The sequence below is a fragment of the Caballeronia sp. ATUFL_F1_KS4A genome (assembly GCF_023630905.1).
Taxonomy (GTDB): Bacteria; Pseudomonadota; Gammaproteobacteria; order Burkholderiales; family Burkholderiaceae; genus Caballeronia; species Caballeronia zhejiangensis.
Window position 1 is genome coordinate 1 of sequence record NZ_JALQEB010000018.1, and the last position, 111934, is coordinate 111934.

Consider the following 111934-nt stretch of genomic DNA (forward strand, 5'->3'; position numbering starts at 1 on the left):
CTCGAACAACACGAGATCGATGAGGGTTTCGTGCTGACCTGCCAGTGCCATCCGGTGAGCGAGCGCGTGGTTGTGAGTTTCGACGAGCGGTAAGCGACGTCCCGCCGGCATTCGATTCGCGTAAACTAGGATCGCTCACCCGAGCGGTCCTTTCGTCTTTCCGGCAGCCGACACCGATGAACACGATTCATGTCACGAATGGCGATAGCGCGGCCCAATCGCTCACCGAAGCCCTGCTGCGCGCGGAACGCGATGAGCGCGTTATCGCGCTGCGCGACGATCTCGCCGTCGGTCCGCTCAGGGACATCGACGAATCCGTGCTCGCGCGCGCCACGTTCTGGCGTCAGATCATAACGAGCGGCATCGACTTCGAAGACGAACTCGAACAGCAACAGGCGCTCTTCACCCGCCTCGCGCGCGGCGACGGACAGATCGTCGTGTGGCACGGTCAGAGCGCGGCGGATCAGCTCACGTTGCGACGCGTCGCCTATCATCTGCGCAATGCGCCGCAGCGCCTGAACGAAGCAAAACTCACGTACGACGATCTGTCGATCGGAACCGACGACAGCGAGCCGCAACGCGTCAGCCGCGAAGACCGCGCGACGGCCGTCGGCATGTTCTCGCCGAAGCAACTGGTCGCGAAGCTGCCGACCGCCGCGCCCATTTCCGTGCTGCGCATCAGCCGGCTCGCGCTCGAATGGCAGGAAGCGAAGTACGCCAACGCGGAAACGCGCCGGCTGCGCGACAACATGCTCGTATCGGGAACGTGGACCGACGTCGACGAAGCGCTGCTCGATCTCGCCAGTCCAGAATGGAAGCCGGCCGCCCGCATCGCCGGCGCGGCGATGGCACAGCGCTTCGATTTCCTGCTCTCCGATGCCGTCGCGTTCTGGCGTTGCCGCGAACTCGTGATGGCGGGACGGCTTAAAATCCGCGGCACGCCGTCCGAAATCAGTCAGGCCGAACTGCGCCGCTGAATCCATATTTATAAGAACGCATTCTTCGAACACATGGCCCGTACCAAAGCGCCCGATCACGAGACGCAACGCGAACAGATCCTCGAACTCGCCGCCGCGAAATTCGCGCAGACGAGCTATCCCAGTACCTCGATGGCCGATCTCGCCGCGGCGAGCGGCACGTCGAAAGCCCGCCTCTATCACTATTACGAGAGCAAGGAAGCGATCCTCTTCGATCTGCTCGATCGCTACACGAAGCGGCTGATGCTGATCATCGCGGAGGTCGAAGGCGCGAGCCAGCGGCGCGGACTGGGCGAGCGCGAGGCGTTCGCCGAGCTCGTGCGCGCGTTCCTCGCCGAATATGAGACGTCGCACAGCCGGCACGTTGCGCTGCTGAACGACGTGAAGTATCTCGAAGAGGCGCAGCGCGAAATCGTCCTCGATCGTCAGCGCGACATCGTGGCGGCGTTTGCGCGACAACTGGCGCGCGCGTATCCGAAACGCGCGACCAAGGACAATCAGACCGCCCTCACGATGATGGTGTTCGGCATGATCAACTGGACGTTCACCTGGCTCAAGCCGGGCGGAAAGCTCGGCTACAGCGAATTCGCCGAGCAGGTCGTCGACATGATCGAAAATGGGTTAAACGTCGACCGTTAGAAAATGCTGCGGCACAACAGACTCACCGGTCGGTGAACCGTTGCGTTCACGCCAATCTGTTAAGCGACTGATTTCATTGACCTAAATTGATTTCAGCGGTCGTTTAGAACGTCACGCCTAATCGGTTTTAAGGGTTTTCCCGTACTCGCTTCTCCCAGATCGGCTAGAATTCGTTTTGCTTTGCAGCACGCTGCATGACGAATCGAAGGAGAAACGACCGTGGAACTGACTATCAACCGCACTGCCGAGCAGATCGTCGCGCACGATCAGCCGCTCAAAGACGCGCGTATGCCGGTTCTCGTCCGCGAGTTGTCTTCGGCGGATCGCGAGCGTCTCCTCACGCACTTCCTCGCGCTCGATGAAGACGACCGTCTTCTGCGGTTCGGCCAGATCGTGCCGGACCACGTCATCGAGAACTACGTGCGCAACATCAATTTCGCGGACGACAAGGTGTTCGGTGTCTTCGGCAGCGCGCTCGAATTGATCGGCGTCGGCCATCTGGCCTATCTGCCCGCCGAAGGCGACAAGCGCACCGCCGAGTTCGGCGTGTCGGTGCTCGAAAGCGCCCGCGGCCGCGGCGTCGGCTCGAAGCTCTTCGAGCGCGCCGCCATGCGCAGCCGCAACACGCACGTGTCGGTGCTCTACATGCACTGCCTGTCGCGCAACTCGACCATGATGCACATCGCGAAGAAGTCGGGCATGAAGATCGAGTACGCGTACGGCGAAGCGGACGCCTATCTGTCGCTCGCGCCGGCCGATCAGACCAGCATCATGGCCGAAATGCTCCAGGAACAAGCGGCCGTGTTCGACTACGCGATCAAGCGCCAGGCGCATCGTGCGTCGCAGGTTTTTCAGGCGTTCGTTCCGACGGCGGACGCAGCTTAACCATCATCGAGAACAGCGCGGGGTTTGCGCTGCGAGCGGGACCAGCAAGGGCGGCATCGACCGCCCTTTTTCATTTCAGCGCAACGGCAGAACCGTCGTCTCCTTGATGCGCTCCAGCGAGAAGCTCGAGCGTACGTCGATCACCGATGGATGATGCAGCAACTCGTCCTGCACGAAGCGCGAAAAGTCATCCATGTCGCGCACTTGCACGCGCAGCAGAAAGTCCATCTCGCCGGTCATCGCGTCGCACGCGACGACTTCCGGCCATGAACGCACGGCTTCGCGAAAGAGATCGCCGTGCGTCGGCGCCTTCGGCGTGCCCGCCGCGGCCTGCGTGCCGCCGCGCTTTTCCAGACGCACGTTGATATAGGCAAGCAAGCCGAGCCCGAGTTTTTTTGCGTCGAGCAACGCGACGTACCCGCGAATGACGCCGATCTCCTCCAGCCGACGGATGCGCCGCAAGCACGGACTCGGCGACAGATTCACGCGCTCGGCGATCTCCTGATTCGACAGCCGGCCATTTTCCTGAAGGATCGCAAGAATGCGGCGGTCTATCATGTCCAATTCGGGTTCGGCCATTTCATAGCTCCGGAATGCACTCGATTAGCAGTATCGTGCGCAATCTTATGAATGCGCGATTTGTTTCGCAAGTTTTTGCCATCGCCATCTGACTAAACTGTCTTCACGTCGCGCACACGCGCCGCACGCCAATCAGGAGACATGCATGACCGCAACGACTTGGGACAATCCCGTCGGCACCGACGGCTTCGAGTTCATCGAATACACCGCGCCGGATCCCGTCGCGCTCGGGAAACTGTTCGAGCAGATGGGCTTCACGGCGATCGCGAAGCATCGTCACAAGGATGTGACGCTGTATCGGCAAGGGGAAATCAACTTCATCGTGAACGCGGAGCCGGATTCCTTCGCGCAGCGCTTTGCGCGTCTGCACGGGCCGTCGATCTGCGCGATCGCATTCCGCGTCGCCGATGCCGCCAAGGCGTATCAGCGCGCGCTCGAACTCGGCGCCTGGGGTTTCGACAACAAGACCGGTCCGATGGAGCTGAATATCCCGGCGATCAAGGGCATCGGCGATTCGCTGATCTATTTCGTGGATCGCTGGCGCGGCAAGAACGGCGCGCAGCCGGGCAGCATCGGCGATATCAGCATTTACGACGTCGATTTCGAGCCGATCCCGGGCGCGGAGCAGAATCCGGTCGGCCACGGCCTCACGTATATCGATCACCTGACGCACAACGTGCATCGCGGCCGCATGGTCGAATGGGCGGAGTTCTACGAGCGGCTCTTCAACTTCCGCGAAGTGCGTTACTTCGATATCGAAGGCAAGGTGACGGCAGTGAAGTCGAAAGCGATGACCTCGCCCTGCGGCAAGATCCGCATTCCGATCAACGAGGAAGGCTCGGAGAACGCCGGCCAGATTCAGGAATATCTCGACGCGTATCACGGCGAAGGCATTCAGCACATCGCGCTCGGCACGGGCGACATTTACGGCACCGTCGACGGACTGCGCGGCGCGAAGATCGCGCTGCTCGATACCATCGACACGTATTACGAACTCGTCGATCGTCGCGTGCCGGGGCATTGCGAATCCGTCGCGGAACTGAAAAAGCGCAAGATTCTGATCGACGGCACCAAGGACGAAATCCTGTTGCAGATCTTCACGGAGAACCAGATTGGGCCGATCTTCTTCGAGATCATTCAGCGCAAGGGCAATCAGGGCTTCGGCGAAGGCAACTTCAAGGCGCTGTTCGAATCGATCGAACTGGATCAAATGCGCCGTGGCGTGCTGAAGGACACCACCGCGAGCTAAGAAATACGAGCGGCACAAAAAAAGGGACATGAATTTCATGTCCCTTTTTCCATTCCGGCGACCCGCTTTGTCGGCGCGGACCGCGACGACCGGGTCAGCCCGCCGTCTCGTCGTCGCTGCTTTCGGATTCGCGGCGCTGTTGGGCGCCAGCCTGAACCGACTGAACGCGCACTTGCGCGACCTGTGCAACCGACGACGCCCCGAACGGCGAGGCATTATTCGCCCGTGCGCCACCAACGGGCGCGCTAATGGCGAAAAAGGCTGCCGAAACCATCAAGAAATTCTGGATGTGGCGTTGTTTCATCGTTATCTCCTTCTAACTGCTTGCGTACAACTCGCTTTCGGAAGCCAAAACGTGCTTAAAAAGATGGCACGGGATTTCCGGAAGCGCCATTTTAGACAGGGATGAGCGGCAGGGTTCCGCAGATCGGTCGGTTTTACACGATGTAACAAAACCTTCCCGATCACGGTCAAATCGTCAAGGAATTGACGCAAAGCGCAACCAAGCGAGGAATTTTTAACGGGTTTGTCCCACTGTCTCGAAAACCCTTAGACCGGCAAACTGGAATCCCGGCCCGACCGTTCATAAGACGCGACGGCCCGAAACATGCTTTGGTGATCCCAAACCTCGGGTGGAGGAAGACACATAATGAACGCCCCGCTAGACGCAGAACAGAGAGCTTCGCTAGAAGCCGCGCTGAAGTCCGTCACGCTCGACGACAAATACACGCTCGAACGCGGCCGCGCCTACATGAGCGGCATCCAGGCGCTGGTGCGTCTGCCGATGCTCCAGCAAGAGCGCGACAAAGCCGCTGGTCTCAATACGGCCGGATTCATCTCCGGTTATCGCGGTTCTCCCCTCGGTGGTCTCGATCAGTCCCTCTGGAAGGCGAAGAAGCATCTCGCCGGGCATCAGATCGTGTTTCAGCCGGGCGTGAACGAAGATCTGGCCGCCACCGCCGTGTGGGGCTCGCAGCAAGTCAACCTGTACCCGAGCGCCAAATACGACGGCGTTTTCTCGATGTGGTACGGCAAAGGTCCGGGCGTCGATCGCTCGGGCGATGTCTTCAAGCACGGCAACTCCGCTGGCTCCGCGAAGCACGGCGGCGTTCTCGTGCTCGCCGGCGACGACCATGCCGCGAAATCGTCGACGCTCGCGCATCAGTCGGAGCACATTTTCAAGGCGTGCGGACTGCCGGTGCTGTTTCCGTCGAACGTGCAGGAATATCTCGATTTCGGCCTGCACGGCTGGGCGATGTCGCGCTACTCCGGCCTGTGGGTCGCGATGAAATGCGTGACAGATGTCGTCGAGTCGTCGGCTTCGGTCGATATCGATCCGCATCGCACGCAAATCGTGCTGCCCACCGATTTCGCGATGCCCGACGGCGGCCTGAACATCCGCTGGCCCGATCCGCCGCTCGTGCAGGAAGCGCGTCTGCTCGACTACAAGTGGTACGCGGCGCTGGCCTATGTGCGCGCGAACAAGCTCGACCGCGTGGAAATCGATTCGCCGGACGCGCGCTTCGGCATCATGACCGGCGGCAAGGCGTATCTCGACGTGCGTCAGGCGCTGACCGATCTCGGCCTCGATGACGCGACGTGTTCGCAAATCGGCATTCGTCTCTACAAGGTCGGCTGCGTGTGGCCGCTGGAAGCGCAAGGCGCGCAGGAATTCGCGCGCGGGCTGGAAGAGATTCTCGTCGTCGAAGAAAAGCGCCAGATTCTCGAATACGCGATCAAGGAAGAGCTGTACAACTGGCCGGATGCGCAACGTCCGCGCGTCTACGGCAAGTTCGACGAGAAAGACGGCGCCGGCGGCGAATGGTCCGTGCCGATGGGCAACTGGCTTCTGCCCGCGCACTACGAGCTGTCGCCCGCGATCATCGCGAAGGCGATCGCCACGCGCCTCGAAAAGTTCGATCTCCCCGCCGACGTGCGTGCGCGCATCGCGACGCGCCTCGCCGTGATCGACGCGAAGGAGAAATCGCTCGCGCGGCCGCGCGTCGAGGCGGAGCGCAAGCCGTGGTTCTGCTCGGGCTGTCCGCACAATACGTCGACGAACGTGCCGGAAGGATCGCGCGCAATGGCCGGAATCGGCTGTCACTACATGACGGTCTGGATGGACCGCAACACGAGCACGTTCAGCCAGATGGGCGGCGAAGGCGTCGCGTGGGTCGGCCAGGCGCCGTTCTCGAACGACAAGCACGTCTTCGCGAATCTCGGCGACGGCACGTACTTCCATTCGGGCCTGCTCGCGATCCGCGCGGCGATCGCGGCGAAGGTGAACATCACCTACAAGATTCTTTACAACGATGCCGTCGCGATGACGGGCGGCCAGCCCGTCGACGGCGTGCTGACCGTGCCGCAGATCACGCATCAGCTCGCGGCGGAAGGCGCGGCGAAGATCGTCATCGTCACGGATGAGCCGGAGAAGTACACGGCGAACGTCGGACTCGCGCCGGGCATCGACGTGCATCATCGCGATGCACTCGACGATATCCAGCGCCAGTTGCGCGACATTCCGGGCACGTCGATCCTGATCTACGACCAGACCTGCGCCACCGAGAAACGGCGTCGCCGCAAACGCGGCGCGTTTCCCGATCCGGCGAAGCGCGTCGTCATCAACGAGGCCGTGTGCGAAGGTTGCGGCGATTGCTCGGTGAAGTCGAATTGCCTGTCGGTGGAACCGCTCGAAACCGAGTACGGCACGAAGCGGCAGATCAACCAGTCGACGTGCAACAAGGACTATTCGTGTCTGAACGGCTTCTGCCCGAGCTTCGTCACGGTGGAAGGCGGGCAGTTGAAGAAACCCAAGGCGACGAGCGTCGCGAGCGATGCGATGCCCGCCGTGCCCACGCCCGAGCTGCCGGAAATCGGGCGGCCGTATGGCGTGCTGGTGACGGGCGTCGGCGGAACGGGCGTCGTGACGATCGGCGCGCTGCTCGGCATGGCGGCGCATCTGGAGCAGAAAGGCGTCACCGTGCTCGACGTCACCGGTCTCGCGCAGAAAGGCGGCGCCGTGATGAGCCACGTGCAGATCGCGAATCGTCCTGCCGATATCCACGCGACGCGCATCGCGATGGGCGAGGCGGATCTCGTCATCGGCTGCGACGCGATCGTGACCGCGAGCAACGAATGCGGCTCGCGGATGCAGCCGGACCACACGCGTGTCGTCGTGAACAGCGCGCAAACGCCGACCGCCGAGTTCATCAAGAATCCGAACTGGAGCTTTCCGGGCGCGAGCGCCGAGGCGGATATCCGCGCGGCGGCGGGCGAGCACGTCGCGCTCGTCGATGCCAACCGCTTCGCCGTCGCGCTGATGGGCGACGCGATTTATACGAATCCGTTCGTGCTCGGGTTTGCGTGGCAGAAGGGCTGGGTGCCGCTGCGGCATGAATCGCTGGTGCGCGCGATCGAATTGAACGCGGTGCAGGTCGAGAAGAATCTCGCGGCGTTCGAATGGGGACGACGCGCGGCGCACGATCTTTCGTCGGTTACGCGGCTCGCTCACGGGACGCAAACGCAAGACGCGCCGGGCAAGATCATTGCGCTGCATACGCCGAAGGCGCTCGATACGCTCATCGACAAGCGGCTCGACTATCTCGCGAAGTATCAGAACACGGCTTATGCGGCGCGGTATGGGCGGCTGGTCGCGTCGGTGCGCGCGAAGGAAGCGGAACTCGGAACCGGTGATTATTCGTTGACGGAAGCTGTCGCGAAGAATCTTCACAAGCTCATGGCTTATAAGGACGAGTACGAAGTCGCGCGCCTGTATGCCGATCCGGTTTTCCTCGACAAGATTCGCGGGAGCTTCGAAGGCGACTGGAAGATCAAGGTGCATCTCGCGCCGCCTTCCTTGTCGAAGAAGGATTCGCATGGGCATCTGGTGAAGAAGCAGTACGGCCCGTGGATGATGTCCGCGATGCGTGTTCTCGCTCGTTTCAAGTTCCTGCGCGGGACGGCGCTCGACCCGTTCGGACGCACGGAGGAGCGGAAGATGGAGCGCGCGTTGATCGGCGAATACGAAGCGCTGGTGAAGGAGCTGATCGGCGGATTGACGGCAGAGAAGCTGCCGCTCGCGATCGAACTGGCGAATCTGCCGGATTCGATGCGCGGGTATGGGCACATCAAGGAAAACAATGTGAAGGCCGCGAAGCTGAAGTGGGAGAAGTTGCTGGGACGGTGGCGCGATCCGCAGGGCGACGAAAAGCGACAAGTAGCCTGACGCGCTGGCTCAAAAAAAACGGCGATCCTTTCCGGATCGCCGTTTTTCTTTCAGCGCAGCAAATAAACCTTACTTCGCCACGCGCGCATTCGCGCTCGCCACCGCCGTCATATTGATGATCCGACGCACGGTCGCCGCCGGCGTGAGGATATGAACCGGCTTCGCGGCACCCAACAAGAACGGCCCGACCGTCACGCCTTCGCCGCTCACCATCTTGAGCAGGTTATACGTGATGTTCGCCGCCTCGACGTTCGGCATGATGAGCAGATTCGCCTCGCCATGCAGCGTCGTGCCGGGGAACGAAGCCTTGCGCACGGCTTCCGAGAGCGCCGCGTCGCCGTGCATTTCACCGTCGATTTCGAGATCCGGCGCGCGCTCGGCGATCAGCTTGCGCGCATCGGCCATCCGGCTCGCCGATGCGCTCGGCACGCTGCCGAAGTTCGAATTCGACAGCAGCGCGACCTTCGGCTGCACGCCGAAACGCTCGATCTCGCGCGCGGCGAGAATCGTCATGTCGGCGAGTTGTTCGGCCGTCGGCGTCTCATTGACGTACGTGTCGCTGATGAACAGATTGCGCCCTTGCAGCATCAGCAAGTTCATCGCCGCGAAGTTGTTGGCGCCTTCGGCCTTGCCGAGCACCTGATCGATGAACTTCAGATGATCCTGATACGTGTCGATGAGACCGCAGATCATCCCGTCCGCGTCGCCGGTATGAACCAGAATCGCGCCGATCAGCGTGTTGAACTTGCGCAGCGCGGCCTTCGCGCTTTCGGGCGTCACGCCCTGACGCGCGGCGATCTCGTGATACGCCTGCCAGCTCTTCTGATAACGCGGATCGTCTTCCGGATTCACGATCTCGAAATCGACGCCTGGCTTCAGCTTCGAGCCCATCTTCTGCAGACGCATCTCGACAACCGCCGGACGCCCGATGATGATCGGCTTCGCGATCTTCTCCAGCAGCACGAACTGCGCGGCGCGCAGCACGCGCTCGTCCTCGCCTTCCGCGAACGCGATGCGCGCCGGCGCCGCCTTCGCCGCCGCGAACACCGGGCGCATCACCATGCCCGTGCGATACACCGTCGCGCCGAGCGTCTCGCGATACGCGTCCATGTCCTTGATCGGACGCGTCGCCACGCCCGAATCCATCGCGGCTTGCGCGACAGCCGGCGCGATCTTGATGATGAGGCGCGGATCGAACGGCTTCGGAATCAGATATTCCGGACCGAATTCCAGCGAATGACCTTCGTATGCCTTCGCGACTTCATCGCCCTGATCGGTCTCTTCGGCGAGTTCCGCGATCGCGCGCACGCACGCGAGCTTCATCTCTTCGGTGATCGTCGTCGCGCCGACATCCAGCGCGCCGCGGAAGATAAACGGAAAGCACAGCACGTTGTTGACCTGGTTCGGATAGTCCGAACGGCCCGTCGCGACGATACAGTCCGGACGCACGCGCTTCGCTTCTTCCGGGCGGATTTCCGGCTCGGGATTCGCGAGCGCGAGAATCAGCGGCTTGTCGGCCATCGTCTGGACCATCTCGGCCTTCAGCACGCCCGCGCTGGAACAGCCGAGGAACACGTCGCAGCCGTGCATCGCATCGGCGAGGGTGCGCGCGTCGGTCGACGCCTGATAGCGCTCCTTCGACGCATCCAGATTGCCGCGGCCTTCGTAGATCACGCCCTTCGAATCGATCACGAGCGTGTTCGACTTCTTCAAACCCAGATGCACGAGCAGATCCAGACACGCGATCGCCGCCGCGCCCGCGCCCGAGCAGACGAGCTTCACTTCCTCGAGCTTCTTGCCGACCACTTTCAGGCCATTGAGAATCGCCGCCGAAGCGATGATCGCCGTGCCGTGTTGATCGTCATGGAAAACGGGAATCTTCATGCGCTCGCGCAGCTTCTTCTCGATATAGAAGCATTCCGGCGCCTTGATGTCTTCGAGATTGATGCCGCCGAGCGTCGGTTCGAGCATCGCGATCGCATCGACGAGTTTGTCCGGATCGGTTTCAGCCAACTCGATGTCGAACACGTCGATGCCCGCGAACTTCTTGAACAGGCACCCTTTGCCTTCCATCACCGGCTTGGCCGCGAGCGGGCCGATGTTGCCGAGTCCCAGCACGGCCGTGCCGTTCGTCACGACGCCGACGAGATTCGCGCGCGACGTGTACTTCTGCGCGTCGAGCGGTTCGTCGTAGATCGCCATGCAAGCGGCCGCGACGCCCGGCGAATACGCGAGCGAGAGATCGAGCTGGTTGGATAGCGGCTTGGTCGGAGTAACCGAAATCTTGCCGGGGCGGGGATTCTGGTGATACGCGAGGGCGCTTTGCTTGAGTTGTTCGTCCATGATTGACCTGAGACGTTTGGGAATTATTTGAACAGGGTTCACACTGCCGTCGACCGTGCTGCAATGAATGCGGAAATGTGAATCGATGGACCAAGTATCACGGCTCGGCACGTCGGATAGACGCAACGTGCCGCTCGGAAGGATGTCACGAGCGGACGGAGCCTTGGTTTTTTTGGGACGTCCAGTGTACACCGCGCACTTGAAATGACGCGATGCAACGTTTCAGCGCAATTTCGTCCGATCAAGCACGCTCAGACGAGCTCGGCGCCGCGCTTTTCGGGGATCAGAAAGAGCGTCGCGATGACATCGAGCAGATAGATCGACGCGAGGAACGCGAGCGCGACCGCGAACGAATAGCGCGCCGCCAGCGCGCCGACCGCGACCGGTCCCAGACCGCCCACCGCGCGCCCGATGTTGAACAGCACGTTCTGCGCTGTCGCGCGCGCTTCGGTCGGATAGATTTCGGAGATCAGCGCGCCGTAGCCGCCGAGCATGCCGTTCACGAACACGCCCATCACCGCGCCGCCGATCAGCAACGCGGACGGACTCGTCAGATTGGAGTAGACGAAGACCATCGCGACCGCGCCGATCTGATAGACGAGAAACGCGGGCTTGCGCCCGAAGCGATCCGCCGCGAGACCGAACAGCCAAATGCCGAGCGCCATGCCGAGCACGGTGGCCGCGGTCCAGAGACCGGATTTCGTAAGCGAGTAGCCGAACGTCTTCGACAGATAGCTCGGCAGCCAGATCATCAGCCCGTAATAGCCGAAGTTCTGCACCGAGCACAGAATGATGACGCCGATGCTCGCGCGCGCGGTGCGGGCGTCGTCGAAGAGACGTTTGAGCGGCAGCTTGCGGGCGCGGTTCGCTTTCGCGGCCGCGCGGCGTTCGGTGAAGAGCGCGGGTTCCTCCACATGCCGCCGCACGAAAAACGACGCCACCGCCGGCAGCAGCCCCACCGCGAACATGCCGCGCCAGCCGATCAGGGGGAGGAGCAACGGCGTGACGAGCGCGGCGGCGAGCACGCCCAGTTGCCAGCCGATTCCGACATACGACGACACGCGCGCCCGCAAACGCGCGGGCCACGCCTCGGCGACGAGCGCCATGCCGATGCCGAATTCCCCGCCCAGCCCGATCCCGGCGATGGTGCGGTAAATCAGCAGATCGCCGTAGCCCTGCGCGAGCGCGCATAAACCGGTGAAGACGGCGAACACGAGAATCGTCCAGGTCAACATGCGGACGCGGCCGAAATAGTCGGACAGCATGCCGAACACGATGCCGCCCGCGACCGCGCCGGCGAGCGTCCACGTGACGAGCGCGCCGGATTGCGCGGGCGTGAGATGCAGGTCGGCGGCGATCGCGGGCAGCATGAAGCCGAGAATCAGCAGATCGAAGCCGTCCATCGCGTAGCCGAGAACGGACGCGATGAGCGCCTGCAGCGCGTGGCGTGTGGGCGCGACGCTGGAATCTTGTGTAGAGGGAACGGATGTCATCGGCGATGTGAAGTTGCGCAACGGCGCCGCGAGTTTACGCGCGAGCGGCGCGGCTTCACAACCTGCAAACAATTCGCCCCGCCTCGCCGCCTCGGGTAAAATGGCGGGCTAGCTGTGCATGGGACGGCCTTAAGGCGCCGAACTAACGCGCCGAAGCGCCAAGTCCCGTCGACACGCGCGCAGGAAACGCCAAAAGCCATCCGAAAGGAATGCTCTTTCCGCGTCGATCCATGCGCCAGGGCCCGCGCGGCCGCCTCCCGCTTTCCAAGCGCCACACAAGTCCAAGGATTCGCCCATGACAGGCTTCGATCGCCAGACGATCTCCGACACCACCGCCAAGATGTTGCTCGAAGTGCAGGCGGTGCACTTCAACGCGGAAAAACCGTACATCTTCACGTCCGGTTGGGCGAGCCCCGTGTATATCGATTGCCGCAAGCTGATCTCCTACCCGCGCGTGCGCCGCGGCCTGATGGAGATGGCCGAAGCGACCATTCTGCGCGACGTCGGCTACGAGCAGATCGACGCGGTCGCCGGCGGCGAGACCGCTGGCATCCCGTTCGCGGCGTGGATCGCCGATCGCCTGATGGTGCCGATGCAATATGTGCGCAAGAAGCCGAAGGGCTTCGGCCGCAACGCGCAGATCGAAGGTTTGCTGACCGAAGGCCAGCGCGTGCTGCTGGTCGAGGACCTGACCACCGACAGCCGCAGCAAGATCAACTTCATCAACGCGCTGCGCACCGCGGGCGCGACGGTGAATCACTGCTTCGTGCTCTTCCACTACAACATCTTCAAGGAAAGCGTGTCCGTGCTGAAGGACATCGACGTCGATCTGCACGCGCTCGCCACATGGTGGGACGTGCTGCGCGTCGCGAAGGAACAGGGCTATTTCGAGACGAAGACGCTCGATGAAGTCGAGAAATTCCTGCATGCGCCGGCGGAATGGTCGGCCGCGCACGGCGGCGCAACTGCGGCTCCGCAATAAATATTGACAGTCGCAAGGCAATGAAAATGCAAAAAACCGCTGATTAAACTCAGCGGTTTTTTTAATTCTGCAAGCGGACGAACTAGAGCGAGTTCGGATTGGAAAGCGAGGAATCGTCGAGCGAGCCGTCGCCGGAATACGCCGACAGGTTCATTAATCCGTTGCTTTGCGCGTACTGAAACAATTCCGAATCGCGCTCGATGCCGAGTTTGCGCATCGCCGTATTCTTTTGCGTGCTGATCGTCTTGATACTGCGCCGCAATTGAGCCGCAATTTCGGTGATCGTCATGCCCGAGACGAACAGGCGCACCACTTCGAGCTCGCGCTTTGACAGGATGACGCTGCGCTGCTGCCCGCTCGCGCCGAGGCCCATGCTGTCGAGCGCGACCTTCACCGACGGCCCGAGGTATTCCTGGCCGCGCATCACGTGCTGGATCGCCCATCCGATGTGATTCATGTCGTCGGCCTTGTTGATGATCGACATCACGCCGACCTCGCGCAAACGTTTGAGCAACGCCGGATTCTCGAGCATCGTCAGCACGACGAGTTTGACCCGCGGGAACTGCCGTCCGATGTAGCCGAGCAAGGGCATGCCGTCGCCGTACGAACCGCCGGGCATGGCGAGATCGGTGACAAGAACGTCGCAGGGAGACTTCTGAAGCAACTGGATGAGTTCGGTCGACTGACGCGCCTGCCCGACGACGTCAACCTCCGGAAACTTGTTGAGCGCCTGCGTCGCGCCGAAAAGGATCACCGGATGGTCGTCTGCGATAATGACTTTTATTCGCTGGCTCATTTAACTCTCCTGTATTTCAGTCGATTTGTTGCCGCGCGAATCTGCATCGAATTACTCATTTCTACATTCAATAGAGTCGGAAGTCGTCGCCGTCAAGGCGCTGCTTTCACTACGTCCAAACCTGCGAGCGCACAATGCGCCATCGGTTAAGTCCCAAGGAATCCAAGCTTTAATGCTTTGTTGCAATGTTAAACTGCAAGCTGGTTCGAAGCGCATCACTGAGACAAAAAACATCGTTGCGGCCAGCGAAACGCTGCTATAACGCGCGGCGATACTGACAGGAGTTCAGCCCATGCGCCTCACCGGCCGACGCGTGAGTTCGAGTGGCCATGTCGTATCAGTACTGTTCATCGCCTTGGCGGCGGCGGTTTTTCCCATTTCGCGCGACGCTGCAGCCGATCCGGTCTTCACCGTGACCAGTACGGATCTCGCGCCGGGCAAGACTATCGGGCGCGATCTGCTTTTCGATCAATCCGAGTGCAAGGGCGGCAACCGCTCGCCGCAAATTTCCTGGCATGGCGCGCCTTCGAACGCGCGCAGCTTCGCCGTGACCATCTTCGACCCCGACGCGCCGGGGCGCGGATGGTGGCACTGGGCCGTCGCCGGCATTCCCGCCGGCACGGATCGGCTGCCGAACAACGCGAGCGCTTCGGGCGCGCTGCGCAAGCTGGGCGCCATCGAAGCGCGCAACGACTGGGACACGGACGGCTACGGCGGCCCCTGCCCGCCGCCCGGCAAGCCGCATCGCTACATCGTGACCGTGTACGCGCTCAACAGCGCCGATCTGCGCTTGCGCCAGGGCACGCCCGCACTCATGTTCGAACACGAAATCCGCACAATGGCCATCGCCAGCGCGCGACTCACCTTCACATACGGGCGATAGTCGGACGTCGAGAACCGTGCGGTCGCGCCGGTCGGTCAAAAATTGTTCTTGCTAGACTGGCCCGAACCGTCCGCACGGCGCGCCTTCGGCGTGTGCCGCCGCGCACGGACCGACCTCGGGGACACCATGCCGAACATCGTCATCGTTTATCACAGCGGCTACGGCCACACGAAGAAGGTCGCGGACGCCGTGCTCGGCGGCGCAACGGACGCCGGCGCGAACGTGAAGCTGATCGCCGTCGGCGAGCTCGACGACGCTGGCTGGGCCGAACTCGACGCCGCCGACGCCATCGTTTTCGGCGCGCCGACCTACATGGGCGGGCCGTCCGCCGATTTCAAGAAATTCGCCGATGCAAGCTCGAAACCGTGGTTCGCGCAGAAATGGAAGGACAAGATCGCGGCCGGCTTCACGAATTCGGCGCACATGAACGGCGATAAATTCCTGACGATCTCGTATTTCGTGACGCTCGCCATGCAGCACGGCATGGTCTGGGTCGGCACGGGCATGATGCCGTCGAACACGAAGGCGGCCACGCGCAACGACCTGAATTTCGTCGGCGGATTCACCGGGCTGCTCACGCAATCGCCCGCGGATGCCTCGCCGGAGGAAGCGCCGCCAATCGGCGATCTGGAGACGGCGAAGGTTTTCGGCGCGCGCGTCGCGGCTGTGACGGCGCGCTGGATCGGCGATCGCGCCGCCGTCGACAACGACGGACATCAGCCCGCCTCGAATTCGCACTAAAATGTCCGTTTTGCGGCGAGCGCCCGCACGAACCAGCGAGATCGAGATGACCACGAAAGTATTTGTCGACGGACAGGAAGGCACCACCGGCCTGAAGATTTTCGAATATCTGTCGCAGCGCCGTGACATCGAAGTGTTGCGCATCGAGGATGCGAAGCGCAAGGACGTGGAGGAGCGCCGCCGCCTCATCAACGCATCGGACGTGACGTTCCTGTGCCTGCCGGATGTCGCGTCGCGCGAGTCGGTTTCGCTCGTCGCGCCGGACAACACGCGCACCGTGATGATCGACGCCAGCACGGCGTTCCGCACGCAGGACGACTGGGCGTACGGTCTGCCGGAGTTGTCGCGCGCGCAGCGTGAGCGCCTGCGCACGGCGAAGCGCATCGCGGTGCCGGGTTGCCACGCGTCGGCGTTCGTGCTGTCGGTGCAGCCGCTCGTCGCGGGCGGCCTCGTGCCCGCCGATTTCCACGCTCACGCCTATTCGATCACCGGCTACAGCGGCGGCGGCAAGAAGATGATCGCGGAGTACGAAGCAGGCGGCGACGACAAGCTGATGAGCCCGCGCCCGTATGCGCTCGGCCTGACGCACAAGCATCTGCCGGAAATGTCGGTGCGCACGGGTCTGAAACGCGCGCCGGTCTTCACGCCGATCGTCGGACCGTTCCTGAAAGGTCTCGCCGTGACGACGTATTTCTCGCCGGACCAGCTCGCGCGCCCGGCGAAGCCGCAGGACGTGCGCGACATGCTCGCCGAGTATTACAACAACGAGCCCTTCGTGCGCGTCATGCCGTTCGACGCTGAGAGTAACCTCGACGCCGGCTTCTTCGACGTTCAGGCGTGCAACGAAACGAATCGCGTCGATATTTTCGTGTTCGGCAACGACGAGCGCTTCGTGACCGTGGCGCGCCTCGACAATCTGGGCAAGGGCGCGTCGGGCGCGGCGATCCAGTGTATGAATCTCGCGATCGGCGCCGACGAAGAGACGGGGCTCGCCCGCTGATCGAGCTTCAGCCGAATCAAAAAAGGCCGATTCGCTACGGGGCGAATCGGCCTTTTTCGTATCTGTCGGTGCGGCGCAGCATCGGAAGGCACCGACGAAAAAAAGCCCGCCAAGGTTGACGGGCTGGAATCCATATCAGTGGAGACATGGAGGAGACAGAAGTAAATATACCAAGGATATTGGTGCATCGCAACATGGCCGTTGCGGCGCGCTGACGCCCGACACGCCGACGAAACTCAGGGCTGCATCATCGAAAGGATGAACTGGAGCTGATCCGCGGAAATCGGCTTGACGAGATGCATGTCGAAACCTGCGTCGAGCGTCATTTCGCGATGCTGGGGCTGCCCCCAGCCGGTGAGCGCGACGAGCATCAACGCGTGGCCGTTCGGCAGCTTGCGCAACTGGCGCGCCGCCGCAAGTCCGTCGACGAGCGGCATGCCGAGATCGAGGATCACGACTTCGGGGTCGAACTGCGCGGCGACTTCCACAGCCTGCGCGCCGTTCGCCGCGAGCGCGACCTCGTGGCCCATGCCGGTCAGCAAGTTCGCGAGACCGGCGAGCGCATCGTCGTCGTCGTCGGCTATCAGGATGCGCTTGCTCATGATGGCCTCAGCGGGAACCGTGAATTTCGAGTGTCAGCTTGTTCGACCCGGCCTGCGCCGCCGTAATCTCGGTGCGCGCACCGCGTGCGCCCAGATAGAAGTGCTGGCGCGCGGGCGAATTCTGATCGTGCGTCGCGTCGGGCACGCACGAGGCGATGTCCGCCGCGACGCCCTGCAGTGCATCCGCGCTCGATCCGCCGCGCGGCGTCCATGTGCATCGATAGTTGGTTTGCGAAGCGGCGCACTTCGCGTCGTCGCCGTAGGGAAGCGCGATCGCGCGGCCGTCGAAAGCGGAAAGCGACGAGAAATTCGGCGCGGCGGACAGCACGCGTTTGAGCGCATCGCACGGATTCGGCGTGTCGTCGGCGCGCGCGCACGTCGTCGAAAGCATGCCGAAGCAGAGCGGCAAGAGCGCGGCGAAAACGGCGCGTCGGCCTGTCTCATCCATGAGCGCCTCCTTTTAGCTGTTCTTTTCGTTTCGCCGCGAACCGGCGAGCGCGACTATGCGCTGCCGATTCGCGTATGTCTGTTCGAAAGCGAATGAAGCACTGAAAACGGCAGCAAGTCACGCACCCGTTTTTGCAGACGTTTGGAAGCGCGTTAGTGACGCACGAGCGCCATCATCGCGCCGAAGCCGACGAACACGCCGCCCGTCAGCCGGTTGAACACCTGCGCGACGCTCGCGCTTTTCAGTTTGTCGCCGATGCGCGCGCCGAGCCCCGCGTACACGGCGTACCAGCTCACCTCGATGACGGCGAATGTCGACACGAGCACCGCGAATTGCGGCAAGACCGGCCGGCTTGCATCGATGAACTGCGGCAGCAGCGCCGCCGCAAAGAGAATCGCCTTCGGATTGCTGCTCGCGACGAGAAAGCCGTTGCGAAAAAGCGTGAAGGGTCTGAAAGCATGCGCGCCGCCGGTTCCGTCGCGCACGTCGATCGCGCCCGCCTTGGCGCGCCAGCTTTTCACGCCGAGCCAGACGAGATACGCCGCGCCGATCAGACGCAGCGTGTCGAAGAGGCGCGGCCACGCTTCGAGAAACACGCCCAACCCCGCCGCCGACACCGACAACATGATGACGAGCGCCGTCAGACAGCCGGCCATGGTGGCGGTCGAGCGCTCGAGACCATGCCGTGCGCCGTGCGTCATGACGAGCAGCATGTTGGGGCCGGGAATCGCGGATACGACGAAGACGGTGGCGACGAACAGCCACCAGAGATGCAGGCTCATTGCGGCGTGGCAAGGACGGAAACGGGATTCGAATTATGCCGTTTGACCGCCTTCGCCACGACATCGATTTACGACTCGCGCCCCGCGCGGCGCGCGGCCACCTGACCGAGCACGGCGAAATCCTTCTCGCCGTCGCCGTGGGCGAGCGCATCGACGAGGTTGTCGCGCACGACGCTCGCCACCGGCAGCGGCACGTTGACGGCATCGCCCGCGGCGATCGCGAGACGCACGTCCTTTAGTCCGAGACGCGCCTTGAAGAGCGCGGGCTCGTAGCGCCGCTCGGCGATCATCTTCCCGTAGCCCTGGTACACCGGACCCGGAAACAGCGAATTCGTGATGACGTCGAGCAGCGTCTGCGATTCGATGCCGTGGCCGCTCACGAGCGCCGCCGCCTCGCCGAAGCTCTCGATCGCCGACGCCAGCATGAAATTCGCGGCGAGCTTGAGCACGTTCGCGTGCTGCGGCTCGCTGCCGACGCGCCACGTTTTCTGGCCGAGCGCATCGAGGACGGGCTGCACACGGTCGATCGCTTCGCTCGCGCCCGCCGCGAGAATGTTGAGCTTGCCCGCCGCCGCGACGTCCGGCCGGCCGAGCACCGGCGCGGCGACATACGCGACGCCGTGCTGCGCGTGCAATTCGGCGAGCTCGGTGGCGAGCGCCGCCGAGATCGTCGCCATGTTGACGTGCACCAGGCCTTTCGGCGCGTGCTTGAGCAGGCCGCCATCGACGAGCACGGAGCGCAGCGCGGTATCGTCGGCGAGCATGGAGAACGCGGCGTCGCCGGCGAAAGCCTGCTCGGGCGTATCGACGACCGACGCGCCCTGATCCGCGAGCGCGCGCGTTTTGTCGCGCGAGCGATTCCAGACGCGCACGCTGTGCCCCGCCTTGAGCGCGCGCTCCGCCATCGCGCCGCCCATTTCCCCCAATCCGATGAATCCGATATCCATGCTCGTGTGCTCCTTTGCCTTGTCCGCTTGCCGCGCGCGCAATGCCGCGCGGACCGAGCGCCAGTAAAGCACATCGCCGGAAAGCGCGCAGAAGCGCGCAATGCCATACTGCTGCATGGTCAAGGCGCGCTTTCACTTCCATCGCGAACTGAACGATTTCCTCGCTCGATCCCTGCGCGGGCACACGTTCGCGTGCGCGTGCGCGAAGTCTTCGTCGACCAAGCACATGATCGAGGCGCTCGGCGTGCCGCATACCGAAGTCGATCTGATCGTGAAGGCCGGCCGCGCGGTTGGATTCGACGCCCCGATCGAGCCGGACGATCTCATCGAGGTTTATCCCGCGCGTCACGCGCCCGCCGGAATGGAGAACGGCGCGCTGCTGCTGCGCCCGCCGCTCGACGCCGCGGACCTGCGTTTCATCGCCGATGCGCATCTCGGCGGACTCGCGCAATTGCTGCGACTGGCGGGCTTCGACACGCGCTACGACAACAACTTCCCCGACGATGAAATCGAGCAGCTCGCGCAGGACGAAGCGCGCATCGTGCTCACGCGCGATCGCGAATTGCTCAAGCGCCGCACCGTCTTGCGCGGATGCTACGTGCGGACCCTGCAAGCCGACGAACAGTTCCGCGAAGTCTCGGAGCGCTTCGATCTCGCGCCGCACGTCCGCGCGTTCCGTCTCTGCCTGATGTGCAACGCGCCATTGCGTCCGGCCGCGCCCGGCGAGATCGACGGCCGCGTGCCCGAGGGCGTACGTGAGCGGCATGCGCGCTTCGTGACCTGCGATGTGTGCCATCGCGTGTTCTGGGAAGGCTCGCACTGGCGGCGCATGCGGGCGCGCATCGATGCGCTGGCGGAGGCGGGTCGCTAGTTCCGTACAATGTCGGACTTGCAATCAATCGTCGCATCGGAGCATCGCGTGAACAAATTCGAACTGGAACAGAACAAGGCATTCAAACTCGCCAACGACCTCAAGCAGGGCGGCCGGGCACGCGTGGGCGCAGCGGATGCGCAGAAGGCAGATCGGCGTGAACAGCGCAAGCTCGATCAGGCGAAGGGGCTCGTGCCGTTCGCGTGCAAGCTCGATGAAAAGCTCGTCAAGCAGTTGAAGGAACGCGCCGAAGGGCATGAAGGCGGGATGACGGAAGTGCTGGCCGAGTTGCTGGTGAAGGCGGGGCTGGAGCGGTAAGCGCTGGTTGTCGCCGTGGTGGCCGCGGCAGCGAACGATGCGCGGCGACTACGCTTTGTCGTGCCTGAGCGGTTCCGGCTTGCCCGTTCCCTTGAACGGGCTGCGGCAGCACTCATCGATCAGGCTCTTCAGCTTCTCGAAGATCTTCGCATCCGAGCTGCGCCACTGGTGATAATCACACCAGCCCGGCATCAAGAACTTCACGCCGCGCCCCATCATCCGGCCTGCTTCGTTCGTTTCGCGAACATGTTGCGAAACATATTGAGAAACGACGATTTCGGCGTCCGCGTCCTACGTATGCGCCGCGCTCGCAGAGGCTTCCCACCTTGCGACGCTTCCTCCTCCTCGAGATCTGCCGGCGTAAGAAACCTGACGCCCTGCGCCTCCATCAACTCGAACGTCTCGTCGACTGTCCGCCGGCAAAGCTCGTTTTCGACCTCTTGAAGCCGCGCAATGTACAGCGCCAGCCTGTCCTTCGGAACCACGACGAGCTTCTCCGAATCCAGCAACGGCATCTCGCCCCATTCGCTCGACAACCGCCCCGCTGCCCGCCCCGCTTCATACTTACGCTCGATTAATTCAACGGTCCTAACCATTTTCCGCCCTCGCATTTGCACGACGATGGGCCGATTATGACCGCCAACGTTCGCCCCATGCCACCTGTCCGAACGGGTTAGGAAGAATCGCCTGCGCGCGCCCGGCCGTGTAGTCGGCTTGCGCCTAACGCGTGAGGTCGCGCGCTTCGTCGACATCCGCATGGCGCGTCGCCGGGATGCACGCCACCGCGATCAGCGAGAGCACGAGCCCGCCCATCACATAGAACGTGGGTGCGAGTTGCGATTCGGTCACGCGGATGAGCCACGTCACGATGAACTGTCCGAAGCCGCCGAAGATCATCACCGCGATGTTGTACGCGAGGGAAAGCCCTGTCGAGCGCACGTGCGCCGGAAACAGCTCCGCGATCAGCGCGCCGAACGGCCCGTAGTATCCCGACAGCGCGATCGACAGCAGCGCCTGCACGACAACGAGCCGCATCACGCTCGGTTCCGCCGCGAGCCACGCGAAAAGCGGATAGATGATGACGAGCGTGATCGCGAGCGACCACAGCGACAGCCCTTTGCGCCCGATGCGATCCGACCACGCGCCCGTGACCGGCGACAGCACCGTCAGCAGAAGATTGCCGACGATCAACGCCGTGAACGACTGACCGAACGGCAGCTTCAATTGCTTGACGGCGAACGTCGGCAGATAGGCGATCAGCACGTACACGCTCACCGTCAACGCGATCACCGAGCCGAGTCCGCACAGCACCTCGCGGCCATGCGTGCTGAACACTTCGCCGAGCGTCGCGCGGCGCGCGGTTTTCTTCGCGTGCAGGAACGCTTCGGTGTCGGCCATGTTGCGGCGAATGTACAGCCCGACCGGCCCGATCACGAGACCGAAGATGAACGGCACGCGCCATCCCCATGAATCGAGCGCTTCGGGCGACAGTCCGCGCGAAATCGCCGAGCCGACGATCGCGCCGAGCAGGAGCGACGCCGCCTGGCTCGCCATCTGGAAACTGCCGTAGAAGCCGCGCTTCGAAAACGGCGCCGCTTCGATCAGCAGCGCGGTCGAACTGCCGAACTCGCCGCCAGCGGAAAATCCCTGCAGCAGCCGCGCGAACACGATGACTAGCGGCGCGCCGATGCCGATCGCCGAGTAAGGCGGGGCTATCGCGAGCAGGAGAATGCCGAGCGTCATCAGTCCGATGACGAGCGTCAGCGCCGCCTTGCGCCCCGCGCGATCCGCATACAGGCCGAGAACGATGCCGCCCACGGGACGCATCACGAACGCGACGCCGAAGGTCGCGGTGGTCAGAAGAATCGACGAATAATCGCTGCTGCTCGGAAAGAACAAGCGGGCGATGACGACCGTCATGAAGCCGAACACGGTGAAGTCGTACCACTCCAGCGCGTTGCCGATGACCGCCGCCATCACGGCGCGCGCGTTCAATGCTCTTCCTGGCATGCGATCCCCCAAGGTCAGTGGGTGTCCGCGCTTTAAAGATGCGAACGCGCGGCTCTTTTTTCCTTGGCGAGTGTAAAGACGGTTTTTCTCCCGATCAAGCTAATTGCGAACGAAGAAAAGCGCGCCGTGCCTTTCGGCCGGGCGCGCTTCGGCTCGGGCGCGAGCCGCGCTTATGCCTTTTTCACATAGGCGCTGCACCAGCCCTTCGCCGCGACCTGCTTGTTGCTGAACATCGGGCACGGCGCGTAGGCGTCCGTCGGCTTGCCCTGATAGAACTGACAGTTGCCGCAGTCCTGCCCGGCGGCGTACTTCCCGAACTTGGCCTTGTCGACCTTGCTCGCGTCTTCCTTGTAGCCGAGTGCCTGCGCGGTGGGATCGCTTTCAGCGACTTTCGGGGCGTCGGCGGCGAAGGCCGCTTTCGAGCCGAGCGCGAACGTCGATGCGACGCCCACGCTGGTAATGAGAAACGTGCGACGTGATGTCTTCATGGTGACTCACTCCATGTTGTATTGGGGGATAGCGCCGTTCTTGGCGACGGCGATACCCGAGCATAGCAACCTGAAAGCGAGTCGACGACGCCAAATGTTAGAGATAAGGCATGGCGGAAAGTCGCATGACAGTCAGCGCGCCATGTCGGCGACGCGTTCGGCGATCGCGAGCGATGCCGTCAATCCCGGCGATTCGATGCCGAAGAGGTTCACGAGTCCCGGCACGCCGTGCGCCGATTTGCCCTGGATCACGAAATCCGCCGCCGCCTGGCCCGGACCGGACAGCTTCGGACGGATGCCCGCGTACGCGGGTTGAAGCGCGTCGTCGGGCAGACCCGGCCAATACGCGCGGATCGCGGCGTAGAAGGAATCGGCGCGACGCGGATCGACGTCGTAATTGAGCGCCTGCACCCATTCGACGTCCGGACCGAACTTCGCCTGCCCGCCGAGATCGATCGTCAGATGCACGCCGAGGCCGGCTTCGTTCGGCATCGGATAAATGAGCCGCTCGAACGGCGCGCGTCCGCTCACGCTGAAGTAGTTGCCCTTCGCGAAGTAGAGCGGCGGCACGTGACGATCGTCGAGTCCGCGAATGCGCCGCGCGATCTCGTTCGCATGCAAGCCCGCACTGTTGATCAGAAACGACGCCCGAAAGCGCGCCGGCGACTCGCCACCCGTCTCGACGATGAAGCAGCCTTCGCGCGCATCGATCGACGTGACCGGCGTATGGAACACGATATTCGCGCCGTGATTCTCCGCCTCGCCCTGCAGCGCGAGCATGTACTGATGACTGTCGACGATGCCCGTCAGGGGCGACCACACCGCCTCGACGCATTGAAGTTGCGGCTCCATCTCGGCCGCCTGCGCGCCGCTGATGCGCACGAGTCCCTTCACGCGATTCTCGATGCCCTTCTGTTCCAGCGCCGCGAGTTGCGGCACCTGATTGCGCGCCGTCGCGACGAGCAGCTTGCCGCATTGCCGGTGCGGCACGCCGTGCTCCTGACAGAACGCGTAGAGCATGTCGCGCCCGCGCACGCACAGTTCGGCCTTCAGCGACCCGCGCGGATAGTAGATGCCTGCGTGAACGACTTCGCTGTTGCGCGAGCTCGTGCCGATGCCGATGCCCTCGCCCGCCTCCAGCACGATGACTTCGCGGCCGCGCTTGGCCAGCGCGCGGGCGATCGCCAGTCCGACGACGCCCGCCCCGATTACTACGCACTCGATCCGATCCATGTCTTCTTCCGCGACAGATTTGTCCCAACTATTTTACGTTCGGGACTATTGCGCGTTACACAACAAATGCACGCCGATTAGATCGTTTTCCGGTGCAATTCAGAAAAAGGCAAGAATCTGGCCGCCAGATGTCAAAAACGACAGGTTTTGGCGGCCTTTTCGGCAATTTCGCGAACGGCGCGCTTTCAGAAGCCGATCGCTTTTTTGCGCAGGTTGCGGTCGATCTGAATGTCGCGCGCTTCGACGTGATGCCGTCCGTCGATACGCGCGTTGCCGAACGCGTTCAGCATCGCGCGCCGCATGCCGCGCGGCGACGCCTGCGTGAGCGCGTCGAGCGGCGCGTCGCCGAGTGTTTCCGGAAAACGCGCGCCCCACGAATGAGCATTGCGGATTTCGGCGTAAATCGACTGCGCGATGCGCCGCGCGCCGTCGCGATCGGGCGGCGGAATTTCGTAGACGTTCATGCGATTCATCAGGGGCTCGGGAATCGCGCGCGCGTCGTTGGCCGTCGCGATCCACACGACGTTGCCCGCGTTGATCGGCACTTCGGCGAATTCGTCGACGAAAGTCTGCGCCGTGTCATGCTCCAGCAGCGCATAGAGCGCGCCGAGCGGATCGTATTGCGCGTCGCCGGTGGCCTTGTCGATTTCGTCGACGGTCATGACGGGATTCGCGTAGCTGCCGTTCACGAGCGCATCGAACACCTTGCCGGGCTTCGCATTGCGCCATTGCGACGACGCCCCCGACAGGATCCAGCCCGCCGTCAGCGAGCTCATCGCGACATAGTGATTCGACGTGCCGAGCAGCCGCGCGAGCTGCTTCGCGAAGTGCGTCTTGCCGATGCCCGGCTCGCCGAGCAGCAGCATCGGCATGAGTTCGAGGCGATCGTCGGTTTCGAGGCACAGCGCGATCTGCTTGCGGATATCGGCGAGCGGCTCCTCGAAATTCGGCAGGTCGGCGGCGAGATCGTCCACCGACGGCATGCGGTTCGGCTTCACGCAGAAACGCAGATTACCCACTTTGAGCATTTTTTCGTAAGTGGCGCGCAAGGCGTCGTTCGCGCCTTCGGAGAGATCGTTGAGCGCGGACTCCACATCGTCGAGACTGTAGACCTTGCTGAACGATGCCACTGCGAGTTCCTGTTTGACCACGGCCGTCGTCATGTCACACCCCGTCAATTTTTATGGTCGACGAGTCCAGTGTATCGACGCCAAAACCGCACGCAAGCGAGCAGTCGAACGCGTGTGCTGCTAATCGCGATGCGCGCAAAGCGTGCGAGTATCATCGTCGGACGACGCGGCGAGCGGGTTCGAAATCTGCTTCGCGTCAGGCCAGGTTGAGATTCGTTTCGTTCGTCCACAATTGTGTGTTGCGCGGTCTGGCTGAACCGTACCTGCGCCGCCGTGTCACAACGAATTCGCCGGAGAACGCCGATCCAGCGACGCGCCAGCCGCGCCGCCATCCGAACAGTCCGCGCGTAGGAGTCGCTTTCAATGCATAAAACGATACGCACCGTCTTTCTGAATGCCGCGCTCATGACGGGCGCCGGTCTTGCCGCGCTTAACGCGCAGGCGCAGACCGCGCCATCGCAACCGGTGACCTGGGAGTTGCAGGTCGTGCGCGACGGACAACAGATCGACTCGTTTTCCGGCACGACGAACGTCGGACAGGCGCGCACCGACACGCATCACAACAAGGTGCAGAATCGCGTCGGCTGCGCGGATCAGCCTGCCGGCGACATCGATCTGCAACGCACCATCACCATTTCGCCGACGCGCGCGAACGCCGACGACATCACGCTCGCCATCGACGCGCAGGAAACCTTGCAGGACGACAGCTCGCGCGCATCGCCCTCGGGCTGCAAGCTGCCGCCGGTGCCGCGTCAGGTGAGCGGATCGCATCCGGGCTTGGCGCTCAAACCAGGCGAATGGGCGCAGTGGCAGCTCATCGACAGCAATCCGTCGCTCGCCTACCGGGTACGCGCGAGCCTGGGGTCGCCGGCGGCGGCGCAATGACAACCGCGGTGACATAGACTCAAGAGGCCGCCGCTCGAGACAAAGAACGCATGCGAAACCCAGAACATCTTCCGCCAGGCCCGTCCGCTCATTCGGCCACGCCGGATTTCACGGCGGTCAGCTGGAATCTGCACAAGGGCCGCTCGCCCCTCGGCCTGCGCGCGTGGACCGCGATGCAACGGTGGGTTCAGACCACCAACGCCGACGTCTATTTTCTTCAGGAAGCGATGGCGCGGCGCATGCCGCAGCCCGTGCTCGCAAGCGGCTTCGGCAAGCCGTTCGACGCGCCGCTCGACGATGTCTGGCATTGCCAGGCGACCGAGATCGCCACCGCGCTCGAATTGCAGATCGCGCTCGGACCGAACGTGTTCAAGCCGTCGTGGCGGCATGGCAATGCGATTCTCTCGCCGCATCCGCTCGATCTTTCCGGGCGCTGGGACATCTCCGCGCATCGTTTCGAAAAGCGCGGCTTGCTGGTCGCGCGCGCGACCTTCGCCGGTCAGGCCATCACATTGCTGTGCGCGCATCTCGCGTTGACGCGGCAGGCGCGGCTGCGTCAGATGAACTGGATCGCGCACTGGATCGCGAAGGAAGCGCCGGAAGGTCCGCTCATGCTGGCGGGCGATTTCAACGACTGGCGCAACGACTCCGTGCCGCTTTTCGGCGAACTCGGCATGAGCGAAGTCGCGACGATGCTCGGCGAATCGGGCCGCACGTTTCCGGCTTTCTCACCGGCGCTCGCGCTCGACAAGATGTTCGTGCGCGGCCTGAAGCCGGTCGAATGGCTCGTGCCGACGCAGGACACCGCGTGGCTGTCCGATCACCTTCCGTACATGGCGCGGCTGCGTGTGGAGTGAGCGCGCTCAGGGCTTCGTGAGCAGCGCTTCCAGATCGGCGATGGTGACGGGCTTCGTCAGATGATGATCGAAGCCCGCGTCGAGCGCGCTGCGACGATCGGCATCGCTGCCCCAGCCGGTCAATGCAAGCAGCAGCGCGCTTCGGGTCGCGTCGCGCTTTCTCATTTCGCGCGCGACGTCGAAGCCGCTCATGCCCGGCAATCCGATATCGAGCACGACAACGTCCGGTTTGAAATCGTCGAGCGATGCGAGCGCGCGCGGGCCGTCATGCTCGGTGCGGACTTCATGGCCGAGCGCTTCGAGCAGCATCGACATGGCAAGCGCCGCATCGACGCTGTCGTCGACGAGCAGGATGCGGCGGCCCGGCACCGTGCCGCCGCTTGCTTGGGCGGTGGTGTTCATGCAGTTCCCCGTTGCCGTCGTCGCGCGAAAAGGCCAAAGCGGATGTTCCGACCCTCGCACGACGTTATTGAGATGATTGGGGCAATGTAGCACAGCGGGTTGCCCAACATGCCGGCGCATCCGTCGGATACCCCTGCAAGAAAGCACTCTGAGTTCAGAAAAACCGTATTTCCCGGTCGGCCCGTCTGACTCCATTGTGTGGGTTCCACAAAATGACAAGCGTGCTGCCATGCCACTCCAAGGCAAATTCGTCGTCGACAATACGTTGCGGGCGACGTTAACGGTGCTCGGAGTCGGCGTTTTCCAGGCATTCTCGGGGGACGGCATATACAAGAACCGGGGCGGCTGCACGGCGGTGCCCGATGCAGGGCCGATACCCGAAGGAAAGTATTGGATCGTCGCACGGCCTACCGGAGGCGTGGCCTCGCAAGCGCAGGCCTGGATGAAAGACCTATGGAATGATTGGGTGCGAAACAGTCCAAGCAATCACGGTGAGTGGTTCGCGCTGTACCGGGATGACGGCTCCGTCGATGACTGGACGTGGATCAATGGCGTTCGCCGCGGCAACTTCCGGTTGCACCCTCGCGGCGGCGCAGGTATTTCGCTTGGCTGCATCACACTCGAGAGTTGGGCGGACTTTCAGAGGCTGCGGCATGCGCTGCTGCACACGCCGAAGATCTCCGTCAGAGCGGGCCGCATCGAGGCTTACGGTTGGATCGAGGTAACGACAATTGGGAAAACGTGTCCTTAGCGTAGTGCTCGTAATGCTTCTGTTCCTCGGTCTGTTTCGGCTTGCGGTGCGGTACGTCCACACCTATCCGCTGCCAATACCCGCAGATCAGCAGCAAATCCTGATCGGCGTTGCCAGGATGCTGAAGGTGCAGGACTACGAGTTTCTCTACATCGCGTCGATGCTCGCCATCGATGCGATCGTGGCCGGACTGGTCTCTTGGGGGGTGGTCCGGTTATGGCGGCGATGTACGGCTGCGGGCAGATAAGAGGCCGAACTGACCCTTCCAGGCTGAAAACGACTCCGCAATCACACCGCCCGGCGGCTCTGCTATCGTGAACGTTCCTTCCGCCGCCGTCTCGCACCACAGTCATGTTCGATCTCTTCGACGACATTCCCAAGCCCGACATCGCGTGGCATCCGGACTGGATCGACGCCGACGCGGCTTCCGATCTGATGGGCGCCCTGATCGCGGAAGTCGCCTGGCAGCAGGACACGATGACCACGCCGGGCGGCCGCGTGCCGCTGCCGCGCCTGACCGCGTGGCAAGGCGAACCAGACGCGGTCTATGTCTATTCCGGCATCCGCAATGTGCCGCAGCCGTGGACGCCCGCCGTCGCGCAACTTCGCGAGCGCGCCGAGGCCGCCTGCGATGCGCGCTTCAACAGCGTGCTGCTCAACCGCTATCGCAGCGGCCTCGACAGCATGGGATGGCATGCCGACAAGGAACGCGAACTCGGGCCCGAGCCGGTGATCGCATCGGTGAGTCTCGGCGCGACGCGCACCTTCGAGTTTCGTCACGCGCGCACGCACGCGACGCACACGCTCGCGCTCACACACGGCAGCCTGCTCGTGATGCGCGGGCGCACGCAGCGCGAATGGGTGCATCGCGTGCCGAAAGAGCCGGGGGCGCGCGGCGAGCGCATCAATCTCACTTTCCGCTGGGTCGATGCGTCGAAACGGAAGTAATCGCGCTCAAGGACGTTTCGCGACGAAATCGATCTCCACGAGCGCATCGCGCGCAAGCCCCGTCACGCCGATGCACGTTCGCGCCGGCAGCGGCTTCGGCAGAAAGTACGAGCGATACACCGCGTTCATCGCGTCGTAGTCGCGCTTGAACTCGGTCAGAAAGATACGCACGCTGACCACATTGTCGAGCGTCAGCCCGACGCCGTTCAGCACGAGAATCAGGTTGTCCATCACGCGGCGCGTCTGCGCGGCGACGCCTTCGGGCAACGGCGCGCCGTCGTCGTTCGGATCGGTCGGCATCTGACCGGTGAGGAACACCCAGCCGTCGGCTTCGGCTGCGTGCGAGAAAGGGCCGACGGGCGTCGGCGCGGCATCGACCATCGTGAATTTCGGCATCTGAGTCACTTCGTCTCCCCGTTTTGCGTTCGATATAAAGCAGAACCGGCACGTTAGCGCGCCAAAATTGCGCGCGCGCCGGCGCCGCATGCGAAGATGGCCCGGCTTACGATTACCTTTTCACACGCGATGCTTCCCTATCCCATTCTCGCCGACGCCGTGTTGCGCATGCTGGCCGCGATGCTGATCGGCTGCATCATCGGCATCGATCGCGATCTGCACGGCAAGCCGACCGGCATGAAGACGCTCGGGCTCGTGTCGCTCGGCGCGTGCATCGCGACGATGTGCGCGCAAGGTTTCTCGATGACGCTCTCCAACGACGCCGACGTGTCGCGCGCCGTGCAGGGCATCGTGACGGGCGTCGGCTTTCTCGGCGCGGGCGTGATCCTGCAGAATCCGCGCGAGAATCGCGTGCGCGGGCTCACGACGGCGGCGTCGATCTGGGTGACGGCGGCGGTGGGCATCGTCTGCGGACTGGGCGTCTGGAGCCTCGCGTTCATCGCGATGATCCTGATGATCGCGCTGCTCACGATCGGGCGCGTCGTCGAGAAGCGTCTGTTGCGTCGCTGGATGAGCAAGCCGGAAGACGAACGCCAGAAATACGCGGACGTCGAAGAGGCTTAGGCGAACGCGTCGGCGGCGGGCGCTTTCACGCGATTGCGACCCGCGACCTTCGCGGCATAGAGCAGGCCGTCGGCGCGCGCCATCAGCGATGCGGGCGGCTCGCGCCCGTCCCACATCGCAATGCCCGCGCTGAAGGTGTAATGCAGCAGGCCGCCGGGCGCGGCGCACGGCGTCGCCTCGACGGTCTTGCGCAGCCGCTCGACGAGCGCGGTGACATCGTCGATGCGCGCCGCCGTGCAGAAAAGACAAAACTCCTCGCCGCCGATACGCCCGAACGCATCGTCTTCGCGAATGCGTGCACGCACGATCGACGCGAAATGGCGCAAGACTTCGTCGCCCGCCGCGTGACCGTAGCGGTCGTTCACGCTCTTGAAGTGATCGATGTCGATGACCGCGACGAACTCGCGCTCGCCTTCCTGCCGCGCCCGCGCGAGACGCTCGCCCGCGCCGGCCAGCAATGCCTTGCGCGAAAGCGCGCCGGTGAGATCGTCGAAGCGCGCAAGCCGTTCGAGCCGCTGCGCGAGACGGTCGTGCGCCATCATCACGAGGCCGATGCACAGCGACGGCAGCACGAGAATGCCGAGCGCGAGAAACGTGATCTGCATCACGCCGGGCTGCAGCAGCGATGTCTGCGCGGGCGGCTCCACGACGTAGATCGCGCCGCGCACCGTATGGCCGAGCGCGCCGAGCGCCGCCGCGCCGGCGACGAACAAGTAGTTATAGCGCGGCCGTTCCCTCGGACGCTCGATCAGCACGCGTCCGGCGATCGCGAAATCGCACGCGGCATGAAACGCCGACACAATCACCACGCGCGCATTCACATCCGGCGTCAAATACGTGAAGTAGACGATGCCCGCCATCACGCCGAGCCACATGATCCAGCCGGCCCAGCGCTGCGCGGGACGCATGCGAACGTCGAAGAAATCGTTGCAGCCTTCGTAGATGAGCAGGACCGTCGCGGCGAGCAACTGATTCGCGACGACGATGCCGAGCCACGCCGGCGCCACGTTCTGCACGGCGAAAAGCAAGAGCGAAACGATTGCGATGACGTTCGCCCCAAGCCAGCGCGGCACGCCCGCAATCGCGTGCGAGAGCAGCGAGATCAGCACCAGTATCGAGAGGATGCTCGACAGCGCGGTGACGACGAGAATGCTGACGGGACTGAACATCGCTGAAAGTGGACGGGTTATCGCTCGTGCTTTGAGCAAACGACGCCGCACGCGCGGTTCGACGAAAGGTTCGCTAAAAGGGATTCGCGGCGAAAGAGCACGAGTATCCGACAACACCGACGTGTTTACGGCTCGAATCGGCGTGCCTTGAACAGGTCGACCTGCGTCATGGCGTCGCATGACGCATGTAAAAACGCGGCGCAGCCTTTCGGCGCGCCGCGTTCGAACGCGGATTCCCGCGCGCTTTTACCATTCATGACGCTCGCGCCAGCGTTGCTCGCGGCGCATCTCGTGATGCCAGCGGCGCTCGCGCCATTCGTGACGACGCCATTCGCGCTCGCGCCAGCGTTCGTCGCGATCGCCGTATCCATATCCGTAATAGCCGACCGGCACCGCGGGCTGCGCGTACACGGGCTGCGTGTAGACCGGCACGCCCACGCCCACCGCCACATCGACGTGCGCGTTCGCCGATGCCGATATCGCAAGTGCCGCGAGCCCCGCCAGCCCGATCGCCGTACCAAGAAGTTTCTTCTTCATGCCGCTTTCTCCTTGCACCGAGTGCCGTGTGAGTCAGTGCAGTCTAGAAAGCGATGGCGGATACAGGTGCAACGGGTTTGCCAGAAAGGTAACGTCAGGTAACGGTCAGCGAAAACGAAGGTGTCCTAGCGCACACGCTTGCCGGAACCGTCGATGACGACTTCGCCATCTTCCTTCGTGAACGGCCCCTTCTGCGCTTCGGGCAGGATATCGAGCACGAGCTCCGATGGCCGGCACAGCCGCGCGCCCTTCGGCGTATCGACGAACGGACGGTTGATGAGAATCGGATGCGCGAGCATCGCGTCGATGAGTTGTTCGTCGCTGAGGCTCGGATCGTCGAGGCCGAGTTCGGCGTATGGCGTGCCCTTCTCGCGCAGCGCTTCGCGCACCGACAGTCCCGCGCGCGCGATCAGCGCAACGAGCGTCTCGCGGCTCGGAGGATGCGTCAGATACTCGATCACCGCCGGCTCGATGCCCGCGTTGCGGATCAGTGCGAGCGTGTTGCGCGAAGTCCCGCACTTCGGGTTGTGATAGATGGTGACGGTCATGGCGGCGATGTCCCTGCGTTCGTGGATTAGCCATCGCATTCTAGGCGATGGCGCGATCGACAGCTTCGCGTCACGCACGCGACCGCGAGCGCCATGCGCGTTCAATTGCCCTGTTCAATCGCGGAGCGACGGCCTATAACGAAGAGTGCAGCGCGGCATGCGTCTTCTGCGGACCCGCGGGTCCCATTCGCCGGCAAGCGCACCGGCGCTCCGTCTGCATCACATTCGAACAAGTCCGGGCAACCCGCCGCGGCAGCCTCGCCGGGAACCGGCGCCAATATCCGCTCGCCAGCGCCATGCATGGCACATGCAGCACTCGTGGCACGTTCCGTGCGGATCAACGATTCGAATCAGCGAACAGCGTTGCGCGGCGTACACGCGAACGCGCCTTTCGATCAAGGAGTCGACATGAAATCACGTATCGCCATGGCGGCGCTCGCCGCCTCGTTACTCGCCACTGCCGGTCTCGCATCGGCTCAGCAGTCCTATTACCGCACCGCGCAGGTTCCGGGACAGGCCACCGCCGACACCTGGACCGATCCCAGCGCGCCCGCGCAAAGCGCCATGCAGGGCCAGTCGACCGACACGTCCTACGGCGGCTCGCCGATGACACGCGGCGCGGCCGGCGCAACCACGATGGGCACGATGGACAGTCCGGCCTCCAAGCCCTGCACGCGCGGGCCGCAATGCAATATCTTCTTCGGCCAGTGAATTCTTTAGATTGCGCCAGCATAGGTGCATGACCCGGCGCGTCCGTTCGGTGAGAACCGACGCGCTTCCCTTATCCACGGAATGGCCAGCATGCACTGCGACGAATCTCCCGCACCTCTCTTCGACGAAGGCTTCAACCAAGTCGTGACCGAGACGCGCGAGCCGGACGGTTCGCTCGATGCCGGCCGGAAGTAAGCGCGCGATGGCCACCTCGAAAAGCAAGACCGCGCGCATTCGCGTCGGCGTCGGCGGATGGACGTTCGAGCCGTGGCGCGGCACGTTCTATCCGGACGATCTGCCGCAAAAGCGCGAACTCGAATACGCGAGCCGTGCGCTGACGTCCATCGAAGTGAACGGCACGTTCTACGGCGCGCAAAAGCCCGCGACGTTCATCAAGTGGCGCGACGAAACGCCCGACGACTTCGTGTTCTCGCTGAAGGCGCCGCGCTACGCGACGAATCGCCGGGTGCTCGCCGAAGCGGGCGATACCATCGAGCGATTCTTCGGCAGCGGCGTGCTCGAACTGAAGGACAAGCTCGGCCCGATCAACTGGCAATTCGCGCCGACCAAGAAGTTCGATCCGGAGGACTTCGAACGCTTTCTCGAACTGCTGCCCGCGAAAGTGGAAGGCCGCGCGATTCGTCACGCGGTCGAAGTTCGGCACGAGAGCTTTTGCGATGCGGCCTTCGTTGCGCTCGCGCGGAAGTATCGCGTCGCGGTGGTCATCGCGGGGGATTCGAAGTATCCGCAAATCGCGGATATCACCGCGCCGTTCGTCTATGCGCGCATCATGGGCACGACCGACAAGCAGGCGAAGGGCTATGCGAAAGCGGCGCTCGATCGCTGGGCCGAGCGCGCGAAGACGTGGTCGTCGGGCGGCCCGCCGGACGACTTGCAGACCTTCGGCAAGGCTGCGCCGAAAGCCGCATCGCGCGATGTGTTTCTCTACGTCATCAGCGGATTCAAGGAGCGCAATCCCGCGGCGGCGATCGCGCTCATCGAACGTCTGAAAGGCTAAAGAACCTTTAGCGGACGAGACACGGCTTCTTGTTGTCGAACTTCCAGTTCGGAATCAGATATTGCATCGCGACGCCGTCGTCGCGCGCGCCGAGTCCATGCTGCTTGTACAGTTCGTGCGCCCTCTCGACTTCGTCCATATCCAGTTCGACGCCCAGGCCCGGCGCTTCCGGCACCTTCACTTTCCCGCCGACGATCTGGAGCGGATCGCGCGTCAAACGCTGGCCGTCCTGCCAGATCCAGTGCGTGTCGATAGCGGTGATCTTGCCCGGCGCGGCAGCGGCGACGTGCGTGAACATCGCGAGCGACACGTCGAAGTGATTATTCGAATGCGAGCCCCACGTCAGGCCCCAGTCGTTGCACATCTGCGCGACGCGCACCGAGCCTTGCATCGTCCAGAAATGCGGATCGGCGAGCGGAATGTCGACCGATTGCAACTGGATCGCATGACCCATCTGACGCCAGTCCGTCGCGATCATGTTCGTCGCCGTCGGCAGGCCGGTCGCGCGGCGGAATTCCGCCATCACTTCGCGGCCGGAGTAGCCGTTTTCCGCGCCGCACGGATCTTCCGCGTAGGCGAGCACGTCGTGCTTGTCGCGGCACAGGCGGATCGCTTCGGCCAATGACCACGCGCCGTTCGGATCGAGCGTCACGCGCGCATCCGGAAAACGCTCGGCGAGCGCCGTGACGGCTTCGATTTCCGCATCGCCCGCGAGCACGCCGCCCTTCAGCTTGAAATCGTTGAAGCCATAGCGCGCTTGTGCCGCTTCGGCCAGACGCACGACCGCCTCAGGCGTCAGCGCGACTTCGGTACGCACGCGGTCCCAATCGTCCTTGCCGTCCGCGCCGGACGCATACGGCAGATCCGTCTTGTGGCGATCGCCGATGTAGAACAGATAGCCGAGCATTTCCACTTCATCGCGCTGCTGGCCTTCGCCGAGCAAGGCCGCGACGGGCACGCCGAGATGCTTGCCGAGCAGGTCGAGCAGCGCGGCTTCGAGCGCGGTGACGGCGTGGATCGTCGTGCGCAGATCAAAGGTTTGCAGGCCGCGGCCGCCCGCGTCGCGATCGGCGAATTTCGTGCGGACCTGATTCAGCACCGCATGCAGATTGCCGACCGATTGCCCGACGACGAGCGAGCGCGCATCGTCGATCGTCTGGCGGATGTTCTCGCCGCCCGGCACTTCGCCGACGCCCGTGTTGCCCGCGCTGTCCGTCAGGATCACGAGATTGCGCGTGAAGAACGGACCGTGCGCGCCGGACAGGTTCATGAGCATGCTGTCGCGGCCCGCGACCGGCACGACGCGCAATTCGGTGACTTTCGGAGTGTTCGTGGACATGAGCGTGATCCTTCCCAGAGAGGTTGAAGCGGGTTTCAGTGCGCGCCTTGATGCGCGACGTGGCCGTCCGGCGTGCGATCCGAGCGGCGGTTGCGCGTGAAGAAGACCGCGACCGCCGCGATCAGCGATGCGACGCCGAGGCCGTACAAGCCGCCCGACACCGAGCCCGTATGTTGTTGAAGATAGCCGAAGGTCGCAGGCGCGAAGAAACCGCCGAGATTGCCGACCGAGTTGATGAGCGCGAGCACGCCAGCCGCGACGCGCGCATCGAGATAGCCTTGCGGAATCGGCCAGAACAGCGACGACGCCGCCTTGAAGCCGATCGCGGAGAAGCAGATGGCGACGAACGACAGCACCGCGTTGCCGGTCGTCGATGCGAACAGGCCACATGCCGCGATCACGAGCGCCACGGCGACCCACGCCTGCTGGAAGCGCCAGCGCGCGGAGAGCAGCGCGAAGCAGTACATCGCGACGATCGCGATCATCCACGGAATCGTGTTGTAGAGGCCGACCTGGAAATCGGTGAGGCCGCCCATCTTGCGGATGATCGTCGGCAGCCAGAAGGTTGCGGCGTAAATCGTGAGCTGAATCGCGAAATACATGAAGCAGAACAGCACGATCTGCGGATCTTTCAGCAGCTTGATCGCGGGAATGTGGCCGCCGGTGGCCGCTTCGCGTTCCGCCTGTTCGGATGCGATCGCGTTTTGCAGCGCGCGTTGCTCGTCGACGGAAAGCCAGTGAGCATCGCTGATGCGCGATTTCAGCAGCATCCAGCTCACGCCGCACAGGATGACGGAGAACCCGCCTTCGATCAGAAACATCCACTGCCAGCCGTGCAGGCCGAGACCGCGAATCGACAGCAGACCGCCCGTGATCGGGCCGGACAGAATCGATGCGAACGCCGAGCCGCCGAGGAAAATCGCGATCGCCTTGCCGCGTTCCTTCTGCGGCAGCCATTGCGTGAAGTAATAGATGACGCCCGGGAAGAATCCCGCTTCCGCGACGCCCAGGAGAAAGCGCAGCACGTAGAACGACGTTTCGTTCTGCACGAAGGCCATCATCGCCGCGACGACGCCCCACGTACCCATGATGCGCGTGAGCCACGCGCGCGCGCCGTACTTCTGCATCAGCACGTTGGACGGCACTTCGAACAGCGCATAGCCGATGAAAAACAGACCGCTGCCGAGACCGTACGCCGCCGCGCCGATGCCGAGATCGGTCTGCAAATGCGAGCTCACGAAACCGACGTTCACGCGATCGATGTAGTTCGCGATGAACATGATGAGGAACAAGGGCAGCACATGGCGCTTGACCTTGGCGCTGGCCGATTCGAGCAGATCGGCGGCTGGCGTGGCGGGAATCGTGTTCAAGGGATGTCTCCGGATCGCGTCTCGTGGTACGTTGTCTGATGACATTCTATGGCGAGATGCTTTCGGGGCCAATCGCGTGTTTACCCTTTCTCGGCTCTAGGCTTGTCGTGTATGGCTTACGCGCCGATGGACACGGAGCGCATGTGCGGACGCTGGCCTTTTAAACTAGGACGTCCGACAACTGCAGAAGCGCAAAGCCGGTTGCGAAAACGACACTGCCGGCGCGAGGCCGGCAGTGTTTAACGAAGACGGGAAAGGCTGACGCTTACTTCTTGTCCTGCCCGATCTCGTGATTCGCCATGATCTCGAGCGCGCGCACCATGCCCGAGTGATCCCACGCCTTGCCGCCGTGCGCGGCGCACGCATTGAACAACTGCATGCACGTCGACGTGTTCGGCAGCGCGACGCCGAGCGATTGCGCCGTCGCGAGCGCCAGATTCAAATCCTTCTGATGCAGCTCGATACGGAAGCCCGGATTGAACGTGCGCTTCGTCATGCGCTCGCCGTGCACTTCGAGAATGCGCGACGACGCGAAGCCGCCCATCAGCGCGGTGCGAACCTTTTCGGCATCGACGCCGGCCTTCGATGCGAGCAAGAGCGCTTCGCCGACCGCCTCGATGGTCGCCGCGACGATCACCTGATTCGCGACCTTGCAGACCTGTCCCGCGCCGACTTCGCCGATCAGCGAGATGTTCTTGCCCATCAGGTCGAAGAGCGGCTTGACCTTGTCGAACGTGGCTTGCGCGCCGCCGACCATGATCGTCAGCGACGCGGCCTTCGCGCCGACTTCGCCGCCGGACACGGGCGCGTCGAGATAATCCGCGCCCTTTTCGCGCACTTTCGCCGCGAATTCGCGCGTGGCGATCGGCGAAATCGAGCTCATGTCGACGACGATCTGACCGCTCTTCAGCTTGCTCGCGACGCCGTTCTCGCCGAACAGCACGCGTTCGACGTCCGGCGTGTCCGGCACCATGATGAAGATGACGTCGGCCTGCTCCGCGACGGCCGCGGGCGAATCACAGGCCGTGGCGCCCGCGCCGGTCAGATCGGCGGGCACGCCGCTGCGCGTGAATGCCGCGAGCTGGACGCCGCCCTTGAGAAGATTGGCCGCCATGGGATTGCCCATGATGCCCAGTCCGATGAAGCCTGCCTTTTGCATGTATCGCTCCTTGATGTCGATTTTCGATGCCGGTTTGTCGAGCGCGACGCTCAGTCCGGGATGAAATGTTTGCGCACGCCCTGCGCCGCGTTTCTGAGCATCCCCAGATCCGCGCACACGGCGACGAATGTGCTGCCCATTGCCAGATAGCGCTCGGCGTCTTCCTGCACGGGCGCGAGAATGCCGCTCGGCTTGCCGGCCGCGTGCGCGCGCTCGAACACATGTGCGATGACCGCCTGCACGTCCGGATGGTTCGCTTGGCCGATGTGACCGTACGATGCCGCGAGATCCGACGGTCCGACGAACAGCGCGTCGACGCCTTCGACCGCGATGATCTCGTCGATCGCTTCGACCGCCGCGCGGCTCTCGATCTGCACCGCGACGCTGATATTGTCGTTCGCGACCTGGAAGTAGTTCGGAACCGTGCCGTAGCGATTGCCGCGATGCCCGACCGACACGCCGCGGATGCCCTGAGGAGGATAACGCGTCGCGGCGACGGCGCGCTCGGCATCGGCGGCGCTGTCGACGAACGGAATCAGGAAATTGACGACACCGCCGTCGAGCAGCTTCTTGATCGCGACGGGATCGTTGGCCTGCGGGCGCACGACAGGCGCGCTCGGGCTGTCTTTCAGCGCCATCAATTGCGGGATGAGCGTGAGCGCGTCGTTCGGCGCGTGCTCGGCGTCGAGCAGCATCCAGTCGAATCCGACCACGCCGACGAGTTCGGTGACGATCGGACTCGCCAGCGACATCCAGCATCCGATCAGCCGCTTGCGCTCGCGCAGCGACGTTCGGAATGTATTGGGCAGCGGTTGATATGGTGACGAAGACGGCATGATGCCTCCCTGTGACGACGGCGATCTGATTGGAAAGCGGCGAGTCCGAACTCACGTAGTTATCGGACGTCTTAACACAGGGTACTGTGGAAACGCGGGAAAACGACAGCGGCGTAAACCCTGCATTCCCCTAGTTTAAGAGATTTCTGCTAAGAATCGTCTAATTCTACTTATACGATGTCTTATATCAATTTGCAGGACATGCGGGCTGCGTCGAATTGACGAAGCGTTCCCCACGCAGGAAGATGCGTCGTCGGACGTCCCCACGCGCGAGGCTTATCGCGCCATGCGCGTCGACCGATCCTAAGCGAAGCCAAGACGTCCGACAACGGGCGTAAACGCCGCGCTTCCCAGAACAATATCCATCAGCAGCGAATCACCATGGCCAGTCTCACCGATAAAGTCGTCGCAACCCTGATCGAGGATATCGAACGCGGCGTTCTCCGTCCCGGCGACAAGATCCCGACCGAAGCCGCGCTGATGAAGCAACTGTCGGTGAGCCGGTCCGTGGTGCGCGAGGCGGTGTCGCGCTTGCAGGCGGCGAACGTCGTGGAAACGCGGCACGGCGTCGGCACGTTCATCCGCTCGCCCGAGGAACGCGAATCGGTGCGTCTCGCGGATGCCGACCTGTCGAACCTGCTCGACATCATGGCGATCATCGAATTTCGCATCGATCTCGAAGGCGCCGCCGCCGCGCTCGCCGCCGGCAGGCGCACCGACGCGCATCTGAAGCAGATCGCCGCCGCGCTCAAGCGCTTCGAGGAGCAACTCGCGAACGGAAGTACGGACGTGCTGCAACACGACGTCGAGTTTCACTTGCAGATCGCGCGGGCGAGCGGGAATCGCTATTTCCACGACGTGCTTAGTCAGATGGGACGCGGCGTCAGTCCGCGCACGCGGCTGCGCAAGGCCGAAATCGCGGAGCTGGATCAGATCGAACGTCTGCGCTGTGTGCTGAGCGAGCACAAGGCGATCTATCAGGCGATCGTGCGTCAGGATCCGGACGATGCCCGCGCCGCGATGCGCATGCATCTGAGCAACAGCCGCGAACGGTTGAGACACGCGCATGGCGCTGCCGCCTGAATGAGCGCCGATGTTTTGGGCAGTGCCGCCACGTTGTCTGAGTAAACAAAAGAGTTCGTATGTATACGTGGTAGTAGTTAACAAGCTCGCCGCAAATCGGTGGATAACTGGCAATGCGCTTTTTACGTCAGAGGTTTACCGCGCCGACAACTCCGGTATGGCGGGCGTGGTTTCGGCCTGAACTCGGGACAACTTTCGCGTCGTTTCGACGGACGTCGAGTTGTTCAGAAAGCGCCAACAGTTAACGCGACGATGTGCCAACAAGGTTGTCCACAGGACGATGGCTTTGCATGAACCGAAGTCCGCGCGCGGAACGCCGTTCGAAGTGTTCGCGACGTTTCTCAAACTCGGCCTGACATCGTTCGGCGGACCGGTCGCGCACATCGGCTACTTTCGCGCTGAATTCGTCGAACGCCGGAAATGGCTCGACGACACGAGCTTCACCGATCTCGTCGCGCTATGTCAGTTCCTTCCCGGGCCGGCGAGCAGCCAGGTCGGAATCGCGATCGGCTTCGCGCGCGCGGGATGGATCGGCGCGCTGGCGGCATGGACCGGCTTCACGTTGCCGTCCGCGATTGCGCTGATTCTCTTCGCCCTCGGCCTGGCGCACTCGGCGCAGCTGATTCACTCCGGGATCGTGCACGGTCTCAAGCTCGCGGCGGTCGCCATCGTCGCGCAAGCGGTGTGGGGCATGAAGACGTCGCTGTGTCCGGACCGGTTGCGGGCCGGCATCGCCGTGGCCGCCGCGTTGATCGCGCTGACCGTGCCGTCGGCCGCCGGGCAATTGGGCGCCATCGCGTTCGGCGGAATCATCGGCTGGCGGATGTTGACGCTGACGCATCTGGCGTCGGCGAAGCATCGGCGATATGGCATCGGCAGAACGCAGGGCGCGATGCTGCTCGCGGTTTTTTTCGTGCTGCTCGCTTTGCTGCCGGGCGTCGCCGGTTGGACCGGCGCGAACTGGCTCGCGATGGCGTCGATGTTTTACCGGTCGGGCTCGCTCGTTTTCGGCGGCGGGCACGTCGTGTTGCCGCTGCTTCAGGCGAGCGTCGTGCCGAACGGATGGGTGCCCAACGATGTTTTTCTCGCCGGATATGGCGCGGCCCAAGCCGTGCCGGGGCCGCTCTTTACCTTCGCCGCGTTTCTGGGCGCGGTGATGCCCGCGCCGCTCGGCGGATGGATCGGCGGTTTCGCGATGCTCGTCGCCATGTTCCTGCCCGCGTTTCTGCTCGTGCTCGGCGCACTGCCGTTCTGGGAGACGTTGCGTCAGCGGGACGCGATACAGCGCGCGATGGGCGGCGTGAACGCGGCGGTCGTCGGCATTCTCGGCGCGGCGCTGTACGACCCGGTCTGGACGAGCGCCGTGCATTCGCGTGCGGATGTCGCGCTGGCGTTGGCCGCGTTCGGTTTGCTCGTCGTGGGGCGCGTGTCTCCGGTGATCGTCGTGGCGCTGACCGCGATCGGCGGATGGGTGATCGGCGCGTGAAAATGAAAAAGGTCCGCGACATGCGCGGACCTCTTTATTCTTTTTCAGCCGATCAACCGACCTTATTCCACCGTCACCGACTTAGCCAGATTGCGCGGCTTGTCGACATCCGTCCCGCGCGCACACGCCGTGTGATACGCGAGCAACTGCAGCGGCACGACGTGCAGGATCGGCGACAACGCGCCGTAATGCTCCGGCATGCGGATCACATGGATGCCGTCCTCGCTGACGATGCGCGTATCCGCATCCGCGAACACGTACAGTTCGCCGCCGCGCGCGCGCACTTCCTGCATGTTCGACTTCAGCTTTTCGAGCAGCGCGTCGTTCGGCGCGACGGTCACGACCGGCATCGCCTCGGTGACGAGCGCGAGCGGCCCGTGCTTCAGCTCGCCCGCCGGGTACGCTTCAGCGTGGATGTACGAAATTTCCTTGAGCTTCAACGCGCCTTCGAGCGCGATCGGATAATGCAGGCCGCGGCCGAGGAACAGCGCATTCTCCTTGCGCGCGAACTCTTCCGACCACGCGATGATCTGCGGCTCCAGCGCGAGCACGCTGTTCAGCGCAGCCGGCAAGTGGCGCAGTTGCGTGAAGTACGCCGCTTCGCGCTTCGCGTCGACGTGACCGCGCATCTTCGCGAGCGTCACCGCGAGCACGAAGAGACCGACGAGCTGCGTCGTGAACGCCTTCGTCGATGCCACGCCGATTTCGGTGCCCGCGTGCGTCAGGAATGCGAGTTCGGTCTGGCGCACCATCGCGCTCGTCGCGACGTTGCACACGGCGAGCGTGTGCTTGTGGCCGAGCGACTGCGCGTGCTTGAGCGCGGCGAGCGTGTCGGCGGTTTCGCCCGATTGCGAAATCACGACGACCAGCGCCTTTGGATTCGGCACCGATTCGCGATAACGATATTCGCTCGCGATCTCGACCTGCGTCGGAATCTTCGCGATCGATTCGAGCCAGTATTTCGCCGTCACGCCTGAGTAGTAGCTCGTGCCGCACGCGAGAATGAGAATGCTGTCGACCTGCGAGAACGCGTCGCGCGCCGCTTCACCGAAGAGGCTCGGGCTGAACTCGTCGGCTTGCGGAATCGTGTCGGTGATCGCGCGCGGCTGCTCGAAGATTTCCTTTTGCATGAAATGGCGATACGGCCCGAGCTCGACCGCGCCGCCGTACGCCGTCACCACGCGCACTTCGCGCTCGGCGGGTACACCTTCGCGATCGACGATCTTCACGCCTTCGAGACCGATCTCGACAACATCGCCTTCTTCGAGGAACGCGAAGCGGTCCGTGCTGCCGGCGAGCGCGAGCGCATCGGAAGCCAGGAAGTTTTCGCCCTCGCCCACGCCGACGACGAGCGGCGAACCCTGACGCGCGCCGACGACCGTATGCGGCTGATTCCGGTGCATCACCGCGATCGCATACGCGCCGTGCAGTTGCTTCACGGCCTCGCGCACGGTTTGAAAGAGATCGCCGCGATACATGCTGTGAATCAGATGCGCGATGACTTCGGTGTCCGTCTGCGACACGAACTCGTAGCCCTTGCCCTTCAGCATTTCGCGCAGCGACTCGTAGTTCTCGATGATGCCGTTGTGCACGAGCGCGACGGTATCGCGCGAGAAGATCGGATGCGCGTTGTCGGTGACGGGCGCGCCGTGCGTGGCCCAGCGCGTGTGCGCGATGCCGGTCATGCCGCCGAGGTTCGTCTCGCGCACTTGCGCGTCGAGATCGGATACGCGCGCGACGCTGCGCGCGCGGCGCGGCTCGCCGTTGCTCAGAACGGCCACGCCGCACGAGTCGTAGCCGCGATATTCGAGCCGGCGCAGACCTTCGACCAGCACCGAGACGATGTTACGTTGCGCTACCGCGCCGACAATTCCGCACATGGACGTTCTTCCTCTGAGACTTGCATTCGAAAGCGCGATGCACGATGCGCCGCGCGCGTTGGGCTGAATCTGACGTACAGCCTTACGACTTCTTCTTGACCGGGCGCACGTAGCCCGTCTTGCTCACTTGCGACTTCTCATTGAGCACCAGCTCGCCTTCGCCAACGTCCTTCCATACTGTCGTGCCGGCCGCGATCGTCACGCCGCGGCCCACGCGCACCGGCGCGACCAGTTGCGTATCCGAGCCGACGAACACGTCATCCTCGATCACCGTGCGATGCTTGTTCGCGCCGTCGTAATTACAGGTGATGGTGCCCGCGCCGATGTTCACGCGCGCGCCGACATCCGAATCGCCGATATAGCTGAGATGGTTCGCCTTCGAGCCGCGCCCGAACACCGCATTCTTCACTTCGACGAAGTTGCCGACATGCGCTTCATCGCCGAGCGTCGCGCCCGGACGCAGCCGCGCGTACGGACCGAGCACGACGTTCGCGCCCGTCTTGCCGCCTTCGATGTGCGTGTACGCATCGATTCGCGTGCCCGCGCCGATGGTCGCGTCGCGGATCACGCAGTTCGGGCCGATCGTCACGTTGTCGGCGAGCGTCACGCGTCCTTCGAACACGCAGTTCACGTCGATCGACACATCCGCGCCGCATTCGAGCGTGCCGCGCACGTCGATGCGCGCCGGGTCCATCAGCGTCACGCCCGCATCGAGCAGCGCGTTCGCGACGTTGCGCTGATGGATGCGCTCCAGCTCCGCGAGCTGGATCTTGCTGTTCACGCCGAGCGTTTCCCATTCGGCGTCCGGCTGCGCGGTGACGACTTCGACGCCCGCTTCGATCGCGCGCTCGACGACGTCCGTCAGATAGAACTCGCCCTGCGCGTTGTTGTTCTTCAGCGACGCGAGCCACGATTCGAGCGTGCGCGTCGGCGTGATGACGATGCCCGTATTGATTTCCGCGATGCGCCGTTCTTCCTCGCTCGCATCCTTTTGCTCGACGATCTTCTTCACCTTGCCCGCGGCGTCGCGCACGATGCGCCCGTAGCCCGTCGGATCGCCCACGTTCACGGTCAGGACGCCGTAGCGCTCCGCGCCCGCGGCGGCGATCAGACGTTCGAGCGTGCTCGCACGCGTGAGCGGCACGTCGCCGTACAGCACGAGCGTCGGAACCGATGGATCGAGCAGCGGCAGCGCCTGCTGCACGGCGTGTCCCGTGCCGAGTTGTTTGTCCTGCAGAGCGAACTGGACGTCCGGCGCGCCGACGGCCTCGCGAACCTTGTCCGCGCCATGTCCGACGACGACGACGAGCCGCGTCGGCGACAGCGTGCGCGCCGTATCGATGACGTGCGCGAGCAGCGGTTTGCCCGCCAATGGATGAAGCACTTTCGGCAGGGCGGAGCGCATGCGCTTGCCCATGCCGGCAGCCAGAATCACGATGTTCATCGCTGAAAGCCTTGCTGGTATGACGAGCCGCCAATTTATCACGCGGCTCTTTGGCGCAATGCGGCGAAACCCACGCTGCGCCTTATTGGATAAAGGTTACAGGTCGTCGAACTGCACAATTGAAACCGTGCCGGACATTCCTGACGGTTCGGTCGCACACGGTTCCTCGTCGAACGCGATATCGCCTTGCGGATCGGCCTCGCCCGTCGCGCGCAGTCCGGCGAACGGGAAAAGTTTGCTGTCCATCAGATGCGACGGCACCACGTTCGACAGCGCGTTGAACATGTTTTCCACGCGCCCCGGAAAACGCTTGTCCCATTCTCGGACCAGCGCCTTCATTTCTGCGCGCTTCAGATTCGGCTGGCTGCCGCACAGATTGCACGGAATGATCGGGAATTCGCGCAGTTCGGCGTATTTTTCGAGATCGACTTCCTTCACGTACGCGAGCGGACGAATGACGATGTTCTTGCCGTCATCGGATTGCAGCTTGGGCGGCATGCCCTTCAGCTTGCCGCCGTAGAACATGTTGAGCAGCAGCGTCTGCAGGATGTCGTCGCGATGATGTCCTAGCGCGATCTTCGTCGCGCCGAGCTCGCCCGCGACTCGATACAAAATGCCCCGGCGCAGTCGCGAGCAGAGCGAACATGTCGTCTTGCCTTCCGGCACGAGCCGCTTGACGATGCTGTACGTGTCCTGATTCTCGATATGAAACGGAATGTCGAGCTTGCTCAGATATTCCGGCAGCACGTGTTCCGGAAAGCCCGGCTGCTTCTGATCGAGATTGACGGCGACGATCTCGAAGTTGATCGGCGCGCGCTCGCGCAGGCGCATGAGGATGTCGAGCATCGCGTAGCTGTCCTTGCCGCCGGACAGGCACACCATGACCTTGTCGCCTTCCTCGATCATGTTGAAGTCGCCGATCGCCTCGCCGACCTGGCGCGCGATGCGCTTGAACAGCTTGTTGTTCTCGTACGCTTCCTTTTGCTGGCGCTTCGTCAGCGCCTCGCGCACCGGCTTTTGCGCTTCTGCGGTTTCGGCTGCGGCTTCGATCGTGTCGCGCGCGTTCATGCTCGTTCCTCTTTGATGCGGAAGACTTCGACGCCGACCGCGTCGCAATCGGGATAGACGTCGGGCTTTTCCGTCGACACGGCCACGGCGCGCACGTTCGGATGCGCGAGCAGCGCGGCCGCGACGTCGTCGCACAGCGTTTCCTGCAAATGGATGTGTCCGCGCTTCACGCGCTCGGCGATGGTCGAGCGCATGAAATCGTAGTCGACGACTTCGGCGAGCTTGTCGGCGACGGGCGTCGACAGCGCGAGCGGCACGTACAGCTCGACGTTGATGACGACACGTTGCTCGCCGCGCTTTTCGAAGTCATGCACACCGATGTTGATGCGAACTTCGTAGTTACGCAGAAAAAGCCGCCGGCAATCGGTCAGCCGGGGATGCGAAAGTGCGGCAAGCATGTTGGTTCCAATATTCAGTGGCGCGTTTCAGGACTTTTGCGCGCCGATCATGTACATGACGTCGCGCGGACTCGGCACGAGATGCTGGCCGCCGTCGACGACGAGCGTCGTGCCGGTCACGCCGTGCGCGTTCGCGAGATAACACGCGGCCTGCGCGACGTCGTCGACCGTCGATGCGCGGTTGAGCGGCGTCACGCGATGCGCCGTCTCGAACGACGCGGGCGTCTGGCCGGCGGAAATCAGCGTCAGACCGGGCGCGAGGCCGACGACGCGCAGTTTCGGACCCAGCGCCTGCGCGAGCGCGATGGTGGCGTTTTCGAGCGCCGCCTTCGTCAGCGTGTACGACAGGTAGTCCGGGTTCATGTTGTACAGCTTCTGATCCAGCACGTTGATGACGACGCCGCGTTGCGCGTCATCGACGGTTGCGGACTCGGGCGTGATCTCGTGCAGCATGCGCGCGAGCGTGAGCGGCGCCGCGACGTTGACGGCGGTCATCTCGAGCAGCTTCGCGTAGCCGAAGTCGATGGCCGTATCTTCGTCGAAACGCGACGCGCAGTTCACCACGCAGTTCAGACCGCCGAACGCTTCGGCGCACGCCGGCACGAGCCGTTCTACCTCGGCCTCGACGGCGAGATCCGCTTTCAGTGCAACCGCGCGGCGCCCGAGCGACTCGATATCCGCGACGGTTTCGCGCGCTTCATGCGCCGAGTGGCCGTAATGCACGGCCACATCCCAGCCTTGCCGCGCGAATTCGAGCGCGACGCCGCGCCCGATGCGTTTCGCCGCGCCGGTCACGAGCACGGCGCGCGCACGCGAAACGGAACCGGATGACGACGTGTTGACGGAAGAAAACGGCGTGGAAGCGCTCATTTACAATACTGGGATGAATCCGAATGCCAGACAATCCGATAGTTTACCTGCTCCGGGCGCCGACGCGCTCGCGCAGTCCGAAGCGCTCACCGACCTGATCCGCGGGCGCATTGCCGCGGCGGGCGGCTGGTTGCCGTTCGACCGCTATATGGACCTCGCGCTGTACGCGCCCGGCCTCGGCTATTACGGCGGCGGAGCAATGAAATTCGGCCGCCGCGCGGAAGACGGCAGCGATTTCGTCACCGCGCCGGAACTGTCCCCGCTTTTCGCGACGACGCTCGCGCGGCCCGTCGCGCAGGCGTTGCAACAAAGCGACACGAAGCAGTTGATGGAATTCGGCGCGGGCACCGGCAGGCTCGCGGCGGGCTTGATGAACGCGCTCGCCGAACTCGATGTGGCCTTCGACAGCTACACGATCGTCGATCTTTCGGGCGAGTTGCGCGAACGTCAGCGCGAGACCATCGAGAAGGACGCGCCGGCGCTCGCCGCGAAGGTGAAATGGCTCGACGCGCTGCCCGATGCGTTCGAGGGCGTCGTGATCGGCAACGAAGTGCTCGACGCGATGCCTGTGCGTTTGGTCGTGCGCAAGCTCGGCGCGTGGCACGAGCGTGGCGTCGTGGCGCTGAACGACCGCTTTGCCTTCGATGACCGGCCGATCGCGCCGGACGCGCAGGTCGAACTGATCGATGCCGCCATCGATGAAGCCAACGACGAGCCTTTTGCCGAATATGTGACGGAGACGCACGAGGCCGCGCTCGCGTTCACGAAGACCGTCTGCACGATGCTTGTGCGCGGTGCGGCATTTTTCATCGACTATGGTTTTCCGCGACGCGAGTTCTATCACGCGCAGCGCGCGGCGGGCACGCTGATGTGTCACTACCGGCATCGCGCGCATTCGGATCCGTTTCTGTATCCGGGATTGCAGGACATCACGGCGCATGTCGAGTTTACGGGCATCGCGGAAGCAGGCGTCGAAGCGGGTGCGGATTTGCTCGGATTTACGTCGCAGGCGCGGTTTCTGATGAATGCCGGCATCACCGATGTGCTCAGCGATCTCGATCCCGCTGATGTGAAGCGCTTTTTGCCTGCTGCGAATGCCGTGCAGAAGCTGCTTTCGGAGGCGGAAATGGGCGAGTTGTTCAAGGTGATCGCGTTTTCGCGCGGCATTCCCGGAATGCTGGATGCGTTTTCGGCCGGCGATCGGTCTCATACGCTATGAGTAAGCGATCATGATCCGCTGGCTGCTCACTACGTTTATCGCGCTCGCGATTCTTTCGGGGTCGCTGCCGTGGCTCAAGAAGATCGGCATCGGGAGGCTTCCCGGAGATTTCACGCTGCGGATATTTGGGCGGGAATATTCGTTTCCCTTTATGTCGACGCTGCTGTTGTCGGTTTTGTTGTCGTTGATTGCGCGGGCGCTTTGAGGGTTTTTTGCTTTTGCTTCTGCTTTCGTTTTCGCCGGATCCCGTTTTCGTGTCGGTCTATTAGCACTGCCCCTGTGCGGGGCGGCACTCACTTTCTTTGCTGCTGCAAAGAAAGTAAGCAAAGAAAGCAGCTACTGACACGCCCGCGGTCACACGCAATTTGGGTAGTCCTCTCGTCCATCGTGGGCTGCCTAAAGAGTGCCCTCATAGGCCCCATCGGGCTTGGCTCGCGCACGGTCTGCCACATCGCACCACACACCAAACTGGTTCAGCACCAAACAGCTCCAGCCCGCTTCGCGGCCGACCGGTGAATCGGGTCTGCGTGTGCTTCGCTACTAACGTCTCAATCTCGCTGCACTTGCCGCACGTTGGTTTCCCTTGCATACCCGGCGGCAGCGCGTAGCGCTGTGCCGAAGCTCTTTCGTGCTGAACCGGCGTTCTCAACGGTTTCGGGCGGCAGACCGTGCGCGAGCCAAGCCCGGTTATTGTGATGAGGGCACTCTTTAGGCGAGTGCCGCCTGGGACGAGAGAACTACCCAAATTGCGTGTGACCGCGGGCCTGAAAAGCTGCTTTCTTTGCCTACTTTCTTTGCAGCAGCAAAGAAAGTAGGTGCCGCCCCGCACAGGGGCAACGCTAATAGACCGACACGAACACGGGATCCGGCGAAAACAAAAAAACTAACGAACCGCAGGACAAAGCAAAACAAAGCAAAACAAGAAGCCGTCAAACCCCCAAAGCGCCTTTCACCGCCGCGACCCGCGCATCATGCACGGCATCCTTGATTTTGGAAGGATTAGAAGCAAACGCCTGCGCAACGGCCCCGGCATCGACCGCACGAGCCGCAACCAACGCTTCCCGCAAACGTTCAGCCTGCGGATAAGCCTGCTGCTCCAACCCAAGCCGCCCACGCGCATCCGCGACACAAGCCTGTAGCGCTTCAGCAAACCGCGCAGGCTTGCGTATCGCATCCGATCGCTCGAACAGCCTGACGAGCGCCGCCGCGCCCATCTCCATCACGCGATGAATATTCCCGTGCTCACGCGCGACGAGCATCGCCAGATCGCGGCATTCGTTCGGCACGCGCAAGCGCTCGCACAAAGGCCGCAAGAGGTCGACGCTGCGTCCCTCATGGCCGATATGCCGCGGCAAAACATGCTCCGGCGTCGTCGCCTTGCCAAGATCGTGCGTCAGCGCCGCGAAGCGCACCGGCAACGCGAATCCCTGCGACGCGGCGTAGTCGAGCACCATCATCACATGCACGCCGGTATCCACTTCCGGGTGATAGTCCGCGCGCTGCGGCACGCCCCACAACGCATCCACCTCCGGCAGAATCCGCGCGAGCGCGCCGCATCCGCGCAGCACGTCGAACATGCGCGACGGCTTCTTTTCCATCAGCCCGCGCGACACTTCCTGCCACACACGCTCGGCGACGAGCGCATCGACTTCGCCCGCCGCGACCATCCGCTTCATCAGCTCGGCGGTTTCGGGCGCGACATCGAAATCCGCGAAACGCGCCGCAAAACGCGCGAGTCGCAGAATACGCACCGGATCCTCGATGAACGCATCGCCGACATGCCTGAACAACTTGTTCTTCAGATCGCTCTGCCCGTCGAACGGATCGATCACCGGACCGGTCAGCTCGCCCGCCGGCGTGACTTCGCGCGCCATCGCGTTGATCGTGAGATCGCGGCGCGCGAGATCTTCCTCGAGCGTCACATCCGGCGAAAAGTAGAACTGGAAGCCGTGATAACCCGCCGCCGTCTTGCGCTCCGTGCGCGCGAGCGCGTATTCCTCGTGCGTCTGCGGATGCAAAAACACCGGAAAGTCCTTGCCGACCGGCCGATAACCCTGCGCCACCATCTGCTCGGGCGTCGCGCCGACGACGACGTAATCGCGATCCACCACCGGCACGCCGAGCAATTCGTCGCGGATCGCGCCGCCGACTGCGTAGATGTTCATCGCGCTTCCTCGCGCGCGCCGTCGATCCACGCCGCGACCGCGGGCAGCGCCGTCACGCGCTTCGCATAATCGAGCGACGTCGCGCTCAGTTCAGGCGCGTAGGTGTTGAAGCGCATGACGACCGGGGCGAACATCGCGTCCGCGATACCGAACTCGCCGAACAAAAACGGCCCGCCCGATTTCGCCAGGCACTCCGCCCAGATCGCCTCGATGCGCGCGATGTTCGCGAGCGCGCCCGGCGTCGCGCCCGCGCCCGGCGCGCGCGTCGTGATTTCCATCGGCATGTTCTCGCGCAAGTCCGCGAAACCCGCGTGCATTTCCGCGCTGATGCTGCGGGCGCGCGCGCGGAGAGCCGCATCGCGTGGCCACATCGCGTGTTCGGGATGCGCCTCGGCGATCGTTTCGACGATCGCGAGCGACTCCCACACGGAATCGCCCGCATCGGTGATGAGGCACGGCACCTTGCCGGACGGCGACACTTCGACAATCTTCGCTTTCGTGTCGGGCTGGCCGAGGCGGATCAGCGTCTCTTCGAACGGGATGCCGAAATGTTTGAGCAGCACCCACGGGCGCATCGACCAGGAAGAATTGAACTTGTCACCGATAACGAGTTTCATGCGATCACAAAAAGAAGATTAACGATGCGCGGTTGCGCGATATCCGTTGAAGCGCGAGCGCGGCGAGTTGCCGCTCAGATACAGCGGCGCGATGGTCTCGATGCTCGCCGGCTCGTCGATGCCCAGTTCCGGCGCAAGCGGCCCGCTCGCGATGCTCGGCGTCTTCATCGAATCGAGATTGTCGCGCGAGATGACGGGCTGGCCGGGCGCCATTTCCATCGTCATCGCCTGCAGGCGGCCGAGGCTCTCCGGCAGCTTGATGATGCGCGAATGCTTGCCGATGGTCGCGCCCGCGAAACGCACCAGTTCCGCGAGCGTGTAGACGCTCGGCCCGGCGAGCTCGTAGACATGGCCATTGGCGGCGTCGAGATCGAGCACGTTGACCATCGCCTTCGCCACGTCGCCGACGAAGACCGGCTGAAACTGCGCATCGGCACAAGCGAGCGGAATCACCGGGAACATGCGTTCCAGAAACGCAAACTGATTCAGGAGATTGTCCTCCGGACCGAACACGACGGAACTGCGAAAGACCGTCCAGTCGAGTCCGGATTCTCGGACGATCTTTTCGCCGTCGCCCTTCGAACGCAGATACATGCTCGGGCCCGCCGGATCGGCGCCGATCGCGCTCATATGCAACAGACGCCGCACGCCCTTCGCCTCGCACGCGGCGGCGATCTTGCGCGGCAGTTCGACATGCGCTTTCGCGAACTCCGGCCCGTACGGATCGTCGCGCCGTCCCTGAAGAATGCCGACGAGATTGATCACGGCATCGCTCTGATCGATGAACGCGGCGAGTTGCACGGGATCGTGCACATCGGTCTCGATGACATCGACGGGCAACAGCGTGAGATGCGCGGCGTTCGAGCGCCGTCGCGTCGCGACGCGCACGTTCTTGCCGAGATCGACGAGCGCATTGACGAGATGGCTGCCGATGAATCCCGAACCGCCGATCAACGCTATATGTTGGTGTCGCATAGTTCGCCTCTTGGGTCGCGGCCTGACGAATGCGGCTTCAGTTCAGAACGCCGGCGCAGAAATGAAAACGCCCGCGCGTCCTGTCGTTCGACGCGCGGGCGTGAAGCTTCGTTTCAGACGGTCAGGGTGCGATGTAGCCCAGACGCGCCTTCAACGACTGCGGACGGCCTTCGAACAGCGCCGCGTAATAGACGGTGTTCGACAGCACGTTCTTCACGTAATCGCGAGTCTCGGTGAAAGGGATCGTTTCAGCAAAAACCGCGCCCTCGACGGGTGCGCGCAAGTCCTGACGCCACTGCTTCGGCCGGCCCGGCCCCGCGTTGTAGCCAGCGGTCGCGAGCACGGGCGAGTTATCGAATTGATTGTAGATCATCGACAGGTAATTCGTGCCGAGCAGGATATTGGTGTTGATGTCGTTCATCTGCGCGCGCGACACCGTGCCAAGACCGATCTTCTTCGCGACGAGTTGCGCCGTGCCCGGCATCAGTTGCATCAGGCCGCCCGCGCCGACTTCCGACCGCGCGTTGATGATGAAACGCGATTCCTGACGGATCAGCCCGTACGCCCATTCGATGTCGAGATTGGTGTCCTTCGCGTCGCGCTCGACGATATCGCGGAACGGCGACAGATAGCGCAGCGTGAAATCGTGCTCGGCTTTCGTCTTGTCGGCGGTGTTGACCGTGCGGTCGAACATCTCGATGCGCTTCGCATACTGCGCGGCGGCGAGCAGTTGACGATCCGTCATCGTGCGCAGCGGCCAGTTCCATTCGCGGTTGCCTTCGAGCCGCATGTTCAGCGCGTAGAAACGCTGCGACAGCGCGAAGCCCGGCACCGATTGCATCTGCTCGATCTCGGCGTCGGACACCGTGGTGCGCGGCGGCACCGTGATCTTCTGACCGAGCTCTTCGAGCGCGAGCTGGCCGTAGAAGTTGTATTGATCGGCGATGCTCTGGAATTCCTGATTCGCCGCGGCCGTATCGCCGGCCTGCTTCACGGCGCGCGCGTGCCAGTAGACCCACGACGGCTGGGCGCGCAGTGTGGGCGGCATCTGTTCGATGGACCAACGCACCATGTTCCAGTCGCCGATGAGGAGCGCGCTGCGCGTGCGCCATTCGTACGCCGGGTTGGACAATTGCGCGTTCGCCGACAGCCGATACCAGTCGGCCGCCGACGGCATGCGCTTGATCGCCGCCTGATAGCCGATCGTGCCCCAGCCGGTCGCGCGCTCCGCGGGCGTGAGACTCGGCGCGACGGAACTGAACGTGGCGGCGGCCATCGCCGGATCGTTGCGGGCGAGGCGCGTGACCGCGAGCAGCGTCAGCTGATGCGCCGGCGTGTTGGGCATCACGCCGCGCGCGAGATAGAGCGGCGGCTTGTTGACGGCGTCGTCGAAGAGCGAATCCTTCGGCTTTTCCTGGCCGAGCGCGTCGACGATATTCGAACCCGTCGACGTGTAGTTCTGCTCGTAGGCAAGGCGGATCTGCTGCCAGACATCGTCGCTCGTGAACTGGCCGGACGCCGCGAGCGCGCCGATCAGATCGACGCAACCGTCGCCATACCATTTCGGCTCGACGAGCAGCGCGCGCGCCGCATCCGCGACGTTCTCGCCGCGCGACAAACGCGCTTCGAGCGCATAGCACTTGACCTGCGTGTCGTCGTTGAGAACGAAACGGGAATACTGCTGCTCGAAGTTCTTCCAGTCGTGACGGCCGCCGAGCACGACGAGATAGTCGTTGCGCAGGCGGTCCGCAATCGCCTGGCCGTCGTAGCGCTGCAGGAACGAGAGCACCGGCGCGTCGGGCGCGTCGAGGCGCGCGTGGCCCTGCGAATCGAAAAGCTGCGGCTTGATCGTGAAGTATTCGATGTAGCTCGGCGCCGGGTAATTCGGAATCTGTGCGGCGAGCATCGCGGCCTTGCCCGCATCGTTCGCGCGCGCGGCATCGCGCAGCTGCAGGAAGACGCGGTCGTCGGACGTGGGGGAGAAATCTGCATCGGGACGGACGGCGGAGGCCGTGCCGCAGGCGACGAGCGTCGCGGCGGCAAGGGCTGCGCCGACCGCGAGATATACTCGGTTGAGGCGTTTTGACATCTTTATTTCTGGAGCGCGAATGGTCTTGAACCGGGTCCTGAGATCGGAGGAAAGCATAGCACGCAACGTTTGCGACGAACCCAAGCGTGAGCCGAAAAGCGCCTTGCGCGCGACCCTTCTCGCGAAGCGCGAGGCGCAACAGGAGCAAGCCGGCCAGGACGCACGAAACGAGGCGCTCGCGATCCGTCTTCAGGAAGTGCTCGCGCGGCACGAAGCGCGCAGCGTCGGGTTTTACTGGCCGGTCGCGGGCGAATTCGACGCGCGCGACGCGCTCACGCGCTGGCTCGCCGCCGACGCCACGCGCAGCGCCGCGCTGCCGGTCGTCGTGAAACCGCACGCGCCGATGGTCTTCCACGCCTGGCGCGCCGACTCGCCGATGAAAGAAGGCCGCTACCGTATTCCGGTGCCCGCTGAAGAGAAAGCCGTGGTGCCCGAACTGCTGCTGATTCCGTGCGTCGGTTTCGATGCGGACCGGTATCGGCTGGGCTACGGCGGCGGCTATTACGACCGCACGCTCGCCGCGTGGCCGAACGGCGCGCGGCCGATGACGATCGGCGTCGCGTACCAATCGGGTCTGTGCGCGACCTTGCCGCGCGAGACGCACGACATGCCGCTCGACGCGATCGTCACCGAATCCGCTGTCTATTAGAGCGAGGCCGCCGCGCGCGCGGCCGTATCGTAAAGGCCGGAGGCGTTGCGCATCAGTTGCGCGGCCTCGCCGATCTGCTCGTTGGTGAGACCGCTTTCGCGCAGCGTCTCGATCAGGCAGGCTTCGCGCACTTCGCGATACTTGCCGCACAGCTCGCGGCCCGCCGGCGTCGCGGAAAAGAACACTTCCTTACCGGATTTCTCGCTCTGCACATAGCCGCGAGCGACGAGTTTTTTCAGCGCATACGTGGCAACGTGCGTGTCCTCGATGTTCAGCACGAAGCAGATGTCGGCGAGCTTCTTCTTGCGGTCGCGATGGCTCACGTGGTGCAGCAGCGACACTTCCACCGCCGTCATGTCCTTCGCGCCCGCCGCGGACATGCAGCGCACCATCCAGCGATTGAACGCGTTGCCCGCCATGATGAGGCCGTACTCGAACTCCGACAATTCCGCGCTGGCTTCGGAGACGAGATGCTCGGACGAAACGATCTTGGTGGGATGGCGCGGCATGGCGGTGACCGAATTGAAGTGCGTTGGAGTGTAGCGCAACGTCGATTTTGCGAGCGACGGCGCGCCTCGGCGAAAACCTGTATTGATAATTTCTTGATAATTTATTGACAATGTAACATTCTGCGACGGTGCGGCGTTCATCGAATCGACGAATTTCGCGCATCGCAAAGGCAAATTGAGGCATGACAAGACCACGTATTCATTCGCTGGGCGACTCCGCGCTCGTGTGCGAAGCCGCGCCGCCCGCCACGCTCGACTGCCAGCGCCGCATCTGGGCGCTGGCGGAGCACGCGCGCCTGATGCCGCACGTCGTCGAAGTGGTGCCGGGCATGAACAATCTGACGATCGTGTTCGATCCGCTCGAAGCGGACTACGAAACGCTCGCCGCGCAACTCGAAAGCGGCTGGGACGCGGCCGAGACGCCCGACATGGACAGCGCCGAAATCGAGATTCCGGTGCGCTACGGCGGCGCCGACGGCCCCGATCTCGCCGCGCTCGCGCAGCACACGGGCTTGTCCGTCGATGACGTGGTGAAGCGTCATACGCAAACCGAGTACGTCGTGTTCTTCCTCGGCTTCCAGCCGGGCTTCGCGTATCTCGGCGGGCTCGATCCCGCGCTCGCGATGCCGCGCCGCGCCGAACCGCGTCTCGAAGTGCCGGCGGGATCGGTCGGCATCGGCGGGGCGCAGACGGGCATCTATCCGGCGGCGTCGCCGGGCGGCTGGCAATTGCTCGGGCGCACCGAGCTGAAGCTCTTCGATCCGGCCAGAAATCCGCCGACGCTCATGCAGCCCGGCGACCGCGTGCGCTTCAGGGCGCTGGAGGTACGCGCATGATCGACGTGATTCGCGCGGGCGTGCTCACTTCCGTCCAGGATCTCGGCCGGCGCGGCTACCGGCATCTCGGCGTGAGTTCCGGTGGCGCGCTCGACGCGCTGTCGCTGGAAATCGGCAATCGCATCGTCGGTAACAAGGCGGATGCGGCGGGCATCGAGATCACGTTCGGGCCGACCGTGCTGCGCTTCAAGCATGCGACGCGCATTGCCATCACTGGAACCGATTTCGGCGCGACGCTCGACGACGAACCGGTGTATTCGTGGTGGAGCCTGCCGGTGCGCGCGGGCCAGGAGCTGACGCTGCGCGCGGCGAAGCGCGGCATGCGTTGTTATGTGGCGATCGCAGGCGGCATCGACGTTCTGCCGATGCTCGGCTCGCGCTCGACCGATCTCGGCGCGTGCTTCGGCGGCCTCGGCGGACGCGCGCTGCGCGACGGCGATCGCCTGCCGGTCGGCGTGCCGCAGCCGCACAAGGGCATCGCGTTTTCGCCGGAAGAACCCGCGTTCGGCGTGAAAGCGCCCGCGTGGTGCAAGTTCGTGCTCGTCGACGAACCCGTGCGCCGCGGACGCCATTCGCCGAGCCTCGCGTGGGCCGCCCCGATTCGCGTGCTGCGCGGCCCGGAATACGCGAGTTTCAGCGACGCCGCGCAACAGGTTTTCTGGAACGAGGAATGGACGATCACGCCGAACAGCAATCGCATGGGCTTTCGCCTCGCGGGCACGGCGCTGGAGCGGCGCGAAAAGATCGAGCTGCTGTCGCACGCGGTGTTGCCCGGCACGATCCAGGTGCCGCCGAACGGCCAGCCGATCATCCTGATGGGCGACGCGCAGACCACGGGCGGCTATCCGAAGATCGGCGCGGTCATCAAGGCTGATTTGTGGAAGCTCGCGCAGGTGAGGTTGAACGGCGGCGTGCGCTTTATCGAGACGTCGGCGGAAGAGGCGCGTCACGCGCTCGCCGACGAACGGCAATACGTAAGCCAGGTGGAAACGGCGATCGCGATGCACGAGGAACGCATCGCGCGCGCCGGCTCTTAGCAGCGGGGCGAAAGCCGCGCGAACGACGCGGCGCATACATCCAACATCCAACGGAACGAGTGCGAAAACATCATGGAAATCGATCTCAATGCCGATCTCGGCGAAGGTTGCGGCACCGATGAGGCGCTGCTCGATCTCGTGAGTTCCGCGAACATCGCGTGCGGCTGGCATGCGGGCGGCGCCACGGCGATGCGCGATTGCGTGCGCTGGGCCGTCGAGAAAGGCGTCGCCATCGGCGCGCATCCGAGCTTCAACGATCCCGAGAACTTCGGCCGCAAGGAAATGGACCTGCCGCCGGAGGAAATTTACGCGGGCGTGCTGTATCAGCTCGGCGCGCTTTCGGCGATCGCGCAGGCCGAAGGCGGACGCATCGCGCACGTCAAGCCGCACGGCGCGCTGTACAACCAGGCGGCGAGAAGCGCGGAAATCGCCGATGCCATCGTCTCCGCCGTGCACGATTTCGATCCGTCGCTGCTCGTCTTCGGTCTCGCGAACAGCGGGTTCATCGAAGCGGCGCGGCGCGCGGGCTTGATCGCCATCGAAGAAGTGTTCGCCGATCGCGGTTATCGCGCGGACGGCTCGCTCGTGCCGCGCAAGGAGCCGGGCGCGCTGCTCGATGACGAAAACGTCGTGCTCGACCGCACGCTCGCGATGGTGCGCGATCAGCGGGTGCAGGCCGTGTCCGGCGAATGGGTGCCGCTCAACGCGCAGACGATCTGCCTGCACGGCGACGGCGCGCACGCGCTCGAATTCGCGCGGCGCATTCGCGGCGCGCTGGCGGATGCGGGCATCGAAGTCCGCGCCGCGCACGCCGACGCCTGACGCCGTCAACGCAGGTTCGAACGCCCCGCAACGCCGGGGCGTTTTAGCAAGGAAGCAGTGAATCCACGCGCCCGGTACGAGGCGTGACGTCAATATTGTTTGGAGAACTCATGGCAACCCCTGTCAATCTATGGCCGCTCATCGGTGTGGCCGTCATCATCGCGGGCTTCGTGCTGCGCTTCAATCCGATGCTGATCGTCGCGGCCGCGGCGATCATCACCGGCTTCGCGGCGCATTTTCCCATCGAGAAAATCCTGACCGCGATCGGCACCGGCTTTCTCAAGACGCGCAACATTCCGCTCATCATCCTGTTGCCGCTGGCGGTGATCGGTTTGCTCGAACGGCACGGCCTGCGCGAGCGCGCGCAAATGTGGATTTCGAGCATCAAGGCCGCGACAGCCGGGCGTCTGCTGATCGTCTATCTGTTCGTGCGTGAACTCACGGCGGCGGTCGGCCTGACGGGACTCGGCGGCCATCCGCAGATGGTGCGCCCGCTGCTCGCGCCGATGGCCGAAGGCGCCACCGAAGCGCGCTACGGCAAGCTCTCGGATGCGACGCGCTTCAAGCTGCGCGCGTACTCGGCGGCGACCGACAACGTCGGCCTGTTCTTCGGCGAGGACATTTTCGTGGCGTTCGGCGCGATCGTGCTGATGGTCACGTTCCTGAAGGAAGCGGGCATCGTCGTGGAGCCGATGCACGTCGCCGTGTGGGGCATTCCGACGGCAATCTGCGCGTTCCTGATTCACGGTTTCCGTCTGTGGCTCCTGGACCGCAGGCTCGCGCGCGAACTCGACGCGCTCACGCGCAACGTCGCGGGAGAAAAAGCATGACACTCACGATCAACTATCTGTTCTATCTCGTCGGCATCATTCTGCTGGTCGTCGGCGGGATGATCCTCACGGACAAATCGCATCCGCGGCGTCTGACCGCTGGCGGATTCTGGCTGATCTACGCGTTGATCTTTCTCGTCGGCGACTGGCTTCCGGTGACGGTCGTCGGCGTGCTCGTCGTGGCGATGGCGCTGATCGCGGGTTTCGGCGGCGTCACCGGCGCGAAGCCGAAGATGCTTTCCGAAGACACGCGCCGCCGGAGCGCCGCGCGGCTCGGCAACAAGCTCTTCGTGCCCGCGCTGACGATTCCCGTCGTCACCGTGATCCTCACGCTCGGCGCGAAATACCTCGTGTTCGGCGGCGTGCCGCTGATCGAGCTGAAGAACGTGACGCTGATCGGCTTCGGCATCGGCTGCGTGATCGCGCTGGCCATTGCCTGCGTGATGACGCGCGACACGGTCGGCCAGTCGATGCGCGAAACGCGCCGTCTCATCGATGCGCTGTCGTGGGCTGCCGTGCTGCCGCAGATGCTCGGCATGCTCGGCCTTGTGTTCTCGGATGCGGGCGTAGGCAAGGCGGTCGCGCATGTGACGACGGCTTACGTCAACATGGATTACCGGCTCGTCGCGGTGGCGGTGTATGTCCTCGGCATGGCGCTTTTCACGATGGTCATGGGCAACGGCTTCGCCGCGTTTCCGGTCATGACGGGCGGCGTCGGCGTACCGATTCTCGTCGGCGTATTCCACGGCAATCCCGCGACGATGGCCGCGATCGGCATGTTCTCCGGCTACTGCGGCACGCTGATGACGCCGATGGCCGCGAACTTCAACATCGTGCCTGCGGCGCTGCTGGAGTTGCCCGACAAGAACGCGGTCATCAAGGTGCAGGTGCCGACGGCGGTGACGTTGCTAGTCGCGAATATATTCTTGTTGAACTGGCTGATGTTTATTTGAGCGAATATTTTTATGGCGCATCTCGAGTGCGCGAATATTCGAGCGACGTTCGTCAATCAATAAAATTCGATAATCGGTTTAATGAGCGCACTCAGGAAACACCCTGAGTGCGCTTTTTTTATTTTCCAATACCCGGCTCCGGCTGTGAGCCTCCAACCGCCTGCGTTTTGAGGCAATGGATCATCGCCTTCCGAGGGTGGATCACGTTTATGAATTGCCCGAAGAGGCATGCGTCAATCATTAAACTTTGAAAAATCGCATCCATATTTCAAATATGGGTAATTAGGACGATGCTTATATCTGCCGTGTAATGGCTAATGGAGACTGTTTCACTCATGAATCTGGTTCTCCATATATTCGCCATTCACGATCGACAGGCGAGCCGGTATTCCGCCTTTGTCCGCCATGCGATTGCCGAGCTATTTCCAACTAAATAACGCACCTTCCGGCCGTGATTTACCGCTGCGACTTGTCGAAAGCGTCTTCGTCGTAGTCTGCGCAATAACCGTCCATAAGCAGACCGAGGGAAGCTCATTCGCAGCGTATCGGAGCACCGTCGTCGCACTCGCGATCATTTTCGCGTGGTGCGCAATGGACGTGCGTGGAACGTCTCGTGCCGCGCCCCGCGTAGGCGCGCTTCTGTCGGCGCTCGGGTGGGTGTTCTGCGAAGCGCTCGCCATCGGCACGGTGAAGCTGATGCATCCGGACTACCAGCCCTCGCTCGGTGCATTCGCAGGTCTGGGCGTGATGACCGCGCTCGGAATCTTTGTACTCAGGATCGCCGGTTCGCGTGGGGCGCCAATCTATTCGGTGGCTGTCGCGGGGTGCCGCGATCATTGCGCCTTCCTCGTGCGCAGCCTCGATGCCATCCGCAAGCCGATCTACCGCATCGAAGCGCAATTCGAGACGGGGGCGCCAACAGCGCCTCCGCTGAACGGCGTGCCGCGCTTTTTCGATCTCGACGCCTTTACATCGCATGTGCGTACGCGGCGGATCGACGAACTGTGGCTCGCCCTGCCGCTCACCGATGAGAAATCGCTGCGCCGCGTGCTCCATGCGTTCCGCAACGAACTGGTGAATATCCGGTTCATTCCGGATGTGACCAGCCTGTCCCGCTTCCAAAGCAGCACGGCCGATGGCAACGGCCTGCTCGCGATCAATCTCGTCGCCTCGCCGCTCAACGGTGATACGCCCGCCATCAAGACGATCTTCGATCGCGTGTTCGCCACGTGCGCGATTCTCGGAACCTTGCCGCTGCTGATCGCGATCGCGCTCGCCGTCAAGCTCTCGTCGCCGGGACCGGTGCTGTTCAAGCAGCGACGCCGCGGCGCGAGCGGGCAGCCGTTCGAGATCTACAAGTTCCGCACGATGCACCTGCACGCGGCAGATGATGGCGTCGTCCAGGCCACGCGCGGCGATCCGCGCGTCACGCGCGTCGGCGCGTTTCTGCGTCGCACGAGCCTCGACGAGCTGCCGCAATTTTTCAACGTGCTGCGCGGCGAGATGTCGGTCGTGGGGCCGCGTCCGCATGCGATCGAGAATGACGATCTCTATCAGGACATCGTCGACGACTACATCCATCGGTATCGCATCAAGCCGGGCATCACCGGCTGGGCGCAGATCAACGGATTTCGCGGCGAAACCGATTCGGTCGACAAGATGCAGCAGCGCATCGAACACGATCTCTATTACCTCGGCAACTGGTCGTTCGCGCTCGATATGCGCATCGTCCTCGCGACCATCGTGCGGGGTTTCGTTCATCGCAATGCGTATTGATGCGCAGGCCTTATCCATGAAGCAATCAACCGAACGCGTTCGCCCGGCGACCGGGCGCGCTTCGTTTCTACCAACGACGCTGACGATCGCGCTGACGTGCGCGCTGAGCGCGTGCGCGTTCGCGCCCGGCTTTCACATGAACGAAGCCGGATCGCAGGTCGAAGCCACCGCGGCGACGCCCGCGATCGCCGTTACGGAGCTCGATCTCGCGCTCGTGAAGCGCTACGCCGCGCAACGCAAGACGCGTCAGGATCAGCAGGCGAAGCAGCTTTTCGGCACGCCGGGAACGTACACGGTCGGCCCGGGCGACGTGCTGCAGATCGTCGTCTGGGATCATCCGGAATTTGCCGCAGCGCTCGGCTCCGTACAGAGCCAGACGAGCGCGAAGGCAAGCGACCCCGCGCCCGGTTTCGTCGTCGATCAGCAGGGCAAGTTGCGCTTCCCGTATGCAGGGTCGCTGGCGGTCGCCGGGCTGCGCACCGATGAAATCCAGCAAAGGCTGACCAGCGCGCTTTCGATGTATCTCGTCAAGCCGCAAGTCACCGTGCGAATGGCTTCGTATCGCTCGCGCCAGGTCTTTGTCGACGGCCAGGTCCATAACCCCGGCGCGCTTGCGCTGACCGATGTGCCGCTCAGCTTCTACGACGCGATCGCGCGCGCCGGCGGCTTCAGCGACAACGCCGATCAGAGCGATGTCGTGCTGGTGCGCGGCGGCGCCTCGCACCGGATCGACGTGCCGCAACTGCTCGCGCAAGGGCTCAACCCGTCGACGCTGTATCTGAAGTCCGGCGACTTGCTGCGCGTCGCATCGCGCGACGACAACGTCGTCTATGTGATGGGCGAAGTAAGCAGGCCCGGCCGCGCCGCACCGCGCCGCGACGGCCGCATGTCGCTCGCCGATGCGCTCGCGCAGGCGGGCAGCATCAATCCGAACACGGCGGACACCGCGCAGATGTTCGTGATCCGCCCGGACGACGACGCACCGCAAGTGTTTCACCTCGACAGCCGTTCGCCCGTGTCGATGCTCGTGGCGAACGAATTCGAGCTGCAGCCTAAGGACATCGTCTATGTGGACGGCAGCGGCCTCGTGCGCTTCAACCGCGTGATCAGTTTGCTGATGCCGCTGGTCAACGCCGGCCTCACGGCGGGAGTGCTCGCGAAATGATCCGCTCCGTGCTGATGGTGTGCGAGGGGAATATCTGCCGCAGTCCGCTCGCGGCGGCGATGCTCGCGCGCGAGTTGCCGCACCTGCCGGTCGTTTCGGCGGGAACGCGCGCGCTCGCCGGGCATCCAGCCGATCCGGCCATCGCCGACATGGCCGATGCGCACGGCATCCCGCTCGACTCGCACGTCGCGAGACAGCTCGACGGCGCTCTCGTCCGCGAAGCCGATCTGATTCTCACGATGACCCAGGAACAGCGCCGCTGGATCGAGACGACCTGGCCATTCACTCGCGGCAAGGTCTTCCGCCTTTGCGACGAAACGGGCGCGGACGTGGCCGATCCCTACAAGCGCCATCGCGCGGTGTTCGACCTGGCTTTCGCGCAGATCCGCGCGGGCGTCTCGCAATGGAGCCGCGCATTGGCGGTGCAACGATGAAAGACATTCAAGTCAAACCATCACAGACCTATTCCGACACGACAGGCGACGACGAAATCCGCCTGTTCGAGATTCTCGGCGTCCTGCGCGAGAGCCGCCGGCTCATCGCGGCCGCGACGGCGTGCACGTTTCTGATCGGTTCGCTGTACGCATTCCTCGCCACGCCGACCTATCGCGCCGACGCGCTGATCCAGGTCGATGACGACAGCGGTACGGGCTCGCTCAACGACAAGCTCGGCGATCTCGCGGCGTTGTTCCAGAACAAGGCCAGCACCGATGCGGAAATCGAACTGATGCGCTCGCGCGCGGTGATCGGCGACGCGGTCGCGCGTCTGCACCTCGATATCGATGCGAAGCCGCGTTATGCGCCGCTCGTCGGCAAGCCGTTCGTCCGTTTCCTGGCCGGCGACGGCCTCAACGGCGCGCCGCCCGGCCTGGGCGGTTATGCGTGGGGCGGCGAGCGCATCGCCGTGTCGAAATTCGACGTGCCGGCGCGCTGGCACGGGAAGCCCTTCACGCTGATCGCGGGCGACGCGGGGCGCTACGAACTGCAATCGGCCGACGGCGCCACCATCCTGCGCGGAACGGCTGGCCAGCCGGCGTCCGCGCGAACGGGCAACGACAGTGTCGAACTCACCGTGACATCGCTGCGCGCGCGGCCCGGCACGCGCTTCGACGTGACGCGCCTGTCGACGCAGCGGACCATCGCCGATCTGCAGCAGGGCCTCAAGATCGCGGAAAAGACGAAGCAGTCCGGAATCGTCGGAATGACGCTCGACGGCGCCGATGCCGAAAGCATCACGCAGACGGTCAACACGATCGCGACGCTCTACGTGCAACGAAACGTCGACCGGAAATCGGCACAGGCGCAGCAGATGCTCGCGTTTCTGGGCGATCAGTTGCCGCAATTGCGCGCCGATCTCGACCAGGCCGAAGCACGCTACAACGAATTTCGCGCGCAGCACGGTGCCGTCGATCTGGAAGAGCAAAGCAAGCTGCTGCTTCAAACCGTCGTCGAAAACAAGACGAAGATCATCGAGCTTCAGCAGCAGCGCGTCGACCTGGTTCAGCGCTACACGGCGCTGCATCCATCGGTGACGGCGGTCGACGCACGCATCGCCGAATTGCGGCGGCAATCGGATACCTACGAGCGGCAGATCGGCGAGCTGCCGTCGGTGCAACAAGACGCCGTGCGTCTTCTGCGCGATGTGCGGGTCAGCAACGACCTGTACACCAGTCTGCTCAACAGCACGCAGCAGTTACGCGTGCTCAGGGCGGGCCAACTCGGCAACGTCCGCACCGTCGACTACGCGGTCGTGCCGGAGAAGGCCGTCGCGCCCAAAAAGGCGCTCACGCTCGCGCTCTCGCTCGTGCTCGGACTTCTCGCCGGATGCGGCCTCGCGCTCGGACGGCGGATGCTCAGTCGCGGACTCGAAACGCCGGCGGAGGTCGAAGCGGCGATCGATCTGCCTGTCTATGCGCTCATCTCCCACTCCGAACGCCAGGCGTCGCTCGACGCATCGCGCGAACGCGATCCGGCGAAGCCTCGGGTGCTCGCAAGCGCGTCGCCGAACGACATCGCCATCGAAGGTCTGCGCAGCTTGCGCACGGCGCTGCAGTTCGGCGTTCTAAGGAAGCGCAACAAGATCGTGATGTTCACTGGCGCGCGCCCCGGCATCGGCAAATCGTTCATCTCGGTCAATTTCGCGAGCGTGCTCGCTGCGGGCGGAGAACGCGTGCTGCTCCTCGATGCCGACATGCGGCGCGGCGATCTGCAAGGTGTTCTGGGTCTGGCCCGCGCATCGGGCCTCGCGGAATTGATCGGCGGCGCCAGTCTGCAAAGCGTGATTCGCAGGGGCGTGCTGCCGGGGCTCGATGTCATCACGGGTGGCGGCACGCCCGATTTGCCATCGGAACTGCTGTTGAGCGGGCGCTTCGAGCAACTGTTCGAAGAGCTGCGGACGCTCTATGACTTCGTGATCATCGACTCGCCGCCGGTGCTTGCCGTCACCGATGCCGGCCTGATCGGCCGCCACGCCGATGCGACTCTCCTCGTTGTCCGGCACGGCTGCCATACCGCCGCCGAGCTGGGCCAGGCCATGCGTCAGCTCACGAGCGCGGGTGTGTCGGTCGACGGGGCACTGCTTACCGACACGCCGTCCCGCGGGATGTCCTACGGGGCCTTCTCCCAGTATGGAAGCCCGAAGTCATGAAGCCATCGGACTCTTTGCATTCCTCAAGGTCAAGATTGAAAAAACTGCTCTTCACCTTCGGCACGCGTCCCGAAGCGATCAAGATGGCGCCGCTCGTCAAGCGGATGGCGCTCGAATCCGGCTTCGAATGCCGCGTGTGCGTGACCGGTCAGCATCGCGAGATGCTGGATCAGGTGCTCGCGCTGTTCGACATCCGCCCCGACTTCGATCTCAACGTCATGAAGCGCGGTCAGGATCTTTACGACGTCACCGCCGCGATTCTCGCCGGGATGCGCGACGTGCTCGCCGCGTATCGGCCGGACATGGTCCTCGTGCACGGCGACACCACGACGACGATGGCCGCGACGCTCGCCGCGTTCTATCAGCGCATTCCGGTCGCGCACGTCGAGGCGGGGCTGCGGACCGGCAATCTCGCGTCGCCATGGCCGGAAGAGGCGAATCGCAAGCTGACCGGCGCACTGGCCGCGCTGCATTTCGCGCCGACCGGACGCGCGCGGAATAACCTGCTCGCGGAAGGCGTGCGCGACGAAACCATCGTCGTGACCGGCAACACGGTCATCGATGCGTTGCTGCAGGTTCGCGAACGTCTCGCGAGCGATGGCAGCCTTCGCGCGCGCGCCGATGACGCCCTGCCTTCCTTCGCGTCCGGACGCCGGCTCGTGCTGGTGACGGGACATCGCCGCGAGAGCTTCGGCGGCGGATTCGAGCGCATCTGCACGGCGCTCGCGCAGATCGCGCATGCGTCGCCGGATGCCGACATCGTGTATCCGGTGCATCTGAATCCGAACGTGCGCGAACCCGTCAACCGTCTGCTGACGGGCATCGGCAACGTGCATCTCATCGAGCCGCTCGACTATCTGCCGTTCGTGCGGCTGATGGATCGCGCCGACCTGATCCTCACCGATTCCGGCGGCATTCAGGAGGAAGCGCCCTCGCTGCACAAGCCGGTGCTCGTGATGCGCGATACCACCGAGCGTCAGGAAGCGGTCGACGCCGGCGTGGTGAAGCTCGTGGGCACCGATACCGCCGACATCGTCGACAACGTCATGCACCTGCTGCACGACGCGCGTGCGTACGCGGCGATGAGCCGTGGCGCGAATCCTTATGGCGACGGCCGCGCATGCGATCGCATCGCCGCCGTCTTGCAGGCGTTCGAGCTTCGCCCGGCTCTGGCCGCCTGATCACCTCTCGCAATAGAAAATAGAAGAAGCACAGTCATGGAATTCCAGACAATCTCCGTCATCGGTCTCGGCTATATCGGTTTGCCTACGGCGGCCGCGTTCGCCGCGCGCCGCAAGCAAGTCATCGGCGTCGATGTGAATCAGCATGCCGTCGATACCATCAATCGCGGCGAGATTCATATCGTCGAGCCAGAACTCGACATGCTGGTGCACGCCGCGGTGACGCAGGGGCATTTGCGCGCGGTGACGTCGCCCGAACCGGCGGATGCGTTTCTGGTGGCGGTGCCGACTCCTTTCACCGACGGCTACAAGCCCGACCTGTCCTATATCGAAGCGGCGAGCCGCGCCATCGCGCCGGTTCTGAAGAAAGGCAACCTGGTCGTGCTGGAATCGACATCGCCTGTCGGCGCGACGGAACAGATGGCGAAATGGCTCGCGGAAATGCGGCCCGATCTGAGCTTTCCGCAGGAGAACGGCGAGGCGTCGGACATTCGCATCGCGCATTGTCCGGAGCGAGTGTTGCCGGGACATGTGATTCGTGAACTGGTGGAGAACGACCGCATCATCGGCGGCATGACGCGGCGCTGCAGCGAAGCGGCGCGCGCGCTCTATCAAACCTTCGTCACGGGCGAGTGCGTCATCACCGACGCGCGCACCGCCGAGATGTGCAAGCTGACCGAGAACGCGTCGCGCGACGTGGGCATTGCGTTCGCGAATGAACTGTCGCTGATCTGCGACCGCCTCGATATCAATGTGTGGGAACTGATCCGGCTCGCGAACCGGCATCCGCGCGTGAATATCCTGCAGCCGGGGCCGGGCGTCGGCGGGCATTGCATCGCGGTGGATCCGTGGTTCATCGTGGATTCGGCGCCCGAGGAAGCACGCCTGATTCGCACGGCGCGCGCCGTGAACGATTCGAAGCCGCACTGGGTGGTCGAGCGCGTCAAACGCGCGGCCGCGCGGTTCAAGGAGCCGGTGATCGCGTGTTTGGGACTCGCCTTCAAGGCGAACATCGACGATTTGCGGGAGAGTCCGGCGCTGGAAATCGTAGCCATGCTCGCGGATGCGCGCATCGGCGGAATCGTCGCCGTGGAACCGAACATTTCGGCATTGCCGCAGCCGCTGCTCGGCAAGATCGAACTGATGAGCATGGCCGACGCGATCAACGCGGCGGACATCATCGTGCTGCTGGTCGATCACCGCGGGTTCACGTCGATGGACGGCAACCGGATGCTGTCGAAGGTGCTGATCGATACACGTGGAGTGCTCGCTCGTGGCTAGGCGCGGCCTTGGCCTTACCGCGGGCTATGCCGTATCCGTGACCGGAGGCGTGGTATCGCTGATGGCCTACGCACGCGTGCTCGGCCCGCAGGTCTATGGCCAGCTCGCGGTCTATCTGGCGCTCGTCGAGGCGTTTCAGGCCGTCGTTTTTCAGTGGCACAGGCTGGCCTTCGTGCGCTTCTGGACGGCCTCGGCCCGGAACGACGACGCCGATGCGTACCTGCGGACGAGTCACCTCGTCTGGCTGGCGATCGCACTCGTCGCGCTGGCCGCCATCGCTCTGGCGCTCGCGTTCGAGGCCGGCAGCCGCCAGGTGTGGCTCGCCGTCGGCGTGCTCGCGCTGGCGAAAAGCGCGGCGCTTTACACGCAGGAAATCGCGCGGGCGGGCAGCGCCGTGTTGCGATACGCATTCGCGTCGTTCCTGCTCACCGTCGGCGCGACGCTCGCGGGACTGATCGCGTGGTCGCTGACGCATTCCATGACCTTGACCCTGTATGGGACCGCCGCCGTCTTCGTGCTGCAGGCGATTCTCTGCGGCTTCGACAGGGTTGCGGTCATGCGTCACGCGCGCTTCAGCGTGGATCAGTTGCGCGCCATGCTGCATTACGGATTGCCGCTCATACCCGTGTTCATCGCCACGACGGCGATGACGCGCCTCGACCGTCCCATTCTGGCGATGTTCGAGCAACCGGCCGTCGTCGGTATCTACGCCGCGGCCAGCGGGCTCATCACCAACGCCATCTCGGCCGCCTGCCTGCTGATCGTGACGCCGTGTTATCCGTGGCTCTTGCGCGAGAAGGCGTCGCGGTCCGCAGCCGGGCACCGCGCGTTTCATGCCCGGCTGGGCCTGCTGATGCTGGCCTGCGTGTTCGCGGTGTCCATCGTTGTTATGGTGCTGCGTGACGTCGCGCTCCCGCTGATGCTGGGACCGTCGATCGGAAACGCGGCGCTGCCACTGGTGCTGCCGCTGCTGGCGATCGCGACGATTGCCGCGTTCAGGGCGCATTTCTTCGACCAGGCGTATCACCTGCACGCGCGGACCAAGGCGCTGATGAGCATCAACCTTCTGACGATGACGCTCGCGGTAGCCGCAACATATTTCGGCGCGCGCATGGCCGGATGCGGCGGCATGGTGCGCGGCCTTCTCGCGGTGAACGTCGTCGCGCTGCTCATCAGCGCCGCATTCGCGCGGGGCATCGTGGATCTGGGGCGCGTGGTGTGCGGTGCGATCCTCCTGTCTGCGTTCGCTGCGGCGGCTCTGGCGGCTGGCGAGCGATCGAACGACGTGCTGAATCGCGCGGGCCATGCCGGCATATGGACGGAGTGCCTTTCCGCGATCGTCGCGCTTTCGCTCTTCTGCGGCATGTGCGTTGGCGCGAACGTGGGCTCCATTCGGGAAGCACTGAGGGGCAAGCTATGAATGGCAAGCGCGAGGTTCTGTTTCATATTCCCTGCTTGCATGGCGGAGGCGCCGAGCGCGTCGCCGTCGAAATTGCGAAGCACTTCGTCTCGAAGGGTTTCCGGCCGTTTTTCTTCGTTCACACGGAAGGAACCGCTTATCAGTTGCCGCCCGGCGTCGAAGTCGTCGTCGCGAGCAAGACCGGGCATCTCGCGCGCGTGCTCGAACTGCGTGCGTTGATCAGGACGAGACGTCCGGAGGCCGTGCTGTCGTTTCTGCCCTATGCCAACCTGATTTCCGTATCGGCCAGACTGTTCGGCGGAAGCCGGACGCGCCTGGTGATCAGCGAGCACTCCGTCTTCGCTCCGTCCGATTCGGTGTACGGGTCTCTGCACAGGACCAGCGCGAAGGCAAAAATCAAGTGGGCGATCGCGCGATGGCTCTATCGGGTGAGCGATTCCATCGTGGCGGTCTCGACAGGCGTCGCACAGGATCTCCGGCGCAGCCTCAAAGGCCGGGCGCCGGACAAGGTGGTCGTCATTCATAACCCGTGCTTCATACCGGGCGCCGTCGCGAACGCGAAGCCGCGTGGAGCCGCCGTGCTCGCTGTGGGGCGGCTGGGCGCGCAAAAAGGCTTCGACGTTCTGATTCGCGCATTCGCATCCGTGCTGAAGACGCGCGGCGACGCCACGCTCGTCATCGCCGGAGAGGGCAAGGACCGCGCTCGTCTGGAGGCGCTGGTCCGTGAACTGGGTTTGTCCGATAGCGTCAGTCTTCCCGGATTCGCCGGCGATGTCGCGGAGCTCTATCGCAACGCGGACCTTTTCGTGTGCTCCTCGAAGCGCGAAGGGTTCGGCAATGTGATCGTCGAGGCTTTGTCATTCGGACTGCCGGTCGTGTCCACGCGTTGCGAACATGGGCCGGACGAGATCCTCGACGGCGGAAAGTACGGACGCCTCGTGCCCGTGGACGACGAGACAGCACTGGCAGCGGCCATCATCGAGTCTTTGACCGGCGACGTCGACAAGCCGGCGCTGATCGCGCGAGCCGGAGCGTTCTCCCTTGAAGCAATCGGAGATCGCTATCTGGAGCAACTCGGTTTGCAGGCCCACGATGACAAGGCCACTCAGGGAGCCGGAGCGTAGTCGTGAGGCTGTCCGTCTCGAACGTCGTTTCATTCATGTTTCTCGCGGCCGTGTCGCTGGCGCTGTTCCTCAGCGGAGCCGGCCTGAATCTGCTCGGCCTCAACTATTCGGGCAACGAGGGCGCGGGTGGATTGAAGGTCCACCCTTACGTCTGGTTCACCGTCGGCGCGGTGCTCGTGCTTGTGCTCAGGCGCACGGCGGGACCGTCGGCGTGGTCTTGCCGAAGTTTCCGGACACCGATTGCGTGCTCGGTCTTCACGATAGCCGTCCTCATTCTGAAAGCGATCGTCACGGGCGCGCAGGCGCTGGGTTTCGCCGTCGACACGATCCTTGCCATGTTCTGGATAGCGGCGGTCGCGCCGTTCACGGATCAACGCACGGTGCGGCGCACCTTGCGGCTGGGTCTCGCATTCGTGATCCTCGAAAGCGCGATGGCGATTTTCGAGGTCGTCACGCAGACGCAGTTCATTCCAATCGACACATGGTACGGCAGCTATTTTCGTGCGACTGCCCTGCACGGCCATCCGCTGAATAACGCGCTGATCCTGGTCACAGTCGCCGTCGCGTTGCAACTGAGCGGCACGTCCGCGATTTCGATTCTGGTGTTCGTACTGACGACTGCGGCGCTATCGGCGTTCGGCGCGCGGGGCGCGCTCATGGTCTATCTGACCTTGAATGCGCTGATGTCCATTCGCTTCGGGCTGAGGTCCGTCGGCCGGATGGCGCTGGTGTCGCTCGGCGCGCCCTTCGCCATTGGCCTCGTCGGCTGGATGCTGGCGTCGGGCATGCTCGGCGACCGGATTGCCAATGTCGGCGCCTACGACAGCAGTTCGGGCGTCCGTTTGCAGTCCGTGGAAATCCTGAACTACCTCGACTGGAGAAGCGTCCTCGCCGGAACGGACCCGGACGCGGTGTCGCGCATGATGGATCGGGCGGATATCGGCGTGATCGAGAACTTTCTGGTCGCGTACGTGCTCATGTTCGGCCTGGGATGCACGTTACTGCTGCTCGCCTGTATCTGGATCTGTTTGCGCAGGATCGCACATGACCGGGACGCCCGAACCCGTCGTCGCTTGTCCGTAATGTTCGTCGCCTTCTTCATGACGGCGATGACCAACAACTCGCTCGCAACGAAAACGCCGGCGCTGTATCTCTGCGCCGTATTCGCCTGGGCCGCCGGCCGCGAGATGGACCGGCGCCGGCAGAAGCCGCCGCGCGCTCGCGAAGCTTTCGAAGGCGGTTTGCCCGCTTCGTCCACCGAGGATGTCCGCGACCGATGAAAGCGCTCGCGTCAACGATTTGAACTGCAAGGTAGTGAGGATGAGTGTTTCGAGGTCTGCCGGCGCGCATGGTCGCGCCGTGCAAAAGGTGCTTCACGTCGGCCCGGATATGTCGGCGCAGGGCGGTATCGCTTCCGTTATCGGCGGATATGCGCAACGCAGCGAGCTGTTCGAATCGCAGGGCTACACGCTGAGCTTCGCGGCGACATGCGGCGCCCGCGGTGGGCTGCGACGCATCCGGCAGTTTGCGCGCGCGTGGTGGAAAGTCGTGAGCGGGGCGGTCTCGCGGAATATCGACATCGTCCATATTCACACGTCGGTCCGTGGCTCGCTGCTCAGAAAGTGGCTCCTCGCCATGACGTGCATCGGCTTGCGCCAAAAGTACATCTTGCATCTGCATAACGGCGCGATGGCGCAGTACATCGAAACGCTTCCCGCGCTGTGCCGCAAGGCAGTCGGTCTCATGTGGAAGCGCGCTGCTCAGGTGATCTGCCTGTCGCGTGACATGGAAGCGTGGCTGGATCGCGACCGGCTCTGCCATCCGGAGAAGCGTCAGCTCATCTACAACGGCATTTCGGATCCCGCGTCGGACGTGGCGCTCGGCAGGTCCGGCGCGCAGCCGCCAACCATTCTGTTCCTCGGCAGGCTCGTGGAAGCCAAAGGCATCAAGGTGCTGCTCGAAGCCGCGGAACGGCTGAAACGGCTCGGCCATCCGTATCGGCTGCTTGTCGCTGGCAGCGGCGACCTCCAAGCGTTCCTGACGGACGTCGAACATCGAAATCTTTCGATGGAAGTGGAGCACCTCGGATGGGCGACGGGCGAACAAAAGGCGCAGTTGCTCGCGAATGCCGACATCTTCGTCTTGCCGTCGCGCAGTGAAGGTTTTCCGGTGGCCATCGTCGAAGCGATGGCGTACGGCGCGACGATCGTTTCCACGAACATTCCCGGCGTCACGGACGCCATCGTTCACGGGCGCGATGGATTGCTGGTGTCGCCCGATGCCGCCGATCAACTCTGCGATGCACTCGCCAAGCTGATCACGTCGCCGGCGCTGCGCACGCAGTTGGCTGCCGCAGCGAGACAACGCTTTCTCGACCGTTTCACCATCGAACGCACGGTCGAATGCCTGGTGAGCGCTTACGACAAGGCCTTGCACTGATACGACCGAACGTGTCCTCGCACTACTTCTCTCAAACATGAACCGTATAGAAATCTTTTCATGCCCGATGGACGTCGCCACCATGGACGAAACCGTCGACTGGATTCGCGCACGCGTCGAGCAGCGGGTATTCACGCAGCACGTCGTCGTGAATGTCGCAAAGCTCGTTCACATGCAGACGGACGAAGCGCTTGCGGAGTCGGTGCGCGCCTGCGACATCGTCAATATCGACGGCATGGGCGTCGTATGGGGCGCGCGGCTGCTAGGCTTCCCGGTACGCGAGCGCGTGGCGGGCGTCGACCTGTTCGGGCGTTTGCTGGAAATGGCCGCCGAGCGCGCGTTGCCGGTGTTCCTTCTCGGCGCGACGCAAGACGTGGTCGATCGCACGGCCAGCGTGGTCACGGCCCGATATCCCGGATTGCGAATCGCAGGCCGTCATCACGGCTATTTCTGGGACGACGAAAAGCGCGTCGTCGATGAGATACGTCAGTCCGGGGCGCGGCTGTTGTTCGTCGCGATCACGTCGCCGAGAAAGGAGAATTTCATCAACCGATGGCGTGAACAACTCGGCGTCGACTTCGTGATGGGCGTCGGCGGCACGTTCGATGTCGTCGCGGGGAAAGTGCGGCGCGCGCCGGTCTGGATGCAGCGCTGCGGGCTCGAATGGCTGTTCCGGGTCTTTCAGGAGCCGCGCCGCATGTGGCGCCGCTACTTCGTGACGAACAACAAATTCGCGTTGATGCTTGCGCGGGCTTCGCTCGCTTCGATGACGCGCCGCAGAACCTGATGTCAAGTAAGCCGGTCTTGCTCGCCGCCGTTTTCGCGATGCTGCTGTCCGCGTGCTCGGTGCTCGCGGATAGCGATAGCGATCGCCCTTATGCGCTGGTTTATCGGAGCCAGTGGAGCAAAGGCGTCGATCCGCGCCTGACGATCCACACGCCGAGGCCCGAATCGCTCGACACCGTCGCGATGCCCGTCGCTGGCGGCGTCGCCCTGAAGTTGTCGATGAGCCGTGCCGACGACTTCTCGCGCGTCGCGAACGGATCGCCGCGTGCCGAAATCGGCTTCGAGCGCATCGCGCGTTTCGCGATCGGCAAGGAATACGAGATCCGGTGGTCCACGGTCATCCCCGCGGACTATCGGCTCGATTCACGGCAACCGGAAATCACCTTCCAGTTGCATCAGGGCGCCTCCGCAGGTTCCCCGCCCGTCTCGCTGATGCTGGCCGGCGGGCGATACCGGCTCGAGATCCGTGGCGGCCCCGGGAAGCCCGTCAATGCGATCGATTTCGGCGCGCCTTCGGGCGACAGGGGAAAAGTCGTCGACTGGTTGCTGCGATACCGTCCGGACGATACGGGCCTTCATCCGCGAACCGATCTCTATATGAACGGAACGCGCGTCGCTCGGTGCGAGACTTGCGCGAATGCGTATCCGGGCGACCGGAACGCATATCTCAAGCTCGGCATTTACAAATGGTGGTGGATGACGCGACCGTCCGACGTGACCGAGCGCTCGATGTACTACGGCAACGTCGACATTCTCGAACGGGAATCGGCGCCGTCACCGGTCGCGCCGCGCCGATAACGTCGACGGCTGGCCCGGCGATCTGGCGATCACCCCGCTTCCACCACGAACCCTCGCTTTCTCAGAAGCTCGAGCACGCCCCGCGGCCCGCCGAGATGCAACGCGCCGATCGCCACGAACACCGGTTTATCCGGCGCGGCGATGGCGACGATCCGCTGCACGAACCGCTGATTCCGCTGATACACCACGCGATTGTCGACTTGCGCCGCGAGCGCCTTGTTCCGCGCCAGCTTGCTCGACTTGGCGTCGTCCCAGGCCTTGAGCGCATCCGCGTCGCCGATGCGCCACAGCCGGTGCAATTCCTTCACATCGGCGACGTTCTCCGCCGGCGTCTGCACGAGATCCTGCGCGAGCATTTCGCGTTGCTGCGCCGACGAAAGCCGCGTGAATGTCGAAATCTGCTCGTTCAGCGTTTCCAGTCCGACGATCTTCCCGCGCGCACGAAGATACACGTTCTGCAACTGCGCCTCGGTTCCGTACTCGCTTTGAAACCCGGCCTTCAACGTGTCGTAGGTTTCGATCAGCATCGATGCGAGCCATGGCCGCGTATGCCGGATCTCCTTCAGCGCCGCCGGATTGCTGCGCATGCGCGCCTCGACCTTCTTCCACATCGAGTCAGGCAAATAGTCGATCAGACACGCGCTGCGGCACATGCCATAACGATTCACATCGTCTTGAGAGAGCAGGAGATCGTCGGGGGAAATCTCGAGCGCGAGCGTAGGCGATGCATCGAGCGCCGCGAGTATCGATTTGCGAAACGGTTGCTCGGGCGGATAGTCGCTCGCGAAACCCACATGGAGCGTGCCGAGCAGATAGATGGTCGTCGTGCCCTTGGTCGCGACGTAGAACGGCATGCGCGGCGGCTGCGCGCGCACCGGGCCGCTCGCGGTCGTGCCGGTCGAGCGGTCCGTGCGCGGCGGCGGAGCGGGATTGGCAGGCGCGGCGGCGGACCCCGCATCGCCCGCGGCCTGCGGCGTGCGCGATCCGACCACCGCGAAGCCCGAAGGCGACACCGAGACACCCGCCGTAAACAGCAAGAACGACAGCACGAGGGCTGTCGTTTTGGCGAACGCCGCGCGCGAAAAGCGCGGCTTGACGGTTGAATCCTGCACGATCGACATCTTAAAACATTCGCGTGACGCGTCGTGCAGCCTTCCGGCGAGATTCAGACTTCGGCTTCGCCGACCTCCTCGGCGCGATGGCACGACACCTGACGTCCATCGACCACGCGCAGTTTCGGCTCTTCGACACGGCATCGCTCGATCGCATACGGGCAGCGCTGATGGAACGTGCAGCCCGATGGCGGATTGAGCGGCGACGGCATCTCGCCCTGCAGCTTGATCTTGATGCGCCGGTCTTCCTCGAAGATCGCGGGCGTCGCGGACATGAGCGCGCGCGTGTACGGATGGCGCGGCTTCGCGAAAATCGTCTTCTTGTCGCCGACTTCCGCGACGCCGCCGAAGTACATCACCATCACGTCGTCGGCGATATGCTCCACCACCGACAAATTGTGCGAGATGAACACGTAGCTCGTGCCGAACTGCGCCTGGAGATCCATGAACAGATTCAGGATCTGCGCCTGAATCGACACGTCGAGCGCGGACACCGGCTCGTCGGCGACGACGATCTGCGGATCGAGAATCATCGCCCGCGCGATCGCCACGCGCTGACGCTGCCCGCCCGAAAACATGTGCGGATAACGCGACGCGTGTTCCGGCCGCAAGCCGACGGTACGCATCATCTTCGCGATGCGCTCGGCGCGCTCCGTCGACGAGAGCTTCGTGTTGATCGCGAGCGGTTCGCCGAGCGTCTGCTCGACGGTCTTGCGCGGATTCAGCGACGCGAAAGGGTTCTGGAACACCATCTGCACGCGCTGACGCAACTCGGCGATCTTCGCACGGCTCGCGCCCGCGACATCGTCGCCTTCGATCAGCAGACGGCCCGACGTGGGCGCTTCGATCATCGTCAATTGACGCGCGAGCGTGGACTTGCCGCATCCCGATTCGCCGACGACCGCAAGCGTGCGCCCGCGCTTCAATTCGAACGACACGCCGTTCAACGCCTTCACCGTGCCGTGCTTGAACGCGCTGCGTTTCACGTCGTAATGCTTCGTGAGCCTGTCGGCGGCGAGCACGATGTCCTGATTCGATTCCTTCGGTACGGCGTTCATCGCGCGCCTCCTTCCACGACCACATCGATGTTCAACGGCTTGATGCAGCGCGCCCGCACGGCCGGATCGTTCTTGTCGAGCTGATACAGATTCGGCCGCGCCTTCCGGCAATCGTCGACGACATATTTGCAGCGCGGCGCGAAGAGACATCCGCTCGGGCGATCGTCCTTGCCCGGCACCATGCCCGGCAGCGCCGCGAGACGTTCCGCGCCGCGCGAATGTTCGGGAATCGCCGCGAGCAGCGCTTCCGTGTACGGATGATGCGGCTCGCTGAAGATCGTCGGCACATGATTCGTTTCGATGATCTCGCCCGCGTACATCACCGCGACGCGCTGCGCCACTTCGGACACGACCGCGAGATCGTGCGAAATCAGCACGAGCGCCATGCCGCGTTCCTTCTGCAGCTTCACGAGCAGTTCCATGATCTGCGCCTGGATCGTCACGTCGAGCGCGGTGGTGGGCTCGTCGGCGATCAGCAGCTTCGGATTGCATGCGACCGCCATCGCGATCATCACGCGCTGATTCATGCCGCCCGACATCTGATGCGGAAACGAATTGATGCGGTTCTTCGCGTCCGGAATGCCGACCTGATCGAGCAGTTCGAGCGCGCGTTTGTCGAGCGCATCGCCGCGCAGACCTTCGTGCAGCTTCAGTACTTCCTTGATCTGATAGCCGACGGTGTAGCTCGGGTTCAGGCTCGTCAGCGCGTCCTGAAACACCATCGCGATGTCCTTGCCGATGATCCTGCGACGCGCGCGCGCCGACGCCTTCAGCAAGTCCTTCCCGTCGAACGTGACCTGATCGGCGGTTACTTTGCCCGGTGCGTCGATGAGGCCCATCAGCGCCATCATCGTGACGCTCTTGCCCGAGCCGGATTCGCCGACGACGCCGACGACTTCGCCCGGCTTCACGGACAGATCGATGCGATCGACGGCCTGCGTGCCGCCGAACGTCACCTGCAAATTGCGGATAGTCAGAAGATCGTTCATGTCAGCCCATCCGTTTGAGTTTCGGATCGAGCGCATCGCGCAGACCGTCGCCGAGCAGATTGATGACGAGCACCGAGATCAGGATCGACAGGCCTGGCATCGTCACGATCCACCATGCGCTTTCGATGTAATCGCGCGCCGATGCGAGCATCGCGCCCCACTCCGCCGCCGGCGGCTGCACGCCGAGGCCGAGAAAGCCGAGCGCGGCAGCATCGAGAATCGCGGACGAGAAACCGAGCGTCGCCTGCACGATCAGCGGCGCGGCGCAGTTCGGCAGCACTTGCGAGAACATCAGGCGCACGGTGCCCGCGCCCGCGACGCGCGATGCCGTCACGTATTCCTTCTGCAATTCGCCGAGCGCCGACGCGCGCGTGAGACGCACGTAACCGGGCAGCGCGACGATGGCGATGGCGAGCATCGTGTTGACGAGCCCCGGCCCGATGATCGCGACGACCGCGACCGCGAGCAGCAGCGAAGGCAACGCGAGCAGCACGTCCATCACGCGCATGATCGGCGTATCGAGCCAGTGGAAGAACGCGGCCATCAGACCGAGCACGACGCCCGGAATCAGCGCGAGCACGACCGACACGAAGCCGATCCAGAACGACAGCCGCGCGCCGTACATGAGACGCGAGAGAATGTCGCGGCCGGCTTCATCGGTGCCGAGCAGGAACATGCGGTTGCCGCCTTCGAGCCACGCGGGCGGAATTTTCACGTAATCGCGATATTGCTCGATCGGGCTATGCGGTGCGATCAGCGGCGCGAGCAGCGCGACGAGAATCAGCACGAGCACGATCACGCCCGCGACGACGGCGCCGCGATTGCGCGAGAAATTCGCCCAGAATTCGCGCGCCGCGACCATGCGCCCGGACGGCGGCGTGAGCGCGCCCGGCGGGAGATTGTTTTGAACGTCAGCCATTCGTTATGCCTCGCGCCGAGCGGCCTCAAGCGAGGCATGCGCCCCCTTGGGGGGCAGCGAACAAGTGTGAGCGTGGGGGTACATGTTTTCCTCAGCGAGTATGGCGAATGCGCGGATTCAACACGCCGTACAACAAATCGACGACCAGGTTCACGACGATCACGAGCGTCGCGATCATCAGAATGCCGCCTTGCACGACCGGATAATCGCGGCGCGAAATGGCGTCGATGAGCCACTTGCCGACACCCGGCCACGAGAACAGCGTCTCGGTCAGCACCGCGCCCGCGAGCAGCGTGCCGACCTGCAGGCCGATCACGGTCACGACAGGAATCAGCGCGTTGCGCAGCGCATGCACGACGACCACGCGCAGCGGCGACAAACCCTTCGCGCGCGCCGTGCGGATGTAGTCCTCGCGCAGCACTTCGAGCATCGACGAGCGCGTCATGCGCGCGACGACCGCCAGCGGAATCGTGCCGAGCACGATGGTCGGCAGAATCAGATGCGACACCGCCGACGTGAACGCGCCTTCGTCGCTCGAGAAGAGCGCGTCGATCAACATGAAGCCGGTGACGTGCGGAATGTCGTATTCGACCGCGATGCGGCCCGACACCGGCGTCCAACCGAGCTTCGCCGAGAAGAACATGATGAGGATCAAGCCCCACCAGAAAATCGGCATCGAATAGCCCGTGAGCGCGGTGCCCATCACGCCGTGATCGACGACCGTGCCGCGCCTGAGCGCCGCCGCGACGCCCGCCGGCAAGCCGACGACGAGCGCGAAGATCATCGCGCAGATGGAGAGTTCGACGGTCGCCGGAAAGCGCGCGAGGAACTCGCCCATCACGCTGGTATTCGTGATGATCGACGTGCCGAGATCGCCTTTCAGCGCGTGCCCGACGTAGGTGAGGTATTGGACCGGCAGCGGCTGGTCGAGACCGAGGCGCTTCATGGCTTCGGCGTGCATCGCGGGATCGACGCCACGCTCGCCCATCATCACTTCGATGGGGTCGCCGGGAATCAGGTGGATGAGCGCGAACGCGAGAATCGTAATGCCGATGAACGTCGGTATCACCATTCCTATGCGTCGCAAAACGAATCGGAACATGGATCGTCCTTTTCGGTATTGGGAGGACTCAAAACGTGACCGGCGGCTTGGATCTTGTGGACCCGCGCCGCCGGACCTGTTCGATTAACTATGGTTTAGTGCAAAAAGCGTTCCGTAGACAAACTTTATTGCATGCCGACGCCATCGAAGCGAACGTAGCCGAGCGGCTCGATCTTCATGTTCGTCACCTTCTTGCTCACCGGCTGATACACCGTCGAGTGCGCGATCGGCGAGAACGGCAGTTGCTGCGCGAAGATCTGCTGCGCATCGGTGTAAGCCTTCGTGCGCGCGGCGACATCGGTCGTCGAACGGCCCTTCACGACGAGTTCGTCGAACGGCTTGTAGCACCACTTCGAGAAGTTGCTGCCCTTCACGGCGTCGCAGCCGAGCAGCGTGCCGAGCCAGTTGTCGGGGTCGCCGTTGTCGCCGGTCCAGCCGATCAGGAGCGCATCGTGTTCGCCCGCGTGCGCGCGCTTCAGATACTCGCCCCACTCGTACGAAACGATGTTCGCCTTCACGCCGATCTTCGCCCAGTCGGCCTGGATCATTTCCGCCATCAGCCGCGCGTTCGGGTTGTACGCGCGTTGAACCGGCATCGCCCAGAGCGTGATTTCGAAGCCGTTCGGGAAGCCCGCCTTCGAGAGCAGTTCCTTCGCCTTCGCGGTGTCGTATGTCTGGCCCTTCAGATTCTTGTCGTAGGACCACTGCGTCGGCGGCATCGGTGCGGTGGCCGGCTGGCCCGCGCCCTGATACACGGAATCGATGATCGCCTTCTTGTTGATCGCCATGTCGAGCGCGCGGCGCACGTCGGTGTTGTCGAGGCCCTTCTTCGTCACGTTGTACGCGACATAGCCTTCGTTGAAGCCCGCCTGTGACGGCGTATCGACATTCGATGCCGACTTCAGCGCGGCGATATCGCCCGGACGCGGATAGCTCATCACCTGGCATTCGTTGTTCTTCAGCTTCTGCACGCGCACGGCCGCGTCCGGCGTGATCGAGAAGATCAGCTTGCTGATCTGCACGGCGTTCGGCTTCCAGTAATCAGGATTGCCGTCGAAGCGGATGGTCGCGTCCTTCGTGTAGCTGCGGAAGATGAACGGACCCGTGCCGACCGGCTGCTGGTTGATGTCGGCGGCCTTGCCGTCTTTCAGCAGCTTGTCCGTGTACTCGGCGGACAGGATCGACGCGTATTCCATCGCCATGTTCTGGATGAACGGCGCGCTGACTTCCTTCAGCGTGAACTTCACGGTGTACGGATCGACCTTCTCGATCTTCGAGATCAGCTTGTCCATGCCGAGGTCCGTGAAGTACGGAAACTGGACGTTGTACGCCTTGCGGAACGGATTGTTCGGGTCGAGCATGCGGTTGAACGTGAAGATCACGTCATCCGCGTTGAATTCGCGCGTCGGCTTGAAGAACGACGTCGTCTGGAACTTCACGCCGTGACGCAGATGGAACGTGTAGCTGAGGCCATCCGGCGACACGTCCCACTTTTCGGCGAGACCCGGCTCGACCTTCGTACCGCCGCGCTCGAATTCGACAAGACGGTTATAGACGGTGAAGGTATTCGCGGTGAAATCGGTGCCGGTGGTGTATTGCGCCGGATCGAAGCCGGCCGGGCTGCCTTCCGAGCAATACACGAGCGTCTTGTTCGGGATTCCCGCGGCGTGTGCCGCGGTTGCTGCAAAGAGCGTCGCGGTGGCGACGGCGCCTGCGAGCGCCGATCCGCGGATGGCTCGCAACAGGCTGTTTTTGTTCATGTTTCCTCCAAGTCGATGCCGGCTTCTGGCCGACGTAGCGCGAGTGTACTTGATCGCGCCGCCCCGCTTTTTTCGAAGCACACGCGCAAAGTGGGCGCTACCCTAGCACGAACAAAAGTGACACGTGTACTTGGTTTTCCCCACTAGAGTTTGTCGTCGGTGGCGCTCCGATAAGGGTAGGTTATCGGGCATGTTCGCACCTGATACATCGGGCGACGAAATATTGCTCGAATAGGCGCGCGCTAACGCAAAAAAGACGACGGTAAGGGGATTCAGAGAAAGAACCGCGCGGCGAGCGCCGCGCGGGTGAAACATTGATGCTGATCAGACGCTCTTGAAGCCGAGACGTTCGCAAACCGTCTTCGACGCCCACGCGCCGTTGAGCGTGTAGAAGTGCAGACCCGGCGCGCCATCATCGATGAGACGGCGGCACAGGCCCGTCACCACGTCGACGCCGAACGCGCGGATCGACTCGCGATCGTCGCCGAAGCTTTCAAGCCGCCGCGCGATCCACTTCGGCACTTCGGCGCCGCACATGTCGGAGAAGCGCATCAGTTGCGAGAAGTTCGTGATCGGCATGATGCCCGGCACGATCGGCACGTCGACGCCGAGCTTGCGCGCTTCCTCGACGAACTTGAAGTAGGAATCGGCGTTGAAGAAGTACTGCGTGATCGCCGAGTTCGCACCCGCCTTCACCTTGCGCGCGAAGTTTTCGAGATCGGCTTTCGGCGACCTCGATTGCGGATGAAACTCCGGATACGCGGCCACTTCGATGTTGAACCAGTCGCCGTGCTCCTGACGGATGAACGCCACCAGTTCCGACGCATAGCGCAACTCGCCGACTTCGCCCATGCCCGAAGGCAGATCGCCGCGCAGCGCGACGATGTGGCGAATACCGTGCTCGCGGTACTGCAAGAGAATGGCGCGCAGACTGTCCTTCGACGAGCCGATGCACGAGAGATGCGGCGCGGCCTCGAAGCCTTCCGCGGCCATTTCGAGCACGGTGTCGAGCGTGCCTTGCTGCGTGGAGCCGCCCGCGCCGAACGTCACGGAGATGAACTTGGGCGAGAGCTTCTTCAACTCGGCGCGGGACGCGCGCAGCTTGTCCACGCCTTCCTGCGTCTTCGGCGGGAAAAACTCGAATGAGAGTTCGATCGGTTTCATGATGTTTTTTGACGCACGGCAGCGCGCGGTCCAACGTCAACCGAAGTTGCGATTCCCGAAGATCAGCGCCGACAGCAGCCACGACACGATGCTGTAGAGAATCGAGCCGAAGAACGCGGACCAGAAGCCCGATACTTCGAAGCCCTTCAACAGCGACGAGCACAGCCAGAAGCACAGCGCATTCACGACGAGTATGAAGAACCCGAGCGTGACGATGGTCACCGGCAACGTGAGGATGATGAGAACAGGCCGGATGATCGCGTTGATGAGACCCAGCACCACCGCGATGATGAGCGCCGTGCCGAAACTGCGGATATGAATCGAAGGCACGAGGTAGGTGATGATCAGCAGCGCGAGCGCGTTGATCAGCCATGTCAGCAGCACGGTCATCGAGAAATCTCCGGTTGATGCGTTGAATCGCGCGGGCGTGGTCGTCACGCCCGCGCCTGTTACGGCTGCCGTCAGCGTTTAATAGCGGTAGTGGTTCGGCTTGAACGGGCCGTTCTTGTCGACGCCGATGTAGCCGGCCTGCTCGTCCGACAGCACGGTCAGTTCCGCGCCGATACGGCCGAGGTGCAGGCGCGCGACCTTTTCGTCGAGATGCTTCGGCAGCACGTAGACCTTGTTCTCGTACTTCTTGCCCTGCGTGAACAGTTCGATCTGCGCGAGCGTCTGGTTCGTGAACGAGTTCGACATCACGAAGGACGGATGGCCCGTCGCGCAGCCGAGGTTCACGAGACGCCCTTCAGCCAGAATGATGATCTTCTTGCCGTCCGGGAAGACGATGTGATCCACCTGCGGCTTGATGTTGTCCCACGTGTATTGACGCGTCGACGCGATATCGATTTCCGAATCGAAGTGGCCGATGTTGCAGACGATCGCGTTGTTGCGCATCGCCTTCATGTGATCGTGGTTGATGACGTGATAGTTGCCCGTCGCGGTGACGAAGATGTCGGCGCGGCTCGCGGCGTATTCCATCGTCACGACGCGGTAGCCTTCCATTGCGGCTTGCAGCGCGCAGATCGGATCGATTTCCGTGACCCACACCGTCGCGCCCAGACCGCGCAGCGATTGCGCGCAGCCCTTGCCCACGTCGCCGTAACCCGCGACGACCGCGATCTTGCCGGCGATCATCACGTCGGTCGCGCGCTTGATGCCGTCGACGAGCGATTCGCGGCAGCCGTACAGATTGTCGAACTTCGACTTCGTGACCGAATCGTTCACGTTGATGGCGGGGAACGGCAGGCGTCCTTCCTTTTCCATCTGATACAGGCGATGCACGCCCGTCGTGGTTTCTTCCGTCACGCCCTGAATGTGCGAAAGGCGCGTGGAGTACCACGTCGGATCGGCGTCGAGGTGCTTCGCGATCGACTTGTAGAGCGCGATTTCTTCTTCGTTCGTCGGCTTGGCGATGACCGAGCGGTCCTTTTCCGCCTTCGCGCCGAGGATGAGCAGCAGCGTTGCATCGCCGCCGTCATCGAGAATCATGTTGGCGAATTCGCCGTTCGGCCATTCGAAAATGCGATGCGAGAATTCCCAGTATTCGTCGAGCGATTCGCCCTTGAACGCGAACACCGGCGTGCCGCCCGCGGCGATCGCTGCAGCTGCGTGATCCTGCGTCGAGAAGATGTTGCACGATGCCCAGCGCACGTCCGCGCCCAGCGCCGTGAGCGTTTCGATCAGCACGCCCGTCTGAATCGTCATGTGCAGCGAGCCGGCGATGCGCGCGCCCTTCAGCGGCTGCTGCGCCTTGTACTCTTCGCGCGTCTGGATGAGACCCGGCATTTCCGTTTCGGCGATGTCGAGCTCTTTGCGGCCCCATGCGGCAAGCGACATGTCGGCAACGATGTAATCCTTGGAACCGTTGGAATCGAGAACTGCGGCGTTCATCACGCCCTCCTTTTCTAAAAAGACTAGAAATGTTGACGTGAGCGCCGTTCGATGCGGTGGCTCAGCGGGCGCCTTGACTGCCTGGCGCTTTCGAACCGTCCGGATTGAATGCTTCCGAGCCTGGCGGGCGGATTCGATGAATCGCCCGTCGCAACGCTCCTCGGAAACGAGCGTCGATTGTAGCAAAGTCTCGTGTGGCGAATGCGTTTTCGAGACGCCGAAGAGGGACTTCCGCGGCGCGCGCAAGCGCTCAGAAAGGCAGTACGGAGAGCACTGGCGCGAGCAGCACCATCACGACACCGGCGATCATCATCGTGAGACTCGCGACGACGCCCTCTTCGCTCCCCAGTTCGCGCGCCTTCGCCGTGCCGACGCCATGCGCCGCCGCGCCGAACAACGCGCCGCGCGCGAGCCGCGTGCGCAGCGGCACGAGCGCGAGCACGATTTCGCCGAAGAGCATGCCGCAGACGCCCGTCGCGATCACGAAGAGCGCGGTGAGGTCTTTGGGCGCGTGGATCTTGTCGGAGACGGCGAGCGCGAACGGCGTCGACACGGAACGCGTCGCGAGGCTGCGCTGCAATTCCGGCGACAGATGCAGCAGCTTCGCGAGCGCGAGCGAACCGCCGACCGCCACCAGAATGCCGACCGTCACGCCGACGGTCAGCGAAATCCAGTGCCGCTTGATGAGTTCGCGGTACTCATAGATCGGCACCGCGAACGCGACCGTCGCCGGTCCGAGCAGCCACATGAGCCAGCGCGTGTCGGTGTAATAGACCGAGTACGGAATGCGCGCAATCACGACGATGACCGCGAGCACCGCCGGCACGGCCAGAAGCGGCGTGAGCCACGGCCGCCGGAAGCGCGCGTACAGATGCTTGGCCGCGAAGTACAGCGCGACGGTCAGCACGAAGCAACCGGCCGCGATGAGGCGCGCGGCGTCGTCTTCGAGAAGCGAGGCAAAGAAGTGGTTCATGTCCGCTCGCTCAGGCGCGGGCCGCGTGTCGCGCGACGAGCACACGGCGCAGGGCGAGACGGCGTTCCAGGCGCGCCGCACGGTCGACGGCGAACGCCACGGCCACCATCACCATCAACGTTCCGCCGACGACCACGAGCGCGAGCCGCCAGCCGTCTTCCATGAACAGGCCGCCGTACTGGACCGCCGCGACCGCCGCCGGGATGAAGAAGAGCAGCATGTCGGACAGCAGCCAGTCCGCGCCCGCCTTGACCCAGCGCGGCGCGACGCCGCCGCAGAACAGCAGCGCGAGCAGCGCGACGAGGCCGATCACGCCGCCCGGCACGGGCAGCGACAGCTTGCGCGCGACGAAATCCGCTACGACCCAGATCCCCGCGAGCGCGGCGGACTGCACCGCGACGCGCAGGAAGCGGGCGAAGGCGGACGGCGTTTTGATCGGCAGGGCGGTGGACATGGCGGCTCTCGTGGGCTGAAGGCGACTGATTAGGGTTATCCCGTAGGCTGAGTATATGGGCGCACCTTGCATAATAAAAATGACTTAACCTTATTCGAATCATTCCAAACTGGAATTCGGAGCCGACGATGGAATTGCGTGCCTTGCGGTACTTCATCGAAGTGGTGAAGCAGAAGAGTTTCACCGCTGCCGCCGAACACATGTTCGTGACGCAGCCGACCATCAGCAAGATGGTGAAGGCGCTGGAGGACGAGGTCGGCTCGCCGCTGCTTCTGCGCGAGGGGCGCCAGATGGTGCTGACCGACGCCGGCCAGATCGTCTATCAGCGCGGCGTCGAGGTGCTGGCGGCGCACGCGCGTCTGGAAGCGGAGTTGAACGATCTCGGCACGTTCGGGCGCGGCACGCTGACGATCGGTATTCCGCCGATGGGCGGATCGCTCTTCACGCCGGCCATCGCCGCGTTCCGTCGCCGTTATCCGAAAGTTGAGCTGAAGCTGTTCGAGCGCGGCTCGAAGGCGATCGAGGCGGCGCTCATCGACGGGGAGCTCGAACTGGGCGGCGTCTTGCAGCCGGTCGACACCGCGATGTTCGACGTCCTGCCCGTGAGCCGGCAGATTCTCTGGCTCGTCGCGCCGAAGGGTTCGCGCTGGGACGACGCCCGCGAAGTCGCGCTCACCGATCTCGCCGCCGAACCGTTCGTGTTCTACGGCGAGAGCCTCGCGCTCAACGACGTCGTGCTCAACGCGTGCCGTGAGGCGGGTTTCGCGCCGACGATCGTCGGCCGCAGCGGGCATTGGGATTTCATGGCGGCGCTCGTGCAGGCAGGCATCGGCATCGCGCTGCTGCCCGCGCCGTACTGCCGGCGTCTCGACGCGAACGCGTTCACCTGCCGTCCGGTCGTCGCGCCCGAGATTCACTGGGACATGGCGCTCGGCTGGCGGCGCAACGGTTATCTGTCGCACGCGGCGCGCGCGTGGATCGAGGTCGCGCGGGAAATGCTGCCCGCGAATCTGGATCAGGATTTCATGGCCGATGGCTTTCCGCGAAACCGGTGACATCCACGCAAAAAAACGCGCCGGCCCGCGATGAGCGGACCGGCGCGTCATTTACAGCGGCTCGCGCGATTCCCGAATCAGTTCAGTTCCTTGAATTCGATTCGCCGATTCGCCGCGCGGCCTTCGCGCGTGGCGTTGTCGCCGATCGGATGCGCGTCGCCGAAACCTTCCGCCGTCAGCGTGTCGGCCGGCACGCCACGCTGGATCAGATACGAACGCACGGACCGCGCGCGCTTTTCCGACAAGTGGAGATTCACCGCCGGATTGCCCGAACTGTCCGTGTAGCCGCCGATCTGCAGCTTGATCGGCTTGCCGTTCGCGTCGCAATCCTTCAGCCCCTTCGCGGATTCGGCGAGTTCGTTCAGCGCCGCGCGCGGCAACTCGTTTGACGCGAAGCCGAACTTGATCGGACGCAGATACAGATTCTTCGCGACGTCGGCGGCACTGCAATTCGCGGCAGCGTCCGACGCGGCGAGCGTTTTTGCGGCGGCGGTCGTGTCGGTTGCGCCGATCGTCCAGCCGTCGCCGAAGAACGCCTTCAGCTTGTCCAGCCAGCCGAGCTTCGAATCGCCCGCGCGGCCGCTCAGGTCGATCTTGTCGCCAACCACGCGCATTTGCGCGCCCGGCAGCGTCATGACCGGGAGCAGGCCGTCGAGTTTCGCGATCCACGCGGCGGGCTTCGTGTCCGGATCGACCGCGATGTCCGCCTTGAACTTGTCCGCGCCGAGCTTCGCGGCGAGCGTGTCGAGCAGTTCGCGGCGTTCGTGCTCGTCGTGGACGGTCGCGGTCAGCGTCGGAACGCCGGATGCGTCGACGACGAAGGACATCGTTGCGTCCTTGGAAGGCAGCGCGGCCGGCGCAGACGCCTGATCGGCCGCGGCGGCCGTCGCGCCCGTTGCCGTCTCGGCGCTCGCGTCGGAAGCGGCGTCCGGCTTCGCGACGGGCGCGGCGTCTTCCGGCTTGTTGTCCGTCGAGCAGCCGCGACCGGCCAGAACCGCGAACATCGCGAGCGCGGCAGCGGATGCGATCCACCACCATTTCTTCCGGCCCGCGTCTTCCTTCACGGCGTGATCGGCGGCGGCGGGCGCTTCCTGCGGCTGCGCGAACACGGCGGCTTCCTGCGTCGCCGGATGTTCCAGATGCGCCGACACCGCCTTCAGCCGCGATGCGACACCCGCGAGAAACGCGCCGACCGAACCGAGACCGAGCGCGTTGGCGAACGCGTCGGTCATGTTCGCGCGCACGACCGGCAACTGATGGCCGAGCAGCGTCGGAAGCTGGCTGGGATTGCCGTTGTGCTGCGTGAGATAGCGCTTGAGCACGCCGAAGAGCGTCGCGCCGACCACGCCGGTCAGCGTGCGCGTGGCGCTCGCCGCGACGCCCGTGTATTCGGCGATGCGCTCGGCGAGCAGATTGAGATTGTCGCGCGAGGCGATTTCGGCATCGGCTTTTTCGCTGCTGTCGACGAGCGTCTTGAAACCCTCGTCCTGCACGACGAAGTGCGGCAGTTCTTCGGCGATCAGCGCGTTGGTCGCCGGCGACATGATCGCCGCGAACAGATGACGCGCGCCTTCGAGCGACGACGCCTTGTTCATCATCGCGCCGATCAGCGCCGGCCCGCACAGCGACACGACGCGCCGCGCGGATTCCGGCGCGCAGCCGATGCGCCCGGCGACATGCTGCAACACGCTTTCGGTCAAAGCGCCCTGGACAAGTTGATTGAGGTTGATGCTCATTGAGAATGCTTCCGTGAAAGGCGTTACTGCAATCGCCGGAATTAGGCGTGCCGATTATAGGTTCGGGTTCCGGCGCGTCATCGGGGCGGGATTAACAATCGGATTTATCTCAGTGAGCGGCGCTTTAGGAGCGCGCATCAAAAATTCCCGATCGATCCCGAAAAGAACGGTGCCTCTACACGGCCGATCCGTGCGCGGCCTATGATTCCTGAATTCGAGATGACGCCCGGACGGCCGATCCGCCGAAAGCGCTGTTGCGCGCGTCCGACAGCGACGAATCACCGCAGAAGGAGAGCGACGATGTCCGATCCCGCCGATCGCCCGTTCGGGCAAACCCACGAGGTCACGAATCAGGCGTCGCCGCTCGTCGGCTATGACGCGTTCGCCTTCGATCCGGCGCTCGTCGCCGCCGTCGGACGCGAAGGCGCGCATTGGCATGTGCAGACGCTTTCGCGCGACGGGATGGCGCTGACGCAGCCGGACGTCGTCGCGCTGGCCGAGCTCGCCAACCGCCACGAGCCCGAACTCGCGACGCACAGTCCGCGCGGCGAGCGCATCGACGCCATCGAGTTTCATCCGGCGTGGCATGAACTGCTGCGGCGGCTGCGCCATGAGGGATTGCACGCGATGCCGTTCGAGCCGTCCGCGCGCGCCGGATCGATGGCCGCGCGCTGCGCCGGCTACTATCTGCACGGCCAGCTCGAATCGGGCTCGCTGTGCCCGATCACGATGACCTTCGCGAGCATCCCCGTTCTGCGCAACGAACCCGACCTGTTCGCGCGCGTTTCGCATGCGCTGCTTTCGCGCGAACACGATCCGCGCGACATTCCGCTCGAAGCCGGCAAGCATTCGATGATGATCGGCATGGGCATGACCGAGAAACAGGGCGGCTCCGACGTGCGCAGCAACCGCACGCGCGCGCACGCCATCGACAGAAACGGCGCGACGGGACGCGGAGGCGCTTATCGGCTGGTCGGTCACAAGTGGTTCTTCTCCGCGCCGCAATGCGACGCGCATCTCGTGCTCGCGCGCACCGCCGACGAAGGCGGCCTGTCGTGCTTCTACGTGCCGCGTTTCGCGCCGGACGGCCGCAAGAACGCGGTCCAGATCCAGCGCCTGAAGGACAAGCTCGGCAACCGCTCGAACGCGAGCAGCGAAGTGGAGTTTCTCGATGCTTACGGCGTGATGATCGGCGACGAGGGACGCGGCGTGCCGACCATCATCGAGATGGCGAATTTCACGCGGCTCGATTGCGTGATCGGCAGTGCGGCGCTGATGCGCGCGGCGCTCGTCCAGGCGATTCATCACGCGCGGCAGCGCAGCGCGTTCGGCGCGCATCTCGTCGATCAGCCGCTGATGCGCAACGTGCTCGCCGATCTCGCGCTCGAATCCGAAGCCGCGACGGTGCTGTTCATGCGGCTCGCGGGCGCGTTCGAGCAGAGCGCCGCGCCAGGCGGAGCGCTCGCCGAACGCGCGTGGCGGCGCATCGTCACGCCCGCCGCGAAATTCTGGGTCTGCAAGCGCGCGCTCGAATTCACCGGCGAAGCGATGGAAGTCTGGGGCGGCAACGGCTATGTCGAAACCGGGCCGATGGCGCGTTTCTATCGCGAGGCGCCGGTCAATTCGATCTGGGAAGGCTCGGGCAACGTGATGTGCCTCGACGTCCTGCGCGCGTTCGAGCGCGAGCAGGACGCCGCGCACGCGCTCATCGACGACTGGAAGACGACGGCGGGCGCGCATCCGGCGCTGGCGGGCGCGCTGTCGTCGCTGATTGCGATGCTGACGGACGATCCGTCGATCCGGGAAGCGTCGGCCCGGCGCATCGCGCAGCAATTGACGTTGTGCGCGCAGGGCGTGCTGCTCGCGCGGCACGCGCCGCAGGATGTCGCCGATGCGTTCATCGAATCGCGTCTTGGCGACGCGCGCGGCGAAAACGGGCGCGTGTACGGCACGCTGCCCGGACGCTTCGATCACGCGGCGATCGTCACGCGGGCGTTCGCCGCCTGAGAAAGCGTCAGCGGATCGCCCGCCCCGCTTCCCTCAACGGCTCCTCGTTCTCCAGCCGATACACCCACGACAGCAATTCCGCGACCGCCTGATACAAGGCGGGCGGAATGTGCGCGTCGAGATCGACCTGCATCAGCAGCGACACCATTTCCGGCGATTCGTGCACGTACAGCCCCGCTTCCTTCGCGCGCTGCACGATCATGTCCGCGACGATGCCGTAGCCCTTCGCGACGACGCGCGGCGTCGCCTCGCGATTGCCCGCGTCGTAGGCGAGCGCCGTCGCCTGCCTGCGCGTGTACGGCGGATGATCCGGGCCGCTCATGTTTCACTCCCATCGCCGTGCGGCGGGTGGAACAGATGTTCGAGCGGCGAGCGCACCGGCTTTTTCGCGGCGGTCTTGTCGCCGGAAAGCGCGAGATCGGTCGTGCCGTCCATCGAACGCACGGACAGCGACGCGAGCGCGATGCCCGCCGCTTCGAGCTGACGCGCGAACGCGGCGCCGTCGGCGGCGAGACGGCGCGCGCCCGCGTCGCCCGCCTTGATGCGCGTGACGAGCTTGTCGCCCGACAGCACCAGTTCGGCGTCGACGGTGCCGAGCGCGGGCAGCGACAGCGTGATGCGCGTGCGCCAGGCGCGTTCGTCGGCGGCGTCGTCGGAAGCGCGCTGATCGCGCGGTTCGCGGGCGACTTCCCACTCGAAGCGCGTGCCGGGCCACGCCTCGCCCTGCCAGCGGAATTGCTCGTTCGCGAGCACGTCGAGTTGCTGACGCACGACATTGAGCGTCGCCGGATGGATGCCCGCCGCGAGCGACGCCTGCAGCGCCGATTCGTGCCGACTCGGTTGCGCCGTCTGCGCGTTGGCGCCGTTCGCGGTTCCGTTCTGCGAATTCGAGAGCTCGGACGGCGACGCATCCCGCACCGACGCCGCGAGCGCGGCCGCCTGCTGCGGCGTCTGCGGCGTCGCGATCGGGCGGCCGTGGAAATCCGGCAGATCGGGCGCGAGCTGCGGCGCGCGGGCATCGTCGAGGCCGGTGTCGGCCGGCGTGACGGCGTTGGCGAGCTCGAACGGCAGGGACATCGAACGGGCATCGACGCGCGCCTGCGGTTCGTTGCCGAGCGACGCCGCGCTGCGCTGGCCCGCGAGCCATTGCACCAGATGCGATTCGTAGAAAAGCCCGCTTTCGCCGACGGTCCTTGCGAGCGCCGTCGCCAGCGCGGCGGCGGGCAGCGGCGGCAGATTCTGCGTCGCGGCGCGCGCGGCCGCCACGGCGGCGGCATTGGAGGAGAAAGCGGTATCGAAGAGGCCGGTCGTGAGCGCGGCGAAGGCGCTCGCGGGGCGCGGCGGCGTCGGCCAGAGCGGGGCGTCGCCAGTCAGCGCGGGCGTCGCGCCGCCGAAGCGCGAAATCACGTCGAGCGTGCGCGCGACGCTGGAAAGCTCGGTTTGCGCCGACGCCGCCGGTCCCGCCGCCACGGCGGGCGCGCCGACGGTCTGCGGCATGTCCGGCTGCGTCGTCTGCCCGACGCTCGTGCCCGTCACGCCGCTGCCGCTCACGCCGCCCGGCGCGCGAATCGCGGACATCAGGAGCTCGGTGCGGCTGGCGAGCAACGATGCGATCGCAGAATCGAGTCCAGTCATGCCCCCATCCTCGTAAGCGCCGGCCGGATCGTCCGGCTGGCGCGGAACCGCGGCTAGCGCAGTCCGATCATTTTCTTCAGTACGCGGGCCGGGCTGTTGACCGTGAAGAGCGCGGACAGGCGCGCGAGACTCGGCGAGGTCAGATCGCGGATCGCGGCGTCGTCGGCGAGAATCTTCTTCACGAGGTCCAGCTTGCGTGCGCGGGCGGTTTCGTCGAGATCCGAACCGGTATCGACTTCCTTCAGGCGGTCGACCAGCTCGCGATAGGTGCCCTGCAACGCCTTCAGCTCGCTCCATTCGCCACCGCGCGCGGCCACCAGCATCTGACCGGAAACCGCCGCAATGGCCTCGTAGTGGGCGAAATATTCTTGTGTCGTCTTCATTCTTTCGAGGCAGTCGACGCTCATACCCGTCATGCGGGCACGGCGGTCATTTGCGCCACTTCCTGTCCAATTCCGACCCAGGCTTCTTCCAGCGTCGCGAGCAGGCCGTCGACTTCGACGAGCATCGACTCGTTCTGCTTGATGTTCGCCTCGAGCAGCCGGCGCGTCATATACGTGTACAGCGCGTCCAGCCGTTGCGCGATCTCGCCGCCCGCATCCTTGTTGAGCGCCTGCTGCAATCCGCTCTCGATGATGCTGATGGCCTTGCCGATCGCCGCGCCGCGCGCGCCGACGTTGTTCTGCTGCAGATGCATGCGCGCCTGCGCGATCGCCTGACGCGCGCCTTGATACAGCATCACGATCAGCCTGTGCGGGCTCGCTCCGATCACCCCTGTCTGAACGCCCACGCGTGCGTAGGCGCTGGCTCCTGCGTGTCCTGGGGAATACATCTCTCGGGTTCTCCTTATGCGATGCCGCAGCGTGCGCGGGCTCCAAGCGGACGCCGTGCCGCTCGTCCTGATCCGTGTGGGTCCGGTAAAACCGGTGAGAGACGAGCGTGCCGCCCGCCTCAAGCGGGCGAACCATCGTTCGCCGTGCCGTTACCGGGGTTATCGGAAAAACGCGGCAAAGCTTTAGGACTCAAGGCTCTAGAGCAATCGCGAGGATCGAGGGACGGATCGTGTGAAGACCGTCAGACGGAGATCTGCATGATGTCGTTGTAGGCCGACACGAGCTTGTTGCGCACCTGCAGGCCGAACTGCAGGCCGACGTTCGCCTTCTGCATGTCGACCATCACGTCGTTGAGCGACACGTTCGGCGCGCCGATTTCGAATGCGTGCGCCTCGCCGAGTGCCTTGTTCTGGTTGTCGCTGATCTTGTCGATGGACGATTTCAGCGCGTCGGCGAAGCTGCCGGCGCTCGCCGCGCCCGATGTCCCGCTCTGCCCCATGACGGCGCCCGACGCGACGGACGCGGCGTTTGCGGCGCCGGTGCCGCCGGCGGCTTGCGACGCCATCGACTGAATGGCCGACATAGCCGAGGAAAGCGGATTGATCGGAAAGTTCATGTTGACTCCGGATGACAGGAAATAACGGGTGCCGCTCGTGGCGGAGACCCGATGCCCGGCCCGCATTTGCGGAGGTTCGCCGAGTACGAAAAAGATTAGCAGCCGGCGGTTTTTCAAAGCGCGGGAAGAACGGGGAAAACCCCGCTCTATTCGCCGAATCGACTTGCAATCTTCTGCGGATAATCCCCATCGTGAAAAGTCCTCCACCGCCGCTTACATGGAAGCGGGAAGCGGCGGAGGGGAACCTCAGGATTCGGAGCTTCGACGCTAAATGGAAACGCCCAACAACTCACTCATCACGCCCGACGCCAGAATGGGCCTGGCGGGCGCACAGCCGGGCGCAGCCGGAACGGCCACCGCCGGCGCGAGCCTCGCGGGCGGCGCGGGAGCCGACTTCGGCGGCTTCGCGCAGCGCATGCCGATGCTCAACCAGTTCCGCTCGAATCCGCGCGTGCCGCTCATCGTGGCCGTCGCGATTCTGGTGATGGTGGTCGCGGGCCTCGTCATGTGGTCGCGCCAGCCGGACTATCGCGTGCTCTTTTCCAATCTGTCAGACCGGGACGGCGGCGCAATCGTTGCCGCGCTCCAGCAGGGCAACATTCCGTACAAGCTCTCCGACGGCGGCGGCGCCATTCTCGTGCCGGCCGAGCAGGTGCACGAAACGCGTCTGCGTCTCGCGAGCCAGGGCTTGCCGAAGGCCGGCTCGGTCGGCTTCGAGCTGATGGACAACCAGAAGTTCGGCATCAGCCAGTTCGCCGAGCAGGTCAACTATCAGCGCGCGCTGGAAGGCGAGCTGGAGCGCACGATCGGCTCGATTTCGTCGGTGAAGTCGGCGCGCGTGCATCTGGCGATTCCGAAGCCTTCCGTCTTCGTGCGCGACAAGGAACTGCCGACCGCCTCAGTGATGGTCAATCTGTACCCCGGCCGCGTGCTCGACGAAGGCCAGGTGGTGGCGATCACGCACATGGTGGCGTCCGGCGTCGCGGACATGCCGGTCAAGAACGTGAACATCGTCGATCAGGACGGCAACCTGCTGACGAGCCAGAACGCCGCGAACGGCCTCGACGCATCGCAACTGAAGTATGTGCAGCAGATCGAGCACAACACGCAAAAGCGCATCGACGCGATCCTCGCGCCGCTCTTCGGCGCCGGCAACGCGCGTTCGCAGGTCAGCGCCGACATCGACTTCTCGAAGCTCGAGCAAACGGCCGAAAGCTACGGCCCGAACGGGAACCCGCAGAACACGGCGATCCGCAGCCAGCAGTCGAGCGAGTCGAGCGAATCCGGCGGCAGCAGCATCGGCGGCGTGCCGGGCGCGCTGTCGAACCAGCCGCCGCAGCCGGCATCCGCGCCGGTCGACGCAGCGGCATCGGGCGCGGCGGGCGCATCGGCGAAAACGGGTCCGCAGAATCAGCGCAAGGACACGACGACGAACTACGAAGTCGATCGCACCGTGCGTCACTACGAGCAGGCGACGGGCGGCATCAAGCGTCTGTCGGTGGCGGTGGTCGTGAACTACGAGAAGAAGGTCGATGCGAAGGGCAACGTCACGATGACGCCGCTTGCCGCCGACAAGCTCGCGCAGGTCCAGCAGCTCGTGAAGGACGCGATGGGCTTCGACGACAAGCGCGGCGACTCGGTGAACGTCGTGAACAGCGCGTTCTCCGCCGATCTGAACGCGACGCCCGACGTGCCGTGGTGGAAGACGCCGGAATCGATCGGCATGGGCATTCAGGCGGCGAAGTATCTGGGCATCGGCATCGTCGGTCTGTTCCTGTACTTCAGCATGGTGAAGCCGGCGATGAAGCGCGCCTTCCCGCCGCCGCCCGAAGCCGCGCCGACGCTCGCCGTACCGGACGAACTCTCGCTGCTCGACGGCCCGTCGCTCGACGGCGGCGGCACGGCGAAGCTGGAAGACGAAGACAAGGATGCCGAGGTGAGTCTCCTCGGTCATGAAAGCAAGAAAGCCAAATTCGACCGCAATCTCGACTACGCGCGCATGGTCGCGCGTCAGGATCCGAGAATCGTTGCGACGGTCGTAAAGAACTGGGTGTCCGATGAACGCTGAAGGCCTGAATAAAGCCGCTCTCCTCCTGATGTCGATCGGCGAGGAAGAAGCCGCCGAAGTTTTCAAGTATCTCGCCCCGCGCGAGGTGCAGAAGATCGGCGCGACGATGGCGGCCCTGAAAAACGTGACGCGCGAGCAGCTCGACAACGTGCTGACCGAATTCGTGAGCGAAGCCGAGCAGCACACGGCGCTTTCGCTGGATTCGAGCGAGTACATCCGCTCCGTGCTGACGAAGGCGCTCGGCGAAACCAAGGCCGGCGCGCTGATCGACCGTATCCTGCAGGGCAGCGATACGAGCGGCATCGAAGGCCTGAAGTGGATGGACTCGGGCGCGGTCGCGGAACTCATCAAGAACGAGCATCCGCAGATCATCGCGACGATCCTCGTTCACCTGGACCGCGATCAGGCGTCGGAAATCGTGTCGCTGTTGTCCGACCGCCTGCGCAACGACGTGCTCCTGCGCATCGCGACGCTCGACGGCATCCAGCCCGCCGCGCTGCGCGAACTCGACGACGTGCTGACGACGCTGCTCTCCGGCAGCGACAACCTGAAGCGCGCGCCGATGGGCGGCATCCGCACGGCGGCCGAGATTCTCAACTTCATGTCGAGCAATCACGAAGAAGGCGTCATCGCGAACGTGCGCGAATACGACGCCGAGCTCGCGCAGAAGATCATCGACCAGATGTTCGTGTTCGAGAACCTGCTCGATCTGGAAGACCGCGCGATCCAGCTTCTGCTGAAGGAAGTGGAATCGGAAACGCTGATCGTGTCGCTCAAGGGCGCGCAGCCGGCGCTGCGCCAGAAGTTCCTGTCGAACATGTCGCAGCGCGCGGCCGAACTGCTCGCCGAAGACCTCGATTCGCGCGGTCCGGTGCGCGTGTCGGAAGTCGAGCAGCAGCAGCGCAAGATTCTGCAGATCGTCCGCAATCTCGCGGAAAACGGTCAGATCCAGTTAGGCGGCAAGGCCGAGGACGCATATGTCTAACACCCGCGCGCAAAAGGCTCCGGTCTCGGCGTATCAGCGCTGGGAAATGGCGTCGTTCGATCCCGTCGAGATCAAGGTCGACAACAGCGCGGCGGAACAGGCCGCGCTCGAAGCGCACCTGCGCCGCGTCGAGGACGACGCGTATCAGCAAGGTCTCGCGAAAGGGCACGTCGCGGGGCAGGCGCTTGGGTATCAGGCGGGTTACGAGCAAGGTCAGGCGAAGGGTTTCGAGGACGGCCGCAAGGAAGCGCTCGCGCAGGCCGCGCGTCTCGCCGAGATCGCCGATGCGTTCAAGACCGCCCTGCAAGCCGCCGATGCGGCCATCGCGGAATCGCTCGCGGAACTCGCGGTCGATATCGCGCAGCAGGTCGTGCGCCAGCATCTCGCACTCGATCCGACGGCGCTCGTCGCCGTGGCGCGCGAAGTCATCGCGTCCGAGCCGGAGCTGTGCGGCGCGCCGACGCTCATCGTCAATCCGGCCGACATGGCTATCGTCGATGCGTATCTGAAGGACGAACTCGAAGCCGCCGGCTGGACCGTGCGGCCCGATCCGGAAGTCGAGCGCGGCGGCTGCAAGGCGCACGCCGCAACCGGTGAAATCGATGCGACCAACGTGTCGCGCTGGGAGCGCGTCGTGGCCGCGTTGGGGAGAAGCAAGCCGTGGTAAATCAACGGATCACGCAGGACGGTCTGAGCGAACTCGAACAGGAACTCGCGCGGGCGTCGTTCGGCCCGCTCGCCGAAGAGCGCGCGGAAGACGAATCGCCCGACGAACTCGCCGCGCGCACCATCGCCGAACTGGCCGGTATCGCGGGCAATCCGCACATCGACACGTGGCGCGACAAGCTCGACGCGCTGCGCTCGCGCAATGCGATCGCGAAGCCGCTGCGTCCGTGCGGACGTCTCACGCGCGCCGCCGGTCTCGTGCTCGAAGCGGTCGGCCTGAAGATGGGCGTCGGCTCCGAATGCATCATCGAGCTCCCGCCGGGCAGCGCGATTCCGACCGCCGAAGCCGAAGTCGTCGGTTTCGCGGGCGACAAGCTCTTTCTCATGCCGACGACCGAAGTCGCCGGCCTGTTGCCGGGCGCGCGCGTGTATCCGCTGGAAAGCGCGCCGATCAACGATCCGATGGCGGGCGCGAAGCGTCTGCCGGTCGGCTGGGAAATGCTCGGCCGCGTGGTCGACGCGTCCGGCCGTCCGCTCGACGGGCTCGGCCCGCTCGGCGCCAAGGTCGATGCGCCGCTGGCGGGTCCGGTCATCAATCCGCTGAATCGCGAGCCGATCCACAAGGTGCTCGACGTCGGCGTGCGCGCGATCAACTCGCTGCTGACGGTCGGACGCGGCCAGCGCATGGGCCTGTTCGCGGGTTCGGGCGTCGGCAAGTCGGTTCTGCTCGGCACGATGGCGCGCTACACGAGCGCGGAAGTCATCGTGATCGGGCTGATCGGCGAACGTGGCCGCGAAGTGAAGGAATTCATCGAGCAGATTCTGGGCGAGGACGGACTCGCGCGCTCGGTCGTCGTGGCCGCGCCTGCCGACGTGTCGCCGGTGCTGCGGATGCAGGCCGCCGCGTACACGACCTCGCTCGCCGAATATTTCCGCGATCAGGGCAAGCACGTCCTGATGCTGATGGATTCGCTCACGCGTTACGCGATGGCCCAGCGCGAGATCGCGCTCGCCATCGGCGAGCCGCCCGCGACCAAAGGCTATCCGCCGTCGGTGTTCGCGAAGCTGCCGGCGCTCGTCGAGCGCACCGGCAATGGTCCCGAAGGCGGCGGCTCGATCACGGCGTTCTACACCGTGCTCACCGAAGGCGACGATCAGCAGGATCCGATCGCCGACTCGGCGCGCGCGATTCTGGACGGCCATATCGTGCTGAACCGCTCGCTCGCGGAAGCCGGGCACTATCCGGCGATCGACATCGAGCAGTCGATCAGCCGCGTGATGACGTCGATCATCGACGACAAGCATCTCGAACGCGTGCGTCTCTTCAAGCAGATGCTGTCGCGCTATCAGCGCAACAAGGATCTCATCAACGTGGGCGCGTATTCGAGCGGACGCGACCAGTTGCTCGACCGCGCCATCGCGCTGTATCCGCGCATGGAGTCGTTTTTGCAGCAAGGCTTTCGCGAAGAGGCGCCGTTCGAGCCGAGCATCGCGATGTTGAATCAACTGTTCGAATAGTTTTCGACTAGTATCCGAAGCATTCGTCACAAGAAAGCACAAAGACCTTACGGGACCGCCACGCCATGTCGAAGAATCTGCCGATCAACACCCTCATCGAACTCGCCGAAGAGGAACTCGATAACGCCACGAAGAAGCTCGGCAAGCTTCAGCAGGAACGCAACGAGATCGAAACGCAACTGAACGCGCTCGTGACGTATCGCGACGAGTATCACGCGCGTTTCACGGCGTCGGCGCAGCAAGGCACGACGGCGCAGACGCTGCGCAATTTCCAGGCTTTCGTCGATACGCTCGACAGCGCCATCGCGCAGCAGCGCACGCTGCTCCTGATGGCCGATCAGCGCATCGAGGCGGCGAAACCCGACTGGCGTCTCAAGAAACAGAAGCTCGGCAGCTACGAAGTGCTGGCCGCACGCGGCGAGGCGATCCTCGCGAAGAAGGCCGCGCGCGTCGAGCAGCGCGAATCCGACGAACACGCCGCCAAGGTGCTGCGCATGCGCGCCGAGCGGGCTTCGTCGTAATCCATTCATCGATATTTCCAGAGGCTCAGCATGTCCTCCGTTTCTCTTCTCGGCGCGCTTTCCGGCGCCACGTCATCGGGCAACTCCGCGGCGCAGCGCGCGGCGAGCGCCGGCGCGTCGTTCGGCAAGACGCTCCAGGGCATCACCGACCGCGCCAACGCCGACGCACAAGCGGCTCAGGCGTTCGCGGATTCGTCCGCCGACACATCGAGCGTGCACGACGCGCCGAAGCCTTCCGACGACGCATCGAAGAGCGACGACGCATCCGATGCTCAGGCCGCCGCGAAGCCCGACGAGACGGACGCGCCGAAAGAGGCATCGAAGCCTGCGGACAAGACGAATACGGCCGACGCGTCGAAGCCGGCGTCGGGCTCGTCATCGGATGCGGCCGCCGCTGCGCAAGCGAAAGCCCGCGCGGACGCCGCGAACGAAGCCGACGCCGACTCGGACGATACCGAGTCCGCGCTCGCCGATGCGGCCGACGCTGCATCGCTCGTCACGACGACCGCATCGACCGACGACGACAAAGCGACGGACACGACGCACAAGAGCAGCGATGCGAAGTCGGCGCAGGACGCGCTGGCCGCCGCGCTCGCCTCGATGAACAACACGCAGCCCGCGAATGCCGCGGCGAACGGTTCGGTCGGGACGGCGCGCGAGGGCGGGAAAGGCGACGATCAGGGCGGCCTCTTCGCGAAAGGCGGAAAGGGCGCGAGCCTGCCCGGGCTGACGGCGAATGCGAAGGCCGGCGACAAGGCTGTCGACGCAGCCGCGCTCGCATCCGCGCAAACCGCGCCGGCGATATCCGCCGACGCCGCGACCGCCGCCTACAAGCAAGCCGCCGACGCGGCCGCGCACGCGGTCGCGATGCAGACGGCATCGGCGGGTTCGGCGGTGTCGAGTCCGCAGGGCGCGATGGCATCGGCGACCAGCGCCGCGATCGCACCGCACGTTGGCGGCTCCGGCTGGGACGACGCGTTCAGTCAGAAGGTCGTGTTTCTGTCGAAGGCGGATCAGCAAAGCGCGGAATTGACGCTGAATCCGAAAGATCTCGGGCCGTTGCAGGTGACGCTGCAGGTCTCCGATAACCACGCGCACGCGCTGTTCGTGTCGCAGCATGCGCAGGTGCGCGAAGCGATCGAAGCCGCGATGCCGAAGCTGCGCGAAGCGATGGAAGCGAACGGCATCAGTCTCGGAAGCGCGTCCGTCGCCGATGGCTTCACGCGCCAGTCGCAGCAACAAAGCGGTGACGGCCGCTCGGGATCGGGCGGCGGCGGCCGTGCGTCGGGCGGAATCGGTGGGCTGGGCGGCGTGAGCGCCGACGATTCCGTTGCGGCGAGTATCAACGTGCCCGTGCGACGCACGGTCGGACTCGTCGATACGTTCGCCTGATCCTTCTCAGCGCCTCACGCCGCACATTCGGCGCGCAGGCGCTCGACGACGACGATGTAATGCCGGGGGCATCGTCCGTTGAAAGGCCACCGGCGTGATGACGAACATGCCGACGAAATGCGCGACGCCGCGCAGCGGCGCGTTCATCGGGAAGTCGAGCACATGCGACGACGCCGACGTGATGTCGATGCCGCACGCGAGCACGCTGGAGACGAGCGCCGCAAAAAGCAGCGCGCGCAGGAGATAGAGGCCGCGCAGCGGGACGTGCGTGAAACGCACGACGATGCCGAGCGCGATCGCGGGTGCGGCGATGAGCAGAAGCGCGGCGAAAAGCGCGTGCAGCACGCTCCTCCGATGCAGCACGCCGACGAGCGTCTGCGCGCCGGCGAGTCCGCCGATGACCGCGGGCCAGCCGCACGGCGCGTCAGCATGAGAGCCGCCATCGCGACGCCCGAAGGCGGCCAGATCGACGCGGCGCTCGCCAGATGGAAACCGGCCGAGGCCAGTCAATCGCGACTCAAACGACGATCAGCGTTCTCCCAATTGGCGGACTTTTCTCAAAGTCTCGGCATCGTCCTGAGACAGAACACAGCATGAGTGCAACATTTAGTATTCCTCTGATGGCGGTCTGAAGGGCGCTCCTAGAATCTGCGCGACTCGTCTCCTTTGCCGCCGCGCAGCAACATGCGCGACGCTTTGTCATGCGCGCATTCGTTTCACTGCTGCTGGCTTTCTGCCTGCACGTCCCTTTTTCCGACGCCTTCGCCCAAGGTTCGTCATCGCCCGTAATCGACGCCGCGCCCAAGTCCCGGCCGCGGATCGCGCTGGTTTTGCGACTATGTCCGGCGGGCGCTGGATCTCAACGAAGGCGATGCCTACGACGCGCACGAAATCAACGAACGCCTCGCGCGCCTCGAAACGAGCGGCTACTTCAAGAGCGTCTCGCACGAATTCGTCCACGAGGACGGCGTGAACCGCCCGCGCGTGAACCCGGCGGAAAAGAGCTGGGGATCCAACTTCCTGCTGTTCTCGCTCGGCGGCTTCCGACATCTGGCGGCGTATGGCGTCAATCAGTTCTCCGGGAACTACGTGTTCTACAGCCAGCAGACGTACCAGTTTCGCGTGGCGTCGCCGAACGGAACGGCGGTGAACGACGTGTATCTCGGCACGATGGCCGAAGCCGGCAACGCAACGTTCGAGCGCAGCGCACTTCGCATGGGCGATCTGAAGAAGAGCCTCAGCGTGTTCGTCGGCGCGACGACCGCGCTCGGCCCGGCCTATCACGGCTACGCGATCGCGCCGGGCGGCATTCCAAGCGTCTATCTCCAGTTCGGCGCGAAGTTCTGAGGCCGACGTGGCCCGCGCGCGCATTTCTTACAACAACAACCACATGACTTCATGAACAAAACCTGGCTTGCATCGTATCCATCCGGCGTGCCTGCCGAGATCGAATCCGACCGATACCGCTCCGTCACCGACCTGCTCGAGCAGAGCTTCCGCCTTTACGCCGGGAAACCGGCGTTCGCGTGCATGGGAGCGTCCATCAGTTACGCGAAGCTCGACGCGCTTTCGCGCGACCTCGCCGCGTGGCTGCAGTCGACCGGCCTGCGCAAAGGCGCGCGCGTCGCGATTATGATGCCCAACGTGCTGCAATATCCGGTCGCGCTCGCGGCGATCCTGCGCGCGGGCTACGTCGTCGTGAACGTGAATCCGCTCTACACGCCGCGTGAGCTCGAACATCAGCTGAAGGACAGCGGCGCCGAAGCGATCATCCTGCTCGACAACTTCGCGGCGACGCTGCAAGCGGTCGTGCACGAGACGACCATCAGACACGTAGTCGTCGCGACGCTGGGCGACTTGCTCGGCGCGAAAGGATGCCTCGTGAACTTCGTCGCGCGGCATGTCAAAAATCTGGTGCCCGCATGGAACCTGCCCGGCCACACGGCGTTCAACGCGGCGCTCGCCCGCGGCAGGCACATGGCGTTCACGCCGGTCGAGCAGCAGCCGGACGACATCGCCCTTCTGCAGTACACGGGCGGCACGACGGGCGTGGCGAAGGGCGCCGTGCTGCCGCATCGCAGTCTGATCGCCAACATGCTGCAGACGCAGGCGTGGCTCGAACCGGCCCGCGCGCAGCAGCCCACGTCCGGACAACTCACGACGGCCATCGCGTTGCCGCTCTATCACGTCTTCGCGCTGACGGCGTGCGGACTGCTGACGATCCAGACCGGCGCATTGGGCGTGCTGATCCCGAATCCGCGCGACATCGGCGGCATGATCCGGACGCTGCGGCGCTATCGCATCACGATGTTCCCGGCGGTGAACACGCTCTACAACGCGATGCTCGATCACCCGGATTTCGCGCAGCTCGATTGCTCGCGGCTCTTCGCGGCTGTCGGCGGCGGTGCGCCGGTGCAGCAGGCCGTGGCGCAGCGCTGGCTCGAAAAGACGGGCGTGCCGATCATCGAAGGCTACGGCCTGACCGAGACGACCGCGTGCGTGACTTGCAACCCGGCGGACTCGACGCAGCGTGGCGGCACGATCGGCTTGCCGCTGCCGTCGACGGAAGTTTCGATCCGCGATGACGCAGGCAACGAAGCCGCGCCCGGCGAACCCGGCGAGTTGTGCATTCGCGGGCCACAGGTCATGGCGGGCTACTGGAATCGTCCGGACGAGACGGCGCACGTCATGACGGCCGACGGCTTCTTCAAGTCGGGCGATATCGCCGTGGTGGATGAACACGGCTTCCTGAAGATCGTCGATCGCAAGAAAGACATGATCCTGGTCTCGGGCTTCAACGTCTATCCGAACGAGATCGAGGACGTGGTCGCCGCGCATCCCGGCGTGTTCGAGGCGGCGGCGGTCGGCGTGCCCGACCGTCATTCCGGCGAGTCCGTGAAGATTTTCGTCGTGCGGCGCGACCCGGCCCTCACCGAGGCCGATCTGATCGCGCATTGCAAGGAGCGCCTGACGGGCTACAAGCGGCCCAAGGCAGTCGAGTTCCGCGAGAGTCTGCCCAAGAGCAATATCGGAAAGGTTTTGCGCAGGGAACTGCGCGATGGAACCGCGTGAGCGCGGAAGGAAGAAAGACGTGAAGCAATTCGTTTCGATGAAAGAGGTTGCGGCGGTGGCCATGCTGGCGCTCGCACGCCATGCCCGCGCCGACGACGCGCCGCCGCTAACGCCGCACACGCAGGAAGCGCGAGCGCGCCGGCCGAATCGCCGTGGAAGGCTTCGATCGGCTTTCGCCGCGCTGAATTACCGCTTCTGAGCGGTTCCCCGGCGCGCCACTGCGCCGGGCTCTCCCTTCCCTTTTCTTTCCCCGCGCGGGCGCAATGCCCGCGCCGGCCTCAAGTTTTCCGTCCGAAAAGCCGAGATAGGTATCGAAGAGCGGGTCCGCGCAGGCCCGGAGCAATCGAACGGAATAGCCAGAAAACCCCCCTCTGTTCGACCCATCGCTTTACACCGCGATAGCCAACAATTCACCCTATCGAAAGAGGCACGCATTTTCATGGCTACCACGACCGCAAACCAGCAACCCATCGTTCCCGCGAAAGGCGGGAAGCTCAAAAAGATCCTGATCATCGCCGTCGGCGCGATCGTGCTGCTCGGCGCGGGCGCCGGTGGCGCGTACTTCTTCGTCGGGAAGAATCATGGTCCGGCCAAGCCGGCGCCGGAGCCGCCGCCCGTGTTCTTCCCGCTCGAATCGCTGACGGTGAATCTCCAGTCGGACGACGGCGCCATGCACTATCTCCGCGCCGGCCTCACGCTCAAGCTGAAGGACGAAAAGGTCCAGTTGCTCGTCACCGAGCACATGCCGGAAGTCCGCAGCCATGTGCTGCTTCTGCTTTCCGGCAAGCGCCCGGACGATCTCGCGACCGTCGACGGCAAGAAGCAGCTTGCCAACGAACTGCGCGCGTCGGTCGAAACCGCGGCGAGCACGGCGGAGAAACCGGTGCGCGTCGAGGAAGTGCTGTTCACCGAATTCGTCGTTCAGTAACGCCGCATCAGCGAGTAAAGAGTCATGGGCCACGAAGAGTTCATGTCGCAGGAGGAGGTCGATGCCCTCCTCAAGGGCGTCACCGGCGAGATCGATCAGGAAGCTGACGAGAAAAAGCCCGCCGGCGTACGTCCGTACAACATTGCGACGCAGGAACGCATCGTCCGCGGCCGGATGCCCGGCCTCGAAATCATCAACGACCGCTTCGCGCGTCTCATGCGCGTGGGCATCTTCAACTTCATGCGGCGCTCGGCGGAAATTTCCGTCGGTCCGGTGAAGGTGCAGAAATACAGCGAATTCACGCGCAATCTGCCGATCCCGACCAATCTGAACCTGGTCCATGTGAAGCCCTTGCGCGGCACGTCGCTGTTCGTGTTCGACCCGAATCTCGTGTTCTTCGTGGTCGATAACCTTTTCGGCGGCGACGGGCGTTTTCATACGCGCGTCGAAGGCCGCGAGTTCACGCAAACCGAGCAGCGCATCATCGCGAAACTGCTGAATCTCGTGTTCGAGCATTACGCGACGTCGTGGCGCAGCGTGAAGCCGCTGCAGTTCGAATACATGCGCTCGGAGATGCACACGCAGTTCGCCAACGTGGCGACGCCGAACGAAATCGTCATCGTGACGCAGTTCACGATCGAGTTCGGCTCGACGGGCGGCACGCTGCACATCTGCATGCCGTACTCGATGATCGAGCCGATCCGCGACGTGCTTTCCTCGCCGATTCAGGGCGAAGCGCTCGAAGTGGACCGCCGCTGGGTGCGCGTGCTGTCGCAGCAAGTGCAGTCGGCGGAAGTGGAACTGACGGTGGATCTCGCCGAGATCCGCTCGTCGTTCGAGCAGATTCTGAACATGCGCGTAGGCGATGTGCTGCCGATCGACATTCCGGAGCAGGTCGTCGCGAAGGTGGACGGCGTGCCGGTGATGGAATGCGGCTACGGAATGTTTAATGGTCAATACGCGCTGCGCGTGCAAAAGATGATCAGCGCGAGCGATACGATGAAGGAAGGTGGATATGAGTGACCTGATGCAGAACGACGCGCCCGGCGCGCCGGAAAAAGGTGAAGAGCTGATGCTGGACGACTGGGCGAGCGCGCTCGCCGAGCAGAACGGCAACGAAGCGCCGGTGGCCGCGAGCGCGGGCGTGTTCCAGCCGCTGTCGAAGGCGGCGGCGCCGTCGACGCGCAACGACATCGACATGATTCTCGACATCCCCGTGCAGATGACGGTGGAACTCGGGCGCACGAAGATCGCGATCCGCAACCTGCTGCAACTCGCGCAAGGCTCGGTCGTGGAACTGGACGGCCTCGCCGGCGAACCGATGGACGTGCTCGTGAACGGCTGCCTCATCGCGCAGGGCGAAGTGGTCGTCGTCAACGACAAGTTCGGCATTCGCCTGACCGACATCATCACGCCGTCCGAACGCATCCGGAAGTTGAATCGATGAAACGCCTGGCCGTTGCGCTGCTCTTCGCCGCGCCTCTTTTCGCCCATGCCGCCGACATGAACGCGGTGAACCACGCCGCGCAGATCGCCTCGGGCGTCGGCGCGGGCACCGCGGTGCCATCGCTCGGTTTCGGCGCGGTGTTGCAGACGCTGCTCGGACTCGTGATCGTGATTGGCTTCGTGTTCGGCTGCGCATGGCTCGCGCGCAAGTTCGGCTATCAGGGCGGCAAGCGCAGCGGTCTCGTGAAGGTCGTGGGCGGCGCATCGCTCGGCAACAAGGAACGCGTCGCGGTCGTCGAAGTCGGCGATACGTGGCTCGTGCTCGGCGCCGGTCCCGGCAACGTGCGTCTGTTGCACACGATGCCCGCAGGCTCGGCGGAAGTGGAAGGCGTCGGCGTTCCCGCGCAATCGTCGCCGCCGGCGTGCAACTTCGGGCAGCGCTTTCGCGACGCCCTCGCCGGCGAAGCGAACAAGCGGCTCCAGAAGTTCGTTTCTCCCGGCAAATAAGTCAGTCTTGCCGATGCATCGGGCGCGGTTCGCGAGGACCGCGCCCGATGTGCGTTTACGGCGCACGTTCGCAATAGAACGAGTTGGCGCGGGTTTCCCCCTCTTTTCGCCCCATCGTCCCATGCCGCGATAGCCGAGAATTCACGCTATCGAAAGAGGCAGGATTCCATGGTCATCACGTTCGTCGTTCATCAAGGTCAGCGCATTCTCGATGCCCTCGCAAGCATCGTCGGCGGGAGCAAGTAATGCAGGTGAGTCGTAACATCGTGCGCGGCGTGAAGCTCGCGCTGCCCGTCGCAATCGGCCTCGCGCCGTATCTGGCGTTCGCGCAAAGCACGGCGGGGCTGCCCGCCTTCAACACGAGTCCCGGCCCGAACGGCGGCACGACGTACTCGCTCAGCGTGCAGACGATGCTGCTGCTGACGATGCTCTCGTTCCTGCCCGCGATGGTCCTGATGATGACGAGCTTCACGCGCATCATCATCGTGCTGTCGCTGTTGCGGCAGGCGCTCGGCACCACGAGCACGCCGCCGAACCAGGTGCTCGTCGGCCTCGCGCTGTTTCTGTCGTTCTTCGTGATGTCGCCGGTTCTCGACAAGGCTTACACCGACGCATACAAGCCCTTCTCCGAAGGCCAGATCGCGATGGATCAGGCGATGACGCGCGGCGTCGCGCCCTTCAAGCAGTTCATGCTGAAGCAGACGCGCGAATCGGATCTCGCGCTGTTTGCGCGCATCTCGCACGCCGCGCCGATGAACGGACCGGAAGACGTGCCGCTTTCGCTGCTCGTGCCGTCGTTCGTCACGAGCGAATTGAAGACGGGTTTCCAGATCGGCTTCACGATCTTCATTCCGTTTCTCATCATCGACATGGTGGTGGCGAGCGTGCTGATGTCGATGGGCATGATGATGGTTTCGCCTTCGACGATCGCGCTGCCGTTCAAGCTGATGCTGTTCGTGCTCGTCGATGGCTGGCAGTTGCTGATCGGCTCGCTCGCGCAGAGCTTCGTTTCCTGATTTCGTGAGACTTTGAAATGACGCCAGAATCCGTCATGACGATGGCGCATCAGGCGATGTACGTCGCCTTGTTGCTCGCCGCGCCCTTGTTGCTGGTCGCGCTCGTCGTCGGTCTCGTGGTGAGCCTGTTCCAGGCGGCCACCCAGATCAACGAATCGACGCTCTCGTTCATTCCGAAGCTGATCGCGGTGGCGGTGACGCTCGTGATCGCCGGTCCGTGGATGCTCTCGACGCTGCTCGACTACATGCGCCACGTTTTCACGATCACGCCTGCGATCACGGGCTGAGTTTCGTTCGATGTTCTCCGTCACCTATGCGCAGCTGAACGGCTGGCTCACGGCGTTTCTGTGGCCGTTCGTGCGAATTCTCGCGCTGATCGCCACCGCGCCCGTGCTGAGCCACATGGCGATTCCGATGCGCGTGAAGATCGCGCTTGCGGCCTTCATCTCGCTGATCGTCGCGCCGACGCTGCCCGCGATGCCGCAGGCGACGGTGTTTTCGGCGGCGGGCGTGTGGATCATCGTGAATCAGTTTCTGATCGGCGCGGCGATCGGCATGGTGATGCAGATCGCGTTCGCGACCGTCGATGCAGCCGGCGAGTTCATCGGGCAGCAGATGGGCCTCGGTTTCGCGACGCTTTATGATCCGCGCGCGGGTGGCAATGCGGTGGTCGTGTCGCGCTATCTGAACACGCTGGCGATGCTCGCGTTTCTCGTCTTCGATGGCCATCTGCAGTTGATGAGTGCGCTCGTGGCGACTTTTCAGAGCGTGCCGATCGAGGCGAATGTGGTGGCGTCGGCTTCGCATGCGCAGGGATGGCGCGTGTTGGTCGGGTATGGCGCGAGCGTGTTTTCGACGGGCTTGCTGCTGGCGTTGCCGATCGTGGCGGCGCTGCTTATCGCCAATCTGGCGCTCGGCGTTTTGAATCGCGCTGCGCCGCAGATCGGGATATTTCAGGTCGGGTTTCCGGTGACGATGCTCGTCGGGCTGCTTTTGTTGCAGCTCATGGTTCCGAATCTGATGCCGTTTTTTCAGCGGGTTTTCGATGTGGGGATTGCGCAGATTGGGCGGGTTGCGGGGGCGCTTTAGTCGCTAAAGAAGCGCCTGTTGCAAGGGCGCCCGATGCTCATGCACTTTGATGATTCGATACTCGTTTTTCAACGCGCCAGCTTCGATCGATTGAATTTGGCGTAGATCGACGACGAGGACGTCGCCTTTTCCAAAGCGTTCGCCGCTATTCACTTTGCTCAGAAATACTTCGTCGTCCAATGCGGCGAAAAAAGGATATTGGCCGTCGTGAACGCGCCATTTGTTTCCGTCCTTGAATACGACGGATTCCACCAGCAGGACTTTTCTCGCAACGAAGTCCGAGACCACTTCGCCGCTGTCATTGTCGGATGATGCAAATGACGCAAGCTCATCGTCTTCGATGATGAGTTCCACTTTCTCGCCGCGCACGATACCGAAGTTCGATATGCCTTCGCGCTCGAGAGGCGACAGGGTCTTGCTAAGACTCGAGCGCACGGTGGTATTTCGCCAGAGGCGCACGACATTGGCCTCGACCTCGACGGACTCCGTTTCTGTGATCCACACATGCGAGACTTCACCGACCTGTTCGATTCGGTGCGGCCGGCGTCCGCGCAGCTTGCGTGCCAGCCCGACGACGCCGCCACCGCCGCCGATGAGGCCGAGGATGGTGAGGATCGTATAAGCATTGGAAATTGCCGTGGCATTGGACCCGGCGAACATATCCCGGATCTGGGCCAGCAGTTGTTGCACGAAGATGAGATCGAGTTCGAACGAACCGGCTTTGAAACTGCCTTTGACTTCGACCCGGACATCGGCTGAATCGCCGTTCAGTTCCTTGTTCGCTGCCGTGAACAAATCGGCGATGGCCACGAGCGCGGGCGCAAGGTCCCGCACATCCATTCGATGTTCCGCGAGTGCAGGGCCGTCATATACGACGTTGAACCGCTCGTGGTTGCTCATGTCGTTGTGATGTTCGGAATACTGGGATTCGCTGCCGCGCGGGCTGGCAGGTCGACCGGATGTTACCACGCAGCCTCCTCGAATAGCGGGCCGTGGCGGGCACCGCCATACATGCAATAGGGCCGCCCGAGGGGCGGAAACTACGCGACAACGGGACTCGTCAAGGATGAGTCATTTCACGATGCCGAGCGGCAACATCATGTCTGAGCGCGCACGATAGAGATACACGAAACGTCCCATTTCGCGTGCTCTTCTACCGCACCTCGATCTGAGTTGGCTTCCTTTGCATACCCAACGGCAGCGCGTAGCGCTGCGCCGAAGCTGTTTCGTGCTGAACCAGCGCGCTCAACGTATTCGGGCGGCAGATCGTGCGCGAGCCAAGCCCGATTGGTTCTATGAGGGCACTCTTTAGGCGAGTGCCACCGAGGACGAGAGGACTACCCAAATTGCGTGTGACCGCGGGCTTGAAAAGCTGCTTTCTTTGCCTACTTTCTTTGCAGCAGCAAAGAAAGTAGGTGCCGCCCCGCACAGGGGCAACGTTAATAGACCGACGCGAATACGGGATCCGGCGAAAGCAGAAGGGAGAACGCAGAAAGCAAAGAAAAGCCGCCTTCAACCCTGAATGTAATCAAACAACGACATCTTCTGAATCTGCGAAAACGCCATCTGCGCGGCCTGCAGCGAACTCTGCGTCAACTCGTACTGACTGATCGACGAAACGAGGTCGATGCTCGTCAGATTCGCGATGTCACTCGCCGTCTGCGTCTGACTCGTCTGCATTGCGCTCTGCGTCGACTGCACTTGCTGCTCGCGTCCGCCCACCACAGTCTGCGCCGCCAGCACGTTGTTGAACGTGTTGCTCACCTTCGTGCCGATCGTCGTCAGCGTGTTGGTCAGCGCCGCCTGCGCGCCCGGCGATCCCGTCGGCTGCTTGAGCGCGTTCACGAGGCTGTCGAGCGTCGCGAAGATGTCGTTGTTGCCCGACGCCGCCGGCTCCACGGAGAACGTGTCGCCATCGGCGGGCGTGCCGTCGATCGTCACCTTCTGGCCGCCAAGCGCGATGTCCGTGCTGCCCGTGTAGGCCACGTTCGTCGGCAACGATGAATCCGCCGGGTTCGACGTGACCGAGTAGGTCGTCGAGCCATCCGTCGCCGAGACCGAGAACTTGATCGTGTACGTGCTCGCATTGGCCGCGTTGCTCGTATCGTTGACGCTCACGCCGCTGATCGTCCCGGTGCCCGTGTTCGTGCTGGCCGCGCTCGACACCGGATCGCTTTCCGTCGGCAATACGCTGCCGAAGATCGACGCGCCCGTGTCGCCCACCGGGATCGTCCGTCCTTCGCTGATCTGCACCGTGCGCTGGCCGTAATCGCCCGAATACTGCGCGCCGACGCCCGACGGGTCGTTCGTGTACGGCTGCGTGCCGCCCTTGAGTCCCGAGAAAATATAGTTGCCGTTGCTGTCCGTGGTGTTCGCGAGGCTGAAGAGCTGATCGCGCAAACCCTGAATCGTGTTCGCGATGGCCGTGCGGTCCGAATCGGTGAGCGAACCGTCGCCCGCATGCACGATCTGCGTCTGCACGCTCGTCAGCGCGCTGCTCACGCTGCTCAGCGTCGCGTCTTCCTGCTGCAGCGCGGACAACGCCGTCGTCTGATTCGTGCCGTACTGCGTGAGCGCGCCGCTTTTCATCGTGAGCTGCACCGCCTGCGCCGCGCCGAGCGGATCGTCCGACGCGGTGAGAAGGCGCTTGCCCGACGAGATCTGCTGATACATCGACGAAAGCGTACTTTGCTGGTCGCTCATCG

112 protein-coding genes and 1 riboswitch (1 of these 113 cut by a window edge) are annotated in these 111934 nt (G+C 63.9%); of the genes, 58 read left to right on the forward strand and 54 right to left on the reverse strand.

Going from position 1 to position 111934, the window contains the following annotated elements; translation table 11 throughout:
- The first annotated feature begins 176 nt into the window (after positions 1-176).
- From NCS03_RS13065 to NCS03_RS13075, 3 genes are all read left to right on the forward strand, one after another.
- On the forward strand, positions 177-977 hold the full coding sequence (locus tag NCS03_RS13065) for a DUF1835 domain-containing protein (protein ID WP_034473234.1): 801 nt from the start codon (positions 177-179) through the stop codon (positions 975-977).
- Positions 978-1010: 33 nt separating this feature from the next.
- A complete protein-coding gene (locus tag NCS03_RS13070; RefSeq protein WP_008352714.1) occupies positions 1011-1616 on the forward strand; it encodes a TetR/AcrR family transcriptional regulator in 606 nt (201 codons plus the stop codon).
- A 288-nt stretch (positions 1617-1904) separates the two neighbouring features.
- Entirely contained in the window at positions 1905-2501 is a 597-nt protein-coding gene (locus NCS03_RS13075) for a GNAT family N-acetyltransferase (protein WP_235366314.1), read from the forward strand.
- A 75-nt stretch (positions 2502-2576) separates the two neighbouring features.
- On the opposite strand, the gene NCS03_RS13080 is transcribed toward NCS03_RS13075, so the two are convergent.
- A complete protein-coding gene (locus NCS03_RS13080; protein WP_008352710.1) occupies positions 2577-3080 on the reverse strand; it encodes an Lrp/AsnC family transcriptional regulator in 504 nt (167 codons plus the stop codon).
- 145 nt (positions 3081-3225) lie between these two features.
- Here NCS03_RS13080 and hppD point away from each other — a divergent pair, with 145 nt between their 5' ends.
- On the forward strand, positions 3226-4329 hold the full coding sequence (gene hppD, locus NCS03_RS13085) for a 4-hydroxyphenylpyruvate dioxygenase (protein ID WP_008352709.1): 1104 nt from the start codon (positions 3226-3228) through the stop codon (positions 4327-4329).
- Between the two features lie 94 nt (positions 4330-4423).
- On the opposite strand, the gene NCS03_RS13090 is transcribed toward hppD, so the two are convergent.
- The gene (locus tag NCS03_RS13090; RefSeq protein WP_008352707.1) at positions 4424-4633 is read right to left on the reverse strand and encodes a hypothetical protein; all 210 of its coding nucleotides are present in this window, start codon (positions 4631-4633) and stop codon (positions 4424-4426) included.
- 345 nt (positions 4634-4978) lie between these two features.
- Here NCS03_RS13090 and NCS03_RS13095 point away from each other — a divergent pair, with 345 nt between their 5' ends.
- A complete protein-coding gene (locus NCS03_RS13095; RefSeq protein ID WP_250529242.1) occupies positions 4979-8554 on the forward strand; it encodes an indolepyruvate ferredoxin oxidoreductase family protein in 3576 nt (1191 codons plus the stop codon).
- 69 nt (positions 8555-8623) lie between these two features.
- On the opposite strand, the gene NCS03_RS13100 is transcribed toward NCS03_RS13095, so the two are convergent.
- Complete coding sequence (locus NCS03_RS13100; RefSeq protein ID WP_250529243.1) at positions 8624-10897, reverse strand: NADP-dependent malic enzyme; 2274 nt, start codon at positions 10895-10897, stop codon at positions 8624-8626.
- 251 nt (positions 10898-11148) lie between these two features.
- Positions 11149-12390, reverse strand: a complete 1242-nt coding sequence (locus NCS03_RS13105) for an MFS transporter (protein ID WP_250435327.1) — start codon at positions 12388-12390, stop codon at positions 11149-11151.
- Between the two features lie 295 nt (positions 12391-12685).
- On the opposite strand from NCS03_RS13105, the gene NCS03_RS13110 reads away from it, so the two are divergent.
- Positions 12686-13372 (forward strand): orotate phosphoribosyltransferase, encoded by a 687-nt coding sequence (locus tag NCS03_RS13110; RefSeq protein WP_008352701.1) that lies wholly within the window; start codon positions 12686-12688, stop codon positions 13370-13372.
- An 82-nt stretch (positions 13373-13454) separates the two neighbouring features.
- On the opposite strand, the gene NCS03_RS13115 is transcribed toward NCS03_RS13110, so the two are convergent.
- A complete protein-coding gene (locus NCS03_RS13115; protein ID WP_008352699.1) occupies positions 13455-14168 on the reverse strand; it encodes a response regulator in 714 nt (237 codons plus the stop codon).
- 292 nt (positions 14169-14460) lie between these two features.
- Between NCS03_RS13115 and NCS03_RS13120 the strand changes: the two genes are divergently transcribed.
- The 3 genes from NCS03_RS13120 (at position 14461) to argC (ending at position 16792) form a co-directional block, all read left to right on the forward strand.
- A complete protein-coding gene (locus NCS03_RS13120; RefSeq protein ID WP_008352697.1) occupies positions 14461-15051 on the forward strand; it encodes a YbhB/YbcL family Raf kinase inhibitor-like protein in 591 nt (196 codons plus the stop codon).
- A 126-nt stretch (positions 15052-15177) separates the two neighbouring features.
- Complete coding sequence (locus tag NCS03_RS13125) at positions 15178-15792, forward strand: flavodoxin family protein (RefSeq protein ID WP_008352694.1); 615 nt, start codon at positions 15178-15180, stop codon at positions 15790-15792.
- Positions 15793-15838: 46 nt separating this feature from the next.
- On the forward strand, positions 15839-16792 hold the full coding sequence (argC, locus tag NCS03_RS13130; RefSeq protein ID WP_008352692.1) for an N-acetyl-gamma-glutamyl-phosphate reductase: 954 nt from the start codon (positions 15839-15841) through the stop codon (positions 16790-16792).
- Between the two features lie 236 nt (positions 16793-17028).
- Here the strand turns inward: argC and NCS03_RS13135 are convergent, their stop codons facing one another.
- The 4 genes from NCS03_RS13135 to NCS03_RS13150 form a co-directional block, all read right to left on the reverse strand.
- Positions 17029-17394 carry a response regulator gene (locus tag NCS03_RS13135; protein ID WP_008352689.1) on the reverse strand — a complete coding sequence of 122 codons (366 nt, stop codon included), beginning with the start codon at positions 17392-17394 and terminating at the stop codon, positions 17029-17031.
- A gap of 7 nt (positions 17395-17401) precedes the next feature.
- Positions 17402-17842, reverse strand: coding sequence for a hypothetical protein (locus tag NCS03_RS13140; protein ID WP_250497063.1), 441 nt, complete (start codon positions 17840-17842; stop codon positions 17402-17404).
- 152 nt (positions 17843-17994) lie between these two features.
- Positions 17995-18624 carry a LysE family translocator gene (locus NCS03_RS13145; protein WP_250529244.1) on the reverse strand — a complete coding sequence of 210 codons (630 nt, stop codon included), beginning with the start codon at positions 18622-18624 and terminating at the stop codon, positions 17995-17997.
- Positions 18625-18692: 68 nt separating this feature from the next.
- Entirely contained in the window at positions 18693-19688 is a 996-nt protein-coding gene (locus NCS03_RS13150) for an NAD(P)-dependent oxidoreductase (protein ID WP_279613006.1), read from the reverse strand.
- Between NCS03_RS13150 and NCS03_RS13155 the strand changes: the two genes are divergently transcribed.
- Both NCS03_RS13155 and NCS03_RS13160 read left to right on the forward strand, forming a co-directional pair.
- Entirely contained in the window at positions 19687-20442 is a 756-nt protein-coding gene (locus NCS03_RS13155; RefSeq protein WP_250435329.1) for a Mut7-C RNAse domain-containing protein, read from the forward strand. The two genes, NCS03_RS13150 and NCS03_RS13155, sit on opposite strands and share 2 nt — an antisense overlap.
- 9 nt (positions 20443-20451) lie before the next feature.
- Entirely contained in the window at positions 20452-20760 is a 309-nt protein-coding gene (locus tag NCS03_RS13160) for a hypothetical protein (protein ID WP_250529245.1), read from the forward strand.
- A 48-nt stretch (positions 20761-20808) separates the two neighbouring features.
- Here the strand turns inward: NCS03_RS13160 and NCS03_RS13165 are convergent, their stop codons facing one another.
- From NCS03_RS13165 to NCS03_RS13190, 6 genes are all read right to left on the reverse strand, one after another.
- On the reverse strand, positions 20809-20964 hold the full coding sequence (locus NCS03_RS13165; RefSeq protein ID WP_250529246.1) for a type II toxin-antitoxin system YoeB family toxin: 156 nt from the start codon (positions 20962-20964) through the stop codon (positions 20809-20811).
- A gap of 11 nt (positions 20965-20975) precedes the next feature.
- Positions 20976-21356, reverse strand: a complete 381-nt coding sequence (locus NCS03_RS13170; RefSeq protein ID WP_250529247.1) for a hypothetical protein — start codon at positions 21354-21356, stop codon at positions 20976-20978.
- Between the two features lie 124 nt (positions 21357-21480).
- The gene (locus tag NCS03_RS13175) at positions 21481-22770 is read right to left on the reverse strand and encodes an MFS transporter (RefSeq protein WP_250435291.1); all 1290 of its coding nucleotides are present in this window, start codon (positions 22768-22770) and stop codon (positions 21481-21483) included.
- 170 nt (positions 22771-22940) lie between these two features.
- Positions 22941-23258 (reverse strand): high-potential iron-sulfur protein, encoded by a 318-nt coding sequence (locus NCS03_RS13180; protein WP_250502771.1) that lies wholly within the window; start codon positions 23256-23258, stop codon positions 22941-22943.
- A 132-nt stretch (positions 23259-23390) separates the two neighbouring features.
- A complete protein-coding gene (locus NCS03_RS13185) occupies positions 23391-24491 on the reverse strand; it encodes an NAD(P)/FAD-dependent oxidoreductase (RefSeq protein ID WP_175979601.1) in 1101 nt (366 codons plus the stop codon).
- A gap of 185 nt (positions 24492-24676) precedes the next feature.
- Complete coding sequence (locus NCS03_RS13190; RefSeq protein ID WP_008352674.1) at positions 24677-25654, reverse strand: AAA family ATPase; 978 nt, start codon at positions 25652-25654, stop codon at positions 24677-24679.
- Positions 25655-25984: 330 nt separating this feature from the next.
- Between NCS03_RS13190 and NCS03_RS13195 the strand changes: the two genes are divergently transcribed.
- Complete coding sequence (locus NCS03_RS13195; protein WP_008352673.1) at positions 25985-26506, forward strand: hypothetical protein; 522 nt, start codon at positions 25985-25987, stop codon at positions 26504-26506.
- Positions 26507-26556: 50 nt separating this feature from the next.
- On the forward strand, positions 26557-27363 hold the full coding sequence (locus NCS03_RS13200) for an endonuclease/exonuclease/phosphatase family protein (RefSeq protein WP_008352672.1): 807 nt from the start codon (positions 26557-26559) through the stop codon (positions 27361-27363).
- A gap of 6 nt (positions 27364-27369) precedes the next feature.
- Here the strand turns inward: NCS03_RS13200 and NCS03_RS13205 are convergent, their stop codons facing one another.
- Positions 27370-27765: a response regulator gene (locus NCS03_RS13205; protein ID WP_008352671.1), complete on the reverse strand. Its 396-nt coding sequence runs from the start codon at positions 27763-27765 to the stop codon at positions 27370-27372.
- Between the two features lie 229 nt (positions 27766-27994).
- Here NCS03_RS13205 and NCS03_RS13210 point away from each other — a divergent pair, with 229 nt between their 5' ends.
- From NCS03_RS13210 to NCS03_RS13220, 3 genes are all read left to right on the forward strand, one after another.
- Positions 27995-28516 carry a DUF2778 domain-containing protein gene (locus NCS03_RS13210; RefSeq protein ID WP_250481706.1) on the forward strand — a complete coding sequence of 174 codons (522 nt, stop codon included), beginning with the start codon at positions 27995-27997 and terminating at the stop codon, positions 28514-28516.
- A gap of 13 nt (positions 28517-28529) precedes the next feature.
- Complete coding sequence (locus tag NCS03_RS13215; protein WP_175979603.1) at positions 28530-28763, forward strand: hypothetical protein; 234 nt, start codon at positions 28530-28532, stop codon at positions 28761-28763.
- A 104-nt stretch (positions 28764-28867) separates the two neighbouring features.
- Positions 28868-29464 (forward strand): alpha-ketoglutarate-dependent dioxygenase AlkB family protein, encoded by a 597-nt coding sequence (locus NCS03_RS13220; protein WP_175979604.1) that lies wholly within the window; start codon positions 28868-28870, stop codon positions 29462-29464.
- A 6-nt stretch (positions 29465-29470) separates the two neighbouring features.
- On the opposite strand, the gene NCS03_RS13225 is transcribed toward NCS03_RS13220, so the two are convergent.
- Complete coding sequence (locus tag NCS03_RS13225; RefSeq protein ID WP_008352667.1) at positions 29471-29860, reverse strand: RidA family protein; 390 nt, start codon at positions 29858-29860, stop codon at positions 29471-29473.
- Between the two features lie 129 nt (positions 29861-29989).
- Here NCS03_RS13225 and NCS03_RS13230 point away from each other — a divergent pair, with 129 nt between their 5' ends.
- A complete protein-coding gene (locus NCS03_RS13230; RefSeq protein ID WP_051996639.1) occupies positions 29990-30484 on the forward strand; it encodes an MgtC/SapB family protein in 495 nt (164 codons plus the stop codon).
- Here the strand turns inward: NCS03_RS13230 and NCS03_RS13235 are convergent.
- The 3 genes from NCS03_RS13235 to arsC all read right to left on the reverse strand — a co-directional run bounded on the left by NCS03_RS13235 (position 30481) and on the right by arsC (position 32738).
- On the reverse strand, positions 30481-31653 hold the full coding sequence (locus NCS03_RS13235; protein ID WP_250529248.1) for a GGDEF domain-containing protein: 1173 nt from the start codon (positions 31651-31653) through the stop codon (positions 30481-30483). The genes NCS03_RS13230 and NCS03_RS13235 overlap by 4 nt on opposite strands.
- Before the next feature lie 246 nt (positions 31654-31899).
- Complete coding sequence (locus NCS03_RS13240; RefSeq protein WP_008352663.1) at positions 31900-32190, reverse strand: hypothetical protein; 291 nt, start codon at positions 32188-32190, stop codon at positions 31900-31902.
- Between the two features lie 125 nt (positions 32191-32315).
- Positions 32316-32738: an arsenate reductase (glutaredoxin) gene (gene arsC / locus NCS03_RS13245; RefSeq protein WP_008352660.1), complete on the reverse strand. Its 423-nt coding sequence runs from the start codon at positions 32736-32738 to the stop codon at positions 32316-32318.
- A gap of 408 nt (positions 32739-33146) precedes the next feature.
- On the opposite strand from arsC, the gene NCS03_RS13250 reads away from it, so the two are divergent.
- Complete coding sequence (locus NCS03_RS13250) at positions 33147-33449, forward strand: hypothetical protein (protein ID WP_250529249.1); 303 nt, start codon at positions 33147-33149, stop codon at positions 33447-33449.
- A gap of 202 nt (positions 33450-33651) precedes the next feature.
- Positions 33652-34467 (forward strand): DUF72 domain-containing protein, encoded by an 816-nt coding sequence (locus tag NCS03_RS13255; protein WP_250460283.1) that lies wholly within the window; start codon positions 33652-33654, stop codon positions 34465-34467.
- 7 nt (positions 34468-34474) lie between these two features.
- Here the strand turns inward: NCS03_RS13255 and gudD are convergent, their stop codons facing one another.
- The 4 genes from gudD to garL all read right to left on the reverse strand — a co-directional run bounded on the left by gudD (position 34475) and on the right by garL (position 39171).
- Positions 34475-35806: a glucarate dehydratase gene (gene gudD, locus NCS03_RS13260; RefSeq protein WP_008352656.1), complete on the reverse strand. Its 1332-nt coding sequence runs from the start codon at positions 35804-35806 to the stop codon at positions 34475-34477.
- 35 nt (positions 35807-35841) lie between these two features.
- The gene (locus NCS03_RS13265) at positions 35842-37176 is read right to left on the reverse strand and encodes an MFS transporter (protein WP_008352655.1); all 1335 of its coding nucleotides are present in this window, start codon (positions 37174-37176) and stop codon (positions 35842-35844) included.
- Between the two features lie 265 nt (positions 37177-37441).
- Positions 37442-38452: a 2-hydroxy-3-oxopropionate reductase gene (locus NCS03_RS13270; RefSeq protein WP_268811673.1), complete on the reverse strand. Its 1011-nt coding sequence runs from the start codon at positions 38450-38452 to the stop codon at positions 37442-37444.
- The gene (gene garL / locus NCS03_RS13275) at positions 38386-39171 is read right to left on the reverse strand and encodes a 2-dehydro-3-deoxyglucarate aldolase (RefSeq protein ID WP_175979608.1); all 786 of its coding nucleotides are present in this window, start codon (positions 39169-39171) and stop codon (positions 38386-38388) included. The genes NCS03_RS13270 and garL overlap by 67 nt, the downstream gene beginning before the upstream one ends.
- Positions 39172-39552: 381 nt before the next feature.
- Between garL and NCS03_RS13280 the strand changes: the two genes are divergently transcribed.
- Both NCS03_RS13280 and chrA read left to right on the forward strand, forming a co-directional pair.
- Positions 39553-40254: a FadR/GntR family transcriptional regulator gene (locus NCS03_RS13280; RefSeq protein WP_008352651.1), complete on the forward strand. Its 702-nt coding sequence runs from the start codon at positions 39553-39555 to the stop codon at positions 40252-40254.
- Positions 40255-40534: 280 nt separating this feature from the next.
- Complete coding sequence (gene chrA, locus NCS03_RS13285) at positions 40535-41740, forward strand: chromate efflux transporter (RefSeq protein ID WP_250480733.1); 1206 nt, start codon at positions 40535-40537, stop codon at positions 41738-41740.
- A 62-nt stretch (positions 41741-41802) separates the two neighbouring features.
- Here the strand turns inward: chrA and glmS are convergent, their stop codons facing one another.
- The 5 genes from glmS to NCS03_RS13310 all read right to left on the reverse strand — a co-directional run bounded on the left by glmS (position 41803) and on the right by NCS03_RS13310 (position 47400).
- Positions 41803-43620: a glutamine--fructose-6-phosphate transaminase (isomerizing) gene (gene glmS, locus NCS03_RS13290; RefSeq protein WP_034473249.1), complete on the reverse strand. Its 1818-nt coding sequence runs from the start codon at positions 43618-43620 to the stop codon at positions 41803-41805.
- An 82-nt stretch (positions 43621-43702) separates the two neighbouring features.
- Entirely contained in the window at positions 43703-45064 is a 1362-nt protein-coding gene (gene glmU, locus NCS03_RS13295; RefSeq protein ID WP_008352645.1) for a bifunctional UDP-N-acetylglucosamine diphosphorylase/glucosamine-1-phosphate N-acetyltransferase GlmU, read from the reverse strand.
- Positions 45065-45160: 96 nt separating this feature from the next.
- Complete coding sequence (gene ttcA / locus NCS03_RS13300) at positions 45161-46132, reverse strand: tRNA 2-thiocytidine(32) synthetase TtcA (RefSeq protein WP_250529250.1); 972 nt, start codon at positions 46130-46132, stop codon at positions 45161-45163.
- Entirely contained in the window at positions 46129-46530 is a 402-nt protein-coding gene (locus tag NCS03_RS13305; protein WP_008352641.1) for a dihydroneopterin aldolase, read from the reverse strand. The genes ttcA and NCS03_RS13305 overlap by 4 nt, the downstream gene beginning before the upstream one ends.
- A 27-nt stretch (positions 46531-46557) precedes the next feature.
- On the reverse strand, positions 46558-47400 hold the full coding sequence (locus NCS03_RS13310) for an SDR family oxidoreductase (protein ID WP_239295471.1): 843 nt from the start codon (positions 47398-47400) through the stop codon (positions 46558-46560).
- A gap of 13 nt (positions 47401-47413) precedes the next feature.
- On the opposite strand from NCS03_RS13310, the gene NCS03_RS13315 reads away from it, so the two are divergent.
- Positions 47414-48619: a class I SAM-dependent methyltransferase gene (locus tag NCS03_RS13315; RefSeq protein WP_250529251.1), complete on the forward strand. Its 1206-nt coding sequence runs from the start codon at positions 47414-47416 to the stop codon at positions 48617-48619.
- A 10-nt stretch (positions 48620-48629) separates the two neighbouring features.
- Positions 48630-48824 (forward strand): DUF2905 domain-containing protein, encoded by a 195-nt coding sequence (locus NCS03_RS13320; RefSeq protein WP_008352638.1) that lies wholly within the window; start codon positions 48630-48632, stop codon positions 48822-48824.
- Positions 48825-49548: 724 nt separating this feature from the next.
- Here the strand turns inward: NCS03_RS13320 and NCS03_RS13325 are convergent.
- From NCS03_RS13325 to NCS03_RS13340, 4 genes are all read right to left on the reverse strand, one after another.
- Positions 49549-50784: a multifunctional CCA addition/repair protein gene (locus NCS03_RS13325; RefSeq protein ID WP_175979615.1), complete on the reverse strand. Its 1236-nt coding sequence runs from the start codon at positions 50782-50784 to the stop codon at positions 49549-49551.
- Complete coding sequence (locus NCS03_RS13330; RefSeq protein ID WP_175979616.1) at positions 50781-51401, reverse strand: glutathione S-transferase family protein; 621 nt, start codon at positions 51399-51401, stop codon at positions 50781-50783. Before NCS03_RS13330 ends, NCS03_RS13325 begins: the two co-directional genes overlap by 4 nt.
- Positions 51402-51419: 18 nt before the next feature.
- Positions 51420-52376, reverse strand: a complete 957-nt coding sequence (locus NCS03_RS13335; RefSeq protein WP_008352635.1) for a complex I NDUFA9 subunit family protein — start codon at positions 52374-52376, stop codon at positions 51420-51422.
- Between the two features lie 121 nt (positions 52377-52497).
- Positions 52498-54465, reverse strand: coding sequence for a lytic transglycosylase domain-containing protein (locus tag NCS03_RS13340; RefSeq protein ID WP_250520831.1), 1968 nt, complete (start codon positions 54463-54465; stop codon positions 52498-52500).
- A 19-nt stretch (positions 54466-54484) separates the two neighbouring features.
- Between NCS03_RS13340 and NCS03_RS13345 the strand changes: the two genes are divergently transcribed.
- Entirely contained in the window at positions 54485-55114 is a 630-nt protein-coding gene (locus NCS03_RS13345; protein ID WP_250435305.1) for a 5-formyltetrahydrofolate cyclo-ligase, read from the forward strand.
- Here NCS03_RS13345 and NCS03_RS13350 read toward each other — a convergent pair.
- On the reverse strand, positions 55111-55623 hold the full coding sequence (locus NCS03_RS13350; protein ID WP_008352632.1) for a winged helix DNA-binding protein: 513 nt from the start codon (positions 55621-55623) through the stop codon (positions 55111-55113). The two genes, NCS03_RS13345 and NCS03_RS13350, sit on opposite strands and share 4 nt — an antisense overlap.
- A gap of 182 nt (positions 55624-55805) precedes the next feature.
- Between NCS03_RS13350 and pxpB the strand changes: the two genes are divergently transcribed.
- The 17 genes from pxpB (at position 55806) to NCS03_RS13435 (ending at position 74718) form a co-directional block, all read left to right on the forward strand.
- On the forward strand, positions 55806-56459 hold the full coding sequence (gene pxpB / locus NCS03_RS13355) for a 5-oxoprolinase subunit PxpB (protein ID WP_250520832.1): 654 nt from the start codon (positions 55806-55808) through the stop codon (positions 56457-56459).
- Entirely contained in the window at positions 56456-57496 is a 1041-nt protein-coding gene (locus NCS03_RS13360; RefSeq protein WP_008352628.1) for a 5-oxoprolinase subunit C family protein, read from the forward strand. The genes pxpB and NCS03_RS13360 overlap by 4 nt, the downstream gene beginning before the upstream one ends.
- A 72-nt stretch (positions 57497-57568) precedes the next feature.
- On the forward strand, positions 57569-58318 hold the full coding sequence (pxpA, locus tag NCS03_RS13365; protein ID WP_008352625.1) for a 5-oxoprolinase subunit PxpA: 750 nt from the start codon (positions 57569-57571) through the stop codon (positions 58316-58318).
- A 110-nt stretch (positions 58319-58428) separates the two neighbouring features.
- The gene (locus NCS03_RS13370; protein ID WP_008352624.1) at positions 58429-59148 is read left to right on the forward strand and encodes a DUF969 domain-containing protein; all 720 of its coding nucleotides are present in this window, start codon (positions 58429-58431) and stop codon (positions 59146-59148) included.
- Positions 59145-60101, forward strand: coding sequence for a DUF979 domain-containing protein (locus NCS03_RS13375; RefSeq protein WP_175979618.1), 957 nt, complete (start codon positions 59145-59147; stop codon positions 60099-60101). Before NCS03_RS13370 ends, NCS03_RS13375 begins: the two co-directional genes overlap by 4 nt.
- 501 nt (positions 60102-60602) lie before the next feature.
- Positions 60603-61877, forward strand: coding sequence for an undecaprenyl-phosphate glucose phosphotransferase (locus NCS03_RS13380; protein WP_502801520.1), 1275 nt, complete (start codon positions 60603-60605; stop codon positions 61875-61877).
- A gap of 16 nt (positions 61878-61893) precedes the next feature.
- Complete coding sequence (locus NCS03_RS13385; protein WP_250457118.1) at positions 61894-63042, forward strand: polysaccharide biosynthesis/export family protein; 1149 nt, start codon at positions 61894-61896, stop codon at positions 63040-63042.
- A complete protein-coding gene (locus NCS03_RS13390) occupies positions 63039-63476 on the forward strand; it encodes a low molecular weight protein-tyrosine-phosphatase (RefSeq protein ID WP_250440276.1) in 438 nt (145 codons plus the stop codon). The genes NCS03_RS13385 and NCS03_RS13390 overlap by 4 nt, the downstream gene beginning before the upstream one ends.
- Positions 63473-65689: a polysaccharide biosynthesis tyrosine autokinase gene (locus tag NCS03_RS13395; RefSeq protein ID WP_250529252.1), complete on the forward strand. Its 2217-nt coding sequence runs from the start codon at positions 63473-63475 to the stop codon at positions 65687-65689. Before NCS03_RS13390 ends, NCS03_RS13395 begins: the two co-directional genes overlap by 4 nt.
- 35 nt (positions 65690-65724) lie before the next feature.
- On the forward strand, positions 65725-66870 hold the full coding sequence (wecB, locus tag NCS03_RS13400) for a non-hydrolyzing UDP-N-acetylglucosamine 2-epimerase (protein ID WP_250523184.1): 1146 nt from the start codon (positions 65725-65727) through the stop codon (positions 66868-66870).
- 36 nt (positions 66871-66906) lie between these two features.
- Positions 66907-68151 (forward strand): UDP-N-acetyl-D-mannosamine dehydrogenase, encoded by a 1245-nt coding sequence (gene wecC, locus NCS03_RS13405; protein ID WP_250529253.1) that lies wholly within the window; start codon positions 66907-66909, stop codon positions 68149-68151.
- A complete protein-coding gene (locus NCS03_RS13410) occupies positions 68144-69571 on the forward strand; it encodes a lipopolysaccharide biosynthesis protein (protein ID WP_250529254.1) in 1428 nt (475 codons plus the stop codon). The genes wecC and NCS03_RS13410 overlap by 8 nt, the downstream gene beginning before the upstream one ends.
- A complete protein-coding gene (locus tag NCS03_RS13415; protein ID WP_250529266.1) occupies positions 69568-70695 on the forward strand; it encodes a glycosyltransferase in 1128 nt (375 codons plus the stop codon). Before NCS03_RS13410 ends, NCS03_RS13415 begins: the two co-directional genes overlap by 4 nt.
- A 2-nt stretch (positions 70696-70697) precedes the next feature.
- On the forward strand, positions 70698-71975 hold the full coding sequence (locus NCS03_RS13420) for a VpsF family polysaccharide biosynthesis protein (protein WP_250529255.1): 1278 nt from the start codon (positions 70698-70700) through the stop codon (positions 71973-71975).
- 79 nt (positions 71976-72054) lie between these two features.
- Positions 72055-73134, forward strand: a complete 1080-nt coding sequence (locus NCS03_RS13425) for a glycosyltransferase family 4 protein (protein WP_250435313.1) — start codon at positions 72055-72057, stop codon at positions 73132-73134.
- Positions 73135-73171: 37 nt separating this feature from the next.
- Positions 73172-73921: a WecB/TagA/CpsF family glycosyltransferase gene (locus NCS03_RS13430; protein WP_175979628.1), complete on the forward strand. Its 750-nt coding sequence runs from the start codon at positions 73172-73174 to the stop codon at positions 73919-73921.
- Positions 73921-74718 carry a heparin lyase I family protein gene (locus NCS03_RS13435; RefSeq protein WP_175979629.1) on the forward strand — a complete coding sequence of 266 codons (798 nt, stop codon included), beginning with the start codon at positions 73921-73923 and terminating at the stop codon, positions 74716-74718. The genes NCS03_RS13430 and NCS03_RS13435 overlap by 1 nt, the downstream gene beginning before the upstream one ends.
- A gap of 29 nt (positions 74719-74747) precedes the next feature.
- Here NCS03_RS13435 and NCS03_RS13440 read toward each other — a convergent pair whose 3' ends face one another.
- From NCS03_RS13440 to NCS03_RS13490, 11 genes are all read right to left on the reverse strand, one after another.
- Positions 74748-75839, reverse strand: a complete 1092-nt coding sequence (locus NCS03_RS13440) for a TraB/GumN family protein (protein WP_175979630.1) — start codon at positions 75837-75839, stop codon at positions 74748-74750.
- A 44-nt stretch (positions 75840-75883) separates the two neighbouring features.
- Complete coding sequence (locus tag NCS03_RS13445; protein ID WP_250457112.1) at positions 75884-76888, reverse strand: peptide ABC transporter ATP-binding protein; 1005 nt, start codon at positions 76886-76888, stop codon at positions 75884-75886.
- Positions 76885-77877 (reverse strand): ABC transporter ATP-binding protein, encoded by a 993-nt coding sequence (locus tag NCS03_RS13450; RefSeq protein WP_175979632.1) that lies wholly within the window; start codon positions 77875-77877, stop codon positions 76885-76887. The genes NCS03_RS13445 and NCS03_RS13450 overlap by 4 nt, the downstream gene beginning before the upstream one ends.
- A gap of 1 nt (position 77878) precedes the next feature.
- Positions 77879-78796 (reverse strand): ABC transporter permease subunit, encoded by a 918-nt coding sequence (locus NCS03_RS13455; RefSeq protein ID WP_008352613.1) that lies wholly within the window; start codon positions 78794-78796, stop codon positions 77879-77881.
- Positions 78797-78887: 91 nt separating this feature from the next.
- Complete coding sequence (locus tag NCS03_RS13460) at positions 78888-79898, reverse strand: ABC transporter permease subunit (RefSeq protein WP_008352611.1); 1011 nt, start codon at positions 79896-79898, stop codon at positions 78888-78890.
- A gap of 125 nt (positions 79899-80023) precedes the next feature.
- Complete coding sequence (locus tag NCS03_RS13465; RefSeq protein WP_250529256.1) at positions 80024-81658, reverse strand: ABC transporter substrate-binding protein; 1635 nt, start codon at positions 81656-81658, stop codon at positions 80024-80026.
- Between the two features lie 324 nt (positions 81659-81982).
- Complete coding sequence (gene metF / locus NCS03_RS13470; RefSeq protein WP_250529257.1) at positions 81983-82822, reverse strand: methylenetetrahydrofolate reductase [NAD(P)H]; 840 nt, start codon at positions 82820-82822, stop codon at positions 81983-81985.
- 36 nt (positions 82823-82858) lie between these two features.
- A complete protein-coding gene (locus NCS03_RS13475) occupies positions 82859-83212 on the reverse strand; it encodes a phage holin family protein (protein WP_008352606.1) in 354 nt (117 codons plus the stop codon).
- 78 nt (positions 83213-83290) lie between these two features.
- Positions 83291-84712, reverse strand: coding sequence for an adenosylhomocysteinase (gene ahcY / locus NCS03_RS13480; protein WP_008352605.1), 1422 nt, complete (start codon positions 84710-84712; stop codon positions 83291-83293).
- Between the two features lie 32 nt (positions 84713-84744).
- Positions 84745-84880, reverse strand: a riboswitch (S-adenosyl-L-homocysteine riboswitch).
- 82 nt (positions 84881-84962) lie between these two features.
- Positions 84963-85685 carry an LrgB family protein gene (locus NCS03_RS13485; protein WP_008352604.1) on the reverse strand — a complete coding sequence of 241 codons (723 nt, stop codon included), beginning with the start codon at positions 85683-85685 and terminating at the stop codon, positions 84963-84965.
- Positions 85686-85695: 10 nt separating this feature from the next.
- Complete coding sequence (locus NCS03_RS13490) at positions 85696-86139, reverse strand: CidA/LrgA family protein (RefSeq protein ID WP_034473259.1); 444 nt, start codon at positions 86137-86139, stop codon at positions 85696-85698.
- 128 nt (positions 86140-86267) lie between these two features.
- On the opposite strand from NCS03_RS13490, the gene NCS03_RS13495 reads away from it, so the two are divergent.
- Positions 86268-87194 (forward strand): LysR family transcriptional regulator, encoded by a 927-nt coding sequence (locus NCS03_RS13495; RefSeq protein ID WP_008352602.1) that lies wholly within the window; start codon positions 86268-86270, stop codon positions 87192-87194.
- 77 nt (positions 87195-87271) lie between these two features.
- Here the strand turns inward: NCS03_RS13495 and NCS03_RS13500 are convergent, their stop codons facing one another.
- On the reverse strand, positions 87272-88930 hold the full coding sequence (locus tag NCS03_RS13500; protein ID WP_250529258.1) for an OmpA family protein: 1659 nt from the start codon (positions 88928-88930) through the stop codon (positions 87272-87274).
- 300 nt (positions 88931-89230) lie between these two features.
- Between NCS03_RS13500 and NCS03_RS13505 the strand changes: the two genes are divergently transcribed.
- Entirely contained in the window at positions 89231-90937 is a 1707-nt protein-coding gene (locus NCS03_RS13505; protein WP_250529259.1) for an isovaleryl-CoA dehydrogenase, read from the forward strand.
- Positions 90938-90944: 7 nt separating this feature from the next.
- Here NCS03_RS13505 and NCS03_RS13510 read toward each other — a convergent pair whose 3' ends face one another.
- The 5 genes from NCS03_RS13510 to fliE form a co-directional block, all read right to left on the reverse strand.
- On the reverse strand, positions 90945-91259 hold the full coding sequence (locus NCS03_RS13510; RefSeq protein ID WP_239295503.1) for an EscU/YscU/HrcU family type III secretion system export apparatus switch protein: 315 nt from the start codon (positions 91257-91259) through the stop codon (positions 90945-90947).
- Positions 91256-92572, reverse strand: a complete 1317-nt coding sequence (gene fliK / locus NCS03_RS13515) for a flagellar hook-length control protein FliK (protein ID WP_008352594.1) — start codon at positions 92570-92572, stop codon at positions 91256-91258. Before fliK ends, NCS03_RS13510 begins: the two co-directional genes overlap by 4 nt.
- Positions 92573-92625: 53 nt before the next feature.
- On the reverse strand, positions 92626-92955 hold the full coding sequence (locus tag NCS03_RS13520) for a flagellar protein FliT (RefSeq protein ID WP_033536661.1): 330 nt from the start codon (positions 92953-92955) through the stop codon (positions 92626-92628).
- 29 nt (positions 92956-92984) lie between these two features.
- On the reverse strand, positions 92985-93404 hold the full coding sequence (gene fliS / locus NCS03_RS13525; RefSeq protein ID WP_033536660.1) for a flagellar export chaperone FliS: 420 nt from the start codon (positions 93402-93404) through the stop codon (positions 92985-92987).
- Positions 93405-93646: 242 nt separating this feature from the next.
- Positions 93647-94021 carry a flagellar hook-basal body complex protein FliE gene (gene fliE, locus NCS03_RS13530; RefSeq protein ID WP_008352588.1) on the reverse strand — a complete coding sequence of 125 codons (375 nt, stop codon included), beginning with the start codon at positions 94019-94021 and terminating at the stop codon, positions 93647-93649.
- Positions 94022-94292: 271 nt separating this feature from the next.
- Here fliE and fliF point away from each other — a divergent pair, with 271 nt between their 5' ends.
- From fliF to NCS03_RS13560, 6 genes are all read left to right on the forward strand, one after another.
- Complete coding sequence (gene fliF / locus NCS03_RS13535; RefSeq protein WP_008352586.1) at positions 94293-96089, forward strand: flagellar basal-body MS-ring/collar protein FliF; 1797 nt, start codon at positions 94293-94295, stop codon at positions 96087-96089.
- The gene (gene fliG, locus NCS03_RS13540; RefSeq protein WP_008352584.1) at positions 96079-97074 is read left to right on the forward strand and encodes a flagellar motor switch protein FliG; all 996 of its coding nucleotides are present in this window, start codon (positions 96079-96081) and stop codon (positions 97072-97074) included. Before fliF ends, fliG begins: the two co-directional genes overlap by 11 nt.
- A complete protein-coding gene (gene fliH, locus NCS03_RS13545) occupies positions 97067-97741 on the forward strand; it encodes a flagellar assembly protein FliH (RefSeq protein WP_008352582.1) in 675 nt (224 codons plus the stop codon). Before fliG ends, fliH begins: the two co-directional genes overlap by 8 nt.
- Positions 97735-99258 (forward strand): flagellar protein export ATPase FliI, encoded by a 1524-nt coding sequence (gene fliI / locus NCS03_RS13550; RefSeq protein WP_008352580.1) that lies wholly within the window; start codon positions 97735-97737, stop codon positions 99256-99258. The genes fliH and fliI overlap by 7 nt, the downstream gene beginning before the upstream one ends.
- A gap of 65 nt (positions 99259-99323) precedes the next feature.
- Positions 99324-99779: a flagellar export protein FliJ gene (gene fliJ, locus NCS03_RS13555; RefSeq protein WP_008352578.1), complete on the forward strand. Its 456-nt coding sequence runs from the start codon at positions 99324-99326 to the stop codon at positions 99777-99779.
- 30 nt (positions 99780-99809) lie between these two features.
- A complete protein-coding gene (locus NCS03_RS13560; RefSeq protein ID WP_175979640.1) occupies positions 99810-101171 on the forward strand; it encodes a flagellar hook-length control protein FliK in 1362 nt (453 codons plus the stop codon).
- Positions 101172-101177: 6 nt separating this feature from the next.
- Here NCS03_RS13560 and NCS03_RS13565 read toward each other — a convergent pair whose 3' ends face one another.
- Positions 101178-101681, reverse strand: a complete 504-nt coding sequence (locus NCS03_RS13565; RefSeq protein ID WP_250529260.1) for a hypothetical protein — start codon at positions 101679-101681, stop codon at positions 101178-101180.
- A 459-nt stretch (positions 101682-102140) separates the two neighbouring features.
- Here NCS03_RS13565 and NCS03_RS13570 point away from each other — a divergent pair, with 459 nt between their 5' ends.
- The 9 genes from NCS03_RS13570 to fliR all read left to right on the forward strand — a co-directional run bounded on the left by NCS03_RS13570 (position 102141) and on the right by fliR (position 109229).
- Positions 102141-102518 (forward strand): hypothetical protein, encoded by a 378-nt coding sequence (locus tag NCS03_RS13570; protein WP_250529261.1) that lies wholly within the window; start codon positions 102141-102143, stop codon positions 102516-102518.
- A gap of 51 nt (positions 102519-102569) precedes the next feature.
- Complete coding sequence (locus NCS03_RS13575; RefSeq protein WP_250529262.1) at positions 102570-104243, forward strand: long-chain-fatty-acid--CoA ligase; 1674 nt, start codon at positions 102570-102572, stop codon at positions 104241-104243.
- 439 nt (positions 104244-104682) lie between these two features.
- Positions 104683-105171, forward strand: coding sequence for a flagellar basal body-associated protein FliL (gene fliL, locus NCS03_RS13580; protein ID WP_034473275.1), 489 nt, complete (start codon positions 104683-104685; stop codon positions 105169-105171).
- Between the two features lie 24 nt (positions 105172-105195).
- Positions 105196-106194, forward strand: coding sequence for a flagellar motor switch protein FliM (gene fliM, locus NCS03_RS13585; RefSeq protein WP_008352571.1), 999 nt, complete (start codon positions 105196-105198; stop codon positions 106192-106194).
- Positions 106187-106618: a flagellar motor switch protein FliN gene (fliN, locus tag NCS03_RS13590; protein WP_008352569.1), complete on the forward strand. Its 432-nt coding sequence runs from the start codon at positions 106187-106189 to the stop codon at positions 106616-106618. Before fliM ends, fliN begins: the two co-directional genes overlap by 8 nt.
- Positions 106615-107124, forward strand: a complete 510-nt coding sequence (fliO, locus tag NCS03_RS13595; protein WP_250529263.1) for a flagellar biosynthetic protein FliO — start codon at positions 106615-106617, stop codon at positions 107122-107124. Before fliN ends, fliO begins: the two co-directional genes overlap by 4 nt.
- A 245-nt stretch (positions 107125-107369) precedes the next feature.
- The gene (fliP, locus tag NCS03_RS13600) at positions 107370-108140 is read left to right on the forward strand and encodes a flagellar type III secretion system pore protein FliP (protein WP_033536657.1); all 771 of its coding nucleotides are present in this window, start codon (positions 107370-107372) and stop codon (positions 108138-108140) included.
- Positions 108141-108157: 17 nt separating this feature from the next.
- Positions 108158-108427 (forward strand): flagellar biosynthesis protein FliQ, encoded by a 270-nt coding sequence (fliQ, locus tag NCS03_RS13605; protein WP_008352562.1) that lies wholly within the window; start codon positions 108158-108160, stop codon positions 108425-108427.
- Positions 108428-108437: 10 nt separating this feature from the next.
- Positions 108438-109229: a flagellar biosynthetic protein FliR gene (gene fliR / locus NCS03_RS13610; RefSeq protein WP_008352560.1), complete on the forward strand. Its 792-nt coding sequence runs from the start codon at positions 108438-108440 to the stop codon at positions 109227-109229.
- Between the two features lie 3 nt (positions 109230-109232).
- Here the strand turns inward: fliR and NCS03_RS13615 are convergent, their stop codons facing one another.
- Both NCS03_RS13615 and flgL read right to left on the reverse strand, forming a co-directional pair.
- Positions 109233-110198 (reverse strand): LAPAL motif-containing putative phage structural protein, encoded by a 966-nt coding sequence (locus NCS03_RS13615; protein WP_235366282.1) that lies wholly within the window; start codon positions 110196-110198, stop codon positions 109233-109235.
- Positions 110199-110741: 543 nt separating this feature from the next.
- Positions 110742-111934, reverse strand: partial view of a flagellar hook-associated protein FlgL gene (gene flgL / locus NCS03_RS13620; RefSeq protein ID WP_034473278.1) — the 3' portion only. The gene runs 43 nt beyond the window's last position; 1193 of the gene's 1236 nt are visible here — the last part of the coding sequence; its start codon lies off the right edge, out of view; the stop codon is at positions 110742-110744.

Excerpts from the sequence above, each read along its gene's own strand:
- NCS03_RS13330 (WP_175979616.1), bottom strand. The coding sequence starts at position 51,401 with ATGAAACTCGTTATCGGTGACAAGTTCAATTCTTCCTGGTCGATGCGC.
- NCS03_RS13070 (WP_008352714.1), top strand. The coding sequence starts at position 1,011 with ATGGCCCGTACCAAAGCGCCCGATCACGAGACGCAACGCGAACAGATC.
- NCS03_RS13120 (WP_008352697.1), top strand. The coding sequence starts at position 14,461 with ATGCGCCTCACCGGCCGACGCGTGAGTTCGAGTGGCCATGTCGTATCA.
- NCS03_RS13345 (WP_250435305.1), top strand. The coding sequence starts at position 54,485 with ATGGTCTTGAACCGGGTCCTGAGATCGGAGGAAAGCATAGCACGCAAC.
- NCS03_RS13305 (WP_008352641.1), bottom strand. The coding sequence starts at position 46,530 with ATGCTTGCCGCACTTTCGCATCCCCGGCTGACCGATTGCCGGCGGCTT.
- NCS03_RS13310 (WP_239295471.1), bottom strand. The coding sequence starts at position 47,400 with ATGAGCGCTTCCACGCCGTTTTCTTCCGTCAACACGTCGTCATCCGGT.
- NCS03_RS13115 (WP_008352699.1), bottom strand. The coding sequence starts at position 14,168 with ATGAGCCAGCGAATAAAAGTCATTATCGCAGACGACCATCCGGTGATC.
- NCS03_RS13185 (WP_175979601.1), bottom strand. The coding sequence starts at position 24,491 with ATGGATCGGATCGAGTGCGTAGTAATCGGGGCGGGCGTCGTCGGACTG.
- NCS03_RS13280 (WP_008352651.1), top strand. The coding sequence starts at position 39,553 with ATGGCCAGTCTCACCGATAAAGTCGTCGCAACCCTGATCGAGGATATC.
- NCS03_RS13220 (WP_175979604.1), top strand. The coding sequence starts at position 28,868 with ATGTTCGATCTCTTCGACGACATTCCCAAGCCCGACATCGCGTGGCAT.
- NCS03_RS13395 (WP_250529252.1), top strand. The coding sequence starts at position 63,473 with ATGAAAGACATTCAAGTCAAACCATCACAGACCTATTCCGACACGACA.
- NCS03_RS13105 (WP_250435327.1), bottom strand. The coding sequence starts at position 12,390 with ATGACATCCGTTCCCTCTACACAAGATTCCAGCGTCGCGCCCACACGC.
- NCS03_RS13170 (WP_250529247.1), bottom strand. The coding sequence starts at position 21,356 with ATGGTTAGGACCGTTGAATTAATCGAGCGTAAGTATGAAGCGGGGCGG.
- NCS03_RS13080 (WP_008352710.1), bottom strand. The coding sequence starts at position 3,080 with ATGGCCGAACCCGAATTGGACATGATAGACCGCCGCATTCTTGCGATC.
- fliM (WP_008352571.1), top strand. The coding sequence starts at position 105,196 with ATGGGCCACGAAGAGTTCATGTCGCAGGAGGAGGTCGATGCCCTCCTC.
- NCS03_RS13375 (WP_175979618.1), top strand. The coding sequence starts at position 59,145 with ATGACACTCACGATCAACTATCTGTTCTATCTCGTCGGCATCATTCTG.
- fliF (WP_008352586.1), top strand. The coding sequence starts at position 94,293 with ATGGAAACGCCCAACAACTCACTCATCACGCCCGACGCCAGAATGGGC.
- fliE (WP_008352588.1), bottom strand. The coding sequence starts at position 94,021 with ATGAACTTTCCGATCAATCCGCTTTCCTCGGCTATGTCGGCCATTCAG.
- NCS03_RS13230 (WP_051996639.1), top strand. The coding sequence starts at position 29,990 with ATGCTTCCCTATCCCATTCTCGCCGACGCCGTGTTGCGCATGCTGGCC.
- NCS03_RS13505 (WP_250529259.1), top strand. The coding sequence starts at position 89,231 with ATGTCCGATCCCGCCGATCGCCCGTTCGGGCAAACCCACGAGGTCACG.
- NCS03_RS13360 (WP_008352628.1), top strand. The coding sequence starts at position 56,456 with ATGATCGACGTGATTCGCGCGGGCGTGCTCACTTCCGTCCAGGATCTC.
- NCS03_RS13415 (WP_250529266.1), top strand. The coding sequence starts at position 69,568 with ATGAATGGCAAGCGCGAGGTTCTGTTTCATATTCCCTGCTTGCATGGC.
- NCS03_RS13215 (WP_175979603.1), top strand. The coding sequence starts at position 28,530 with ATGCTTCTGTTCCTCGGTCTGTTTCGGCTTGCGGTGCGGTACGTCCAC.
- fliR (WP_008352560.1), top strand. The coding sequence starts at position 108,438 with ATGTTCTCCGTCACCTATGCGCAGCTGAACGGCTGGCTCACGGCGTTT.
- NCS03_RS13145 (WP_250529244.1), bottom strand. The coding sequence starts at position 18,624 with ATGAGCCTGCATCTCTGGTGGCTGTTCGTCGCCACCGTCTTCGTCGTA.
- NCS03_RS13155 (WP_250435329.1), top strand. The coding sequence starts at position 19,687 with ATGGTCAAGGCGCGCTTTCACTTCCATCGCGAACTGAACGATTTCCTC.
- NCS03_RS13075 (WP_235366314.1), top strand. The coding sequence starts at position 1,905 with ATGCCGGTTCTCGTCCGCGAGTTGTCTTCGGCGGATCGCGAGCGTCTC.
- NCS03_RS13250 (WP_250529249.1), top strand. The coding sequence starts at position 33,147 with ATGAAATCACGTATCGCCATGGCGGCGCTCGCCGCCTCGTTACTCGCC.
- NCS03_RS13065 (WP_034473234.1), top strand. The coding sequence starts at position 177 with ATGAACACGATTCATGTCACGAATGGCGATAGCGCGGCCCAATCGCTC.
- NCS03_RS13200 (WP_008352672.1), top strand. The coding sequence starts at position 26,557 with ATGCGAAACCCAGAACATCTTCCGCCAGGCCCGTCCGCTCATTCGGCC.
- NCS03_RS13370 (WP_008352624.1), top strand. The coding sequence starts at position 58,429 with ATGGCAACCCCTGTCAATCTATGGCCGCTCATCGGTGTGGCCGTCATC.
- NCS03_RS13435 (WP_175979629.1), top strand. The coding sequence starts at position 73,921 with ATGTCAAGTAAGCCGGTCTTGCTCGCCGCCGTTTTCGCGATGCTGCTG.
- NCS03_RS13140 (WP_250497063.1), bottom strand. The coding sequence starts at position 17,842 with ATGGATGAGACAGGCCGACGCGCCGTTTTCGCCGCGCTCTTGCCGCTC.
- fliG (WP_008352584.1), top strand. The coding sequence starts at position 96,079 with ATGAACGCTGAAGGCCTGAATAAAGCCGCTCTCCTCCTGATGTCGATC.
- fliK (WP_008352594.1), bottom strand. The coding sequence starts at position 92,572 with ATGACTGGACTCGATTCTGCGATCGCATCGTTGCTCGCCAGCCGCACC.
- metF (WP_250529257.1), bottom strand. The coding sequence starts at position 82,822 with ATGAAACCGATCGAACTCTCATTCGAGTTTTTCCCGCCGAAGACGCAG.
- NCS03_RS13315 (WP_250529251.1), top strand. The coding sequence starts at position 47,414 with ATGAATCCGAATGCCAGACAATCCGATAGTTTACCTGCTCCGGGCGCC.
- NCS03_RS13325 (WP_175979615.1), bottom strand. The coding sequence starts at position 50,784 with ATGAACATCTACGCAGTCGGCGGCGCGATCCGCGACGAATTGCTCGGC.
- NCS03_RS13340 (WP_250520831.1), bottom strand. The coding sequence starts at position 54,465 with ATGTCAAAACGCCTCAACCGAGTATATCTCGCGGTCGGCGCAGCCCTT.
- NCS03_RS13485 (WP_008352604.1), bottom strand. The coding sequence starts at position 85,685 with ATGAACCACTTCTTTGCCTCGCTTCTCGAAGACGACGCCGCGCGCCTC.
- NCS03_RS13335 (WP_008352635.1), bottom strand. The coding sequence starts at position 52,376 with ATGCGACACCAACATATAGCGTTGATCGGCGGTTCGGGATTCATCGGC.
- gudD (WP_008352656.1), bottom strand. The coding sequence starts at position 35,806 with ATGTCCACGAACACTCCGAAAGTCACCGAATTGCGCGTCGTGCCGGTC.
- NCS03_RS13225 (WP_008352667.1), bottom strand. The coding sequence starts at position 29,860 with ATGCCGAAATTCACGATGGTCGATGCCGCGCCGACGCCCGTCGGCCCT.
- NCS03_RS13500 (WP_250529258.1), bottom strand. The coding sequence starts at position 88,930 with ATGAGCATCAACCTCAATCAACTTGTCCAGGGCGCTTTGACCGAAAGC.
- ahcY (WP_008352605.1), bottom strand. The coding sequence starts at position 84,712 with ATGAACGCCGCAGTTCTCGATTCCAACGGTTCCAAGGATTACATCGTT.
- NCS03_RS13475 (WP_008352606.1), bottom strand. The coding sequence starts at position 83,212 with ATGACCGTGCTGCTGACATGGCTGATCAACGCGCTCGCGCTGCTGATC.
- pxpA (WP_008352625.1), top strand. The coding sequence starts at position 57,569 with ATGGAAATCGATCTCAATGCCGATCTCGGCGAAGGTTGCGGCACCGAT.
- NCS03_RS13100 (WP_250529243.1), bottom strand. The coding sequence starts at position 10,897 with ATGGACGAACAACTCAAGCAAAGCGCCCTCGCGTATCACCAGAATCCC.
- NCS03_RS13460 (WP_008352611.1), bottom strand. The coding sequence starts at position 79,898 with ATGTTCCGATTCGTTTTGCGACGCATAGGAATGGTGATACCGACGTTC.
- NCS03_RS13465 (WP_250529256.1), bottom strand. The coding sequence starts at position 81,658 with ATGAACAAAAACAGCCTGTTGCGAGCCATCCGCGGATCGGCGCTCGCA.
- NCS03_RS13160 (WP_250529245.1), top strand. The coding sequence starts at position 20,452 with ATGTCGGACTTGCAATCAATCGTCGCATCGGAGCATCGCGTGAACAAA.
- garL (WP_175979608.1), bottom strand. The coding sequence starts at position 39,171 with ATGCCGTCTTCGTCACCATATCAACCGCTGCCCAATACATTCCGAACG.
- hppD (WP_008352709.1), top strand. The coding sequence starts at position 3,226 with ATGACCGCAACGACTTGGGACAATCCCGTCGGCACCGACGGCTTCGAG.
- NCS03_RS13125 (WP_008352694.1), top strand. The coding sequence starts at position 15,178 with ATGCCGAACATCGTCATCGTTTATCACAGCGGCTACGGCCACACGAAG.
- fliS (WP_033536660.1), bottom strand. The coding sequence starts at position 93,404 with ATGTATTCCCCAGGACACGCAGGAGCCAGCGCCTACGCACGCGTGGGC.
- fliH (WP_008352582.1), top strand. The coding sequence starts at position 97,067 with ATGTCTAACACCCGCGCGCAAAAGGCTCCGGTCTCGGCGTATCAGCGC.
- fliJ (WP_008352578.1), top strand. The coding sequence starts at position 99,324 with ATGTCGAAGAATCTGCCGATCAACACCCTCATCGAACTCGCCGAAGAG.
- NCS03_RS13175 (WP_250435291.1), bottom strand. The coding sequence starts at position 22,770 with ATGCCAGGAAGAGCATTGAACGCGCGCGCCGTGATGGCGGCGGTCATC.
- argC (WP_008352692.1), top strand. The coding sequence starts at position 15,839 with ATGACCACGAAAGTATTTGTCGACGGACAGGAAGGCACCACCGGCCTG.
- fliL (WP_034473275.1), top strand. The coding sequence starts at position 104,683 with ATGGCTACCACGACCGCAAACCAGCAACCCATCGTTCCCGCGAAAGGC.
- NCS03_RS13520 (WP_033536661.1), bottom strand. The coding sequence starts at position 92,955 with ATGAAGACGACACAAGAATATTTCGCCCACTACGAGGCCATTGCGGCG.
- arsC (WP_008352660.1), bottom strand. The coding sequence starts at position 32,738 with ATGACCGTCACCATCTATCACAACCCGAAGTGCGGGACTTCGCGCAAC.
- NCS03_RS13455 (WP_008352613.1), bottom strand. The coding sequence starts at position 78,796 with ATGGCTGACGTTCAAAACAATCTCCCGCCGGGCGCGCTCACGCCGCCG.
- NCS03_RS13560 (WP_175979640.1), top strand. The coding sequence starts at position 99,810 with ATGTCCTCCGTTTCTCTTCTCGGCGCGCTTTCCGGCGCCACGTCATCG.
- fliP (WP_033536657.1), top strand. The coding sequence starts at position 107,370 with ATGCAGGTGAGTCGTAACATCGTGCGCGGCGTGAAGCTCGCGCTGCCC.
- fliO (WP_250529263.1), top strand. The coding sequence starts at position 106,615 with ATGAAACGCCTGGCCGTTGCGCTGCTCTTCGCCGCGCCTCTTTTCGCC.
- NCS03_RS13495 (WP_008352602.1), top strand. The coding sequence starts at position 86,268 with ATGGAATTGCGTGCCTTGCGGTACTTCATCGAAGTGGTGAAGCAGAAG.
- fliN (WP_008352569.1), top strand. The coding sequence starts at position 106,187 with ATGAGTGACCTGATGCAGAACGACGCGCCCGGCGCGCCGGAAAAAGGT.
- fliQ (WP_008352562.1), top strand. The coding sequence starts at position 108,158 with ATGACGCCAGAATCCGTCATGACGATGGCGCATCAGGCGATGTACGTC.
- wecC (WP_250529253.1), top strand. The coding sequence starts at position 66,907 with ATGGAATTCCAGACAATCTCCGTCATCGGTCTCGGCTATATCGGTTTG.
- NCS03_RS13210 (WP_250481706.1), top strand. The coding sequence starts at position 27,995 with ATGCCACTCCAAGGCAAATTCGTCGTCGACAATACGTTGCGGGCGACG.
- NCS03_RS13095 (WP_250529242.1), top strand. The coding sequence starts at position 4,979 with ATGAACGCCCCGCTAGACGCAGAACAGAGAGCTTCGCTAGAAGCCGCG.
- NCS03_RS13135 (WP_008352689.1), bottom strand. The coding sequence starts at position 17,394 with ATGAGCAAGCGCATCCTGATAGCCGACGACGACGACGATGCGCTCGCC.
- NCS03_RS13430 (WP_175979628.1), top strand. The coding sequence starts at position 73,172 with ATGAACCGTATAGAAATCTTTTCATGCCCGATGGACGTCGCCACCATG.
- NCS03_RS13390 (WP_250440276.1), top strand. The coding sequence starts at position 63,039 with ATGATCCGCTCCGTGCTGATGGTGTGCGAGGGGAATATCTGCCGCAGT.
- pxpB (WP_250520832.1), top strand. The coding sequence starts at position 55,806 with ATGACAAGACCACGTATTCATTCGCTGGGCGACTCCGCGCTCGTGTGC.
- NCS03_RS13575 (WP_250529262.1), top strand. The coding sequence starts at position 102,570 with ATGAACAAAACCTGGCTTGCATCGTATCCATCCGGCGTGCCTGCCGAG.
- NCS03_RS13385 (WP_250457118.1), top strand. The coding sequence starts at position 61,894 with ATGAAGCAATCAACCGAACGCGTTCGCCCGGCGACCGGGCGCGCTTCG.
- NCS03_RS13350 (WP_008352632.1), bottom strand. The coding sequence starts at position 55,623 with ATGCCGCGCCATCCCACCAAGATCGTTTCGTCCGAGCATCTCGTCTCC.
- ttcA (WP_250529250.1), bottom strand. The coding sequence starts at position 46,132 with ATGAACGCGCGCGACACGATCGAAGCCGCAGCCGAAACCGCAGAAGCG.
- NCS03_RS13195 (WP_008352673.1), top strand. The coding sequence starts at position 25,985 with ATGCATAAAACGATACGCACCGTCTTTCTGAATGCCGCGCTCATGACG.
- NCS03_RS13255 (WP_250460283.1), top strand. The coding sequence starts at position 33,652 with ATGGCCACCTCGAAAAGCAAGACCGCGCGCATTCGCGTCGGCGTCGGC.
- NCS03_RS13110 (WP_008352701.1), top strand. The coding sequence starts at position 12,686 with ATGACAGGCTTCGATCGCCAGACGATCTCCGACACCACCGCCAAGATG.
- NCS03_RS13240 (WP_008352663.1), bottom strand. The coding sequence starts at position 32,190 with ATGAAGAAGAAACTTCTTGGTACGGCGATCGGGCTGGCGGGGCTCGCG.
- NCS03_RS13180 (WP_250502771.1), bottom strand. The coding sequence starts at position 23,258 with ATGAAGACATCACGTCGCACGTTTCTCATTACCAGCGTGGGCGTCGCA.
- glmS (WP_034473249.1), bottom strand. The coding sequence starts at position 43,620 with ATGTGCGGAATTGTCGGCGCGGTAGCGCAACGTAACATCGTCTCGGTG.
- NCS03_RS13510 (WP_239295503.1), bottom strand. The coding sequence starts at position 91,259 with ATGAGCGGCCCGGATCATCCGCCGTACACGCGCAGGCAGGCGACGGCG.
- NCS03_RS13190 (WP_008352674.1), bottom strand. The coding sequence starts at position 25,654 with ATGACGACGGCCGTGGTCAAACAGGAACTCGCAGTGGCATCGTTCAGC.
- glmU (WP_008352645.1), bottom strand. The coding sequence starts at position 45,064 with ATGAACATCGTGATTCTGGCTGCCGGCATGGGCAAGCGCATGCGCTCC.
- NCS03_RS13450 (WP_175979632.1), bottom strand. The coding sequence starts at position 77,877 with ATGAACGATCTTCTGACTATCCGCAATTTGCAGGTGACGTTCGGCGGC.
- NCS03_RS13490 (WP_034473259.1), bottom strand. The coding sequence starts at position 86,139 with ATGTCCACCGCCCTGCCGATCAAAACGCCGTCCGCCTTCGCCCGCTTC.
- NCS03_RS13235 (WP_250529248.1), bottom strand. The coding sequence starts at position 31,653 with ATGTTCAGTCCCGTCAGCATTCTCGTCGTCACCGCGCTGTCGAGCATC.
- chrA (WP_250480733.1), top strand. The coding sequence starts at position 40,535 with ATGGCTTTGCATGAACCGAAGTCCGCGCGCGGAACGCCGTTCGAAGTG.
- NCS03_RS13440 (WP_175979630.1), bottom strand. The coding sequence starts at position 75,839 with ATGTCGATCGTGCAGGATTCAACCGTCAAGCCGCGCTTTTCGCGCGCG.
- NCS03_RS13320 (WP_008352638.1), top strand. The coding sequence starts at position 48,630 with ATGATCCGCTGGCTGCTCACTACGTTTATCGCGCTCGCGATTCTTTCG.
- NCS03_RS13445 (WP_250457112.1), bottom strand. The coding sequence starts at position 76,888 with ATGAACGCCGTACCGAAGGAATCGAATCAGGACATCGTGCTCGCCGCC.
- NCS03_RS13205 (WP_008352671.1), bottom strand. The coding sequence starts at position 27,765 with ATGAACACCACCGCCCAAGCAAGCGGCGGCACGGTGCCGGGCCGCCGC.
- NCS03_RS13090 (WP_008352707.1), bottom strand. The coding sequence starts at position 4,633 with ATGAAACAACGCCACATCCAGAATTTCTTGATGGTTTCGGCAGCCTTT.
- NCS03_RS13150 (WP_279613006.1), bottom strand. The coding sequence starts at position 19,688 with ATGCAGCAGTATGGCATTGCGCGCTTCTGCGCGCTTTCCGGCGATGTG.